At 61.7% G+C, this 113,392-nt stretch carries 105 protein-coding genes and 1 pseudogene (2 of these 106 cut by a window edge); 62 read left to right on the top strand and 44 right to left on the bottom strand.

Going from position 1 to position 113,392, the window contains the following annotated elements; genetic code table 11:
• The 7 genes from nth to metG all read right to left on the bottom strand — a co-directional run.
• Positions 1 to 457, bottom strand: partial view of an endonuclease III gene (gene nth, locus M1E16_RS05795; protein WP_434569599.1) — the 5' portion only. The gene continues 182 nt to the left of window position 1, outside the view; 457 of the gene's 639 nt are visible here — the first part of the coding sequence; the start codon lies at positions 455 to 457; its stop codon lies beyond the left edge, outside the window.
• A complete protein-coding gene (locus tag M1E16_RS05800; protein ID WP_458129401.1) occupies positions 454 to 981 on the bottom strand; it encodes an Rnf-Nqr domain containing protein in 528 nt (175 codons plus the stop codon). Before M1E16_RS05800 ends, nth begins: the two co-directional genes overlap by 4 nt.
• Positions 974 to 1,585 (bottom strand): RnfABCDGE type electron transport complex subunit G, encoded by a 612-nt coding sequence (locus M1E16_RS05805; RefSeq protein ID WP_458129402.1) that lies wholly within the window; start codon positions 1,583 to 1,585, stop codon positions 974 to 976. The genes M1E16_RS05800 and M1E16_RS05805 overlap by 8 nt, the downstream gene beginning before the upstream one ends.
• A complete protein-coding gene (locus M1E16_RS05810) occupies positions 1,582 to 2,568 on the bottom strand; it encodes an RnfABCDGE type electron transport complex subunit D (RefSeq protein WP_458129403.1) in 987 nt (328 codons plus the stop codon). The genes M1E16_RS05805 and M1E16_RS05810 overlap by 4 nt, the downstream gene beginning before the upstream one ends.
• Positions 2,555 to 3,559, bottom strand: coding sequence for an electron transport complex subunit RsxB (rsxB, locus tag M1E16_RS05815; RefSeq protein ID WP_458129404.1), 1,005 nt, complete (start codon positions 3,557 to 3,559; stop codon positions 2,555 to 2,557). Before rsxB ends, M1E16_RS05810 begins: the two co-directional genes overlap by 14 nt.
• The gene (locus M1E16_RS05820) at positions 3,556 to 4,128 is read right to left on the bottom strand and encodes an Rnf-Nqr domain containing protein (RefSeq protein WP_434699649.1); all 573 of its coding nucleotides are present in this window, start codon (positions 4,126 to 4,128) and stop codon (positions 3,556 to 3,558) included. Before M1E16_RS05820 ends, rsxB begins: the two co-directional genes overlap by 4 nt.
• A 129-nt stretch (positions 4,129 to 4,257) precedes the next feature.
• The gene (metG, locus tag M1E16_RS05825; RefSeq protein ID WP_458129405.1) at positions 4,258 to 6,303 is read right to left on the bottom strand and encodes a methionine--tRNA ligase; all 2,046 of its coding nucleotides are present in this window, start codon (positions 6,301 to 6,303) and stop codon (positions 4,258 to 4,260) included.
• 311 nt (positions 6,304 to 6,614) lie between these two features.
• On the opposite strand from metG, the gene apbC reads away from it, so the two are divergent.
• Complete coding sequence (gene apbC / locus M1E16_RS05830; protein WP_434695666.1) at positions 6,615 to 7,709, top strand: iron-sulfur cluster carrier protein ApbC; 1,095 nt, start codon at positions 6,615 to 6,617, stop codon at positions 7,707 to 7,709.
• 143 nt (positions 7,710 to 7,852) lie between these two features.
• Here the strand turns inward: apbC and M1E16_RS05835 are convergent, their stop codons facing one another.
• Positions 7,853 to 8,611 carry an SDR family oxidoreductase gene (locus M1E16_RS05835; protein WP_434695665.1) on the bottom strand — a complete coding sequence of 253 codons (759 nt, stop codon included), beginning with the start codon at positions 8,609 to 8,611 and terminating at the stop codon, positions 7,853 to 7,855.
• A gap of 158 nt (positions 8,612 to 8,769) precedes the next feature.
• Between M1E16_RS05835 and M1E16_RS05840 the strand changes: the two genes are divergently transcribed.
• The 4 genes from M1E16_RS05840 to groL all read left to right on the top strand — a co-directional run bounded on the left by M1E16_RS05840 (position 8,770) and on the right by groL (position 12,296).
• On the top strand, positions 8,770 to 9,501 hold the full coding sequence (locus M1E16_RS05840) for a HugZ family pyridoxamine 5'-phosphate oxidase (protein ID WP_458129406.1): 732 nt from the start codon (positions 8,770 to 8,772) through the stop codon (positions 9,499 to 9,501).
• Between the two features lie 66 nt (positions 9,502 to 9,567).
• Complete coding sequence (locus tag M1E16_RS05845; RefSeq protein WP_434602980.1) at positions 9,568 to 10,044, top strand: FxsA family protein; 477 nt, start codon at positions 9,568 to 9,570, stop codon at positions 10,042 to 10,044.
• A 261-nt stretch (positions 10,045 to 10,305) separates the two neighbouring features.
• On the top strand, positions 10,306 to 10,599 hold the full coding sequence (locus tag M1E16_RS05850; RefSeq protein WP_003204913.1) for a co-chaperone GroES: 294 nt from the start codon (positions 10,306 to 10,308) through the stop codon (positions 10,597 to 10,599).
• Positions 10,600 to 10,652: 53 nt separating this feature from the next.
• Positions 10,653 to 12,296 (top strand): chaperonin GroEL, encoded by a 1,644-nt coding sequence (groL, locus tag M1E16_RS05855; RefSeq protein WP_181288598.1) that lies wholly within the window; start codon positions 10,653 to 10,655, stop codon positions 12,294 to 12,296.
• Between the two features lie 194 nt (positions 12,297 to 12,490).
• Here the strand turns inward: groL and M1E16_RS05860 are convergent, their stop codons facing one another.
• On the bottom strand, positions 12,491 to 13,234 hold the full coding sequence (locus M1E16_RS05860; protein ID WP_458129407.1) for a phosphatase PAP2 family protein: 744 nt from the start codon (positions 13,232 to 13,234) through the stop codon (positions 12,491 to 12,493).
• 320 nt (positions 13,235 to 13,554) lie between these two features.
• Between M1E16_RS05860 and colR the strand changes: the two genes are divergently transcribed.
• The 5 genes from colR (at position 13,555) to M1E16_RS05885 (ending at position 17,240) form a co-directional block, all read left to right on the top strand.
• Positions 13,555 to 14,238 (top strand): two-component system response regulator ColR, encoded by a 684-nt coding sequence (gene colR / locus M1E16_RS05865; protein ID WP_030142512.1) that lies wholly within the window; start codon positions 13,555 to 13,557, stop codon positions 14,236 to 14,238.
• A complete protein-coding gene (locus tag M1E16_RS05870; RefSeq protein ID WP_305496342.1) occupies positions 14,228 to 15,505 on the top strand; it encodes a sensor histidine kinase in 1,278 nt (425 codons plus the stop codon). Before colR ends, M1E16_RS05870 begins: the two co-directional genes overlap by 11 nt.
• A 123-nt stretch (positions 15,506 to 15,628) precedes the next feature.
• On the top strand, positions 15,629 to 16,297 hold the full coding sequence (locus M1E16_RS05875; RefSeq protein ID WP_434695662.1) for a class I SAM-dependent methyltransferase: 669 nt from the start codon (positions 15,629 to 15,631) through the stop codon (positions 16,295 to 16,297).
• 5 nt (positions 16,298 to 16,302) lie between these two features.
• Positions 16,303 to 17,016, top strand: a complete 714-nt coding sequence (locus M1E16_RS05880; RefSeq protein ID WP_305496340.1) for a lipopolysaccharide kinase InaA family protein — start codon at positions 16,303 to 16,305, stop codon at positions 17,014 to 17,016.
• Positions 17,013 to 17,240, top strand: coding sequence for a hypothetical protein (locus M1E16_RS05885; RefSeq protein WP_305496339.1), 228 nt, complete (start codon positions 17,013 to 17,015; stop codon positions 17,238 to 17,240). The genes M1E16_RS05880 and M1E16_RS05885 overlap by 4 nt, the downstream gene beginning before the upstream one ends.
• A gap of 169 nt (positions 17,241 to 17,409) precedes the next feature.
• Here the strand turns inward: M1E16_RS05885 and M1E16_RS05890 are convergent, their stop codons facing one another.
• The 6 genes from M1E16_RS05890 to gap form a co-directional block, all read right to left on the bottom strand.
• Complete coding sequence (locus M1E16_RS05890; protein ID WP_434695661.1) at positions 17,410 to 20,436, bottom strand: multidrug efflux RND transporter permease subunit; 3,027 nt, start codon at positions 20,434 to 20,436, stop codon at positions 17,410 to 17,412.
• Between the two features lie 13 nt (positions 20,437 to 20,449).
• The gene (locus M1E16_RS05895) at positions 20,450 to 21,598 is read right to left on the bottom strand and encodes an efflux RND transporter periplasmic adaptor subunit (RefSeq protein WP_458129408.1); all 1,149 of its coding nucleotides are present in this window, start codon (positions 21,596 to 21,598) and stop codon (positions 20,450 to 20,452) included.
• 132 nt (positions 21,599 to 21,730) lie between these two features.
• The gene (locus M1E16_RS05900; protein WP_458129409.1) at positions 21,731 to 22,828 is read right to left on the bottom strand and encodes a DUF1513 domain-containing protein; all 1,098 of its coding nucleotides are present in this window, start codon (positions 22,826 to 22,828) and stop codon (positions 21,731 to 21,733) included.
• A gap of 2 nt (positions 22,829 to 22,830) precedes the next feature.
• Positions 22,831 to 23,895: an imelysin family protein gene (locus M1E16_RS05905; protein ID WP_305496335.1), complete on the bottom strand. Its 1,065-nt coding sequence runs from the start codon at positions 23,893 to 23,895 to the stop codon at positions 22,831 to 22,833.
• Positions 23,896 to 23,923: 28 nt separating this feature from the next.
• Positions 23,924 to 25,351, bottom strand: coding sequence for a di-heme oxidoreductase family protein (locus M1E16_RS05910; protein ID WP_458129410.1), 1,428 nt, complete (start codon positions 25,349 to 25,351; stop codon positions 23,924 to 23,926).
• Between the two features lie 178 nt (positions 25,352 to 25,529).
• Positions 25,530 to 26,531 (bottom strand): type I glyceraldehyde-3-phosphate dehydrogenase, encoded by a 1,002-nt coding sequence (gene gap, locus M1E16_RS05915; protein ID WP_305496333.1) that lies wholly within the window; start codon positions 26,529 to 26,531, stop codon positions 25,530 to 25,532.
• A gap of 230 nt (positions 26,532 to 26,761) precedes the next feature.
• Here gap and edd point away from each other — a divergent pair, with 230 nt between their 5' ends.
• From edd to M1E16_RS05970, 11 genes are all read left to right on the top strand, one after another.
• Complete coding sequence (gene edd / locus M1E16_RS05920; protein ID WP_434569583.1) at positions 26,762 to 28,588, top strand: phosphogluconate dehydratase; 1,827 nt, start codon at positions 26,762 to 26,764, stop codon at positions 28,586 to 28,588.
• On the top strand, positions 28,585 to 29,544 hold the full coding sequence (locus M1E16_RS05925; protein ID WP_458129411.1) for a glucokinase: 960 nt from the start codon (positions 28,585 to 28,587) through the stop codon (positions 29,542 to 29,544). The genes edd and M1E16_RS05925 overlap by 4 nt, the downstream gene beginning before the upstream one ends.
• 175 nt (positions 29,545 to 29,719) lie before the next feature.
• Complete coding sequence (locus M1E16_RS05930; protein WP_042730801.1) at positions 29,720 to 30,451, top strand: response regulator; 732 nt, start codon at positions 29,720 to 29,722, stop codon at positions 30,449 to 30,451.
• On the top strand, positions 30,441 to 31,910 hold the full coding sequence (locus tag M1E16_RS05935) for an ATP-binding protein (RefSeq protein ID WP_434625656.1): 1,470 nt from the start codon (positions 30,441 to 30,443) through the stop codon (positions 31,908 to 31,910). Before M1E16_RS05930 ends, M1E16_RS05935 begins: the two co-directional genes overlap by 11 nt.
• Before the next feature lie 219 nt (positions 31,911 to 32,129).
• Complete coding sequence (locus M1E16_RS05940; RefSeq protein ID WP_434695655.1) at positions 32,130 to 33,389, top strand: D-mannose isomerase; 1,260 nt, start codon at positions 32,130 to 32,132, stop codon at positions 33,387 to 33,389.
• Between the two features lie 116 nt (positions 33,390 to 33,505).
• Positions 33,506 to 34,807: an ABC transporter substrate-binding protein gene (locus M1E16_RS05945; RefSeq protein ID WP_458129412.1), complete on the top strand. Its 1,302-nt coding sequence runs from the start codon at positions 33,506 to 33,508 to the stop codon at positions 34,805 to 34,807.
• 140 nt (positions 34,808 to 34,947) lie between these two features.
• Positions 34,948 to 35,856 carry a carbohydrate ABC transporter permease gene (locus M1E16_RS05950; protein ID WP_030139360.1) on the top strand — a complete coding sequence of 303 codons (909 nt, stop codon included), beginning with the start codon at positions 34,948 to 34,950 and terminating at the stop codon, positions 35,854 to 35,856.
• Complete coding sequence (locus M1E16_RS05955; RefSeq protein ID WP_458129413.1) at positions 35,849 to 36,694, top strand: carbohydrate ABC transporter permease; 846 nt, start codon at positions 35,849 to 35,851, stop codon at positions 36,692 to 36,694. Before M1E16_RS05950 ends, M1E16_RS05955 begins: the two co-directional genes overlap by 8 nt.
• Positions 36,695 to 36,696: 2 nt before the next feature.
• Entirely contained in the window at positions 36,697 to 37,857 is a 1,161-nt protein-coding gene (locus M1E16_RS05960) for an ABC transporter ATP-binding protein (protein ID WP_458129414.1), read from the top strand.
• 131 nt (positions 37,858 to 37,988) lie between these two features.
• A complete protein-coding gene (locus M1E16_RS05965; RefSeq protein ID WP_434695654.1) occupies positions 37,989 to 39,335 on the top strand; it encodes a carbohydrate porin in 1,347 nt (448 codons plus the stop codon).
• A 286-nt stretch (positions 39,336 to 39,621) separates the two neighbouring features.
• Entirely contained in the window at positions 39,622 to 40,476 is an 855-nt protein-coding gene (locus tag M1E16_RS05970; RefSeq protein WP_458129415.1) for a D-hexose-6-phosphate mutarotase, read from the top strand.
• Positions 40,477 to 40,604: 128 nt separating this feature from the next.
• Here the strand turns inward: M1E16_RS05970 and M1E16_RS05975 are convergent, their stop codons facing one another.
• A complete protein-coding gene (locus M1E16_RS05975; RefSeq protein WP_458130285.1) occupies positions 40,605 to 41,465 on the bottom strand; it encodes a MurR/RpiR family transcriptional regulator in 861 nt (286 codons plus the stop codon).
• Between the two features lie 196 nt (positions 41,466 to 41,661).
• Here M1E16_RS05975 and zwf point away from each other — a divergent pair, with 196 nt between their 5' ends.
• The 3 genes from zwf to M1E16_RS05990 are packed head-to-tail and all read left to right on the top strand — an operon-like array spanning position 41,662 to position 44,517.
• Positions 41,662 to 43,134, top strand: coding sequence for a glucose-6-phosphate dehydrogenase (gene zwf, locus M1E16_RS05980; RefSeq protein WP_458129416.1), 1,473 nt, complete (start codon positions 41,662 to 41,664; stop codon positions 43,132 to 43,134).
• Positions 43,121 to 43,834, top strand: coding sequence for a 6-phosphogluconolactonase (gene pgl, locus M1E16_RS05985; protein ID WP_458129417.1), 714 nt, complete (start codon positions 43,121 to 43,123; stop codon positions 43,832 to 43,834). Before zwf ends, pgl begins: the two co-directional genes overlap by 14 nt.
• Positions 43,835 to 43,851: 17 nt before the next feature.
• Complete coding sequence (locus M1E16_RS05990; protein ID WP_283556083.1) at positions 43,852 to 44,517, top strand: bifunctional 4-hydroxy-2-oxoglutarate aldolase/2-dehydro-3-deoxy-phosphogluconate aldolase; 666 nt, start codon at positions 43,852 to 43,854, stop codon at positions 44,515 to 44,517.
• Positions 44,518 to 44,643: 126 nt separating this feature from the next.
• On the opposite strand, the gene M1E16_RS05995 is transcribed toward M1E16_RS05990, so the two are convergent.
• Genes M1E16_RS05995 through M1E16_RS06005 form a run of 3 tightly spaced genes read right to left on the bottom strand, consistent with a single transcriptional unit; the run spans position 44,644 to position 46,242 of the window.
• The gene (locus M1E16_RS05995; protein ID WP_458129418.1) at positions 44,644 to 45,831 is read right to left on the bottom strand and encodes an aminotransferase class V-fold PLP-dependent enzyme; all 1,188 of its coding nucleotides are present in this window, start codon (positions 45,829 to 45,831) and stop codon (positions 44,644 to 44,646) included.
• 16 nt (positions 45,832 to 45,847) lie between these two features.
• Positions 45,848 to 46,084 carry a DUF3820 family protein gene (locus M1E16_RS06000; RefSeq protein WP_305496320.1) on the bottom strand — a complete coding sequence of 79 codons (237 nt, stop codon included), beginning with the start codon at positions 46,082 to 46,084 and terminating at the stop codon, positions 45,848 to 45,850.
• Positions 46,081 to 46,242: a hypothetical protein gene (locus M1E16_RS06005; protein WP_458129419.1), complete on the bottom strand. Its 162-nt coding sequence runs from the start codon at positions 46,240 to 46,242 to the stop codon at positions 46,081 to 46,083. Before M1E16_RS06005 ends, M1E16_RS06000 begins: the two co-directional genes overlap by 4 nt.
• Positions 46,243 to 46,290: 48 nt before the next feature.
• Here M1E16_RS06005 and M1E16_RS06010 point away from each other — a divergent pair, with 48 nt between their 5' ends.
• The 4 genes from M1E16_RS06010 to M1E16_RS06025 all read left to right on the top strand — a co-directional run bounded on the left by M1E16_RS06010 (position 46,291) and on the right by M1E16_RS06025 (position 50,025).
• Positions 46,291 to 46,755, top strand: a complete 465-nt coding sequence (locus tag M1E16_RS06010) for a PA2169 family four-helix-bundle protein (protein ID WP_434558329.1) — start codon at positions 46,291 to 46,293, stop codon at positions 46,753 to 46,755.
• A 202-nt stretch (positions 46,756 to 46,957) separates the two neighbouring features.
• The gene (locus tag M1E16_RS06015; protein WP_458129420.1) at positions 46,958 to 48,958 is read left to right on the top strand and encodes an FUSC family protein; all 2,001 of its coding nucleotides are present in this window, start codon (positions 46,958 to 46,960) and stop codon (positions 48,956 to 48,958) included.
• The gene (locus tag M1E16_RS06020; RefSeq protein WP_249873604.1) at positions 48,945 to 49,151 is read left to right on the top strand and encodes a DUF1656 domain-containing protein; all 207 of its coding nucleotides are present in this window, start codon (positions 48,945 to 48,947) and stop codon (positions 49,149 to 49,151) included. The genes M1E16_RS06015 and M1E16_RS06020 overlap by 14 nt, the downstream gene beginning before the upstream one ends.
• A 10-nt stretch (positions 49,152 to 49,161) precedes the next feature.
• Positions 49,162 to 50,025, top strand: coding sequence for an efflux RND transporter periplasmic adaptor subunit (locus M1E16_RS06025; protein WP_434602993.1), 864 nt, complete (start codon positions 49,162 to 49,164; stop codon positions 50,023 to 50,025).
• Between the two features lie 165 nt (positions 50,026 to 50,190).
• On the opposite strand, the gene M1E16_RS06030 is transcribed toward M1E16_RS06025, so the two are convergent.
• The gene (locus M1E16_RS06030; protein ID WP_003227420.1) at positions 50,191 to 50,661 is read right to left on the bottom strand and encodes a MaoC family dehydratase; all 471 of its coding nucleotides are present in this window, start codon (positions 50,659 to 50,661) and stop codon (positions 50,191 to 50,193) included.
• A gap of 40 nt (positions 50,662 to 50,701) precedes the next feature.
• The gene (locus tag M1E16_RS06035) at positions 50,702 to 51,646 is read right to left on the bottom strand and encodes an alpha/beta hydrolase (RefSeq protein WP_458129421.1); all 945 of its coding nucleotides are present in this window, start codon (positions 51,644 to 51,646) and stop codon (positions 50,702 to 50,704) included.
• Positions 51,647 to 51,871: 225 nt separating this feature from the next.
• On the opposite strand from M1E16_RS06035, the gene fadD2 reads away from it, so the two are divergent.
• Together fadD2 and fadD1 are read left to right on the top strand one after the other, a co-directional pair.
• Complete coding sequence (fadD2, locus tag M1E16_RS06040) at positions 51,872 to 53,560, top strand: long-chain-fatty-acid--CoA ligase FadD2 (RefSeq protein WP_458129422.1); 1,689 nt, start codon at positions 51,872 to 51,874, stop codon at positions 53,558 to 53,560.
• 367 nt (positions 53,561 to 53,927) lie between these two features.
• Positions 53,928 to 55,619: a long-chain-fatty-acid--CoA ligase FadD1 gene (gene fadD1, locus M1E16_RS06045; RefSeq protein ID WP_458129423.1), complete on the top strand. Its 1,692-nt coding sequence runs from the start codon at positions 53,928 to 53,930 to the stop codon at positions 55,617 to 55,619.
• Between the two features lie 211 nt (positions 55,620 to 55,830).
• Here fadD1 and M1E16_RS06050 read toward each other — a convergent pair whose 3' ends face one another.
• Positions 55,831 to 56,208 carry a hypothetical protein gene (locus M1E16_RS06050; protein ID WP_305496313.1) on the bottom strand — a complete coding sequence of 126 codons (378 nt, stop codon included), beginning with the start codon at positions 56,206 to 56,208 and terminating at the stop codon, positions 55,831 to 55,833.
• 195 nt (positions 56,209 to 56,403) lie between these two features.
• Here M1E16_RS06050 and M1E16_RS06055 point away from each other — a divergent pair, with 195 nt between their 5' ends.
• From M1E16_RS06055 to def, 3 genes are all read left to right on the top strand, one after another.
• The gene (locus M1E16_RS06055; protein WP_305496312.1) at positions 56,404 to 56,595 is read left to right on the top strand and encodes a CsbD family protein; all 192 of its coding nucleotides are present in this window, start codon (positions 56,404 to 56,406) and stop codon (positions 56,593 to 56,595) included.
• A 171-nt stretch (positions 56,596 to 56,766) separates the two neighbouring features.
• Positions 56,767 to 57,717 (top strand): YihY/virulence factor BrkB family protein, encoded by a 951-nt coding sequence (locus tag M1E16_RS06060; protein ID WP_434569568.1) that lies wholly within the window; start codon positions 56,767 to 56,769, stop codon positions 57,715 to 57,717.
• On the top strand, positions 57,714 to 58,253 hold the full coding sequence (gene def / locus M1E16_RS06065) for a peptide deformylase (protein WP_458129424.1): 540 nt from the start codon (positions 57,714 to 57,716) through the stop codon (positions 58,251 to 58,253). Before M1E16_RS06060 ends, def begins: the two co-directional genes overlap by 4 nt.
• Positions 58,254 to 58,371: 118 nt before the next feature.
• Here def and M1E16_RS06070 read toward each other — a convergent pair whose 3' ends face one another.
• The 3 genes from M1E16_RS06070 to gntR all read right to left on the bottom strand — a co-directional run bounded on the left by M1E16_RS06070 (position 58,372) and on the right by gntR (position 60,840).
• Positions 58,372 to 58,794, bottom strand: a complete 423-nt coding sequence (locus tag M1E16_RS06070) for a GNAT family N-acetyltransferase (RefSeq protein WP_458129425.1) — start codon at positions 58,792 to 58,794, stop codon at positions 58,372 to 58,374.
• 302 nt (positions 58,795 to 59,096) lie between these two features.
• Entirely contained in the window at positions 59,097 to 59,636 is a 540-nt protein-coding gene (locus tag M1E16_RS06075) for a hypothetical protein (RefSeq protein ID WP_458129426.1), read from the bottom strand.
• 172 nt (positions 59,637 to 59,808) lie between these two features.
• Positions 59,809 to 60,840 (bottom strand): HTH-type transcriptional regulator GntR, encoded by a 1,032-nt coding sequence (gene gntR / locus M1E16_RS06080; protein ID WP_458129427.1) that lies wholly within the window; start codon positions 60,838 to 60,840, stop codon positions 59,809 to 59,811.
• 216 nt (positions 60,841 to 61,056) lie between these two features.
• Here gntR and M1E16_RS06085 point away from each other — a divergent pair, with 216 nt between their 5' ends.
• Both M1E16_RS06085 and M1E16_RS06090 read left to right on the top strand, forming a co-directional pair.
• Positions 61,057 to 61,590, top strand: coding sequence for a gluconokinase (locus M1E16_RS06085; protein ID WP_434625629.1), 534 nt, complete (start codon positions 61,057 to 61,059; stop codon positions 61,588 to 61,590).
• A gap of 92 nt (positions 61,591 to 61,682) precedes the next feature.
• Positions 61,683 to 63,035 (top strand): GntP family permease, encoded by a 1,353-nt coding sequence (locus M1E16_RS06090; protein WP_305496305.1) that lies wholly within the window; start codon positions 61,683 to 61,685, stop codon positions 63,033 to 63,035.
• Between the two features lie 118 nt (positions 63,036 to 63,153).
• Here M1E16_RS06090 and alaC read toward each other — a convergent pair whose 3' ends face one another.
• Positions 63,154 to 64,371, bottom strand: a complete 1,218-nt coding sequence (gene alaC / locus M1E16_RS06095; RefSeq protein WP_434569563.1) for an alanine transaminase — start codon at positions 64,369 to 64,371, stop codon at positions 63,154 to 63,156.
• A gap of 208 nt (positions 64,372 to 64,579) precedes the next feature.
• Between alaC and M1E16_RS06100 the strand changes: the two are divergent.
• Together M1E16_RS06100 and M1E16_RS06105 are read left to right on the top strand one after the other, a co-directional pair.
• Positions 64,580 to 65,243 (top strand): annotated as a pseudogene (locus M1E16_RS06100) (LysE family translocator).
• 79 nt (positions 65,244 to 65,322) lie between these two features.
• On the top strand, positions 65,323 to 65,811 hold the full coding sequence (locus M1E16_RS06105; RefSeq protein ID WP_458129428.1) for a GyrI-like domain-containing protein: 489 nt from the start codon (positions 65,323 to 65,325) through the stop codon (positions 65,809 to 65,811).
• A gap of 135 nt (positions 65,812 to 65,946) precedes the next feature.
• Here M1E16_RS06105 and M1E16_RS06110 read toward each other — a convergent pair whose 3' ends face one another.
• A complete protein-coding gene (locus M1E16_RS06110; protein WP_434695634.1) occupies positions 65,947 to 66,432 on the bottom strand; it encodes a GNAT family N-acetyltransferase in 486 nt (161 codons plus the stop codon).
• Positions 66,433 to 66,572: 140 nt separating this feature from the next.
• Here M1E16_RS06110 and M1E16_RS06115 point away from each other — a divergent pair, with 140 nt between their 5' ends.
• From M1E16_RS06115 to M1E16_RS06125, 3 genes are all read left to right on the top strand, one after another.
• The gene (locus M1E16_RS06115; protein WP_434569559.1) at positions 66,573 to 66,998 is read left to right on the top strand and encodes a YybH family protein; all 426 of its coding nucleotides are present in this window, start codon (positions 66,573 to 66,575) and stop codon (positions 66,996 to 66,998) included.
• A gap of 56 nt (positions 66,999 to 67,054) precedes the next feature.
• Complete coding sequence (locus M1E16_RS06120; RefSeq protein ID WP_434695633.1) at positions 67,055 to 67,399, top strand: YciI family protein; 345 nt, start codon at positions 67,055 to 67,057, stop codon at positions 67,397 to 67,399.
• Positions 67,400 to 67,484: 85 nt separating this feature from the next.
• Positions 67,485 to 68,720: an RNA polymerase sigma factor gene (locus M1E16_RS06125; RefSeq protein WP_458129429.1), complete on the top strand. Its 1,236-nt coding sequence runs from the start codon at positions 67,485 to 67,487 to the stop codon at positions 68,718 to 68,720.
• Between the two features lie 210 nt (positions 68,721 to 68,930).
• Here the strand turns inward: M1E16_RS06125 and M1E16_RS06130 are convergent, their stop codons facing one another.
• The 4 genes from M1E16_RS06130 to M1E16_RS06145 all read right to left on the bottom strand — a co-directional run bounded on the left by M1E16_RS06130 (position 68,931) and on the right by M1E16_RS06145 (position 74,253).
• The gene (locus tag M1E16_RS06130; protein WP_458129430.1) at positions 68,931 to 70,274 is read right to left on the bottom strand and encodes an imelysin family protein; all 1,344 of its coding nucleotides are present in this window, start codon (positions 70,272 to 70,274) and stop codon (positions 68,931 to 68,933) included.
• Positions 70,275 to 70,419: 145 nt separating this feature from the next.
• Positions 70,420 to 72,471, bottom strand: a complete 2,052-nt coding sequence (locus M1E16_RS06135) for a putative bifunctional diguanylate cyclase/phosphodiesterase (RefSeq protein WP_305496290.1) — start codon at positions 72,469 to 72,471, stop codon at positions 70,420 to 70,422.
• 408 nt (positions 72,472 to 72,879) lie between these two features.
• Positions 72,880 to 73,476 carry a superoxide dismutase gene (locus M1E16_RS06140; protein WP_127929573.1) on the bottom strand — a complete coding sequence of 199 codons (597 nt, stop codon included), beginning with the start codon at positions 73,474 to 73,476 and terminating at the stop codon, positions 72,880 to 72,882.
• A 174-nt stretch (positions 73,477 to 73,650) separates the two neighbouring features.
• The gene (locus M1E16_RS06145) at positions 73,651 to 74,253 is read right to left on the bottom strand and encodes a LysE/ArgO family amino acid transporter (RefSeq protein WP_458129431.1); all 603 of its coding nucleotides are present in this window, start codon (positions 74,251 to 74,253) and stop codon (positions 73,651 to 73,653) included.
• Between the two features lie 92 nt (positions 74,254 to 74,345).
• Here M1E16_RS06145 and M1E16_RS06150 point away from each other — a divergent pair, with 92 nt between their 5' ends.
• The 4 genes from M1E16_RS06150 (at position 74,346) to M1E16_RS06165 (ending at position 78,257) form a co-directional block, all read left to right on the top strand.
• Positions 74,346 to 75,245, top strand: coding sequence for a LysR family transcriptional regulator ArgP (locus M1E16_RS06150; RefSeq protein WP_458130286.1), 900 nt, complete (start codon positions 74,346 to 74,348; stop codon positions 75,243 to 75,245).
• 55 nt (positions 75,246 to 75,300) lie between these two features.
• Complete coding sequence (locus M1E16_RS06155) at positions 75,301 to 76,293, top strand: NAD-dependent epimerase/dehydratase family protein (protein WP_434695630.1); 993 nt, start codon at positions 75,301 to 75,303, stop codon at positions 76,291 to 76,293.
• 107 nt (positions 76,294 to 76,400) lie between these two features.
• Positions 76,401 to 77,282 carry an ATPase gene (locus M1E16_RS06160; protein ID WP_434603004.1) on the top strand — a complete coding sequence of 294 codons (882 nt, stop codon included), beginning with the start codon at positions 76,401 to 76,403 and terminating at the stop codon, positions 77,280 to 77,282.
• A gap of 132 nt (positions 77,283 to 77,414) precedes the next feature.
• Positions 77,415 to 78,257 carry a cache domain-containing protein gene (locus tag M1E16_RS06165; protein WP_458129432.1) on the top strand — a complete coding sequence of 281 codons (843 nt, stop codon included), beginning with the start codon at positions 77,415 to 77,417 and terminating at the stop codon, positions 78,255 to 78,257.
• A gap of 1,063 nt (positions 78,258 to 79,320) precedes the next feature.
• On the opposite strand, the gene rapA is transcribed toward M1E16_RS06165, so the two are convergent.
• Entirely contained in the window at positions 79,321 to 82,167 is a 2,847-nt protein-coding gene (gene rapA / locus M1E16_RS06170) for an RNA polymerase-associated protein RapA (protein WP_434569550.1), read from the bottom strand.
• 248 nt (positions 82,168 to 82,415) lie between these two features.
• Here rapA and M1E16_RS06175 point away from each other — a divergent pair, with 248 nt between their 5' ends.
• From M1E16_RS06175 to ccoM, 3 genes are all read left to right on the top strand, one after another.
• Positions 82,416 to 82,757, top strand: a complete 342-nt coding sequence (locus M1E16_RS06175; RefSeq protein WP_434569549.1) for an aspartate-semialdehyde dehydrogenase — start codon at positions 82,416 to 82,418, stop codon at positions 82,755 to 82,757.
• Between the two features lie 88 nt (positions 82,758 to 82,845).
• A complete protein-coding gene (locus M1E16_RS06180; protein ID WP_434569548.1) occupies positions 82,846 to 83,007 on the top strand; it encodes a hypothetical protein in 162 nt (53 codons plus the stop codon).
• A 144-nt stretch (positions 83,008 to 83,151) separates the two neighbouring features.
• On the top strand, positions 83,152 to 83,268 hold the full coding sequence (ccoM, locus tag M1E16_RS06185) for a cytochrome c oxidase subunit CcoM (protein ID WP_030139315.1): 117 nt from the start codon (positions 83,152 to 83,154) through the stop codon (positions 83,266 to 83,268).
• 248 nt (positions 83,269 to 83,516) lie between these two features.
• On the opposite strand, the gene M1E16_RS06190 is transcribed toward ccoM, so the two are convergent.
• Together M1E16_RS06190 and M1E16_RS06195 are read right to left on the bottom strand one after the other, a co-directional pair.
• On the bottom strand, positions 83,517 to 84,992 hold the full coding sequence (locus tag M1E16_RS06190) for an inorganic phosphate transporter (RefSeq protein ID WP_305496282.1): 1,476 nt from the start codon (positions 84,990 to 84,992) through the stop codon (positions 83,517 to 83,519).
• A gap of 360 nt (positions 84,993 to 85,352) precedes the next feature.
• Entirely contained in the window at positions 85,353 to 85,553 is a 201-nt protein-coding gene (locus M1E16_RS06195) for a hypothetical protein (protein WP_305496281.1), read from the bottom strand.
• Positions 85,554 to 86,096: 543 nt separating this feature from the next.
• On the opposite strand from M1E16_RS06195, the gene pcaR reads away from it, so the two are divergent.
• The 11 genes from pcaR (at position 86,097) to pcaC (ending at position 97,127) form a co-directional block, all read left to right on the top strand.
• Positions 86,097 to 86,939, top strand: coding sequence for a pca regulon transcriptional regulator PcaR (gene pcaR / locus M1E16_RS06200; RefSeq protein WP_458129433.1), 843 nt, complete (start codon positions 86,097 to 86,099; stop codon positions 86,937 to 86,939).
• Positions 86,940 to 87,048: 109 nt separating this feature from the next.
• Positions 87,049 to 88,395, top strand: a complete 1,347-nt coding sequence (locus tag M1E16_RS06205) for an aromatic acid/H+ symport family MFS transporter (RefSeq protein WP_458129434.1) — start codon at positions 87,049 to 87,051, stop codon at positions 88,393 to 88,395.
• A gap of 304 nt (positions 88,396 to 88,699) precedes the next feature.
• Entirely contained in the window at positions 88,700 to 89,560 is an 861-nt protein-coding gene (locus M1E16_RS06210; RefSeq protein WP_434569545.1) for a CoA transferase subunit A, read from the top strand.
• On the top strand, positions 89,557 to 90,336 hold the full coding sequence (locus M1E16_RS06215) for a CoA-transferase subunit beta (protein ID WP_420764441.1): 780 nt from the start codon (positions 89,557 to 89,559) through the stop codon (positions 90,334 to 90,336). The genes M1E16_RS06210 and M1E16_RS06215 overlap by 4 nt, the downstream gene beginning before the upstream one ends.
• Positions 90,337 to 91,539 (top strand): 3-oxoadipyl-CoA thiolase, encoded by a 1,203-nt coding sequence (pcaF, locus tag M1E16_RS06220; protein WP_458129435.1) that lies wholly within the window; start codon positions 90,337 to 90,339, stop codon positions 91,537 to 91,539.
• 37 nt (positions 91,540 to 91,576) lie between these two features.
• On the top strand, positions 91,577 to 92,281 hold the full coding sequence (pcaH, locus tag M1E16_RS06225; protein WP_458129436.1) for a protocatechuate 3,4-dioxygenase subunit beta: 705 nt from the start codon (positions 91,577 to 91,579) through the stop codon (positions 92,279 to 92,281).
• Between the two features lies 1 nt (position 92,282).
• Entirely contained in the window at positions 92,283 to 92,849 is a 567-nt protein-coding gene (pcaG, locus tag M1E16_RS06230; RefSeq protein WP_458129437.1) for a protocatechuate 3,4-dioxygenase subunit alpha, read from the top strand.
• 217 nt (positions 92,850 to 93,066) lie between these two features.
• Complete coding sequence (locus M1E16_RS06235; protein ID WP_434625601.1) at positions 93,067 to 94,362, top strand: MFS family transporter; 1,296 nt, start codon at positions 93,067 to 93,069, stop codon at positions 94,360 to 94,362.
• Positions 94,363 to 94,531: 169 nt separating this feature from the next.
• Positions 94,532 to 95,896 (top strand): 3-carboxy-cis,cis-muconate cycloisomerase, encoded by a 1,365-nt coding sequence (locus tag M1E16_RS06240; RefSeq protein ID WP_458129438.1) that lies wholly within the window; start codon positions 94,532 to 94,534, stop codon positions 95,894 to 95,896.
• Between the two features lie 12 nt (positions 95,897 to 95,908).
• On the top strand, positions 95,909 to 96,724 hold the full coding sequence (gene pcaD / locus M1E16_RS06245) for a 3-oxoadipate enol-lactonase (protein WP_458129439.1): 816 nt from the start codon (positions 95,909 to 95,911) through the stop codon (positions 96,722 to 96,724).
• A 10-nt stretch (positions 96,725 to 96,734) separates the two neighbouring features.
• Positions 96,735 to 97,127, top strand: coding sequence for a 4-carboxymuconolactone decarboxylase (gene pcaC / locus M1E16_RS06250; protein WP_305496270.1), 393 nt, complete (start codon positions 96,735 to 96,737; stop codon positions 97,125 to 97,127).
• Positions 97,128 to 97,350: 223 nt separating this feature from the next.
• On the opposite strand, the gene M1E16_RS06255 is transcribed toward pcaC, so the two are convergent.
• The 4 genes from M1E16_RS06255 to M1E16_RS06270 form a co-directional block, all read right to left on the bottom strand.
• Positions 97,351 to 98,604 carry an OprD family porin gene (locus M1E16_RS06255; RefSeq protein WP_458129440.1) on the bottom strand — a complete coding sequence of 418 codons (1,254 nt, stop codon included), beginning with the start codon at positions 98,602 to 98,604 and terminating at the stop codon, positions 97,351 to 97,353.
• A gap of 458 nt (positions 98,605 to 99,062) precedes the next feature.
• On the bottom strand, positions 99,063 to 100,520 hold the full coding sequence (adeC, locus tag M1E16_RS06260) for an AdeC/AdeK/OprM family multidrug efflux complex outer membrane factor (protein WP_434625594.1): 1,458 nt from the start codon (positions 100,518 to 100,520) through the stop codon (positions 99,063 to 99,065).
• Positions 100,517 to 103,681, bottom strand: coding sequence for an efflux RND transporter permease subunit EmhB (gene emhB / locus M1E16_RS06265; protein ID WP_434653431.1), 3,165 nt, complete (start codon positions 103,679 to 103,681; stop codon positions 100,517 to 100,519). The genes adeC and emhB overlap by 4 nt, the downstream gene beginning before the upstream one ends.
• Before the next feature lie 3 nt (positions 103,682 to 103,684).
• Positions 103,685 to 104,842, bottom strand: a complete 1,158-nt coding sequence (locus M1E16_RS06270) for an efflux RND transporter periplasmic adaptor subunit (RefSeq protein ID WP_434569534.1) — start codon at positions 104,840 to 104,842, stop codon at positions 103,685 to 103,687.
• 265 nt (positions 104,843 to 105,107) lie between these two features.
• On the opposite strand from M1E16_RS06270, the gene M1E16_RS06275 reads away from it, so the two are divergent.
• Positions 105,108 to 105,740 carry a TetR family transcriptional regulator gene (locus M1E16_RS06275; protein WP_434653428.1) on the top strand — a complete coding sequence of 211 codons (633 nt, stop codon included), beginning with the start codon at positions 105,108 to 105,110 and terminating at the stop codon, positions 105,738 to 105,740.
• 222 nt (positions 105,741 to 105,962) lie between these two features.
• Here the strand turns inward: M1E16_RS06275 and M1E16_RS06280 are convergent, their stop codons facing one another.
• The 4 genes from M1E16_RS06280 to M1E16_RS06295 form a co-directional block, all read right to left on the bottom strand.
• Positions 105,963 to 106,487 (bottom strand): hypothetical protein, encoded by a 525-nt coding sequence (locus M1E16_RS06280; protein ID WP_458129441.1) that lies wholly within the window; start codon positions 106,485 to 106,487, stop codon positions 105,963 to 105,965.
• Positions 106,488 to 106,659: 172 nt separating this feature from the next.
• Positions 106,660 to 107,709, bottom strand: a complete 1,050-nt coding sequence (locus M1E16_RS06285) for an alkene reductase (RefSeq protein WP_458129442.1) — start codon at positions 107,707 to 107,709, stop codon at positions 106,660 to 106,662.
• Between the two features lie 32 nt (positions 107,710 to 107,741).
• Positions 107,742 to 108,908, bottom strand: a complete 1,167-nt coding sequence (locus M1E16_RS06290) for an MFS transporter (protein WP_305496263.1) — start codon at positions 108,906 to 108,908, stop codon at positions 107,742 to 107,744.
• 17 nt (positions 108,909 to 108,925) lie between these two features.
• Entirely contained in the window at positions 108,926 to 109,228 is a 303-nt protein-coding gene (locus M1E16_RS06295; protein ID WP_014336977.1) for an ArsR/SmtB family transcription factor, read from the bottom strand.
• 152 nt (positions 109,229 to 109,380) lie between these two features.
• Here M1E16_RS06295 and M1E16_RS06300 point away from each other — a divergent pair, with 152 nt between their 5' ends.
• The gene (locus M1E16_RS06300) at positions 109,381 to 109,965 is read left to right on the top strand and encodes an acyl carrier protein phosphodiesterase (protein ID WP_458129443.1); all 585 of its coding nucleotides are present in this window, start codon (positions 109,381 to 109,383) and stop codon (positions 109,963 to 109,965) included.
• Positions 109,966 to 110,079: 114 nt separating this feature from the next.
• Here M1E16_RS06300 and M1E16_RS06305 read toward each other — a convergent pair whose 3' ends face one another.
• Both M1E16_RS06305 and olsB read right to left on the bottom strand, forming a co-directional pair.
• Positions 110,080 to 110,874, bottom strand: a complete 795-nt coding sequence (locus tag M1E16_RS06305; RefSeq protein ID WP_458129444.1) for a lysophospholipid acyltransferase family protein — start codon at positions 110,872 to 110,874, stop codon at positions 110,080 to 110,082.
• Positions 110,874 to 111,629 carry an L-ornithine N(alpha)-acyltransferase gene (gene olsB, locus M1E16_RS06310; RefSeq protein ID WP_434653417.1) on the bottom strand — a complete coding sequence of 252 codons (756 nt, stop codon included), beginning with the start codon at positions 111,627 to 111,629 and terminating at the stop codon, positions 110,874 to 110,876. The genes M1E16_RS06305 and olsB overlap by 1 nt, the downstream gene beginning before the upstream one ends.
• Before the next feature lie 152 nt (positions 111,630 to 111,781).
• Here olsB and M1E16_RS06315 point away from each other — a divergent pair, with 152 nt between their 5' ends.
• Both M1E16_RS06315 and M1E16_RS06320 read left to right on the top strand, forming a co-directional pair.
• Complete coding sequence (locus M1E16_RS06315; RefSeq protein WP_458129445.1) at positions 111,782 to 112,654, top strand: acyl-CoA dehydrogenase; 873 nt, start codon at positions 111,782 to 111,784, stop codon at positions 112,652 to 112,654.
• 183 nt (positions 112,655 to 112,837) lie between these two features.
• Positions 112,838 to 113,392 carry the 5' portion of a serine hydrolase domain-containing protein gene (locus M1E16_RS06320; protein WP_458129446.1) on the top strand. Its footprint extends 540 nt past the window's final position, so the window shows 555 of its 1,095 coding nt (coding positions 1-555); the start codon lies at positions 112,838 to 112,840; the stop codon falls past the right edge of the window.

Here is a 113,392-nt window from a genome sequence, read left to right on the forward strand (position 1 = left end):
CCGGAGCAATGCCGGTACGGTTGCTGACGCGGAAAATGTGCGTGTCGACTGCCATCGTCAGCTGACGAAACGCGGTGTTGAGCACCACGTTGGCGGTCTTGCGGCCGACGCCTGGAAGCGCTTCCAGCTCTTCGCGGGTCTGCGGGATCTCGCCGCCATGGCGCTCTATCAGCAGGCGGCAGGTCTCGATGACGTTCTTGGCCTTGCTGTTGAACAGCCCGATGGTCTTGATGTATTCCGACAGCCCTTCGACCCCCAAGGCGTGGATCGCTTGCGGCGTGTTGGCCACGGGAAACAGCTTGGCCGTGGCCTTGTTGACGCCGACGTCGGTGGATTGGGCCGACAGAATTACCGCGATCAGCAGCTCGAAGGGCGAGGAGTAGGCCAGTTCGGTTTTTGGCTCCGGGTTGTCTTCATGAAAGCGACGGAATATTTCCAGGCGTTTTGCGGCGTTCATGGGCGCGGCGTTTCCTCTAGGGGTGGATGGGGTTTGCAGGCCGTCCAGGCCTGGTGGGCCGCCAGCAGCAGGCCGAGCAGGATGAACCCGCCGGGAGCCAGCAGGGCCAGTGGGACGCCATTGCCGATCAATTCGCGCAGGGCGCTCAGAATGGCCATCAGGAGGCCAGACTGGGCCGCCAGCCTGAGGCGGTCAGCTACCCGGGATTCGTCCACTGGCGCTTGATCCAGCGCTACGCAGCTCAAGGCGATCCAGCCGAGGTAAAGGCCTGACAATGCATACCACTCCTGCAACCAGGCCTGCGCGACCAGGCTTGCGCAAGCACTCAAGGCTGCGGCCAGCAGGATAGCGGCAACCAGCCGCTGAAAAGTCGTGCAGCGTGCCCCGGCCAGCGTCATGGCCCAGCCATGGCCGAAGCTGATCAAAACCCAGGCCAGCCACACCCCCAGTGCATTCGTCAGCGAGCTGCTTGCACCCACCAAGGGCACGAGTAGCAGGCCACGGGTCAATACCAGCTTATTCATTGACACTCGCTCCGGTCAGGTGGTCCTGGTGCTCATCGAAATAACGCAGCGCATCGTGGATCGCCTGGAGCACCGCGCGCGAGGTCACCGTCGCGCCGGCCAATTGATCGAACTGGCCCTGGTCCTTTTTCAAGGCCCAGCCGTCATCGGTCGGCGCCTGGCGCGACTTTCCGGTGAATGTCTGCAGCCAGGCATTCGGCCAGTCGGCGATTACCGCGCCCAGGCCGGGTGTTTCCGACTGGCGCAGGGTTTTAACGCCAAGCAGGCGGCCGCTGGGATCAATGGCGATCATCAATTCGATGCTGCCCTCATAGCCCAACGCCTGGCTGCGCAACAGCACCGCGCTGGGCTGGCCGTTGCGGGTCGCCAGGTAACCGACCAGCAACCGGCTGTGGCTCAACTCAACCGGAGTCGTTATGACCGGTTGTGCCAGCGGCTGGTTGTCATAACGCTCGGAGGGCAATACCTCAAGCAAGGTCCTGCCGGCCAAGGCCTGCCGTTGGGCTTCGATGCGTCCGGCCAGATTGATCTGCATGAGGTACGTGGCGCCGATGCCGAGGCCGGCCAGGACGATCAGGACCAGCACGCCGCCGGGTCTTTTCATGTCAGCGCTCGCCTTTGTCGTGCCTCGGCGAGACGATCCAGCGCAGGCACACCGAGGTTCATCATCAGCACGGCAAACGCGACGCCGTCCGGGTAGCCACCCCAGGTACGAATCAGGTAGACCAGCGCGCCCACGCCGGCCCCGAACAACAGTCGGGCGAGCGGGGCCTTGGCGCCTGACACCGGTTCGGTGACGATGAAAAATGCGCCCAGCATGGTTGCCCCGGTCAACAGATGAAACAGCGGCGAGCCATGGGAGTCCGAGCCCGAGCCGTTCCAGCACAGCAGGCTCAAGGTGAACAGGCTGGCAAGCATGCCCACCGGCGCGTGCCAACTGAACACGCGTTGTTGCAGCAGGAACAGGCCACCGGCGAGGAAGGCCAGGTTGACCCACTCGACACCGCGCCCACCCCAACGACCGAACGCAGGATTGCTGGCGAACAGTTCGTCGACGGTCAGGCTTGTGTTGATTCGCAGACTGTCCAGCGCCGTGGCGCCGGCCCATCCGTCGGGCGCCTGGGCAGTGCCGGCGACTTGTCGCAGACCTTCGAGAAAGTCCATGTCATGGGGCACGGGCCATTGGCTCAGGTGCTGGGGAAACGCCACCAGCACCAGGGCATACCCGAGCATCGCGGGGTTGAAGGGATTGCTGCCGAGCCCGCCCCATAAGTGCTTGCCGAACAGCAAGGCGCAGGCAGCGGCCGTGACGGTCAGCCACCATGGGCAATACGCAGGCAAGGCCATGGCCAGCAGCGCGGCGCTGACCAGTGCGCTGCCGTCGCTCAGGCCGAGCTTGAGAGGGCGTCGTCGCAGACGCAACGCCAGCGCCTCGACAGCCAGCGCGGCGAGGGCCGACAGCAGCAGGTTCAGCGCCACGCCCCAGCCATAAAACCAGACCATCGCCAGCACGCCGGGCAGCATCGCCAGCAACACCCGTCGCATCGCTTGCCGCAGCCGCTCGTCCACCGGATCAGGGCGTAGCATGGGCGTCCACCTGCCGTTGGGCGTCTTCCACCGCTTGTTCCAGTACCTGCAGCTGTTCGGCGGAAGCCGCGGCAGCGCGGGCCTTGCCGAGTTCGGCGCGACGCATCGCCAGCTGGATCTTGGCCCGCTTCAATTCAGCACTCTGCGACGGTGCAGGGGCGGCGGGCGCCGCGCTGCCTTCCAGTCTGGCCAGGGCCTGCTCTGCCGCTTCGAATTGGCGTTGCAGCACGATCAATTGTGATTGTTGTTCGAAGGTCGGTGGATGGCCAAACGCTTTCAAGGATTTATTCAGCTGTGCCCGGCTCATGGCCAGGTCGACCTTGGCTTTTTTCAGGGCGGCGTCGGCGCTGGCGGCTTTTTGCGCGCGCACTCGTTCCAGCGCAGCCTGCACCGGATCAAGTGGCTGGGCCTGGGCTGGTTGAGCGTTGCGCTGGGTTCGGGCCAGGCGCTCGGCCTGGCGCTGCTCTTCTTCGCGGCGCAGGCGCGCATTGCGCAGCTCGAAGCGGCGGCGGGCGTGATTGCGTTTGGCGGTCCGCGCCTGCTGCTCTTCGATGCTGGAGGCCAGGCCACCGACAACCGGCGTTACGGTTGCCATCGGCAGTGGGCGCATCTCGATGCAATCCACCGGACAAGGCGCCACGCAGAGGTCGCAGCCGGTGCACTCATCGATGATGACGGTGTGCATCAGCTTGGCCGCGCCAACAATCGCGTCCACCGGGCACGCCTGGATGCACTTGGTGCAACCGATGCATTCGGCTTCGCGAATGTATGCGATCTGCGCCGGGGCCGAGCCACGGCTGGCGTCCAGTTCGAGTACCGGCACGGTCATCAGCTCGGCCAGGGCCGCGATGGTTTCGCGTCCGCCGGGTGGGCATTTGTTGATCGGTTCACCCTGGGCGATGCCTTCGGCGTAAGGCTTGCAGCCGGGATGGCCGCACTTGCCGCATTGGGTTTGCGGCAGCAGGGCGTCGATACGTTGAATCAGGTTCATGTCTTGACCAACCCGCGCAATCCGAGAAATGCCACCGCCATCAATCCGACGCTGATCAACTGGATTGGCAGGCCCCGAAAAGGCAAGGGGATATCGTTATCCTGGACTCGCTGGCGCAAGTCCTCGAACAGGCTTAAGACCAGCCAGAAACCCAGCCCGGCGCCCAGGCTGAAGGCCATGGCCTGGCCCAGGCCCTGGTCGTTCCGGCTGTTGAGCAGCGTGACGCCCAGTACGCCGGCATTGCCGAGCAGCAGCGGCCACAAGCCATCGAACGGCTGCGACGGCAGCCAATGCGTCAGCAGGCGCAGCAACGGGCTGATCAGCAGCACGCTCAGGGGCAGCCATACAAATAACCGTAGCGATGTCAGCTGCGCCGGAACCAGGAGCCAGCGGTCGGCCAGATAACCGAGGGTCCCGACAACCAGCATCAGGCAGGCTGTCGCCAGGCCAAGGGCGTGTACCCGGCTCCGCTCCCTGACTGCCAGCAGCGGATCGACGCCCAGCGGCCAATGCAACACGAGGTTGTTGATCAGGGCAGCGCTGAACAGCGAGAGAAGAATGTCAGTCATGGGCATGGGGCAACAGGGGAGCCGGTTGAAAGATCAGGCATTATCCGGCACGCGGCGAGGGCGGGCCAGATATGAAAATCCCACAGCCGCTCGACAGCGACTGTGGGATCGGTGCAGCGCGCAGTCGCGTTATTTGATCCGCTGACCCGGCTTGGCGCCGCTGTCGGGGCTCAGCAGGTAGATTTCTTCGCCGCCAGGACCGGCCGCCATGACCATGCCTTCGGATATGCCGAAGCGCATTTTGCGTGGCTTGAGGTTGGCGATCATCATCGTCAGCCGGCCCTCGAGCTTGGCCGGATCCGGGTAGGCGCTCTTGATCCCGGAGAACACGTTGCGCTGTTCATCGCCGATGTCCAGGGTCAGGCGCAACAGTTTGTCGGCGCCTTCCACGGCTTCAGCCTTGACGATCAGCGCCACGCGCAGGTCGATGGCGGCGAAGGCATCGAAATCGATTTCCGGCGACAGCGGGTCCTTGGTCAGCTCGCCGTTGCCAGCAGGGGCACCGGTGTCGGTCTGGCTGGCGGCGAGGTCTTCCTTGGACGCGTCGATCATGGCCTGGACCTTGGCCGGGTCGATGCGGGTCATCAACGGTTTGAACGCGTTCAGTTGATGGTCGCTCAGCAGCGTCTGGTGATCGTTCCAGGTCAGCGGCGCAACGTTCAGGAACGCTTCGGCATCGGCGGCCAGCAATGGCAGCACGGGCTTGAGGAAGACCACCAACTGGCGGAACAGGTTGATGCCCAAGGCGCAGATCGCCTGGACTTCGTCCTGCTTGCCTTCCTGCTTGGCCAGCGACCATGGGGCCTTGTCGGCGATCCAGGCGTTGGCGCGGTCGGCCAGGGCCATGATCTCACGCATGGCGCGGGCAAAGTCGCGGCTCTCGTAGGCCTCGGCGATGCTTGGCGCGGCAGCCAGGAAAGCGTCGGTGAGTTCCGGCGCGGCGTTACCCGCCACCAGCACGCCGGCGTTGCCCTTGTGGATGAACCCGGCGCAACGGCTGGCGATGTTGACGACCTTGCCCACCAGGTCGGAGTTGACCTTCTGCACGAAGTCCTCGAGGTTCAGGTCGAGGTCGTCGACGCCACGGCCGAGCTTGGCCGCGTAGTAGTAGCGAAGGTATTCCGGCGAAAGGTGATCCAGGTACGTCCGCGCCTTGATGAAGGTGCCGCGGGACTTGGACATCTTCTGGCCGTTGACGGTCAGGTAGCCGTGGACGTTGATCCCGGTCGGCTTGCGAAAACCGGCGCCTTCGAGCATGGCGGGCCAGAACAGCGCGTGGAAATTGACGATGTCCTTGCCAATGAAGTGATACACCTCGGCCGTGGAGTCCTTGGCCCAGAACGCGTCGAAGTCCAGCTCCGGGGTGCGATCGCAAAGGTTCTTGAAGCTCGCCATGTAGCCGATGGGCGCGTCCAGCCATACATAGAAGTACTTGCCGGGCTCGCCGGGAATTTCGAAGCCGAAATACGGCGCATCGCGGGAGATGTCCCATTCCTGCAAACCGGAGTCGAGCCATTCGGCGAGCTTGTTGGCCACCGCGTCGTGCAGCGTGCCGCTGCGGGTCCAGGTCTGCAGCATTTCCTGGAAGTCCGGCAGCTTGAAGAAGAAGTGCTGGGAATCCCTGAGTACCGGCGTCGCGCCGGAAATCGCCGATTTCGGGTCTTTCAGGTCGGTCGGTGCGTAGGTGGCGCCGCATTTTTCGCAGTTGTCGCCGTACTGGTCTTCGGTGCCGCATTTCGGGCAGGTGCCCTTGATGAAGCGGTCGGCCAGGAACATTTTCTTTTCCGGGTCGAAATATTGGGTGACCGAACGGGTGGCGATATGCCCGGCGTCACGCAGCTTCAGGTAGATCTGGCTCGACAGCTCACGGTTTTCTTCGGCGTGAGTGGAGTGGAAGTTGTCGAAGTCCACCAGGAACTCGGCAAAGTCGGCGCTGTGTTCAGCCTGGACATTGGCGATCAGTTGTTCCGGGGTGATGCCTTCCTTTTCCGCGCGCAACATGATGGCCGAACCGTGGGCGTCGTCGGCGCAGACGTAGATGCACTGGTTGCCGCGATGTTTCTGAAAGCGCGTCCACATATCGGTCTGGATGTATTCCAGCATATGGCCAAGGTGAATCGAACCATTGGCATAGGGCAGGGCGCTGGTGACGAGAATCTTGCGTGGCTCGGACATGGGGCTCGGCTACTTGATGAAACGGAGGTCGGCCACTATAAAGCGCCGGGAAATATATTTCACCCCGCGGGCCTGTTTCCCGCCGAATCCGTGGCGAGGGAGCTTGCTCCCGCTGGGGGGCGAAGCCGCCCCAAAAAAGGTTCTACGCCCTGGCTGGTCGACAGCGTCGGCTTCATTGCGACTGCTGCGCAGCCGAGCGGGAGCAAGCTCCCTCGCCACAAGAGCGTTCGTCACCCTTAATCGGGTCGCCACGCGAGAGCGTGCGGCGTAGGATAGCGGCCTGTTTTCAAGTCTTGTTATCGGAGTTGCCCATGAGCGCCGTCAATCGCGCAGCGGTGGAAGCCGTCCTTCGCCAGTACACCGACCCCTACCTGAGCCAGGATCCGGTCAGCGCCGGATGCGTGCGAGCCATCGATATCCAGGGCGATCGCGTCAGCGTCGAACTGGAGATCGGTTATGCCGCCGATCTGTTCAAGAACGGTTGGGCGCAGATGCTGCAGATGGCGATCGAAGGCCTGGACGGCGTGGCGAGCGCCAAAGTCCAGGTTACCAGCGTGATTTCCGCCCACAAGGCCCAAGCCCAGGTGCCGGGGTTGGCGAACGTCAAGAACGTCATCGCCGTGGCCTCGGGCAAGGGCGGCGTAGGCAAGTCCACCACCGCCGCCAACCTGGCGCTGGCCCTGGCTCGCGAAGGGGCGAAGGTCGGCATCCTCGACGCGGATATCTACGGTCCGAGCCAAGGCATCATGTTCGGCATCGCCGAAGGCACCCGGCCGCAGGTCAAGGACCAGAAGTGGTTCGTACCGCTGCAATCCCATGGCGTGGAGGTCATGTCCATGGCCTTCCTCACCGATGACAACACACCGATGGTCTGGCGCGGGCCGATGGTCTCCGGTGCCTTGCTGCAACTGGTCACGCAAACCGCGTGGGGCGACCTGGATTACCTGGTGATCGACATGCCGCCGGGAACTGGCGACATCCAGCTGACCCTCGCGCAGAAAGTCCCGGTGGCCGGCGCGGTGATCGTTACCACGCCCCAGGACTTGGCCCTGCTGGATGCGCGCAAGGGTGTGGAGATGTTCCGCAAGGTGAACATCCCGGTACTGGGCGTGGTGGAAAACATGGCCGTGCACATCTGCTCGAACTGTGGACACGCCGAGCATCTGTTCGGTGAAGGCGGCGGTGAAAAACTGGCGACCCAGTACGGTGTCGAGCTGCTGGCTTCGTTGCCGCTGTCGATGGTGATCCGCGAGCAGGCCGACGGCGGCAAGCCGACCGTTATCGCCGAGCCGGACAGCCAGATCGCCATGGTCTACCAGGAGCTGGCCCGCCACGTGGGCGCGCGGATCGTGTTGCAGGAGGCTGCGTCGCCGGCGATGCCGAACATTACCGTCAGTGACGATTGATAGATTGATGAAACCCTATCCACTGTGGGAGCGAGCAGGCTCGCGATGGCGGAGTATCAGTCACATCCAAGCTGACTGACCCGACGCCATCGTCGGATCGCCGCCCGGAGCAAGCTCGCTCCCACAGGGGTTATGGGGTGGGTTTAGATCCGCAGCCCGCCATCCATTTCCAGGATCCGCCCGGTGTAGTAGTCGTTCTCGAAGATATACGCCGCCGAGTGCGCAATCTCTTCGGGCTTGCCCATGCGCTTGAGCGGAATCCCCGAGGTCATTTTTTCGAGGGCTTCGGGTTTCATGCCGAGGGTCATTTCGGTTTCGATGAAGCCCGGAGCAATCCCCGCCACGCGGATGCCGTAGCGCGCCAGTTCCTTGGCCCAGGTCACGGTAGCGGCTGCGACGCCGGCCTTGGCCGCCGAATAGTTGGTCTGGCCGACATTGCCGGCCCGGGAGATCGAGGAAATATTGATGATCGCGCCGTTGTTCTTCAGCTCGACCATTTTCGCCGCCACTTCGCGGGTGCAGAGGAATACGCCGGTGAGGTTGACGTCGATCACCGCCTGCCACTGGGCCAGGCTCATCCTGGTCATTTCACCGTCCTTGACCTTGAGCAGCAGGCCGTCGCGCAGGATCCCGGCGTTGTTGATCAACCCGTGGATCGCGCCGAAGTCAGCGGCCACCCGGGCAACCATGTCGATCACCTGATCTTCGTTGGCCACGTTGCACAGGTACGCACGCGCCTCGACGCCCTTGGCGGCGCAGGCGGCGACCGCCTGGTCGAGCTTTTCCTGATTGAGGTCCACCAGCGCGAGCTTTGCACCCTTGCCGGCGAAATACTCGGCCATGGAGCGACCCAGGCCCTGGCAACCGCCGGTGATAATGATTACTTTGTCAGTGAGTTGCATTCTCATGTCCAGGTGGCGCAGCGGTGGAGGGGTTGGGCGCGTCTCGATTTGCAGCGGCGTAGCGCGGCTGCACGAGCAAACCGGCCCGAAGGTGCGTCAGAACATTACTCCACTCAACCGACCGTTTTCTAGACGAATTTTATTAAAGGAGTCATAAATTGAGCGTTGAAGCTGCCAAGCATGCCCGCGAATTGCTGCTCAAGGAATATCGGGGCATGCTCTCCACCCATTCCAAATCGATGCCCGGTTTTCCGTTCGGCTCCGTCGTGCCGTATTGCCTGGACGCGCAAGGCCTGCCGCTGATACTCATCAGCCGCATCGCCCAGCACACCCACAATCTGCAAAAAGACCCTAAATGCTCAATGCTGGTGGGAGAGCGGGGCGCCGAGGATGTTCAGGCCGTCGGGCGCCTGACCTATCTGGCCGAGGCGCAGAAGCTGGAGGACAGCGCCGCCATCGAGGCCGCCGCCGAGCGTTACTACTGCTATTTCCCCGAGTCGCAGAACTACCATAAGGCCCACGATTTCGATTTCTGGGTTCTCCACCCGGTGCGCCATCGTTATATCGGCGGCTTCGGCGCGATTCACTGGATCGACCAGATCACCCTGGCCAATCCCTTTGCCGGCAAAGCCGAGGCGGGCATGATCGAACACATGAATGCCGATCATGCCAAAGCCATCGCCCACTACGTCGAATTGAGTGGCCTGCCAAAAAAACAACCCGCGCAATTGGTCGGTATCGACAGCGAAGGCATGCACCTGCGCATTGGGCAAGGCCTGCACTGGTTGCCGTTTGCGGCGCCTTGCAACACGCCGACACAAGTGCGCGAAGCCTTGGTTTACCTGGCTCACGCCGAGCAATGGCCAAAAAATGCCGAGGTTGATGCTTGAATTCACGAAAGGGCGACGTCATTTAGGTTTTCATAGCAAGGCATTCTTGCGTTGAGGAACCATTTGATGCGCCCTTTTTTATTGCTCTTTCTGCTGTTCCCGGTGTTGGAGCTGTTCGTATTCGTCAAGGTCAGCGGTGCGATCGGGTTCTTCCCGGCGTTGCTGCTGGTCATTCTCGGCTCGATGCTCGGCGTGTTCGTGCTGCGCATCGCCGGCCTGGCCACGGCACTGCGTGCCCGTGAAAGCCTGACCCGTGGCGAACTGCCCGCCCAGACCATGCTCGAAGGCCTGATGCTCGCGCTGGGTGGTGGTCTGTTGATCCTGCCTGGCTTCATCAGCGACGTGCTGGGCCTGGTCTTGCTGCTGCCCTTCACGCGCCGGTTGCTGGCCAACAAGATGCGCCAGCGCGCCGAAGAACAGGCGATGCGCCAGCGGGCTTTCGCCGATGACCTCCAGCCCCGTGGCGGTCCGACCCCGCGCGAACCGGTAGGCCGCGAGCCCAACGTGATCGAAGGCGAATTCGAACACCGCGACCCCAAGTAGCTTTCAGTGACACGGCAGCCAGCGACACGGCACCTTCGGGTGCCGTGTTCGTTTTAGCGCTCGTTCAGTAAAAAATTTCACCCCCGACCCTTGTAATCGACTTGCACGCCCTTATGTATGGGTCACCGCAAGGTTTCCGGTGGCGACACCGGACAGACTTCCGCGGTTCGCTTGACGAACCGCACCCCGGCTCCGCCGGCTTTTGTTAAACCCGCCGGGACTACACCGGCCGATGAAAACCAAAATTAGGAGAGATCGACAATGAAGCTTCGTCCTCTGCATGACCGCGTCGTCATCCGTCGCAGCGAAGAAGAGAAGAAAACCGCTGGCGGTATCGTCCTGCCAGGTTCGGCTGCTGAAAAAGCCAACCACGGTGAAGTTCTCGCTGTAGGTCCGGGCAAGGCTCTGGAAAACGGTGAAGTACGTGCGCTGGCCGTGAAAGTGGGTGACAAGGTTGTGTTCGGCCCTTACTCCGGCAGCAACACTGTGAAAGTCGACGGCGAAGACCTGTTGGTGATGAGCGAGAACGAAATCCTCGCCGTTCTCGAAGGCTGATTTCCCCGCTCATTTTCCCGCTACTACTACAAAGTATTTAAGGAATATCGATCATGGCTGCTAAAGAAGTTAAATTCGGCGATTCCGCCCGCAAGAAAATGCTCGCCGGTGTCAACGTCCTGGCTGACGCAGTAAAAGCGACCCTCGGCCCGAAAGGCCGTAACGTGATCATCGAGAAGAGCTTCGGCGCTCCGACCATCACCAAGGACGGCGTTTCCGTAGCCAAGGAAATCGAGCTGAAAGATCGCTTCGAAAACATGGGTGCGCAGCTGGTCAAGGACGTTGCGTCCCGTGCCAACGATGACGCCGGCGACGGTACCACCACCGCGACCGTACTGGCTCAATCGATCGTCAACGAAGGCCTGAAAGCCGTCGCTGCCGGCATGAACCCGATGGACCTCAAGCGCGGCATCGACAAGGCGACCATCGCCATCGTCAAGGAACTGAAGGGTCTGGCCAAGCCTTGCGCTGACTCCAAGGCAATCGCCCAGGTAGGTACCATCTCCGCCAACTCCGACAACTCCATCGGCGACATCATTGCCGAAGCCATGGAAAAAGTCGGCAAGGAAGGCGTGATCACCGTTGAAGAAGGCTCGGGCCTGGAAAACGAACTGTCGGTTGTAGAAGGCATGCAGTTCGACCGTGGCTACCTGTCGCCATACTTCGTCAACAAGCCGGACACCATGGTTGCCGAGCTGGACAGCCCGCTGATCCTGCTGGTCGACAAGAAGATCTCCAACATCCGCGAAATGCTGCCAGTGCTGGAAGCCGTTGCCAAAGCCGGCCGCCCTCTGCTGATCGTGGCTGAAGACGTCGAAGGCGAAGCCCTGGCGACCCTGGTCGTGAACAACATGCGTGGCATCGTCAAGGTTGCAGCCGTCAAGGCTCCAGGCTTCGGCGACCGTCGCAAGGCCATGCTGCAGGACATCGCCGTACTGACCGGCGGTACCGTTATCTCCGAAGAGATCGGCCTGAGCCTGGAAAGCACCACCCTGGAGCACCTGGGTAACGCCAAGCGCGTGATCCTGTCCAAGGAAAACACCACCGTGATCGACGGTGCTGGCAACGATGCCGATATCCAGGCTCGTGTCACCCAGATCCGCGCACAAGTGGCCGAGACTTCGTCCGACTACGACCGCGAAAAACTGCAAGAGCGTCTGGCCAAGCTGTCCGGCGGTGTTGCAGTGATCAAGGTTGGCGCCGGTTCCGAAGTTGAAATGAAAGAGAAAAAAGCCCGCGTTGAAGACGCCCTGCACGCAACCCGCGCAGCCGTCGAAGAAGGCGTGGTGCCTGGCGGCGGCGTGGCACTGGTTCGTGCCCTGCAGGCCATCAGCGAGCTGAAAGGCGACAACGATGACCAGAACGTTGGCATCCAGTTGCTGCGTCGCGCTGTTGAAGCACCTCTGCGCCAGATCGTTGCCAACTCCGGCGACGAGCCAAGCGTAGTGGTCGACAAGGTCAAGCAGGGTTCGGGTAACTACGGTTACAACGCTGCCACCGGCGAATACGGCGACATGATCGAAATGGGTATCCTGGACCCGGCCAAAGTGACTCGTTCGGCTCTGCAAGCGGCTTCGTCGATTGCCAGCCTGATGATCACCACCGAGGCGATGATCGCTGAAATCAAGGACGACGCTCCAGCTGGCGGCGGCATGCCAGACATGGGCGGCATGGGTGGCATGGGCGGCATGATGTAAGCCAGCCTTACCCCTGTAGCGAAAAACCCCGCCTGCGAAAGCAGGCGGGGTTTTTTATTGCCGTGGATTCATGACGACACCAATCCCAATGTGGGAGCGAGCTTGCTCGCGATTACGGTGTGTCAGCTCATATATCCGGCACTGACCCACCGCTATCGCGAGCAAGCTCGCTCCCACATGGGACGTGGTTCAATTCATGCATTGGCGGGACTGGCGACCGCGACACGCCCAGCCATGGCGGCAGGTCGGTACAGAACGCAGTAATAACACCCGAGGCAAATCAGCCAGCAGAACACCGCTGTCCAGACGTTGTGGGAGAAAAAGTGCGCCCCTTGCATCATGCGTCCCACGGAAAACACCGTGCCCAGGGCAAAGGCGAACACCAGCGCCTGGCGTGCGAGGCGTGGGCGACGGTCACGCAGTGCGAAAAACAACGCGAACAGCGTGAAGCCGGTGGCGGCATGCCCGCCGGGCCAGCATCGGCCGGGTTTGTCGGTAGCCGGACGTGGGCTCAGTAGCTCACTGTAGGTTTCCTTGCCGCCGAACTCCTTGAGACTCCATGGGCATTGCACTGCCGTCACTGCCTTCAAAGGTGTGACAAACGCAGTCGCCAGTGCCAGCGACAGGACCAGGCAGCCCAGCTCACGTTTGTACGGCTTGAGCCGAGCGATAAAAAACGAGGCGACAAACCCCACGACCGCCAGCACGGAAAACCCGATGACCAGCTGTTTGGCCCGGTCGTGCAGGATGTCTTCTAGGAAAAAGCTGTGTCGACCGATAAACCCACCCGCCGTCGGATCGTAGAACAGCTTGGCCACGTTCATGTCCAGGCTGGTCAGTTCCAGCAACACCAGCATGGCTGCGACCACGGCGGGCAGGCCCAGGGCGACCCATAGATTCAGGGGCCTGGAAGCGGGGCGGATGGCAGTGGAAACCATGGCAGTACCTTTGATGGGAGTTTTCGTGATCAGCGCGTTGCACAGTCTGGTCTGCGTTGCGTTCGGGTGGTGTGAAGGTTGGGTGAAAAACTCGTCAACACCCGCGCAGCCCCGCTGCTGAGGGCTCTTGACCTTGGTGGGGGCGAGCCTGCTCGCGAAGGGGCGGCACATTCAACCGGGATGGCGGCTGTTCCACCGCCTTCGCGAGCAGGCTCGCTCCCACAGTGGCTCGCACTGCGTATACAACCCTAGCCGTAAGCCACGCTTGGCCTTAAGCTGCGCGGGCCACGACGATTGCCCCGTGCGCAGAGGAGATGCCCATGCGAATTCTGTTGGTTGAAGACAACCGTGACATCCTGGCCAACCTGGCCGACTACCTGGGCCTCAAGGGCTACACGGTCGATTGCGCACAGGACGGTTTGTCAGGGCTGCACCTGGCCGCGACCGAACACTACGACTTGATTGTGCTGGATATCATGCTGCCGGGCATCGACGGCTATACGCTGTGCAAGCGCCTGCGCGAAGACGCCCGGCGCGATACACCGGTGATCATGCTCACCGCGCGGGACCAGTTGGATGATCGTTTGCAGGGTTTCAAATCCGGGGCGGATGATTACCTGGTCAAGCCTTTTGCCTTGTCGGAGCTGGCGGCGCGGATCGAAGCGGTCATGCGGCGTGCCCAGGGCGGTGGCCGACGCGCGTTGCAAGTCGGCGACCTGAGCTACGACCTCGATACGTTGGAAGTGACCCGGGAAGGCAAACTGCTCAAGCTCAACCCCGTGGGCCTCAAGTTGCTGGCGGTACTGATGCAGAAAAGCCCCCACGTGCTGCGGCGCGAGATCCTTGAGGAAGCCCTGTGGGGCGATGATTGCCCGGATAGCGACAGCCTGCGCAGCCATGTCCACCAATTGCGCCAGGTGATCGACAAACCGTTTGAAAAACCGCTGCTGCACACTGTGCACGGCGTCGGCTATCGGTTGGCCGAGGGCCGAGATGGAGTTTAAGCAAAGCCTTGCGCAACGGATCATCATCGCTTTTGCGCTAATGAGCGCATTGGTGGCGGGAGCGTTTGCACTGGGCATCGTGGCAACGGTCCATCTGGTGGAGGAAAAGCTGATTTCCGCCGGGCTCGGAGGCGACCTGCAACGCCTGCTGTTGATGGACAGCGTCTCCGACTGGAGTCATCGCCCGGAACCCGACCAGCTGTTCTATTTCAGCGGCGGCCCGGGAGACTTCGAGTTGCCCAGGGACCTGCGTCACCTGCAACGTGGCTTTCACGAAGTCTTTCGCGAACAGCTGTCCTATCACGCGATGGTAGAGATCGTTGACGGTCGGCATTACGTGCTGTTGCAGGACCAGAGCGATTTCGAGGAGCGCGAGCGGGTGCTGTTTGCCGTGGTGCTGGTGGGCTTCGTCCTCAGTCTGGCGCTCGCGGTGTTCCTGGGCTGGGTCCTGGCACGCCGGGTGATGGCGCCGGTGGTACGTCTGGCCCGGCAGGTACGGCATCGCGACCAGTTGCTCGGGCTCGCTCCGCCATTGGCGCCGGATTATGCCGCTGATGAGGTGGGCGAGCTGGCCGTGGCGTTCGATGCCACGCTGGGCCGGTTGCGCCAGGCCCTGACCCGGGAACGGTTGTTCACCAGCGACGTAAGTCACGAACTGCGCACGCCGTTGATGATCCTCGCCACCTCCTGCGAATTGCTGCTGGAGAATCCGGCGTTGGACCAGCGTGGTCGCACCCAGGTCGAGCGCATCAACCGCGCCAGCGAAGAAATGCGCGAACTGGTGCAGACCTTCCTGATGCTTGCCCGGGCCCAGCGCGAGGACAACGGCATGTCGCCTCGCTCGACGCTGGGGCAGGTCGCGGAAAACCTCCTTGGGGTCTGGCGTGCGCCGATCGAATCCAAGGGCCTGACCTTGATCTTCGAACCAGGGCAAACCACCGATACGCAGTACAACGCCACGTTCCTGACTGCCGTCATGGGAAATCTGCTGCGTAACGCCTTGCATTACACCGACCAGGGTTTTATCCGCGTCTCGCTGACCGCCACGGGATTTGTCGTCGAGGACAGCGGCGTAGGCATTCCCGAGGAGAAGCGCGAGGCGATGTTCGAGCCGTTCGTGCGCGGTAACGAAAAGCGTGGCGAGGGACTGGGGCTGGGGCTGTCACTGGTGCAGCGGATCTGCGAGGACCAGGGCTGGACCGTGAGCCTCAGCACGATGGAACCCAACGGATGCCGTTTCGAGGTGGAGTTGAACCCCAAGTCCTGAGATCGGCGGCGAAAAATCTTGAAAACATTCAGCCGTTTACATGACGAAGTTTTCACAAAGGGATGACCTGTCAGCTACAAGCCGATCCCTAAGGTGGCGCCACCAACTCTGGAGGCGCCATCGATGTCCAATCCCATCAAGCTAGCTTTTTCCGCCAAGTACGACGAGCGACATGCCCAGCAGTACCTGCGCAAACACAAGACGGGGCTGAGCCGCCGTCTTTCCCACCGTCGGGACGAACAACTGGCCCGGCGCGCCTTGATGCTCGCGGGCGACCCGGGCCTGGTCCTGGACCTGCCGTGCGGAGCCGGGCGTTTCTGGCCGCTGCTGGCCGAGAAACCCGGCCGGGTGATCGTCGGCGCGGACAATTCCACCGCCATGCTCCAGACGGCATTGAAGGCACAACCGGCCGATGTCGTAAAACGGGTACAACCTTTGCACACATCTGCGTTCGACATCGCCTTGCCTGATAACGCCGTCGACAGCATTTTTTGCATGCGCCTCTTGCACCACATCGGCGAACCCGCGCACCGACTGGCGATATTGAGGGAATTCGAGCGTGTCACCCGTGACAGCGTGATCGTTTCATTGTGGGTCGACGGCAATTTCAAGGCCTGGAAACGCAAGCGCCTGGAGCGCACCCGTGGGCAGAAAGACTACCAGAACCGATTTGTGTTACCGGTCGCTACAGTTGAAGAAGAGTTTCGGCAGGCCGGGTTTCGCATTGAGGAACAGTTGGATTTCCTGCCGCTCTATGCCATGTGGCGAGTTTATGTATTACGCAAGGGGTAGCAGGCATGGTTGTACAGGTAGCAGGAGCCCAGGCGGCTTCTCGTAGTTGCTTTGACCAGATCTGGAATCAGCGTGGCGAGTGGGTGGAAGCCCCCAATACCCGGCGTGGCGGCGAAAGCGGTGTGCAGCGGATCAGCCATGATGGCGAGCTGTTTTATTCCAAGCGCCAGACCGGACACATCTACCGCAGTCTGTTGCACCCGTTCGGCCGTCCGACCGTGTTGCGTGAAGAGCGAGCGCTGCTGGCCCTGGCGGAACTCGGCGTCACGGTACCCCAAGTGGTCTTTTGCGGCGCGCAGAGAGACCCGGTGCATAAGTGGCGGGCGCTGCTGGTCACCCGCGCTCTGGACGGCTTCGAGGAAATCGGGCGTTGGTATGCCGCAGGCGGCCGCGAGCGTCATGGCGAGGCGGTCCATGATCGTCTCCTTCAGGCCCTGGCCGAGAATCTCGCCCGCATGCACAAGGGGCGCTGGCAGCACAGTTGCCTCTACATCAAGCATGTATTCGTGCGAGTAACCGGAGAGGGCGAGTCGGCCAAGGCCGAAGTGGCGTTGCTCGATCTTGAGAAATGTCGCCAACGGCTGACCGCCCGCGGCGCGGCGTTCCATGACATGAGCCAGCTGCGGCGCCATTCGTCGTTCCAGGATTGCGACTGGGGGAAACTCGTCTATTTTTACGAGGCGGCGTTTGGCAGCGCTATCAAAGGTTTATCCCGATGAAACTAGAAATTGCTAGAGGTTTGTTTTTAGTCGGAGCCCTGGCAGTTGCATCCCTGGCGCTGGTGGTGTGGGAGCAGCCACGCTCGCAGATCCTCAGTGCCTCCACTGTCGGCGCACATTGCCCGGTGCCGCGGGTGGCCAAGGCCAGCGAGGCGATCCAGCCGGACGACGACCTGTTGCTGTTCATGTTCAGTCTGTCCCAGGGCATGCGACCGCAGAGTTGAGTGTCAGGAAGCCCAAACACGGGGGCTGTGGCGAGGGAGCTTGCTCCCGCTCGGCTGCGAAGCAGTCGTCATCCATACGACGAATAGCCTGATCCGGAATCCAGTCGGGACCGCTTCGCGGTCCAGCGGGAGCAAGCTCCCTCGCCACGGGACCCCGACCCTCATGCCCTCAGGCTTTGTCCGGCTTGGCCAGCAAGGTGTAGACACACGGCAGCACGAACAACGTGAACAAGGTGCCGATCGACATGCCGGTGGCGATGACCGTGCCGATGTCGAAACGGCTCACTGCGCCGGCGCCGGTGGCGAGGATCAACGGCACCATGCCAAACACCATGGCGGCAGTGGTCATCAGCACCGGACGCAGGCGAATCGATGCGGCCTGTTCCACTGCGTCACGCGGACTCAAGCCTTGCTCCTTGCGCAGCTGGTTGGCGAATTCGACGATCAGGATGCCGTGCTTGCTGATCAGGCCGATCAGGGTCACCAGCCCCACCTGGGTATAGATGTTCATGCTCGACCAGCCGAGGAACAGCGGAATCAGTGCGCCGCAAATGGACAACGGCACCGTCACCAGGATCACCAGCGGGTCGCGGAAGCTTTCGAACTGCGCCGCCAGCACCAGGAAAATGATTGCCAGGGCCAGGCCAAAGGTGACCCATAACGCGCTGCCTTCCTGGACGAACTGACGCGAAGCGCCGGCGTAATCGAAGGCGAACCCTGTCGGCGCTTCCTCAAGGGCTATCTGGCGAACGGTCTCGATGGCCTCGCCCATGCTTACCGTAGGAAAGCCCGAGATCGTGACGGCATTGAGCTGCTGGAACTGGTTCAGTTGCCGCGGTCGTGCCTGGTCGCTGACCTTGATCAGCGTCGACAACGGAAGCGACTCGCCCTGGGCGTTCTTTACGTAATAATTGTTCAGCCAGTGCGGATTGTCCCGGAATGGCCGCTCGACCTGGGCGATGACCTTGTAGCTACGCCCCTCCAGCGTGAAGCGGTTGATCTCCGCCTCGCCCAGCAGGGTCGCGAGCGTGCCGCCGAGGTCTTGCATCGAGACGCCCATCTGGGCGGCTTTGGCGCGATCGATGTCCACCACGACTTCAGGCTTGTCGAACGCAAGGTCGATGTCCATGAAGGCGAACTTGCCGGACTCCAGCGCACGCTTCTTGACCCGTTCGGCAATCTGCAGGAGCGTCGTGTAGTCCTTCGGCGAGTTGATGACGAATTCGAAGGGCAAGCCTTCGCCGGTGCCGGGCAGCGAGGGTAGGTTGAAGCCGAAGATCTGCAGGCCGGGCACGCTTTCCAGCCTGGCCTGGACTTCCGGGAGGATTTCCATCTGGGTGCGGCTGCGTTCGTTCCAGGGCTTGAGCAGGAAACCGCCGATGCCCGACTGTACGCCGTTGTAGCCGTTGATCTGGAACGAAGAGTAGTACTCGGGGAATTCCTTGAAGATCGTGATGAAGTGATCGGTATAGGCGTTCAGGTAGTCCAGGTTGGTGGTCTTCGGGGCGTTGGCCATCATGAAGATGATGCCCTGGTCCTCGTCGGGCGCCAGTTCGGACTTGGTGAACATGATCAGCACCGGAATCAGCAACAGCACGAGCACGGCAAACACCAGCACCACCGGCCGGGTATTGAGCGTGCCGTGAAGCATGCGCTGGTAACGGGCCTTCAGGCGCTCGAAGATCACGTCCAGCCGATGGGCCAGCCCCGAGGGGTTCTGGTCATGACGCAGCAACATCGCGCACATCATTGGCGAGAGGGTCAGGGCGACGACTCCAGAGATCACCACCGCGCCGGCCAGGGTCAGGGCGAACTCCTTGAACAGCGCCCCCGTCAGGCCTTCGAGCAGGCCGATCGGTGCATAGACCGCCGCTAGCGTGATGGTCATCGAGACCACCGGCATGGCGATTTCCCGCGCGCCTTCAATCGCGGCGTCGAACGGTGTCTTGCCCTCCTCGATGTGCCGGTGGATGTTTTCCACCACCACGATGGCGTCGTCCACCACCAGGCCGATGGCTAACACCATGGCCAGCAGTGTCAGCAGGTTCATGGAGTAGCCCATCAACTGCATGAAGAACATCACGCCGATCATCGACAGCGGAATGGTCACTACCGGAATGAGCACCGAGCGCAGGGCGCCGAGGAACAGGAACACCACGACGATGACGATCAGCACCGCCTCGAACAGGGTCTTCACCACTTCGTCGATGGAGGCCTGGATGAACAGCGTGGCATCGTAGGCGATCTCGGCCTTGAGGTTGGACGGCAGCTGGGCCTCCATCTCCGGCATGATCTTGCGCACTTCCTTGATGACATCGAGGGGGTTGGCCCCAGGGGTTGCCTTGATCCCGATGTACACCGAAGGAGTGCCACCGAAAGAGCTGATGGTGTCGTAGTTTTCGGCGCCCATCTCCACCCGCGCCACGTCCCGCAGCAACACGCGGCTGTCACCGTCAGTCTTGAGCGGGATGCCGGCGAATGCCTCGGCGGATTTGAGTTCGGTGTTGGCGTTGATGCTGGTGACCACGTACTCGCCTTTCACTTCACCAGCAGCGGAGAGAAAGTTGTGCTGGCGCACGGCGTTGGTCACGTCGGCGGCGGTCAGGCCGAAGCCTGCGAGCTTGACCGGGTCCAGCCACAGGCGCATGGCAAACACCTGGTTGCCGAGGATCTCGGCCTCGGCCATGCCCGGCAGCGTTGCCAGTTTGGGCTGGATGACGCGCGACAGATAATCGGTGATCTGTGGGTTGTTCAGCTCCTTGCTGAAGAAACTGATGTACATCAGCGCCGAGGCATCGGCTGCTTCGCGGCTCAGAACCGGGTCCTCGGCGTCCTGGGGCAGTTGGTTCTTCACCTCGTTGGCCTTGGCCAGCAGTTCGGTAAAGAGCCGGTCGCTGTTGGAACCGATGCGCGCGTATACCGATATGACCGAGAAATTCTGGCGGCTGACCGAAGTCATGTAGTCGATGCCCTCGGCACTGGCCAGGCTTTGCTGCATCGGTTGGGTGATGTAACCCTGGATGGTCTCGGCGTTGGCCCCGGGGTAGGCGGTGGTCACCGTGATCAGGGCATTTTCCATCTGTGGATACTGGCGCAGGGGCAGCTTGCTCCAGGCCTGGAAGCCCAGCAGCACGATCAACAGGCTGACCACGGTGGCGAGCACCGGGCGGCGGATGAACGGATCGGTAAAGGCCATGGGGGTTCCTTGATCAGTCCGCGCGCGGTAGGCTGTTCTGTTCGGTCAGGGTCTTGTCGTCGCTGATGGCGATGGGCGTACCGTTATCGAGCTTGATCTGGCCGGCAATCACTACTTCTTCACCGCGCTGCACGCCCTTGGTCACCAGGACCTGCCCGTCACGGCGCTCGCCGGTTTCGACAAAGCGCCGTTCGGCAATCAGGATCGGCTGGCCCTTGTCATCCTTCTCGACACTGCCATCGGCGGTTTTCTTCGGAGTGACCACGTACATGGAGTTGCCATAGAGGGTGTAGGTCACGGCGCTCTCCGGCACGACGATCCCGACGGCGAGGTCCGGCAGGATGACGTTCAGGTTGGCGAACATGCCGGGCAACAGCTTGCCGTCGGGGTTGGCGAGCGTGGCGCGCACGAGCACGTTACGGGTGCTGTCCTCGACCTTGGGGTTGATTGCGCTGATGGCGCCAACGAAGGTCTGGCCGGGATAGGCCGAGACGCTGACGTTGACTGGCTGGGCAACCGCCAGCCGAGGCACCGTCTGTTCAGGAACGTAGAAGTCGACGTACAGGCTGCTGAGGTCCTGCAGGGTCGCGATCACCGTGCCGCTGGCGAGGTAGTCGCCGACATCCACCTGGCGGATGCCGATGGTGCCGCTGAACGGCGCGACGATGTGTTTTTTCGCCAGCGAAGCCTTGAGCTGGTTCACCGTGGCCTGGTTCTTCTTCAACTGGGCCGAAAGCCGGTCGAACTCGCCCTTGGAAATCGCCTGGCTGCCCACCAGCTGTCGGCCACGGCCGAAATCCAGTTGCGACAGGCCAAGGTCGGCCTGGGCAGTTTCCAGCAGGGCGCTTTCGACTTCGCTGTCCAGTTGCAGGATCGGTTGCCCGGCCTTGACCTTCTGGCCGGATTCGAACTGGACCTTTTGCACGGTGCCGGCGATTTCCAGGCTCAGGTCGACGCCTTGCAATGCCTTGAGGCTGCCGACAGTGGGCAGGCGGGCTTGCCATGGCTGTTCGACGGCCTTGGCCACGGCGACGCTGACCGCAGGTTTGGGCGCAGAGAACATCTGGATCTGCTGATAGATGGAAAAGGCCTTGTAGCCCGCCAGCGCCAGTACCACCAGCAGGACAACACCCAACATGATCAGCATGCGGCGTCGCAGCATGTTCCACTTCCTTGGAAAATAGCCGAGAGAAATACAGACAGGCGGGCACCTTACCTTGAGTGCCCGGAGGATTCCAATCGGTGTTTGTCGGCAATGTGTAAGGTTTTTCCCTGCGCCCTCTGCGCTTGCAGCTCAGACCAGATGCAGATGGTTGTCCCAGAGCCCCGCCGGCAGGTCCAGCGGTTTTGCAACCAGTTGTGGCTGCCGACAATCGTAGTAGCGGCAACGCCCCTGGCCCGACGTCACGACAAACCCGTCGGCTACCGCGCCGACCCCGGCGCAGTCCGGCAGGGGCGCGTCGAGGCGAACCTCGCCGGTGTCCAGGTCCCAGATGAAAAAGCGGTTGCCCCGTGGCGCCGTCAGGGCCACCAGGCGCAGGTCGCTGTGCACGGCGACGCTGGCGGTGTAATGCCCCATGGCTTGCAGCTGGTATTCAGGTATCGGGAACGCCTTGAACGGTTGGCCCGGACGCTTGATCGCGAGCAATTCGGACGATTCGTGGGCCGCTCCCATGAACTGCTGACCGGTGACGATGGTGCCATCGCTGGCGATGCCCATATGGCGCACGCTGTTCATCTGCTGGGCGAGGGTTTCCTTGCTCAACAGCGTGCCATCGCGGTGCATCAGCACCAGGCTCGGCTCCATGGCGTCGAGGTTCATTTCGACCCGGCTCTCGGCCTCGGTGCGGATGCCGCCGTTGGCCACCACCAGCGTCTCACCGTCGGGCAGCCACGACACCTGGTGAGGGCCGATGCCGTGGGTGGACAGTTCGTCACTGTGCACCAGCCGTTCGCCTTCGAAACGGTACACGCCGAGCAGGCCGCGTCCCGGATCGCTGGTATCGTTTTCTGTGGCGTACAGCCATTCGCCGCTCTTGTGGATCACCGCATGACCGTAGAAATGCCGGTTCGGCAGCGAGGTGATGGTCTGCAGCAGCGTGCCGTCGCGCAGGTCGACCAGATAGCTTTCGGTGCCCGGGCGGCGGGCGACGAACAGGGCGATCGGCAGCGCAGGGTGATTGATGATGTCATGGCAGCGCTGGCCAACCTGGGTGGCGAACAACCGTGTGCCGTCCAGTCGATAGCCGACCGCGTAGTGCTTGCCGTCGGCATCGTCCCGTGCCGACAGCAGTAATGGACTCTTGTCCTTTTGCTTGAACAGCGTCCAGCCGCCCAGGGTGATGGCACCGAGCAGCAAGCTGCCCAGCGTCAGAGCCTGACGTCGAAACATGATCAGTCACCGTCGTTGGCGTTGAAGCCCAGTTGAATGCCCAGCGCCTTGGCCAGTTCGCCTTCATGCAGGCGATGGACGACGTTGAGGCTGTCGTACAAATCGTTGAGTTGCTGGCGCCCGGCGTCGTCACCGAGCATTTCGGTCAGTGAGCGCTGGCTGCTGGCGAACAGTTTCAACGAGGCGTCGTAGGCAGCGTCGATCTTGTCGGCCAGCGGCTTCTGCTCGCTTGGCAACAAACCTCGCAAGCCTTTGTTGTCGACGCCAACCCAAACGGTCCGGGCGGCGCTCAGGCTGGCCTCAAGCCCTTGCAGCGACGACTGGCTGCGCCACGCATCGGCCTGGAACGGTTGCGGCACGCCCTTGCTCTGGCGGCCCATCGGCGTGCCGAGTTTTTTCTTCAAGGTGTCCAGGGCGGTCACCTGGACCCGCAGCAGGTCGGCGATCGCTTCATGGGAATCGGCATAGCGCTGGTTCGGGAACTTGCTCATCTGGGCGAGCATGCCGTCGTTGGTGTTCCACCGCGACAGGATCTCTTCGGCCAGTTGCTTCTGGCGTTCGCCGATGGCGATCAGCAGCGGGCAGTACTTGGCTTTCTGGGCGCTGTCGGCCATGTCGATCTTGGCGTCGAACAGCAGGTATTCGTAGGCCGAGAGCCCCTGCACGACGACGCTGGACTTGGCCAGGCCGGCGGCGTCGATCTGCGGCTGGCTGTTGACCAGTTGCTCGACCTGGCGGCCGACGAGGTTTTTCTTGTCCGGCCAGAACTGTACCTGCCAGGCGCGGTTGCCCTCCGCCAGCGGCCCGATCAGCAGCGGCTGGAGTTCAGCCCAGGCTTTTTGTGCCTTGAGGAAATCGGCGCGGGCGGTTTCCAGGTTTTCCTTGCCCTGGCAGAACGCCAGGGCGCTGGTCGCCAGTTGGCGGTCGGCCTCGACCCAGCGACTGTAGGTCGGCAGGATCACCTGCTTGGCGATGGCGGCGGAGGTGACCGCTTGCGGGTCCTGGGGCGAGCAGGCACCCAGGGCGATGGCAGCGAGGCTGGTGAACAACAGCTTGGGACGGAACATGTCGGGCTCCCGTTTTCGGAAAGTGCGTTTAAAGAGAATTCAGGAAAGCCAGCAGCGCAGCGCGCTGCTCGGCATTGAATGCTAAAACCTGTCGCTGCGCCGCCCGGGCTTCGCCGCCATGCCAGAGCACGGCTTCGAGCAGGTTGCGGGCGCGACCGTCGTGGAGAAACTGGGTGTGGCCGTTGACGGTTTCGGTCAGGCCGATGCCCCACAGCGGCGGGGTCCGCCAGTCGCGGCCGCTGGCCTTGAATTCGCTGCGGTTGTCCGCCAGGCCTTCGCCCATGTCGTGCAACAGCAAGTCGGTATAGGGACGGATAACCTGGTTCGCCAGCTCGGGTTCGGCGGCATTGGCAGACGTCGTGTACTTGGGGGTGTGGCAGGACTGGCAACCGGCCTGGAAAAACAGATTCTTGCCCGCCAGCACCTGCGCCGAACCCACGTCGCGGCGGGCCGGCACGGCGAGGTTGCGGCTGTAGAACAGCACCAGTCGCAAAATGTTGTCGCTGACTTCCGGTTCGCCCTCCGGGCCGTTGCCGTTGGGCGCGCGCTGGCAATCGAGTTGGGCCTGGGTGCAGTCGTCGAAGGGCCGCAGGCTGGTCGTCAGGCCCATGTCGCCGGAGAACGCATGGACGTTCTGTTGATTGAGGTTCGGTTGTCCGGCCTTCCAGCCGAAGCGCCCCGGCACGGTTTTTTGCTGGACGTCGTCCCAGACCATGTTCGGGCGACCGGCGATGCCGTTGTTCTCCCGCGCCTGGGCCTCGGCATTGGCCAGGATGGCTGCATCGGGGATGGCCTCGAGCAGACCCAGGCCGATCATCGGCGGTGCGACACGGGCCGAAAATCGTGTGTCGGGGTGCATCGGGCCATAGCCCAACTGGCTGATCTGCAGGCTCGGCTTGCGCAATTCGACAACGGTGCCGTCCTCGAAGCGCACCGGGACGGGAGAGTAATCGACCCTGACCTTGCCTTCCGGCGCGACGCCCGGCACGGACATGTCCTGCAATTGTCCGCCGTAGACCGGCTCCGGTACGACGCCGAGTTGTTCGATGAGCTTGGCGTAGGGCGGCGCATCGGGGATCGACAGGCGTACCAGCATCGACACCGCGCTGCTGGCATCCGGCGCCGGCGGATGGCCGCGACCGTCCTTGATGTGGCAGTTCTGGCAGGCGTTGGTGTTGAACAGGGGGCCAAGGCCGTCCCGGGCGGTAGTGGTCGAGGGCGCGATTACCCAGGGGCTGCGGAAAAAACTGTTGCCGACGCTGAAGTCCACGCGCCGTGAGGGCGGCAGATTGGCCGAGGGCAGCGAGAAGGCGTTCTGGTCGGCCTTGCGTACTGTCGCGCTGCCGCCGGATCTGGCTTCGCCGGGCTCGGCCTGGGTAAAACGCGGGGCGTCATCGCAGGCCGTCAGGCCCAGGGCCATGAACAGAGCGCACAAGCGAAGAGGCAACGACAGCATTGGAAATCCTGCGGGACGAGTGAAACGCGGGCGCAAAGTCTAACAGGGTGGGGGAGTTTGAATAAGAGGAATTATCGTTTGGTTCGAGGCAGATGTTTCAACCGCGTGGCGGTGGACGGCCTTTTTCGACTATCGCCCCCAAGGGAGCAATAGTCGAGGCACACGCAGCTATCGGGGATTATTCGGCGTTGCACAGCGCCAGGCAGTTATCCAGCATGCGGTTGGAGAAACCCCATTCGTTGTCATACCAGGCCAGTACCTTGAGCAGCTTGCCGCTGGCCTTGGTGTGGTTGGCATCGAAGATCGACGACAGCGGGTTGTGGTTGAAGTCGCTGGAGACCAGCGGCAGGGTGTTGTAGCCAAGGATCTTCGAATGCTGGCTGGCCTGCTTGAGCAGCGCGTTGACCTCATCGGCCGAAGCTTCGCGCTTGAGCTGCACGGTCAGGTCCACCAGCGATACGTTGATCACCGGCACGCGCACGGCCATGCCGGTCAGCTTGCCCGCCAGCTCCGGCAGCACCAGGCCTACCGCTTCGGCGGCGCCGGTCTTGCTCGGGATCATGTTCTGGGTGGCCGAACGGGCGCGGTACGGGTCGCTGTGATAGACGTCGGTCAGGTTCTGGTCGTTGGTGTAGGCATGGATGGTGGTCATCAGGCCGCTTTCGATACCCAGCTCGCGGTGCAGCACCTGGGCCACCGGGGCCAGGCAGTTGGTGGTGCACGAAGCGTTGGAAATGATCTGGTGGGACTGGCGCAGGATGTCATGGTTCACGCCATACACCACGGTCGCGTCGGCGCCCTTGGCCGGGGCCGAAATGATCACCTTGCGGGCGCCGGCGCTGATGTGCGCGGCGGCCTTGGCACGGTCGGTGAACAGGCCGGTGCATTCGAACACGACGTCGATCTTTTCGGCGGCCCAGGGCAGTTCGGCCGGGTTGCGGATGGCACTGACCGCGATGCGGTCGCCATTGACCGTCAGGCTCTCATGATCGTGCTGCACGTCGGCATCAAAGGTGCCGTGGACGGTGTCGAACTTGAGCAGGTGAGCATTGATCGCGCTGTCACCCAGGTCGTTGATGGCGACGATCTGCAAGTCGCGACGATAGCCTTGGGTATACAGTGCACGGAGGACGTTGCGGCCGATGCGGCCAAAACCATTGATTGCGATTCGAAGAGTCATTAACTGCGCCGCCGTCGATTTGTTGTTGGAATTACAAGATTATTCGCATAAAAATAGAAAACAAGCCTTTTTAGTGGCAATATTTTGTTTTATCTACAACGAGTGACCTGAATCAACTGGTCCGATTGGTCAGAAACCGTCTGTCGCCCTGTCTTTGCCGCGGTGTGCAACGGGCTTCTGACCAGCATAGACAATCAGGTCGCCACATCCGTTAGCCTGGAGTTCTACATATGCATCCCCGCGTACTTGAGGTCACCGAACGGCTTATCGCCCGCAGTCGCGCTACACGCGAGGCTTACCTTGCATTGATCCGCGGTGCAGCCAGCGACGGTCCGATGCGCGGCAAGCTGCAATGCGCCAACTTCGCCCATGGCGTCGCCGGTTGCGGCACTGAAGACAAGCATCACCTGCGGATGATGAACGCCGCCAACATCGCCATCGTGTCGTCCTATAACGACATGCTCTCGGCCCACCAGCCGTACGAAACCTTCCCGGAACAAATCAAGAAAGCCCTGCGCGAGATCGGCTCGGTCGGCCAGTTCGCCGGCGGTACGCCAGCGATGTGCGACGGCGTGACCCAGGGCGAGGCGGGGATGGAGCTGAGCCTGCCGAGCCGCGAAGTGATCGCGTTGTCCACGGCGGTGGCGTTGTCCCACAACATGTTCGACGGTGCCTTGATGCTGGGCATCTGCGACAAGATCGTCCCGGGCCTGATGATGGGCGCGCTGCGCTTCGGTCATCTGCCGACGATCTTCGTGCCTGGCGGGCCGATGGTCTCGGGCATTTCCAACAAGGAAAAGGCCGATGTGCGCCAGCGCTATGCCGAAGGCAAGGCGACCCGCGAAGAGCTGCTGGAATCGGAGATGAAGTCCTACCACAGCCCAGGTACCTGCACGTTCTACGGTACCGCCAACACCAACCAGTTGCTGATGGAAGTAATGGGCTTGCACTTGCCGGGCGCCTCGTTCGTCAACCCGAACACGCCGCTGCGCGATGCCCTGACCCGCGAAGCGGCGTTCCAGGTGACGCGCCTGACCATGCAGAGCGGCAACTTCATGCCCATCGGCGAAATCGTCGATGAGCGTTCGCTGGTCAACTCCATCGTTGCGCTGCACGCCACCGGTGGCTCCACCAACCACACCCTGCACATGCCGGCCATCGCCATGGCGGCGGGCATCCAGCTGACCTGGCAGGACATGGCCGACCTCTCCGAAGTGGTGCCGACCCTGAGCCACGTCTACCCGAACGGCAAGGCCGATATCAACCACTTCCAGGCGGCGGGCGGCATGTCGTTCCTGATTCGCGAACTGCTGGAAGCCGGCCTGCTCCACGAAAACGTCAACACCGTGATGGGCCATGGCCTGAGCCGTTACACCCAGGAACCGTTCCTGGAGGACGGCGAACTGGTCTGGCGCGATGGCCCGACCGAAAGTCTCGACGAAAGCATCCTGCGTCCGGTAGCCCGGGCTTTCTCGCCGGAAGGCGGGTTGCGGGTGATGGAAGGCAACCTGGGCCGGGGCGTGATGAAGGTCTCGGCCGTGGCCCTGGAAAACCAGGTCGTCGAAGCCCCGGCGATGGTGTTCCAGGACCAGCAGGACCTGGCCGATGCGTTCAAGGCCGGTCTGCTGGAGAAGGATTTTGTCGCGGTGATGCGCTTCCAGGGCCCGCGCTCCAACGGCATGCCGGAGCTGCACAAGATGACGCCCTTTCTCGGCGTGCTGCAGGATCGCGGGTTCAAGGTAGCGTTGGTCACCGACGGGCGCATGTCCGGCGCATCGGGGAAAATCCCGGCGGCCATCCATGTCAGTCCCGAAGCCTATGTCGGCGGCGCGTTGGCTCGGGTGCGCGAGGGCGATATCATCCGCGTCGACGGCGTCAAAGGCACCTTGGAATTGAAAGTGGACGCCGAGGAATTCGCCGCGCGCGAACCGGCCAAGGGCCTGTTGGGCAACAACATCGGCACCGGTCGCGAGCTGTTCGGTTTCATGCGCATGGCCTTCAGCTCGGCAGAGCAGGGCGCCAGCGCCTTCACTTCTGCCCTGGAGACGCTTAATTGAAACTGGCTTTGGTCGGTGATATCGGTGGGACCAACGCACGTTTCGCGTTGTGGAAGAACCACAACCTGGAAAACATCCAGGTGCTGGCGACGGCGGATTACGCCTGCCCGGAAGATGCCATCAAGGTTTACCTGAGCGGCATGGGCATGGCGCCGGGTTCCATCGGCTCGGTGTGCCTGTCGGTGGCCGGCCCCGTGAGTGGCGATGAGTTTCGCTTCACCAACAATCACTGGCGCTTGAGCAACCTGGCGTTCTGCAAGACTTTGCAGGTGGAGAAGCTGCTGCTGGTCAACGATTTCTCCGCCATGGCGCTGGGCATGACCTGCTTGCGTCCCGATGAATACCGGGTCGTCTGCGAGGGCACGCCGGAGCCGATGCGCCCGGCGGTGGTGATCGGCCCGGGCACGGGGCTGGGCGTCGGTACGCTGCTGGACCTGGGCGAGGGCCGTTTCGCGGCGTTGCCGGGGGAGGGCGGGCATGTCGACCTGCCGATGAGCAGTCCGCGCGAGACCCAGCTCTGGCAGCACATCTACAACGAGATCGGCCATGTCAGCGCCGAAACGGCGCTGAGCGGCAGCGGTCTGCCTCGTGTGTACCGGGCGATCTGCGCGGTGGACGGCCATGAGCCGGTGCTTGATACCCCCGAGTCGATCACCGCCGCCGGCCTGGCCGGCGACCCGGTCGCCCTGGAGGTGCTCGAACAATTCTGCCGTTGGCTGGGGCGCGTGGCGGGCAACAACGTGCTCACCGTGGGCGGGCGTGGCGGCGTGTACATCGTCGGTGGCGTGGTCCCGCGCTTTGCCGATTTTTTTGTCGAGAGCGGCTTCGCCCGATGCTTCGCCGACAAGGGCTGCATGAGCGATTATTTCAAAGGCATTCCGGTCTGGCTGGTGACGGCGCCGTATTCCGGCCTGATGGGTGCGGGCGTGGCGTTGGAGCAGTCCTCCGCGATTTGAGATGTAGCCCTTGTGGGAGCGAGCCTGCTCGCGAAAGCGTTGTATCAGCCAGCATTTATGGCGACTGACACACCGCTTCGCGAGCAGGCTCGCTCCCACAGGGGTTGTGATGTGTTTGTAAAACCCGTCCATCAGGCATAATCGCCCCCAATTCAAACAACAAGGACGAGGCCCCGTGAGTTCAGTGAACAAATCGATTTTGCTGGTCGACGACGACCAGGAGATTCGCGAACTGCTGGACACTTACCTCAGTCGCGCGGGTTTCCAGGTGCGTACCACCCCCGATGGCGCCGGGTTTCGCCAGGCCCTCAACGAGGCGCCGAGCGACCTGGTGATCCTCGACGTGATGCTGCCCGACGAGGACGGCTTCAGCCTTTGCCGCTGGGTTCGCCAGCATCCGCGCCAGGCCCATGTGCCGATCATCATGCTCACCGCCAGTTCCGACGAGGCCGATCGGGTCATCGGCCTGGAGCTGGGGGCGGATGATTACCTGGGCAAGCCGTTCAGTCCTCGCGAATTGCAGGCGCGCATCAAGGCCTTGCTGCGACGGGCGCAGTTCGGCCAGGAGCGATCCGGCGGCGAAGTGCTGGCCTTCGATGAGTGGCGGCTGGACATGGTCAGCCACCGCCTGTTCCATGCCGATGGCGAAGAGGTGATCCTGTCGGGTGCCGATTTTGCCTTGCTCAAGCTGTTCCTCGATCATCCACAGGAAATCCTCGACCGCGACACCATCGGCAACGCCACCCGGGGGCGTGAATTGATGCCGCTGGACCGGATCGTCGACATGGCGGTGAGTCGCTTGCGCCAGCGCCTGCGCGATACCGACAAGCCGCCCCGATTGATCCGCACGGTGCGCGGCAGCGGTTATCAACTGGCGGCCAGTGTGGTTGCCAGCAATGGTCATTGAGGGAATCCGCAAGATTGCCCGACGGGTGCCCGTGCCGCGCTCGTTGCTCGGACGGATGCTGCTGCTGACGCTGCTGGTGGTGCTGTTCGCCCAGACGCTGTCCAGCCTGATCTGGGTTTCGCAACTGCGCGCCACGCAGCTCGAAGGCCTGGTCACCAGCGCCCGCAGCCTGGCTCACTCGATGACCGCCACCGTGACCTACCTGCGTTCGCTGCCGGTGGCCTATCGGCCGTTGGTGCTGGACCAGTTGCGCAGCATGGGCGGCACGCGGTTTGTCGTTACGCTCAATGACAAGCCGCTGGGCATGGATGTGCTGCCGGTCACGCCGCGCAAACTGGCGGTGCTCAAGGCCGTGGACGATGTGCTGCGCCGCTCCCTGGGCAATAACGCCGACATCTCCGTCAAGTTTGTCAGCCCCGAGGACCTGCGGATCTTCAACGGTGGGCTCAAGCTTGATGAATTGCCCCGTTCGTGGGCTCACTACGCCCTGACGCTCGAGCCAGTGAACCCGCCGGTACTGGTCACGCAGATCCAGATGGCGCCGGGCGAATGGCTGTACATCGCCTCGCTGCTGCCCGAACCCTATACCAGTCTTGAAGAGCAGGACCTGCCCAAGCAGCAGGTGGGCTTCATCGTGCTCACCAGTAGCCTGTTGCTGTTGTTTATCGGCTTGCTGGTGCATTGGCAGAGTCGTCCGCTCAAGCGCTTGGCCCGTGCCGCGCGGGACATGTCCCTGGGCGCGGAAGTGCAGCCCGTGGCCGAGGGCGGCGGCAGCGAAGTGGTGGAGGTGGGGCGTGCGTTCAATGCCATGCGCGAGCGTATCAGCCGCTACCTGACCGAGCGCAGCCAGTTGTTCAGCGCGATTTCCCACGACCTGCGCACACCGATCACCCGCCTGCGGCTGCGGGTCGAGTTGCTGGAGGATGAAAATCTGCAGGCCAAGTTCGGCCGCGACCTCGACGAGCTGGAGCTGCTGGTCAAGGGCGCGCTGCAATGCGTCAAGGACACGGATATTCACGAGAACATCGAGCCGGTGGACCTCAATCATGTGCTCGATTGCCTGGTGGAGCCTTACCTGGCGCCCCACGGCAACGGCCGGGTGACCCAGGATGGCCGGGCGTTGGCACCGTACCCGGGCAAACCGCTGGCCCTCAAGCGCTGCATCGGCAACCTGATCGACAACGCCTTGAAATACGGGCAGAGGGCCCACTTGCACATCGACGATGATGAAAACGCCTTCATCCTGCACGTTGACGATGAAGGCCCGGGCGTACCGGAACAACGCCTCGAACAGGTCTTCGAACCGCACTTTCGCCTGGCCGGGCAGCAGCAGGGATATGGCCTGGGGCTGGGCATCGCGCGCAACATCGCCCACAGCCATGGCGGCGAGGTGAGCCTGCAGAACCTGCGCGAGGGCGGGTTGCGGGTGACGTTGCAGTTGCCTCGCAGTGTGGATTAGCGGCACCGCGTCATCGTTCTTCGCGAGCAGGCTCGCTCCCACATTTGACCTCATTGAGCGCCCCTGTGGGAGCGAGCCTGCTCGCGAAGACGCCAGTCAATCCAACCCTTCTCTCAGTAAATGTCACAAGCCGGTGACATAACTCGCCCCTTTCGTTACCTGCCACCCATCCCGCCTTGTTTAGACTCCCTGCGTCAAAACAACAAAAAAGGTATCTCGATGGACACCTTCCAACCGGCGTTCAGCAGTTGGCTGAATGCGCCTGCCCATCAGCAGTGGCTCGCCGCCGAAGGTTTGCGGCTGCTGGCGTTCGCCAAGGCTTCGAAGCTGCCGGACGGTTTCGGCAACCTGGACGAGCTGGGTCGCCTGCCGGCCGGTGCGCGGGCCGAGACCATGAACACCGCACGCATGACCCACAGCTTCGCCATGGCCCACATCCAGGGCCTGCCGGGGTTCGCCGAGCTGGTGGATCATGGCGTCCAGGCCCTCGGCGGCGCGCTGCGCGATGCCGAACATGGCGGCTGGTTCGCCATGGCCGATCCCGATGCCAGCGACACCGGCAAGGCCGCTTACCTGCATGCTTTCGTGGCCTTGGCCGCCAGCTCCGCGGTAGTCGCGCAACGCCCCGGCGCCGAGGCATTGCTCAAGGAAGCGGTGCGGGTTATCGACGAGCATTTCTGGTGTGAAGAAGAGGGTGCCCTGCGCGAATCCTTCAACCGCGACTGGAGCGAGGAGGAAGCCTATCGCGGCGCCAACAGCAACATGCACGCCACCGAAGCCTTCCTGGCCCTGGCCGACGCCACGGACGACCCGCGCTGGTTGGCCCGCGCGCTGCGTATCGTCGAGCGGGTCATCCATGGTCATGCGGCCGCCAACGATTACATGGTGGTGGAGCATTTCGACCGCGACTGGCAACCGCTGCGCGAGTACAACCAGGACAATCCCGCCGATGGCTTTCGTCCCTACGGCACCACGCCCGGTCATGGTTTCGAATGGGCGCGGCTGCTGCTGCATCTGGAAGCCGCGCGCGTGCAGATCGGCATGCTGACACCGGGCTGGCTGGCCCAGGATGCGCAGAAACTTTTCGATCAGAATTGCCGCCATGGCTGGGACATCGATGGCGCGCCGGGAATCGTCTACACGCTGGACTGGGGCAATCGCGCCGTGGTTCGCCATCGCCTGCACTGGGTGCACGCCGAAGCGGCAGCGGCGGCCAGTGCCTTGCTCAAACGTACCGACGAGGCCCAATACGAAGTCTGGTACCGGCGTTTCTGGGAATTTTGTGACAAACATTTCATCGACCGCTGCAACGGCAGCTGGCATCACGAGCTGGACCCGCAGAACCGCCCCAGCGCCGACATCTGGCCGGGCAAACCGGATCTTTATCACGCCTGGCAAGCGGTGCTGATACCACGCTTGCCATTGGCGCCGAGCATGGCGTCGGCCTTGGCGCGATTATCCGATCCTGCACCTGTGTAACCATGTCGTGACATACACGCGTCCCTTCGTTACCTGCGAAGGGATTGCCCCTGATTAGAATCCATGCAGCGCAAGCACCAGACTTGCATGCATAACAACAAGAAAGGTACTTCTAGATGAATGCGATTTCTCGCCTCGCTACTGTCATTTCTCTTGCTTCCTTGCTTCCCGTCGCAGCATTCCCCGTCAGCGCCCTGGCCGCCGAATCGAAAGGTTCCGTGGAAGTCGTCCACTGGTGGACGTCGGGTGGTGAAAAAGCCGCGGTCGATGTGCTCAAGGCCCAGGTAGAAAAAGACGGCTTTACCTGGAAGGACGGCGCTGTCGCCGGCGGCGGCGGTTCCACCGCCATGACCGTGCTCAAGAGCCGCGCCGTGGCCGGAAACCCACCGGGCGTAGCCCAGATCAAAGGCCCGGACATCCAGGAATGGGCGACCACCGGCCTGCTCGACACCGACGTCCTGAAAGATGTCTCCAAGCAAGAAAAGTGGGACAGCCTGCTCGACAAGAAAGTCTCCGACACCGTGAAGTACGAAGGTGACTACGTCGCCGTGCCGGTGAACATTCACCGCGTCAACTGGCTGTGGATCAACCCGGAAGTCTTCAAGAAAGCCGGCATCACCAAGAACCCGACCACCCTCGAAGAATTCTACGCCGCCGGTGACAAGCTCAAGGCCGCAGGCTTCATTCCCCTGGCCCACGGCGGCCAGCCATGGCAGGACAGCACCGTGTTCGAAGCGGTGGTGCTTTCGGTCATGGGCGCTGATGGCTACAAGAAAGCCCTGGTCGACCTGGACAACAAGGCGCTGACCGGTCCGGAAATGGTCAAGGCACTGACCGAGCTGAAGAAAGTCGCGACCTACATGGACGCCGACGGCAAGGGCCAGGACTGGAACCTGGAAGCGGCCAAGGTCATCAACGGCAAGGCCGGCATGCAGATCATGGGTGACTGGGCCAAGAGCGAGTGGACCGCGGCGAAGAAAGTCGCCGGCAAGGACTACGAGTGCGTAGCCTTCCCAGGCACCGACAAGGCTTTCACCTACAACATCGACTCTTTGGCGGTGTTCAAGCAGAAGGACGCAGGCACAGCGGCAGGCCAGCAGGATATCGCCAAGGTCGTGCTGGGTGAGAACTTCCAGAAAGTCTTCAGCATCAACAAAGGCTCGATCCCGGTGCGTAACGACATGCTGGGCGACATGGCCAAGTACGGTTTCGACTCGTGCGCCCAGACCGCCGCCAAGGACTTCCTGGCAGACGCCAAGAGCGGCGGCCTGCAGCCGAGCATGGCGCACAACATGGCGACCACGCTGGCGGTGCAGGGCGCGTTCTTCGATGTCGTGACCAACTACATCAACGACCCGAAAGCCGACCCGGCCGATGCTGCCAAGAAGCTTGGCGCAGCGGTTCAGTCGGCCAAGTAACCGCTAACCCCTGTGGGAGCGAGCCTGCTCGCGAAAGCATAGTGTCAGGCAGCGATGCATGAGCTGATACGACGCCATCGCGAGCAGGCTCGCTCCCACAAGGAACAACCTTGTAGTTTTTCCTGGTACTGGATTTCCCCATGAGTTCTGTTGCTGTGTTCAGCAAGGCCTCGCCGTTCGATGCATTGCAGCGCTGGCTACCAAAACTGGTGCTGGCGCCGAGCATGTTCATCGTCCTGGTGGGCTTCTATGGCTACATCTTGTGGACGTTCGTCCTGTCGTTCACCACATCGACCTTCCTGCCTACCTATAAATGGGCCGGCCTGGCGCAATACGCACGGCTTTGGGACAACGACCGCTGGTGGGTGGCGAGCAAGAACCTGGCAGTCTTTGGTGGCATGTTCATTGGTATCACCCTGGTGATCGGCGTGCTGCTGGCGGTGTTTCTGGACCAGCGTATTCGTCGCGAAGGATTCATCCGCACCATTTACCTGTACCCGATGGCACTCTCGATGATCGTCACCGGTACCGCCTGGAAATGGCTGCTCAACCCGGGCATGGGCCTGGATAAATTGTTGCGCGACTGGGGTTGGGAAGGCTTCCGCCTGGACTGGCTGATCGACCCCGATCGCGTGGTGTACTGCCTGGTGATCGCTGCGGTCTGGCAGGCCTCGGGTTTCATCATGGCGATGTTCCTGGCCGGCCTGCGGGGCGTTGATCAATCGATCATCCGTGCCGCGCAGATCGATGGCGCGAGCATGCCGCGCATCTACTGGAAAGTGGTGCTGCCAAGCCTGCGTCCAGTGTTCTTCAGTGCTGTGATGATCCTGGCGCATATCGCGATCAAGAGTTTCGACCTGGTGGCGGCGATGACAGCTGGCGGTCCGGGGTATTCCTCCGACCTGCCTGCCATGTTCATGTACTCCTTCACGTTCAGTCGCGGCCAGATGGGCATGGGCTCGGCCAGTGCAATCCTGATGCTCGGTGCGATCCTCGCGATCATCGTGCCTTACCTGTATTCCGAGCTGAGGGCCAAGCGTCATGACTAGTCTCGCTGCGAAACCTGCCACCAGCCTGAGCCGTATCGCGATCTATGCGGTGCTGATCCTTGCCGTGCTGCTTTACCTGGTGCCGTTGGTGGTCATGCTGTTGACCAGCTTCAAGACGCCGGAAGACATCAGCACCGGCAACCTGTTGAGCTGGCCGACCGTGGTCAGCGGCATCGGCTGGGTCAAGGCCTGGGGTACGGTCAACGGGTACTTCTGGAACTCGATCAAGATCACCGTGCCGGCCGTACTGATTTCCACCGCCATCGGCGCGTTGAACGGCTATGTGCTGTCGATGTGGCGCTTCCGTGGGTCGCAGTTGTTCTTCGGCCTGTTGCTGTTCGGTTGCTTCCTGCCGTTCCAGACCGTGCTGCTGCCGGCCTCGTTCACCCTCGGCAAGATGGGCCTGGCCAGCACCACCACCGGCCTGGTGTTTGTCCATGTCGTCTACGGCCTGGCGTTCACCACGCTGTTCTTCCGCAACTACTACGTGAGCATCCCCGACGCGCTGGTGAAGGCCGCGCGCCTCGACGGTGCCGGGTTCTTCACGATCTTCCGGCGGATCATCCTGCCGATGTCGACGCCGATCATCATGGTCTGCCTGATCTGGCAGTTCACCCAGATCTGGAACGACTTCCTCTTTGGCGTGGTGTTCTCCAGCGGCGACTCCCAGCCCATCACGGTGGCGCTGAACAACCTGGTCAACACCAGCACCGGGGCCAAGGAATATAACGTGGACATGGCGGCGGCGATGATCGCCGGGCTGCCGACCCTGCTGGTCTATGTGATCGCAGGCAAGTATTTCGTGCGCGGCCTCACGGCTGGCGCGGTCAAGGGGTAATCATGGCTACGCTTGAACTTCGCAATGTAAACAAGACCTACGGCGCGGGCCTGCCCGACACCTTGAAGGACATCCAGCTGTCGATCAAGGAAGGTGAATTCCTGATCCTGGTCGGTCCTTCGGGCTGCGGCAAATCGACCCTGATGAACTGCATCGCCGGCCTCGAGACCATCACCGGTGGCGCGATCATGATCGGCGACCAGGACGTCAGCGGCATGAGTCCCAAGGATCGCGACATCGCCATGGTGTTCCAGTCCTATGCGCTGTACCCGACCATGAGCGTGCGCGAGAACATTGAGTTCGGCCTGAAGATCCGCAAGATGAAACAGGCGGACATCAACGAAGAAGTCGCGCGGGTGGCCAAGCTGTTGCAGATCGAGCACTTGCTCAACCGCAAGCCCGGACAGCTCTCCGGCGGGCAGCAACAGCGCGTCGCGATGGGCCGGGCCCTGGCGCGGCGGCCGAAGATCTACCTGTTCGACGAGCCGCTGTCCAACCTCGACGCCAAGCTGCGCGTCGAGATGCGCACCGAAATGAAACTGATGCACCAGCGCCTGAAGACCACCACGGTCTACGTGACCCACGACCAGATCGAGGCCATGACCCTGGGCGATAAAGTCGCCGTGATGAAGGATGGGATCATCCAGCAGTTCGGTACGCCGAAGGACATCTATAACAACCCGGCCAACCTGTTCGTGGCGAGCTTCATCGGTTCGCCGCCGATGAACTTCATCCCGCTGCGCCTGCAACGCAAGGATGGTCGCCTGCTGGCCCTGCTCGACAGCGGCCAGGCCCGTTGCGAGCTGCCATTGGGCATGCAGGACGCCGGCCTGGAGGATCGCGAAGTGATCCTTGGCCTGCGTCCGGAACAGATCGTGTTGGCGGGCAACGAGCCGAACGGCCTGCCGACCATCCGCGCCGAAGTCCAGGTCACCGAGCCCACCGGTCCGGACACCCTGGTGTTCGTCAATCTCAACGACACCAAGGTCTGCTGCCGACTGGCACCGGACGTGGCGCCGTCGCCGGGAGAAACCCTGACGTTGCAATTCGATCCATCGAAAGTGCTGCTGTTCGATGCCAAGTCCGGCGAGCGCCTGGGCGTGGCCGCGCAACCGTCGAAGGAGGCCCGAGCCGACAACGTGGCGCAGTTCAAAGGCCGCTGATGAACAAATGTGGGGGCAGCAAGCCTGCTTCCACATAAAAGGAGTATGCGATGGGTGGGGACATTCATCGCAATCGTTGTAAACCGCGTTAGATAAAAACAGTTAATAACAATAAAGACGAGGATGTAGGGATGAAGAAGAAGAACAATGCCCAGCTTATCTGCCAGTTGTCAGCCGTTGCGGCGATGATGCTGGCCGGTAGCGCACACGCAGCCGACGCGTTCAGCGCCGACTCGAAGTGGATGACGGGCGACTGGGGCGGTGAACGGACCAAGCTGATCGAGCAAGGTATCGATATCAAGGCGGATTTCGTCGGTGAAATGGGTGCCAACCTCGACGGCGGCTACAACGATGACAAGACCGCGCGCTGGTCCCAGCAGTTTGGCCTGGGCGTAGCTCTTGACCTGGAGAAACTGGCAGGCTGGAACGATACCGAAGCCAAGATTCAATTTACTCGCCGGGACGGTCGCAACATCTCCAACGACCGTATCGGTGATCCACGTGCCGGCACCCTCAGTTCCTCCCAGGAAGTCTGGGGCCGTGGCCAGACTACCCGTCTGACCCAGTTGTGGATCAAGCAGAAGTACTTCGACAGCAAGCTGGATGTCAAAGCCGGTTACTTCGGTGAAGGCGAAGACTTCAACACCTTCCCGTGCGAGTTCCAGAACCTGGCGTTCTGCGGTTCGCAAGCGGGTAACTGGGCGACCGGCATCTGGTACAACTGGCCGATCATGCAGGCGGCGATCCGGGTTAAATACAACCTCACGCCTGAGCTCTATGCGCAAATCGGTGCCTACAACCAGAACCCTTCGCAACTGGAAAACAACAACCGCTACAAGCTCAGCGGCAGCGGCACCAAGGGCACTCTGATTCCGGTCGAGTTGGTCTGGTCGCCGAAGCTCAATAACCTGCCGGGCGAATACCGCGTCGGTTACTACAAGAGCACGGCCAAGGCTGACGATGTTCGTGAAGACATCAACGGCGATGACGCCGCGACTACCCGCAACGCCTATCGTAGCCACAGCAGCAAACATGGCTACTGGCTCGTCGTGCAGCAGCAGCTCACCACTCACAATGGCGATGCTTCCCGCGGCCTGAACATCGCGGCCAACGCTACCGTCCACGACAAGGACACCAACGTCGTCGACAACTACCAGTCGCTGATGTTCGTGTACAAGGGGCCGTTCGATGCGCGTCCGAAGGACGACGTTGGTATCGGTTTCGCCCGTATCCATGTCAACGAGGACGTCAAGAAAAACGCCGAGTTGACCAACGCCGCCAATGGCGTCAGCGACTACGACGATCCACTGTTCGCGCCGTTGCGTAGCACTGAGTACAACTACGAAATCAACTACGGCTTCCATGTCACCAACTGGCTGACCGTGCGTCCGAACCTGCAATACGTGACTCACCCGGGTGGTGTCGATGAAGTCGACAACGCGCTGGTGGCCGGCCTGAAAATTCAGTCGGTGTTCTAACGCTGTTGCGATAAGCTCCTCTCTATGTGCGCATATTTGCGGACGGCCAAGGCTGTCCGCTTTTTTTTGCGGGGGGCGGTTGGTTGCGCGCGGAACCCGTGGCGAGGGAGCTTGCTCCCGCTGGGTTGCGCAGCGACCCTTAAGCCATTCAGCTCGGTGCTTCAGCCGGACCGTATCTGCCTCGTTTACGGCTGCTTCGCAGCCGAGCGGGAGCAAGCTCCCTCGCCACAAGAAAACGCGTCGTACGCAGTTGAATATCGAATGATTTCCAGGACCGCGACCCATCATGCATGAGCATCCACTACAACGCTTTTTCAGATCCTTGCGCGAGCGTCCGGTGTTTGCGTGGGAGCGCTATCAGCAGCGCGATGTGTTGGTGATCGACCACCCGTTGTGCCAGGCGGTGTTCAGTCGCCAGGGCGCGCAGTTGCTGCACTTCCAGCCGCGCGGGCAGAAGCCGTGGTTGTGGTGCGCAGCCAGGTGGCCGCAAGTCGGGGCGATTCGCGGCGGGGTGCCGGTGTGTTGGCCATGGTATGGCCGTCATCCAAGTGAAAACGCCTGGCCCTCCCATGGTTGGGCGCGATTGATCGACTGGAAATTGCTCGACAGCAGCAGCGACGAAGAGGGCGTTCACCTGCATTGGCAATTGCAATTGTGTGACTGGCAGGTAGACCTGCATGCCGACCTGGGTGAGCGCATGGAACTGCGCTTGAGCACCGAACACCAGGACAGCCTGCCCTGCCAGTTGAGCCAGGCCTTGCACGCCTATTGGCGCATTGGTGACGTTGGCGAGGTAGCGCTGTCTGGCCTCGACGGCGCCCAGGGTTACGACCAGTTGAACCGGGCGGTTTGCCAGCAGGAAGGCGAGTTGCGGGTGGAGGGTGGCTGCCAGCGAGTGTTCCAGCATGAGGGCGAATTGCAGCTCAAGGATCACGCCTGGCAACGCGAGCTGCGCATCGACACCGGCGACAGCGCCGATACGGTGGTGTGGCATCCCGGCGCACGGCCACTGTTGGGTGTGAGCTGGGATGAAGTGAATGAATTCGTCTGCGTCGAAGCGGCCAGCGGCGGTACCGGGAGCCTGTGCCTGGCGCCGGGTGAGCGGGCGCATTTGAGTTTGCAGGCGCGGGTGGGGGCTTGATTCAGAAGTGCCGGCCTCTTCGCGAGCAGGCTCGCTCCCACAGAGGTCTATGTGAACGTCAAAGATCTATTGTGGGAGCGAGCCTGCTCGCGAAGACGGAATGTCAGGTGCCTAGATTTTGAATCGAATCAGCTGAACTCATCCCCAACCGGATACCGGCTGGCATTCAGGCTTTCCTTGATCTTGCGCAAATGCGGTTGGAAATCCACGCCGCGGCGCAGGGTCATGCCGGTGGCGAGCACATCGAGCACGGTGAGCTGGATAATCCGCGACGTCATCGGCATGTAGATGTCGGTGTCTTCCGGCAAAGGGATGTTCAGGCTCAAGGTGCTCGCCTTGGCCAGCGGCGAGCCCTCGGCGGTCAGGCCGAGCACCGATGCGCCGTTTTCCCGGGCGATGCGCGCCACTTCCACCAGTTCGCGGGTACGCCCGGTGTAGGAGATGATCACGAACAGCTCGCCGGTATGGGCCACCGAGGCGATCATGCGCTGCATCAGCACGTCGGCATGGGCGGTCACAGCCAGGTTGAAGCGGAAAAACTTGTGCTGGGCATCCAGCGCCACGGGGGCCGAGGCGCCGAGGCCGAAGAAGTGGATCTGGCGGGCCTGGATCAGCAGATCCACGGCCCGACTGATCAAATTTGGATCAAGGGCCTGGCAGGCGCTGTCCAATGAAGCGATGGCACTGCCAAAGATTTTGCGGGTATAGGCTTCCGGATTGTCATCGGCCTCGACCGCACGGCTGACATAGGCCGCGCCGCTGGCCAGGCTCTGGGCCAGTTGCAGCTTGAGTTCCGGATAGCCGCTGACGCCGAACGAGCGGCAGAAGCGGTTGACGGTCGGTTCGCTGACCGAAGCGGCCTGGGCGAGGGCGGCGATGCTGAAGCGGGTCGCCTGCTGCGGGTTGAGCAGGATCACCTCGGCCACCTTGCGCTCGGCCTTGTTCAGGTCTTCCAGGCGACTCTGGATCTGCTCCAGTAGATTTCGCACGCGGTCCATACAAGATTCCTAGAGAAACGGGTCTTTGATACGACCCTTGGCGGTGGCCTATCCTACTGATGGCTCCGACGGACCACCACTCGGAATCGGTATTTTCGAAAAATGTTGTAGTTATTACTACATTTTTCCTTGAGTGATACCTTGAAAAAAGGTATTTGTAGTTTAACTTGATAAAAGAACAAACATCATGCATTCGATTACGGTTGAACCGTGCACCTTTGCCTTGTTCGGCGCGTTGGGCGACCTGGCGTTGCGCAAGCTGTTTCCTGCCCTTTATCAGCTCGACGGTGCCGGCCTGTTGCATGAGGACACGCGAATCTTCGCGCTGGCCCGCGAACCTGGTAGCGAACAGCAGCACCTGACGTTCATCGCGACCGAGCTGCGTCGCTATGTGGGCGAAAAAGAACTCGACGAAACCGTGATCGAGCGCTTCCTGGCGCGGCTGACGTATCTGCATGTGGATTTTCTCAAGGCTGACGATTACGTCGCGCTTGCCGAGCAGGTCGGCCAGGCCCAGCAGCAAGTCATCGCCTATTTCGCCACGCCGGCGGCGGTCTACGGCGCGATCTGCGAGAACCTGGCGAAAGTCGGCTTGAGCGAGAACACCCGCGTCGTACTGGAAAAACCCATCGGCTCGGACCTGGAATCGTCACGCAAGGTCAACGACGCCGTGGCGCAGTTCTTCCCGGAGAACCGCACCTACCGTATCGACCATTACCTGGGCAAGGAAACGGTCCAGAACCTGATCGCGTTGCGTTTCGCCAACAGCCTGTTCGAAACCCAGTGGAACCAGAATTACATCTCCCACGTGGAAATCACCGTGGCCGAGAAGGTCGGCATCGAAGGCCGCTGGGGCTATTTCGACAAGGCCGGCCAACTGCGCGACATGATCCAGAACCACTTGCTCCAGTTGCTGTGCCTGATCGCCATGGACCCGCCGGCCGACCTGTCGGCCGACAGCATCCGTGACGAGAAGGTCAAGGTGCTCAAGGCCCTCGCACCGATCAGCCCGGAAGGCTTGACCACACAAGTGGTGCGGGGCCAGTACATCGCCGGCCACAGTGAAGGCAAGGCCGTCCCCGGATACCTGGAAGAACCCAATTCCAATACCCAGAGCGACACCGAGACGTTCGTCGCCCTGCGTGCCGACATTCGCAACTGGCGCTGGGCCGGTGTTCCGTTCTACCTGCGTACCGGCAAGCGCATGCCGCAGAAGCTGTCGCAGATCGTGATTCACTTCAAGGAACCGTCCCACTACATCTTCGCCCCCGAGCAGCGTCTGCAGATCAGCAACAAACTGATCATCCGCCTGCAACCGGACGAAGGCATTTCCTTGCGGGTGATGACCAAGGAGCAAGGCCTGGACAAGGGCATGCAATTGCGCAGCGGTCCGCTGCAACTGAACTTCTCCGACACCTATCGCAGCGCGCGGATTCCCGATGCCTACGAGCGGTTGTTGCTGGAAGTCATGAATGGCAATCAGAACCTGTTTGTCCGTAAAGATGAAATCGAAGCCGCGTGGACATGGTGCGACCAGCTGATTGCCGGCTGGAAGAAGTCCGGCGATGCGCCCAAGCCGTATGCCGCCGGGTCATGGGGGCCGATGAGCTCCATCGCACTGATCACGCGGGACGGGAGGTCATGGTATGGCGATATCTGAATTGAAACTGCCCGAGGGCGTCACGGCCCTTGAGTTCAAGAGCCCGGTGCTGCTGGCGGAAAACCTCGCGCTGAACGTGGCGCAGCAGTTGCGCGCGGCAATCGACTCTCGCGGTGCGGCGACTTTGGTGGTGTCTGGCGGTCGCAGCCCGGTGGCATTTTTCCAGAACCTGTCCAAGCAGACGCTGGACTGGTCGAAGGTGGTGGTGAGTCTGGCCGATGAGCGCTGGGTGCCGGTTGAACATGCCGACAGCAATGCCGGTCTGCTCAAGCGTTACCTGCTTCAGGGCGCGGCGGCCAAGGCGCAGTTCCTGAGCCTGTACAGCGCCAGCGTCAACCTGGAGGCCGCGGCTGAACAGGCGGATCGTCTGTTGGCCGAGCTGCCGCCGATTGATGTGCTGGTACTGGGCATGGGGGACGATGGGCATACCGCCTCGCTGTTTCCCGACAGCCCGAACCTGGCCGAGGCCCTGGATGAAAAGGGCGCTCGCCGTTGCTGGCCAATGCTCGCGCCAACCGTACCGCACCAGCGCCTGACCATGAGCCGCGCGTTGCTGGCTTCGGCCAGGCACAAGGTGCTGTCGATTTCCGGTCAATCGAAGTTGACCACCCTGAACGCCGCGACGGCCGGTGACAACGTCGCCGAAATGCCGATCCGCGCGTTTTTGCAACCTACGTTAGAGATTTACTGGTGCCCATGAACCAAGGATCAGCCGCTATGACAAACCCATCCCCGACCGTTTCCATGGCGGACAAAGTAACGCTGATTGACAGCCTCTGCGCCAAGGCGCGGATCTTGCCGGTGATCACTATTGCCCGTGAGCAGGACATCCTGCCGCTGGCCGATGCCCTGGCCGCCGGTGGCCTGACGGCGCTGGAAGTGACCTTGCGCTCGCAATACGGCCTCAAGGCCATCCAGGTGCTGCGCGAACAGCGTCCGGAACTGGTGACCGGCGCCGGCACGGTGCTCGATCGCCATATGCTGGCCGCCGCCGAGGCCGCCGGTTCGCAATTCATCGTGACGCCGGGTATTACCCGCGACTTGCTGGAAGCCAGCGTCCAGAGCCCGATTCCGTTGTTGCCGGGAATCAGCAATGCCTCGGGCATCATGGAAGGCTACGGGCTGGGTTATCGCCGCTTCAAGTTGTTCCCGGCGGAAGTCAGCGGTGGCGTGGCTGCCATCAAGGCCTTGGGCGGCCCCTTCGGCGAAGTGAAATTCTGCCCGACTGGCGGCGTCAGTCCGGCCAATATCAAGAGCTACATGGCGTTGAAAAACGTGATGTGCGTGGGCGGCAGCTGGATGCTGGATCCGGAGTGGATCAAGAACGGCGACTGGGCCCGCATCCAGGAATGCACCGCCGAGGCCCTGGCGCTGCTGGACTGATTGTCTTACCGAACTTCGTTGGGTGTTCTACGGCTTTACGGTGCGCTTGGTCGGCGCACCGTTTTTTTTTGCCCGTTGTTTCACTGCGCATCCTCGTGGCGAGGGAGCAAGCTCCCTCGCCACGGGTTATGTGTTGCTCAGGTGGATAAGCGCCTCGGTCAACCGCTCGATATCCCGTGCCAAGGTAATCAACCCCGGCGTGATGCGGATGCACGGGCCGACGCTGGTCTTGCGCACCACGGTAAAAATCCCATGTTCTTTCAGCAGCCGATCGGCCATGACTTGCTGATCGGAGTGGGCGGTGAAGCGCATCGAGGTGATGCCGCAATAGAGCCGCCGGTCGTCCGGAGTCATGACTTCAATGCCGGGCACATCCCGCACCGCGTTCACCCACAGGTCCCGCAAGTGGCAGAGTCGGGCACCTTTGGCCGAGGCGCCGCCCAGGGTGCGGTGTTCTTCAAAGACCAATGGCAGCGTCAGCAGGGCAGGGATGTTGGGCGTGCTGTGGGGTGTGCGTGAGCGCACATCGGTGGCGGGGTAATTGGCTTCGTCCATGTCCGGATCGATGTCGACCAGCCGCTCTGGAGCGATATAGAGAAAGCCCAGGGCCAGCGGGCCGCCAATCCACTTCTGCAAGTTGAAACCGGCAAACTGGATACCCAGTTTCTTCAGATTGAACTCGATCTGACCCAGGGCGTGCGCGCCGTCGAGAATGATGTCGACATCGAACTCCCGCGCCGCCTCGGCAATCGCCTTGACCGGCATGACGAGGCCGGTCAGGTGGTTGACGTAAGTCAGCGCCATCAGCTTGAGGCGCGGGTAACGAATGAAGGTTTCCCGATAGGTGCCCACCAGGCTTTCGAAACTGGCGGGATGCGGGTGGACCAGCTCGATGACCTGCGCCCCTCGCTGGCGAGCCAGCCAGCGCATCGCGCTTTTGACTGACTCGTACTCGACGTCGCTTATCAGCACCTGGTCGCCAGGCTTGAGGCCGTTGTAATTGCGAATCAGCGTCTGCAAGGCGTCCACCGCGCTGGTGGCCAGCGCCACGGTAGCGGAGGGCACGTGAATCAGTTGCGCTACCTGCCGACGGATGGCCTCGCTGTGCTCCCGGTCGAAATGCTGACGTACGTACACCGAGTTGCTGCGATTGACGAATTCGATGTTGCGCTGGTACTCCTCGACCACGGTACGGGACATTCGCCCGAAGTAACCGTTTTCCAGGTTGAGCGGGCCCTCGGGCTCGACGTCGTAGCGGTCGACGAAGGTCTGCCAGAAAGCTTCATCATGGGCGCGCAGGGTGTTTTCGGGCATGGGCGGGTTCAGTCGGTCAATGGCGTGGTTTGGGCAGGCCGTGTTTGGCGCGCAGTGGATCCAGCAGGTCCGACAGACCGTTGTGGTCGATCTCCTGCATCAGTGCCAACAAAGCGCCCAGTTCTCCGTGGGGAAAACCCTCACGGGCAAACCAGTTCAGGTACTGGCCAGGCAGGTCGGCGAGGATTCGGCCCTTGTATTTGCCGAAGGGCATCTGGCGCGTCACCAGCAGTTCAAGCTTTTGCGGATTCATGGCGATTTGTCTTGATAGTAACCATCGGCAAAATACAGGCATTCTGCATGCAGGCCAAATGACAGATCATGCAAATAACGCGGATACAGATTTTCGCTTGTTTTATAACCTATTGAATTTGAAGTATTTTTATTGTTGTTTTTGGCTGGCACGGCCAATGCAATATTCCTTGCAGGTTTTTATTCACCAAGCAAAGGAACTGAAAAATGACTGACATCAATAAAGAATCCATCTCTGTCTTGAACGACCTGATCGAGACCAGCAAGGATGGCCAGGAAGGATTCAAGACCTGCGCTGAAGACATCAAGCACCCAGAACTCAAGGCCCTGTTCGTTAAACGCGCGGCCGATTGCGCAACTGCCGCGGCCGAGCTGCAAGCCGCCGTGCGTTCGTTGGGTGGCGATCCGGAAACTTCCACCAGCGTTGCTGGCGACCTGCACCGTCGTTGGGTAGACGTGAAAGCGATGTTCACCGGCAAGGATGAAGAAGCGGTCCTCAACGAAGCCGAACGCGGCGAAGACCATGCACTCAAGGCTTACAAGGAAGCCATCGAGAAGATCAACAAGCACAACCTGGTAGGTATTCGCGACCTGGTTGAGCGTCAGTACCACGGCGTGCAACGCAACCACGACCAGGTCAAGGCGCTGCGTAACCAGGCGCGTGCCAGCTGACACTTGCCTGTAACGCAAAAAACGCCAGCTTGCTGGCGTTTTTTTATGGGTCACGAAAGCGCAAGAGTGTTTGTCAAATCCATCAATAATCACCTCTGGACTCGAATAGGTAGCTAGCTAATAATTGCGCTGCCCATCGCGCGATCTATCGTTACTACGTTCGTTACTACGTTCATTACCTCGGTCCCCAGAAGAGTTTTCCGTGCCAATTACCTTCCAGGCCTTGTTTGCCCCCGACCGCCTCGCAGTGCAGTTCGCCATCAAAACCGTACTCGGTGGTGGCCTGGCGTTGTGGCTGGCGTTGCGCTGGGGCCTGGAGCAGCCGTCGTGGGCATTGATGACGGCGTTCATCGTCGCCCAGCCGCTGTCCGGCATGGTGGTACAGAAGGGCCTGGCGCGTTTGGTCGGTACTTTGGTGGGGACGATCATGTCGGTGGTGTTCATGGGATTGTTCGCCCAGGCACCGTGGTTGTTCTTGCTGGCGCTGGCGCTGTGGCTGGGTGTGTGCACGGGCTGTTCGACGCTGTTGCGCAGCGCCTGGTCGTATTCTTTCGTGCTGGCTGGCTACACGGTGGCGATCATTGCCTTGCCGGCCCTTTCCCATCCACTGGGGGTCTTCGATCAGGCCGTGGCGCGGTGCACCGAGATCAGCCTGGGCATTACCTGCGCCACGGCGGCCAGCGCCTTGCTCTGGCCGTTGCGGGTCGAACGGCAACTGGCGGATCAGGCCCGTGCCGCCTGGCAAAGCGGCATGCAGGCGGCGCGTGCAACGTTGGCCGGCGATGCCCAGGCGCGCAAAGGCTTGCTCGAAATCCTCGGCAAGATCGTTGCGGTGGATGCCCAGCGCGAACACGCCTGGTTCGAAGGCAGCCTGGGTCGCCAGCGCGCCCGAGCCATCAGCGGCTTGAGCCAGAAACTGCTGATGCTGTTGCGTATTTCCCGTTCGGTGCGCCGGCAGTGGAAACAACTCGAGCCTCAGGAGGCCGCAGCGCTCCAGCCGTGGATGGACGAGGTGCAGCAGGCGCTTGCTGCAGACAGCGCGACGCTGCAGGCCCTGCGGCCTCGGGTTCTGGATGCTTCTCATGACCCCCGGATCAGCTCGGCGCAAAGTTACTGCCTGGCTCGTTTCGCCTTGTTGCTCGATACCGCCCTGGCCGCCTGTGCCGCGCTCTCGGCCGTGCAGGAGGGCAGGGCGGCCGCCGATCCGCCGCGCACGCTGGCGCCGCACCGTGATCTGTCCCTGGCCATGGTATTCGGCGCCCGCAGCGCCCTGGCATTCCTGGCGGTAGCCTGCTTCTGGTTGGCGACCGCCTGGCCCGCCGCATCCGGTGCGCTGTTGCTCACCTGCGTGGTGTGCAGCCTGTTTGCCAGCCGCGAAAACGGTGCGCAGATCGGCATGAGTTTCCTGCGGGGTATTTTCCTCGCAGTGCCGACGGCGTTTGTCATTGGCGAGATTTTCCTGCCGCAATGGAGCAGTTTCGCCATGCTGTGCATGGCCATGGGCGTGCCGTTGTTCCTGGGGGCGCTGTGCATGGCCAAGCCGCCGCTCTACGCCACGGCCACCTCGTTCTGCCTGCACTTTGTGGTGCTGGTCTCGCCGCTCAATGCGATGAAGTACGACGTTTCGGCATTTTTCAACAACGCCCAGGCAATGATGATCGGCGTCGGCGCGGCGGTGCTGGCGTTCAAGCTGCTGATCCTGCGCAACCCGGCCTGGCATAGCCGTCGGCTGCTGGCCGCGACGCTGGAGGATCTGGTCAGGCTGACCCATCGCAATCTGCGTGGTGCTGAAAGCTGGTTCGGTGGCCGCATGGCTGACCGGCTGTTGCAACTGGCGCGGCATTATCCCGAGCTGCCGGTGCCGGCGCGCAGCCGTTGGGACGACGGCTTGCTGGGCCTGGACGTCGGTGATGAGTTGCTGCATCTGCGCCTGAGCCTGGCCGTCGCCCAGATACCCGACAGCCCAGCCCAGCGCGAATATTTCGAAACGCTGGAACAGGCGCTGGAACGCGGCCCCGGCGGGGATCAGGCCGAGGCTTTGGCCCAGGCAAGCGACGCATATCTGCGGGTGCTGTCGCAGCAACCGTCCAGCGATGCGCTGAAGCTCGCCCAAGGCGCGGTGGTGCAATTGCAAAACAGCTGGCGCGCCTGGTGCCGCCAGCACGAATCCGAAGAAGGGAAACATAGCCATGGGCTTGCGTGAATGGTCGATTGGCGGGGTGCTGCTCAGCCCGTTCCTGATTTATGTGGTCCTGGCCTTGCTGGCAACCGGGGCGCTGCGCCTGTTGCTCGGCCTGTTGCCGGTCGGGCGCTGGATCTGGCATGAAGCCTTGTTCGACTGTGCCCTGTACGTCTGTGTCCTGACTGTCATTACCCTGGTCCTCGGACCGCTATAAGGAGTTGAACATGCGTACACCCGTACGTGTCGCCGTCACGCTGGGCGTGGTGGCCGTGGCGATCTTCGCCGGGTTTCATCTGTGGCAGTACTACATGCTCACGCCCTGGACCCGGGATGCGCGAATCCGTGCCGACGTGGTGGTGGTCGCCCCTGACGTATCCGGTTGGGTGCGCGAGCTCAAGGCCGTGGACAACCAGCAGGTCAAGGCCGGCGATTTGTTGTTGAGCATCGATCGCGAACGCTTCGAGGCCGCGCTGGAAAAGGCTCGCGCGGTGGTCCAGACCCGTCAGCAGCAGCTGAGCCTGCGTGAACACGAAGCCAGCCGCCGCGCCGCCCTGGGGCCTCAGGCGATCAGCGCCGAGCTGCGGGAAAATGCCCAGATCAACGCCGGCATTGCCCGTGGCGAACTGCGCGAGGCCCAGGCCCAGGCCAAGGTCGCCGAGCTGAACCTGGCCCGCAGCCAGGTCCTGGCCCCACGCAGTGGTCATATCACCAATCTGCGCCTGGCCGAAGGCAACTACGTCAACGCCGGGCAACCGGTGATGGCGCTGATCGATGATTCGACGTTCTACGTGCAGGCCTATTTCGAGGAAACCAAACTGCCGAGGATCCGCGTGGGCGATCCGGTCAAGGTCTGGTTGATGAGCGCCGACCATGCGCTGGACGGCCATGTGGAAAGCATCAGCCGCGGTATCACCGACCGCAACACCAACCCCGATGCGCAATTGCTGGCAGAGGTCGAACCGACCTTCAACTGGGTGCGCCTGGCCCAGCGGATCCCGGTGCGGATCAAGCTCGACAAGGTGCCGGAAGGGGTGAGCCTGAGCGCGGGTATGACGGCGAGTGTGCAGGTGCAAGAGCGGCTGCAATAGCCGTCGCACTGCGGACTCCGTGGCGAGGGAGCTTGCTCCCGCTCGGCTGCGAAGCAGTCGTAAAAAGAACATCACGGTTAATCAGATTAAACGCGGTGGGCTTTTCTCAGGGGCGCTTCGCACCCCAGCGGGAGCAAGCTCCCTCTCCACGGGGAATCATGATCATCAGCCGATGCTGATCGCCGGCAACGTCGGCAACGTAACAGTCTGCTGCTTGCGCGGAGCCAGGATCTCGGCCTCGCCGTCCACCACCAGTTCATCGCGCTGATTGAACACGCGCGTGGCGATGCGCACGCGGAACTTCGGCAGTTTCTCGAGGATTTCCAGGCGCACGGTCAGGGTGTCGCCAATCTTCACCGGTTTCTGAAAGCTCATCTGCTGGCCGATATAGATGGTGCCCGGCCCAGGCAGCTCGCACGCCACCGCCGCGCTGATCAGCGCACCGCTGAACATGCCATGGGCGATGCGTTCCTTGAACATGCTGGCGGCGGCGAATTCGGCGTCCAGGTGCACCGGGTTGTGGTCGCCGGACATGGCGGCGAACAGCTGGATATCGCGCTCTTCGACGGTCTTGCTGTAGCTGGCGGTCTGGCCGACTTCGAGGGCTTCGTAAGGGATGTTGGTAACCTGGGTCATGTCTGGATCCTGTAACAGGTAAAGGAAAAACGCTGCGAACCTACTCGCTGCGTGGCGGCCGCTGGTGGCTCAGCGCCTGGGCAATCCAGGTCAGCACGTCGGCCGTCACTTCATCGCGGTTGGTTTCATTGAACAGTTCGTGCCGGGCCTGCGGGTAGATCGTCAATTGCAGATGTTGATTGCCGGCGTCGCGCAGGGCATCGGCCAGATCTTTCAGACGCTTGCCTTCGCTCACCGGATCACATTCGCCGCCAATCACCAGCAACGGCAGGCCCGGATCGATCTGCGCGAGATTGGACGCTTTGCTGATCTGCTGCAAGCCGCCGAGGAGGTCGATCCACAGCTGATTGGTACAACGAAAGCCGCATAGCGGGTCCTGGACGTATTCGTCCACTTCGGTCGGGTCGCGACTGAGCCAGTCGAAGGGCGTGCGCACCGGTTTGAATTTCTTGTTGAAACTGCCGAATGACAGCCACTCGATGAGCGCGCTACGCCCCGTGGCTCCCTGGCGTCGACGTTCGAGGCGGGCGATCAGGCGCGCCGCGCGGTACAGCGCCACGGGCTGGAAATTCGAGCCGCTGAGAATCGCCCCGTGCAGGCTGGCGCTGTGGTGCAGCAGGTAACCCTGGGCGATATAGCTGCCCATGCTATGGCCCAGCAGGAGAATTGGTATTTCTGGATGTTGCTGGCCGATGTGCTGATTGAGGCTCGCGAGATCGCCGACCACCTTGGCCCAGCCGTCCTCGTCGGCAAAATGCCCCAGGACTGTTTCCTCGCCGGTCTGGCCATGGCCGCGCAGGTCCGGTGCGTAGACACCATAACCTTCATCGCACAACGCCTGGGCCAGGCGCCCATAACGAGCGCTGTGTTCGGCCATGCCGTGGGCCAGCATAAGCACGGCCTGCGGGGCGGTTTCGGGCAACCATTGGTTGACGAAGATGCGCCTGTGATCGGTCGCGGTCAGCCAGAACGTTTGGTGGATCATGGCGGTTCCTTTGCACAAAGTCAGACGCAGCGTCGCTGCATTGTATAGCGCATCCGTCGCGTCTCGCCTGATCAGGTCACGGCAAGGGAGGAAGATTCACACGATCTATGACGCAAGTTGCCATATTTGCCTGATTGGCCATAGCTGCTAGTGTCCGAGGAGCTCCGCCTGTGCAAGCGATACGCAAGCGGTCCCGGATACGTTCAGGTAAAGAGGACAAAAACAATGCAGCCTGATTTCTGGAATGACAAACGCCCGACCGGCGTGCCCTCGGACATCGACCTGGGTGCCTACAAGTCGGTTGTCGAGGTGTTCGAGCGTTCCTGCAAGAAATTTGCCGACCGTCCGGCCTACAGCAACATGGGGGTGACCCTCACCTACGCCGAGCTGGAGCGCTACAGCGCGGCCTTTGCCGGTTATCTGCAAGCCAATACCGACCTGGCGCCAGGCGATCGCATCGCCGTGCAGATGCCCAACGTCCTGCAATACCCGATCGCCGTCTTCGGTGCCCTGCGCGCCGGCCTGGTCGTGGTCAATACCAACCCGCTGTACACCCCGCGGGAAATGCGTCATCAGTTCAAGGACTCCGGTGCCCGGGCGCTGGTGTACATGAACCTGTTCGGGCTGAAGGTCCAGGAAGTGCTGCCCGACACCGACCTGCAATACCTGATCGAAGCGAAGATGGGCGACCTGATGCCTACCGCCAAAGGCTGGCTGGTGAATACGCTGGTCAGCAAGGTCAAGAAAATGGTGCCGGCCTATTCGCTGCCCCAGGCCATTTCCTTCAAGAGCGCCTTGCGCCTCGGGCGAGGCCAGGGCATCAAGCCCCTCAACGTCAGCCTCGATGACATCGCCGTGCTGCAATACACCGGCGGCACCACGGGGCTGGCAAAAGGCGCGATGCTGACCCACGGCAACCTGGTCGCCAACATGCAGCAGGCCCGGGCGTGCCTGGGGCAGATCGGCGATGACGGCCAGCCGCTGTTGCGCGAGGGCCAGGAAGTCATGATCGCGCCGTTGCCGCTGTACCATATCTATGCGTTCACGGCGAACTGCATGTGCATGATGGTCACGGGCAACCACAACGTGCTGATCACCAATCCCCGGGACATCGGTGGCTTCATCAAGGAACTGAAGAACTGGCGGTTCTCGCTGTTGCTGGGGCTCAACACGCTGTTCGTGGCGCTGATGGACCATCCTGATTTCAAGACGCTGGATTTTTCCAACCTCAAGGTCACCAACTCAGGCGGCACCGCGCTGGTCAAGGCCACGGCCGAACGCTGGAAGCAGCTCACCGGCTGTGGCATCACCGAGGGCTACGGCCTGACGGAAACTTCGCCGGTGGCCAGTGCCAACCCTTACGGCGGCAAGTCGCGCCTGGGTACGGTGGGGCTGCCGGTGCCGGGTACGCTGATGAAGGTCATCAACGACGACGGCGTCGAGCTGCCCCTGGGCGAGCGCGGCGAGCTGTGCATCAAGGGCCCGCAGATCATGAAGGGCTACTGGAACAAGCCCGAGGCGACCGCCGAAGTGCTGGACGGCGAAGGCTGGTTCAAGTCCGGCGATATCGCGGTGATCGATCCCGACGGGTTTGTGCGCATCGTCGACCGCAAGAAGGACATGATCATCGTCTCGGGTTTCAACGTGTATCCCAACGAGATCGAGGACGTGGTCATGGCTCACCCGAAAGTCGCCAGTTGCGCGGTCATCGGCGTGCCGGACGAGCGTTCGGGGGAGGCGGTGAAACTGTTCGTGGTAGCCCGTGAGGCGGGCGTCAGCCTTGAAGAACTCAAGGCCTACTGCAAGGAGAACTTCACCGGCTACAAGATCCCCAAGCACATCGTATTGCGTGACTCGCTGCCGATGACGCCGGTGGGCAAGATCCTGCGGCGGGAACTGCGCGATATCGCCTGAGGCGCTTGCCTCAATGGAAAACCTGTGGGAGCGAGCCTGCTCGCGATAGCAGTCGATCAGTGACAGAGATGTCGGCTGATACGCCGCTATCGCGAGCAGGCTCGCTCCCACAGTTCTTTATGCATGGGGTGACATTACACGGTCTTAGAATCTTTACTCTAAAAGTGACCATTGGATTTTCTTGAGTCAGATTTGTGACTGTAGGGCCCATTTTTGGCTCTAGTCGACCCTTGGCAAAGCTGCTACTCTCGGCGCGCTTTTGTGACTTCTCGGCCTTGATTCAAGCCAGATTCACCAACAAAACACACACCAATAATAATCGCATCAAATGCGGTGAAGAATTCGCGTTGCTGAGGAGTGGGCTTCCATGATTGAAGACTTTTGGAAGGATAAGTACCCAGCTGGGATTGCTGCCGACATCAATCCAGACGAGTATCCGAATATTCAGGCGGTGTTGAAGCAGTCCTGCCAACGCTTCGCCGACAAGCCGGCATTCAGCAACCTCGGCAAGACGATCACCTACGGTGAACTCTACGAATTGTCCGGTGCCTTTGCCGCGTACCTGCAACAGCATACCGATTTGCAGCCGGGCGATCGAATCGCCGTGCAGCTGCCCAACGTTCTCCAGTATCCGGTGGCCGTTTTCGGCGCGATCCGCGCCGGGCTCATCGTGGTCAACACCAATCCGCTGTACACCGCGCGGGAGATGGAACACCAGTTCAACGACTCCGGCGCCAAGGCGCTGGTGTGCCTGGCCAACATGGCGCACCTGGCCGAGAACGTGGTGCCCAGGACCAGCGTCAAGCACGTCATTGTCACCGAAGTCGCCGACCTGCTGCCGCCGCTCAAGCGCCTGCTGATCAACAGCGTGATCAAGTACGTCAAGAAGATGGTCCCGGCTTACCATTTGCCCAAGGCCATCAAGTTCAACGACGTGTTGAGCAAGGGCCACGGCCAGCCGGTGAACGAAGCCAACCCCACCAGCGATGACGTGGCCGTTCTGCAATACACCGGTGGCACCACTGGCGTGGCCAAGGGCGCGATGCTGACCCATCGCAACCTGGTGGCGAACATGTTGCAGTGCAAGGCATTGATGGGCTCCAACCTCAATGAAGGCTGCGAAGTGTTGATCACGCCGCTGCCGCTGTACCACATCTATGCGTTCACCTTTCATTGCATGGCGATGATGCTGATCGGCAACCACAACATCCTGATCAGCAACCCGCGCGACTTGTCGGCGATGGTCAAGGAACTGTCGAAGTGGAAGTTCAGCGGTTTTGTCGGCCTCAACACGTTATTCGTGGCCCTGTGCAATAACGAAGCCTTCCGCAAGCTGGACTTCTCCGCACTGAAGGTGACCTTGTCCGGTGGCATGGCGCTGCAACTGGCAGCGGCCGAGCGCTGGAAGGCGGTCACCGGCTGCCCGATCTGCGAAGGCTACGGCATGACCGAGACCAGCCCGGTGGCTACCGTCAACCCGATCCAGCACATCCAGGTTGGCACCATCGGCATTCCGGTGCCATCGACGCTGTGCAAGGTCATCAATGACGCGGGCGTCGAATTGCCACTCGGTGAAATCGGCGAATTGTGTGTGAAAGGTCCGCAAGTAATGAAGGGCTACTGGCAGCGCCAGGAGGCCACCGACGAGATCCTCGACAGTGAAGGCTGGCTCAAGACCGGTGATATCGCGCTGATCCAGCCGGACGGCTACATGCGCATCGTCGATCGCAAGAAGGACATGATCCTGATCTCCGGCTTCAACGTTTACCCCAACGAACTGGAAGACGTACTGGCCACCCTGCCGGGTGTGCTGCAGTGCGCGGCGATCGGTGTACCGGATGAAAAGTCCGGCGAGGCGATCAAGATTTTCATCGTCGTACGTCCAGGGGCCACGCTCACCAAGGAACAGGTGATGGAGCACATGCGCGCCAACGTCACTGGCTACAAAGTGCCGAAGGCCGTGGAGTTCCGCGATGCATTGCCGACCACCAACGTGGGCAAGATCCTGCGGCGCGAGTTGCGCGATGAAGAACTGAAGAAGCTGGGGCTTAAGAAGTAAACCCGCCGCCAATGAAAAGCCCCGCTGATGCGGGGCTTTTTGTTACAAGGCTATGGCCTCGCGCGGGGCGGCCGTTGTGGCGGGGGAGCTTGCTCCCGCTGGGCTGCGCAGCAGCCCCATCCGGTCCGACTGATACACCGCAGGGGCCGCTTCGCGTCCAGCGGGAGCAAGCTCCCTCGCCACAGGGGAACCGGTGATCCTGGCGATCGGGCTACAATCGAAACTGCGCAAAATCCAGGTTGGTGCCACCCGGCCGCATGTCTTGCAGGTAGGAATCCTTGTCGGCACTCAATTCCAGGCTCAGGGCGGCCTTGCGTTTGCCCTGGTTGCGTACTTCCAGGCCTTCCAGTTTTTCCCGCAGGAACACCGTCGGCACTTTCAGGTGCAGCAGTTCATCGGTGGCGGGGGTGTGCAGCAGCAGGTGAATCCATTCGTATTGACCAATGGCCAGCCGGGCCACCGGAATGTCGAACCAGAAGATGTTGCGATTGCGGTTCAGTTCGCTGAAATGGCAATTGTTGACGCCCAGGACGGCGCCGCCCAGTTGCTGGTTCCTGCGGGCGATGGCCTGCTTTTTATCGAGTTTCATAACGTTCCTACGGGATTGGAGCTTCAGGTCGCAGCCTGAATACGTGGGGCATTCTCGGGGGTTGATCAGCAAACATAAAGCGCAACCTGCAGTCGCCGACGAAATCAGCCTCAGAAAAAATGAAACTCCCCGCAAACGGCCCCAGTCAACCCTTGTGTAATGACTTTTCTTACGGTTATTCACAGGAGAGACACCATGGGTAGCACGAGCGATAAAGTGAAGGGCGTTGCCAACGAAGCCGTCGGCAACATCAAGCAAGGCGTCGGCAAGGCCACCGATAACGACCGCATGCGCGCCGAGGGCGTGGTCCAGGAGAAAAAGGGTGAAGCCCAGCAAAACGTGGGCAAGGCCAAGGATGCCGTCAAGAAAGGCGTCGACGAGGCGTAACCGATCAGTTGAAACGTGATCGGAACGGTCATCTGCGGGTGGCCGTTTTCATGTCGACTCGAACTTGCACCGGGGGAAATTGTTCCAAAGTCGCCAACAGGTTACTTTGTCTTGGCATAACCCGATGAGTCGCCAGGCGACCTTCCTTTTTTGCGGCGAAAGGAGACGCACATGATGTTCCCGGCCTTGAAAGGCTTGCCCCTGCACCGCGTGATGATGCGCACGGTGACCGAATTTCTCGACGACGAGATGTCGACGTACGCCTCCGCACTGGCTTACCAGATGTTGTTTTCGCTGTTCCCCTTCATTCTTTTCCTGATAGCCCTGATCGGTTTTCTGCACCTGCCGGATTTTTTCTCCTGGCTGCGCCTGCAATCGGAACTGGTGCTGCCGCCGCAGGCGCTGGAGCAGGTCAACCCGGTGATCGACCAGCTCCAGCAGTCCAAGGGGGGGCTGCTGTCGGTCGGTATCGTGATTGCGTTGTGGACCGCGTCGGCCGGCGTGCGGCTGATGATGAGCGCCATGAATGCCGCTTATGACGTGGTCGAAGGGCGTCCGGCCTGGAAGCGTTTTCCGCTGTCGATCCTGTACACCGTCGGCATTGCCGGCATGCTCCTGGCCGCCGCGGCGCTGATGGTGCTGGGGCCGCAGGTGATGGGCTGGATTGCCGCCCAGATCGGGCTGGAGGAATTCATTGTCACCGTCTGGACGCTCGCGCGCTGGCCGGTCATCGTGTTTTTGCTGATGGTCGCGGTGGCGCTGATCTATTACGTGATGCCCGACGTCAAACAGGAGTTTCGCTTCATCACGCCGGGCTCGGTATTGGCGGTGGTGGTCTGGATCATCGCGTCCCTGGGCTTCGCGTTCTACGTCAAGACCTTCGCCGACTACAACGCCATGTATGGCAGTATCGGCGCGATCATCGTGCTGTTGCTGTACTTCTATATCTCGGCGGCGGTACTGTTGCTCGGCGCTGAGATGAACGCGGTGATCGAGCACATGTCCGCCGAAGGCAAGGACCATGGCGAAAAGAGCCCCGGCGAGCATGAAAAACAGCATGTATCGGGCCTTGGGCGCGACCATTCCATTCCTCACAATCACACTGACGAAGCCCGACCATGATCCGCGAAATCCTGAAGATGGGCGACGAACGCCTGCTGCGCATCGCACCGCCGGTGCCGCCAGAAATGTTCGACAGTCCCGAGTTGTGGCAATTGATCGATGACATGTTCCAGACCATGGAAAGTGTCGGCGGTGTCGGCCTGGCGGCGCCGCAGATCGGCGTCGACCTGCAACTGGTGATCTTCGGCTTCGAGCACAGCGAGCGTTACCCGGATGCCGAGGCGGTGCCGCAGACCATCCTGATCAACCCGCTGATAACGCCGCTGAGCCCGCTGATGGAAGAGGGCTTCGAGGGCTGCCTGTCAGTACCGGGCCTGCGCGGTGCGGTGGATCGCTACCAGCACATCCGCTATGAAGGTTTCGACCCGAAGGGCGAGCCGATCATGCGCACCGCCTCAGGCTTCCACGCGCGGGTAGTCCAGCATGAATGTGATCACCTGATCGGCCGCTTGTACCCATCGCGCATCACCGACTTCAGCAAGTTCGGGTTCACCGAAGTGATGTTTCCGGAGCTGGATCCCTCGGCCGACGATTAGCACCGCACCCGCCGAAACTGTGGGAGCGAGCCTGCTCGCGAATGCCCTGTATCAGCCAGATCACCTACTGAAATCAATCGCCTTCGCGAGCAGGCTCGCTCCCACATGGGATGTGTAGTTATTCAGATTGCGCAGGCACCCACCCCATCGCAATCATCGGCTTGCTCCGCGCATACCGGCTCAGCCGTTCAGCCATTGCATAAGGCAGTTCGGGATCGAAGGCGAACCCGCGTCGCTCATAGAAGCTGCGCAGGTCAGGGTGGCAGAACAGCCACACCGGCGCCTCCACGCCTTTCACTGCCTCTTCTATCAACCGCGCCGCGATGCCTTGCGCGCGGAATGCCGGGTCGACGAACAACCCCGTCAACCAATGCCCACCGGACACCGGTCGCAGGCATAGGGCCGCGACGATTTCATCGCGCCGCGCCACCCAGAGTTGCGCGTCGCGCACGGCTTTCATCGAGGATTGGTGGGCACGATAAAATTTGTTCATCAACGGCCAAAGCGATTCTTCGAGCGCTGCATAACGGATTTCGGACATGGCTGGGTAATGGCGAAGAGGGGAGGCAATTATAAAAGAACGCGGCTGCAGGGATAGGTGTATACCTGAGGGTACATCCCGTATGAATGGAGTGCGTATCATGGCCAAAGGCATGGATTCAAAAAAAGCGGCAAAGAAAAAACCAGCGAAGAGCGCCGATGAAAAACGCGCTGACAAAAAAGCCAAGAAGGTCAATCTGTTCGGTCATTGAAGCGCTGTCGGCCCGGCTGGTCGCAGGTTTGAGGCGGAGGTTGCAACGCTCCGCCCAAACCCGCTGAGGTGATACCGAGGCGCTGCCAGACTCAGAGGGTGGCGAGGACAGCGCTCTGGGCAAGGTTTTTCTCGCTCTGCTGATCTTTCTCCATTTGCGCCATGGCCGACTTGTCCTGCATGCGCTGGGCAATCTCCTCTCCGACCGCCAATTGTTTCTCCGGCGGCATTGCGGCGTACTCTTCTTCGGTGATGCCCATTTCCTTGAGGATGCTGTCACGCAAGCGTTGTTCAGGCGTCTTGCTCATGTAGTCCTTGAACTGGGCCATGGCAGAGCCGGCTTCTGCGGCGGCTGACGAGCCAACCGTCTGCAATTGCACACGGGTCTTGGCGAAGGCTTCGTCGACCTTGTCGCTGATGGCCGTGGCGGCGCTCACCTGTTGCGTGGCGTGTCGAGTGGCGGAGTCCTGGACTTGGGCGCTGGCCTGGCCGGCCTGGGTCTGGGTCTGGATGTTATCTCGCAACGCCTGCAGCGCGGCGCTTTGCAGGCCGCTGGCGGCTTCGGCTGTCGGGTCTTCGCCGGGGCGCTTGAGCGGCAGGATCATTGCTTGCTGTTTTGCACTGACCAACATGATACGTACCTGTAGAAAGTGGCTGAGCGAGGGAGGGAGCAATTCCCATGCCGTCGTGCCAGATCCCTGGAATCAAAGGGCTGCAGGCGAGAGATATGGGGTAGGGCGGCCAATCCTTGCCGTTCGTCGGCATGGTTCGTCGGCATGGCTCGGCCGCATCCTGCCGGGCTACTCAGGTGCTTTCGCGGACCTTGAGTTCGAACCCCAGGTCCACCACCGGCTGGGCGATGCGGTTGCCAGCCATCAAGGTGAGCATCTGTTCAGCGGCACGGCGGCCGATGGCTTCCCGTGGGGTGCTGATGCTGCTCAAGCGCGGCACCATGTGGGCCGAGGCGGGCAGGTCGTTGAAACCGAGGATCGAAACCTGCTCGGGGATCCTGATACCGCTGCGCAACGCTTCGAGCAGGGCGCCGTGGGCCAGGTCGTCGTTGCCGAAGAAGATCGCATCGACGTCCGGATGGCTGGCGAGCAACTGCAGGAACAACTCGCCGCCCAGGCCCACCGATGACGGACGCGGCGTGAGTATTTCCAGGTCCGGGTCGTAGAGCCCGGCTTCCTGCAATGCGCGCCGGAAACCTTCGCCGCGCAACAGCGTGCGCTGGTCCAGTTGCGCGCCGATGTAGGCCAGGCGCTTGCGGCCTCGGGAAACCAGGTGTTCGGCAGCGGTTTCGCCGGCCTTGAGCTGGGAGAAGCCCACACAGTTGAGGCCGGCGCCCGGGTCCAGTTCCATCATGTACACGCAGGGAATGTTGTTGGCCTCGATCATCCGTCGAGCGCTTTCGGTGCGGTCGAACCCGGTGAGCAACAGTCCTCGCGGCTGATAGGCCATGTAGTTGCGCAGCAGGTCCTCTTCTTCATCCCGGGAATAATGGTAATTGCCGATCACCACTTCGAAGCCCTTGGGCCGCAGCACGCGATGAATGGCTTCGAGAGTGTCGATGAACAACAGGTTCGACAACGATGGCACCAGCACCACCACCGAGTGGCTCTGGGCCGAAGCCAGGGCGCGGGCGGCGGGGTTGACGACGTAGTTGAGTTCCAGGGCGGCCTGGCGGACCTTGTCCACCAGTTCGACGGCCACGGTGCTGACGCCGCGTAGCGCACGGGAAGCGGTGATCGGGCTGACCCCGGCCAGGCGTGCGACTTCGTTGAGCGTGGGGCGACCGGTGGTGCGAGTATTCTTATCGTTTTTAGGGGCGGTCATCAGGGCGGCTTGCCAAACAAAAATCAAGGCACTAAGGTAGCGCTGTCTCGGCGCGGCTGCAAATGCGTGAGCAGGGTTTGCCTGATACCCTGTCCGCTGGCGTCGTGGACGTACATGCTGCAACCACAAAAATGACAAGAAGGCGTCGGCAACTTCTGCTTTTGCTGCGGTGTCATAACTGGCAAAGGTAGCGCTGTCTGCGCGCTGAGGTGTTACATGAATAATCCAATCACCGCCCTGGTCATCATGGGCGTTGCCGGTTGCGGCAAAACCTGCGTCAGCCAGGCCCTGTGCCAACTGAGCGGCGCCACCGCCATTGAAGGCGACACTTTCCACCCTGCGGCCAACATCCAGAAGATGAGCGCCGGTATCCCCCTGAACGACGACGACCGTGCCGGCTGGCTCGACAGCCTGTGCGACGAGTTGCGCCGTGTCGACGCCGTGGGTGCGCGCCCGGTGCTGACTTGCTCGGCCCTCAAGCACAGTTATCGCGAGCGCCTGCGCAGCGCCTTGCCGGGCCTGGGCTTCGTATTTCTTGAACTGACCCCGGAAGTGGCCGCTGATCGCGTGTCCCATCGCCCGGGCCATTTCATGCCGTCGACCCTGATCGACAGCCAGTTTGCCACCCTTGAATCTCCTGTCGGCGAGCCCCTGACCCTGGCTCTGGATGCGTCCAGCCACAGCGTTGATGAACTGGCCCGCCAGGCTTACGTCTGGTGGCTGGCCCACGGCCTGAAGCTCGCGAGCTGAAGCGTGAACAATTTGCGTCAGAAAGATAGCGCTGTCCCGACGGCTTGAAAATAACTGCTTCAATAACAACAACAAATCAGGAGACACCTCCCATGTTCGGCATGTCCCACGAGACGTTCCTGCTGCTAGATGCAGTGGTTACGGTGATCGGACTCATCGTCCTCATCACCAAGTTCAAATTCCACCCGTTCATTGCACTGACCATCGCCGCCGCGTTTCTCGGCCTGACGTCGGGCATGCCGACCGGCACCATCATCAAGGCGTTCCAGGACGGCTTTGGTGGCGTGCTCGGTTTTGTCGGCATCATCCTGGCGCTGGGCACGATGCTCGGCAAAATGATGGCCGAGTCGGGCGGCGCCGATCAGATCGCCCAGACCCTGATCCGTGCCTTCGGCAAGGAGAAGGTGCAGTGGGCCATGATGTTCGCCGCGTTCCTGGTGGGCATCCCGCTGTTCTTCGAAATCGGCTTCGTGCTGCTGATCCCGCTGGTGTTCATCGTCGCGCGCCGCACCGGCGTGTCGATCATCAAGATCGGTATCCCGCTGCTCGCCGGTCTTTCCGCCGTCCACGGCCTGGTGCCACCGCACCCGGGTCCGCTGCTGGCGATCGGCATCTTTGGCGCTGACATCGGCAAGACCATTCTCTACGGCCTGATCGTCGCGCTGCCGACCGCCATCATTGCCGGACCGATCTTCGGTACGTTCATCGCCAAGCACATTCCCGGTCATCCGAATCAGGAGCTGGTGGACCAACTGGCCCGCGAGACGAACGCCGCCGAACTGCCAAGCTTCAGCATCACCCTGATCACCGTGCTGTCGCCGGTATTCCTGATGCTGCTCAAGACCTTCGCGGATGTGGCGCTGCCGGACGGCAACCTGTTCCGTGTCTGGATGGACATGATCGGTCACCCGATCTCGGCCTTGCTGCTGGCGTTGCTGCTGTCGCTGTACACCTTCGGCTACAAGCAGGGCATCGGTTCCAGCCAGATGCTGAAGTGGCTGGACGCGAGCCTGGCGCCGACGGCGGCGATCATCCTGATCATCGGTGCCGGCGGTGGCTTCAAGCAGATGCTGGTGACCAGCGGCGTGGGTGACGTGATTGGCCACATGGCTGTGAGCGCACAGATTTCGCCGATCCTGCTGGCCTGGCTGGTGGCGGCGGTGATCCGGATTGCGACCGGTTCGGCGACCGTGGCGACCATTACTGGTGCCGGGATCGTGGTACCAGTGGTGGGGATGATGCCAGGGGTGAACCGTGAGCTGCTGGTACTGGCGACCGGCGCCGGCTCGCTGATCCTGTCTCACGTCAACGATGCGGGCTTCTGGCTGGTCAAGCAGTACTTCAACATGACCGTGGCCGAAACCTTCAAGACCTGGACCGCGATGGAAACCATCCTGTCGGTGGTGGGGCTGATCTTTATCCTGCTGTTGTCGCTGGTGATCTGAATCTGAGGCAATACCTACTGTGGGAGCGAGCCTGCTCGCGAAGCGATATGACATTCAACATCTGTGTTGACTGTTACGTCGTCTTCGCGAGCAGGCTCGCTCCCACATTGGTTTTGGGTCAGGCCTCAGGTTTTTTGATCAACCCATCCGCCCGGAACATCCCGCGGATCCCGCGTACCGCCTGGCGAATCCGGTCCTGGTTCTCGATCAGCGCAAAGCGCACATGATCGTCCCCATATTCCCCGAACCCCACCCCCGGCGAGACGCAGACCTTGGCTTCGGCCAGGAGCTTCTTGGCAAACTCCAGTGAGCCCAGGTGCGCATAGGCCTCGGGAATCTTCGCCCAGACATACATCGATGCCTTGGGATTCTCCACCATCCAGCCCAGTTCATGCAGGCCCTTGACCAGTACGTTGCGGCGCTGGCGGTACTGCTCGGCGATGTCGCGCACGCATTGCTGGTCGCCTTCGAGTGCGGCGATGGCGGCCACTTGCAGCGGGGTAAAGGTGCCGTAGTCGTGGTAACTCTTGATCCGCGCCAGCGCGCTGACCAGTTCCGGGTTACCCACCATGAAACCGATGCGCCAGCCGGCCATGTTGTAGCTCTTGGACAGGGTGAAGAACTCCACCGCGATGTCTTTCGCGCCTGGCACCTGCATGATCGACGGGGCTTTCCAGCCGTCATAGACGATGTCGGCGTAGGCCAGGTCGTGGATGACCAGTACGTCGTATTGCTTGGCGAGGGCGATGACCCGCTCGAAGAAGTCGAGCTCCACGCATTGCGCGGTCGGGTTGGACGGGAAACCGAGGATCATCATCTTCGGCTTGGGGATCGAACCGCGAATGGCCCGCTCCAGTTCATCGAAGAAATCCACGCCGGGCACCAGCGGCACCGAACGCACCTGGGCGCCGGCGATCACCGCGCCGTAGATGTGGATCGGATAGCTGGGGTTGGGCACCAGCACCGTGTCGCCCTGGTCCAGGGTGGCCAGCATCAGGTGTGCGAGGCCTTCCTTGGAACCAATGGTGACGATGGCTTCGCTTTCCGGGTCGATGTCCACTTCGTAGCGGTCCTTGTACCAGCGCGAAATGGCTCGGCGCAGGCGCGGGATGCCTTTGGATGTGGAGTAGCCGTGGGTATCTTCGCGCTGGGCGACGGTGACCAGTTTCTCGACAATATGCGGGGGCGTGGCGCCGTCGGGGTTACCCATGCTCAAGTCGATGATGTCTTCGCCGCGCCGACGCGCAGCCATCTTCAGCTCGGCAGTGATATTAAATACGTACGGGGGGAGTCGATCGATGCGCGCAAAGCGGCGCGGCGAACCTTGTTCGGCCATTGTTGCCTCGAGATACGTGAGCGCCCGGAACCGTCCGAGCGACGTCGGCCAATGCGTTGGCCTGCGGCGCAAGATAATCGGGCCAATGGCGGATTGTCCAGTAGCCGCGCCGAACTATTTTCGACGACACTGTCGCCCTGGCTGCGCCACCGGCGGTGGCCGTAGCGGCTTGTCGGACCTGTCTTACCCAATTGTGATGGAATGAATAATGGAATTTTCCAGCGGCTTCCTGCTGAGCCTTTCCTTGTGCCTGGACATCGGCGTGGCCAATATCGCGATGATCACCCTGGCGATGCAGCGCGGCTATTTCCAGGGCTTAGCCCTGGGCCTGGGCACCTGCGTAGGCGACCTGGTCTATGCGGTCCTGGCGCTGGCCGGGATGACTGTCCTGCTGCAATACGAAACGGTGCGGTGGGTGCTGTGGATCGGCGGTTCGGTGCTGTTGCTGTATTTCGCCGCGAAGATGGTTCATTCGGCGATCTTTCACAGTGCGGTGCTGGCCGAGGCCGGCGAGGTCCGGGGCAACTCGTCTCGGCAGGAGTTTTTTTCGCGGGATTTTCCTGGCGATGTCATCCCCCAGCGCCATCCTCTGGTTCGCGGCGGTGGGGGGTACGCTCATTGCCCGCTCAGGGGGTGGCACGGTAGTCAGTTCGGCGCTGTTTCTGAGCGGATTCCTCTGCGCCGGGCTGCTCTGGAGCGCCGGCCTGTGCCTGGCGGCAACCCAGGGCGGAAAATTGTTGGGGGATAAATTGCTGCGTTATTCCTATTGGGCATCGGCGGCGATTTTCTGCTATTTCGCCGTCTACGTGATCGTTTCTGGCTACAACGAGTTTGTCGGAACAACCGCCTCGGCTGTCCCGCCTGGACTCTGACAAGCGAAACGGCCTGGCAATCACCGTTTGGGTTCTATACTGCCAAACCCGACTTCAAGTTTTCCGGAGTGTCGAAGCAATGGAATCGCAAAAACGCGTTAATGCATCCGAGCCGCGCTTCGAGCAAGGACGCTTTCAGCTCATCGCCGGTTTCGGCGCGCGTTTTAGCCAGGATACCGCCCAGGACATCCCGCTGCTCTGGGAAAAGTTTCTGCCCTGGCTTGGCAAAGTGCCGGGGCAGAAAGACGAAGTGACTTACGGCGTGTGTTGCAACCCGGACGGCACAGGCGGCTTTGAATACATTGCCGGCGTGGAAATCAGCCGGCTTGACGACCTTCCGGAACAATACCGCTGGATCGAAATCCAGCCTGGGCCCTACGCCGTATTCGAGCACAAAGGGCCATTGAAGAACCTGCCGGACACCTTCCACTACATCTGGAAGGAATGGTTGCCGCAGTCCGGCCACCAGGCAGCGGATGAGCCTGAGTTCGAGCGCTACAGCGAAGACTTCAACCCGCGGACGGGGGAAGGCAGCCTGGAGATCTGGATACCCCTCAAGCCGAACTGATCATCACCCTTTTGCGCAATGCGAAACCTGTGGGAGCGAGCCTGCTCGCGATGGGGGCTGGCCAGCTTGCATCGAGGCTGTATGCGCCACCGCTATCGCGAGCAGGCTCGCTCCCACAGAAGGGTCACGCCTTGGTCAAAAGACCAACCCCATCCGCCGTTCATAACCGATTCGGCCCTTGTAGGCCTCGCCGCTGTCGACCCAGCCCAGGCGGGTGTACAGGCTGATGGCCGCGTCGTTGTCTGCATCCACCGAAAGCTCAAGCCCCTTTATCTCCGGCCATGCCGCTCGGGCGACGGTGGGTAGCGCTTGCAGGCAGGCCTTGCCGTAGCCTTTGCCTTGAGCCCGGCGGTCTACCTGCAAGGCGTGCAGGGTGGCGCTGTGTTCGTTGGCCCAGGCGGGCAGTACGGGTGGCCGCTTGAGCAGCAGGAACGCGACGGGCACTTCGTCGGCCAGCAGCGCAAAACCCTTCACCCCAGGGGCGGGCCTGGACAGTAGCGTATGCAGCGCACCATGGATATCGCCGGAAAATCTGATCTGTTCGGGGTGGATTTCGATGGCTTCGACCTGTTGCCGTTGCAGCGCGGTCAGGTCTTCATAGGGTACGAGCTGAGCAGTCACGAAAACGTCCATTGTTGCCGACAGAATGAGGCCTGGATTCTAGCGAAATTTTTTCTTTGGATTATTTTTGTTTGGCTGTCGATTCACTGTTTCTCCAGACGACTAAGGCTGTCTCTAACAAAAAACTGCGGAGAACCACCATGAATACCGAAACCGAAATCCAAGCGTTGATCGACACCTATCGCCAGGCCGTCATGGCCAAGGATGTGGAAAAAGTCATGGCGCTCTATGACGACGATATCGTCTCGTTCGATGCCATCCAGGCCCTGCAATTCAAGGGCAAGACCGCCTACCGCGCGCACTGGGAAGCCTGCATGGAAATGTGCCCTGGCCCGCACAAGTTCGATTTCCATCAGGTCCAGATCACGCCGGCCGAGAACATCGCCTTCGCCCATTGGCTGGCCTATTGCGGCGGCACCAACGACAAAGGCGAAGAGCAGGCATGCTGGATGCGTGTGACAGCTTGCTACAAGCGTACGGCCGGCGCGTGGAAGATCGTCCATGAACATTGGTCGGCGCCATTCGACCCGATGGCGGGTACGGCGATATTCGACTTGCAGCCCTGATCGGCTACGGTTTCCTCCTGCCACCTTTGTCGATCGGTTCGATCACGGAGCTTTCCATGAAGTATTTATGCCTGGTGTATAGCAACGAACAGGCCCTGCACAACTCTCCCGACAGCCCTGAGGACGCAGAGTGCATGGCTTATGCCGAGTCGATCCAGGGCAGCGGCCGCATGCTCGCCGCTGAAGCCCTGGAGTCGGTGCAGACCGCCACCACGGTGCGTATGCGCGGCGGCAAACTGTCGATTACCGACGGCCCGTTCGCCGAAACCAAGGAGCAACTGGCGGGCTTCTACCTGATCGACGCCAAGGACTTGAACGAAGCCATCCAGGTCGCCGGGCACATTCCGGCGGCCCGGGTCGGCTGCGTCGAAGTCCGGCCGGTACGCCAGCTGAATCCCTGAACGACAATCACAACGGGATGATTTCCATGAGCCGTGAACCTGCTTTGTTGTCCATCAGTCCGATCACCCAAGGCCTTCCCGGCTGATGTCGGCCGAAGCGGTCAAGGCACGGGTCGAGCAGGTTTATCGCCAGGATTCGCGGCGAATCCTGGCGACGCTGATTCGCCTGCTGGGAGATTTCGATCTCGCCGAGGAAGCCTTGCACGAGGCGTTCTTCGTCGCGGTCGAGCGCTGGCAGCGCGACGGCGTGCCGGACAATCCCCGGGCCTGGCTGGTGTCGGCCGGGCGTTTCAAGGCGATTGACAGCCTGCGTCGGCGGGCGCGCTTCGCGGCGTCCCAGCCGATGCTGATCGCGCAACTCGAAGAGCTTGAACAGGCCGAGTGGAGTGATGAGGACGTGGAAGACGACCGCCTGCGGCTGATTTTCACCTGTTGCCACCCGGCTCTGGCCGCTGATGCCCAAGTACCGTTGACGCTGCGGGAAGTCTGCGACCTGACCACCGAGGAAATCGCTCGTGCGTTTCTTGCCGCGCCGGCAGCCATCGCCCAGCGCATCGTGCGGGCCAAGGCGAAGATTCGTGATGCGAAGATCCCCTATCAGGTGCCGTCCCGCACGGAGCTGCCTGAACGACTCGACAGTGTGCTGCGGGTGATCTACCTGGTGTTCAACGAGGGATATTCAGCCTCGATGGGGGCCGAGTTGACCCGCGATGACCTGACCCGGGAAGCCATACGCCTCGCACGCCTGCTGTTGGAGTTGCTGCCCGAAGCTGAAGTGATGGGCTTGCTGGCGCTGATGCTGCTGCACGAGTCGCGGCGGCCTGCGCGAATGTCGATGGCCGGCGATCTGGTCTTGCTCGATGAGCAGGACCGGTCGCTATGGGACCCGGCAATGATTGCCGAAGGTTGCGCGATGGTCGAGGCCGCGCTCAACACCCGGCGGTTCGGACCGTATTGCCTGCAAGCCGCGATTGCTGCGGTGCACGCGGAAGCGCCGAGCGCCCGGAAGACCGATTGGCCGCAGATCGTCGGCCTCTACGATGTGCTGTTGCGGGCCGTGCCGTCGCCAGTGATCGAACTCAACCGCGCGGCCGCCCTGGCCAAGCGCGATGGGCCGCAGGAGGGGCTACGCCTGGTTGACGGGATACTCGGCAGGGGCGAGCTGCTTGACTATCACCTGGCCCATTCGGCGCGGGCTGAGTTCTGCCGGCAGTTGGAGCGAGTGGAGGAGGCGAGGGCCTCCTACCGACGGGCGCTTGAATTGACGCAGCAACTGCCGGAGCGGCGGTTCATTGAAGCACGGCTTGCCGGTTTGCAATGAGGGGAGTCGAGCCCATGCCCGTGGCGAGGGAGCTTGCTCCCGCTGAGCTGCGCAGCAGCTCCTTTTATTCAACTGACACGCCGCAGGGGGCCGCTTCGCGACCCAGCGGGAGCAAGCTCCCTCGCCACGGGGGTCTCCTTCATCTTGAACTGGCGGGCAACAGACAAAAAAGGCGACCCGAAGGTCGCCTTTTCAGTCAGCCGGCGTTGATCAGAACTCGTGATCAGCGTTGTCCGGGTTCAGGTCGCTGATACCCAGCTTGCCCGCAGCCTGTTCGATCGAGCCGGTCTGCTTGACCAGGGCGGCGATGGCGTCACGCACGATCTGGTTGCCCGCGGTGTTACCAGCGGCGATCAGCTGGTCATAGTGCTCACCCTTGCTGGCGTGATCGACCATGACCTGGATCTTGGCTTCGGTGTCGGCCAGCTCGGCCTTGAGCGTGGTGTCGGCGGCCGGGTCGGCCTTGGCCACCAGGGAGGACAGGCTCGCGCCGGTCATCTTGGTGCCGTCGACGCGGGTGTATTCGCCCAGGTAGACGTTACGCACACCCTTGGCATCGTAGAAATGCGAGTAGTGGGTGTTGTCGCTGAAGCAATCCTGTTCGTCTTCTGGCGAGTTGGCTTCCAGGGAGACCTTCATGCGCTCGCCCGCCAGTTCACCCAGGGACAGGCTGCCCATGCCGAACAGCATCTTGCGCAGACCGGTTTCAGCCGGTTCGGCTTCCAGCGTGGCGCGGTAGTTGTCGGCGACGTTCGGTTTCCAGTTGCCGACCATTTCCTGCAAGTCGTTCACCAGCAGCTGGGTCACGGACTTGAGGTAGGCACGCCGACGGTCGTTGTGGCCGCCAGTGGCGCCGGCGCCTTCCAGGTAGTCCGAAGCCGGACGATTGCCGGCACCCGGGCCGGTGCCGTTGAGGTCCTGGCCCCACAGCAGGAATTCGATGGCGTGGTAGCCGGTGGCAACGTTGGCCTCGGAACCACCCAGCTCGTTCAGGCTGGCGAGTTTTTCCGGGGTGATGTCTTTGACGTCGACCTTGTCTTCGCCGACCTGCACTTCGGTGTTGGCGATGATGTTGGCGGTAGCGCCCGGGTTACCCAGGGCGTGCTCGTAGGATTTGTCGACGTAGTCGATCAGGCCTTCGTCCAGGGGCCATGCGTTCACCTGGCCTTCCCAGTCGTCGATGATGGTGTTGCCGAAGCGGAACACTTCGCTCTGCAGGTAAGGCACGCGCGCGGCAACCCAGGCAGCCTTGGCGGCTTTCAGGGTATCTGCGTTCGGCTTGGCGAGGAAGGCGTCGACGGCGGTCTGCAGGGTTTTCGCGGTGGATTCGGCATCGCTGTAGACGGCGTAGACGATGTCGGCGTAGTGCGCGACAACGGCCTTGCCAGCGGCTTCGTCGATCTTGCCAGCGGCAGCGGGGGCAGCCGGAGCCGCAGCGCTGGCGGCCGGCGTTGGCGCTTGCGGCGCGGCCGCCTTGTCTTTGCCTTCGCCGCAACCGGCAAGGGAAATAGCGATGGCCAACAGACTGGCGGTAGCCAGAGGCATACGAATCATGGCGAACATCCTGCTTCGGTGATGAATGGGACAGGCGCGAGGGCGCGCAAAACTGCGACATAATGCGAAAGATTTGCATTATATGTAAAGAGCTGCGGCGGTAATATTTCTAGCGCAGGCAGCCCGCGGAGAAGGGGGGAAACAGTCAGATGATCGAGGCGTTGATGCGCTCGGCTTGCTTCAGATAGTTACCCAGCTCCCGTGCCGGCAACGGTTTGCTGTAGTAGTAGCCCTGACCTTCATGGCAGCCCTCGGCAATGATGTAGGCTTCCTGCTCGATCGTTTCGACGCCTTCGGCGATCACCTGCATGCCCAGGCTCTTGCCGAGCTGGATGATGGCGCGAACGATGGTCGCATCGTCTTCGTCATCGAGCAGGTCCTGGACGAAACTCTTGTCGATCTTGATCTTGTCCAGCGGCAGGCTCTTGAGATAACTCAAGGACGAATAGCCTGTGCCGAAGTCGTCGATGGCGATCAGCGCGCCGGAACGGCGCAGGCTCAACAGATGCTGGGCGGCCGTGGTGATGTCTTCCATCAGGCCGGTTTCAGTGACCTCCAGCTCCAGGCTGCGCGGGGGCAAGCGGTACATCTGCAGGAAATTGCTCACCACCCGGGGCAGTTCGGCGTGGTGCAGTTGCACCGTCGACAGGTTGACGGCCATGCGCAGGTCGACAAAACCCTGGTCGTGCCATTCGCGCAACTGTTTGCAGGCCTGGTCCAGCACCCATTCGCCGATGGCGATGATGGTGCCGTTCTGTTCCGCCAAGGGAATGAACAGGTCGGGCGGTACGAGGCCGTGCTCGGGGTGATGCCAGCGGATCAGCGCTTCGGTGCCGACCACCCGCAGGTCGCGGTAGCTGACCTGCGGCTGGTAGACCAGGGTGAACTGGTCGCGAGCCAACGCCTCGCGCAGGTCTTTTTCCAGTTCACGCCGACGGCGCATTTCGCTGTCGACGCTGGCGATATAGAACTGGTAACGATTGCGCGAGCGCGTCTTGGCCAGGGTCATGGTCTGCTCGGCTTTTTGCAGAAGCTTCTCGGTACTGTCGCCGTCTTCAGGGAACAGCGTGATACCGATGGTGGCCCGCAGGCGGATCCCCTGCTCGTCGAGGATGAATGGCGCTTCCAGATCGTCGAGGATGCTCTGGGCCAGCTCGGCGGCCTCGTAAGGCTGCTCGATATCGGCTTGCACCAGGGCGAACTGGTCGCCGCCCAGCCGCGCCAGGGCGCCGAGGCGCCCACTGTGGGCGCGCAGCCGATCGGCCAAGGCCAGCAGCAACTGGTCGCCGGTCTGATAGCTGAACTGCTCGTTGATGCCCTTGAAGTCGTCCAGTCCCACACACAACACGGCCACGCGACGTTGCAGGCGCCCGGCGTCCACCAGGATCTTGTCCAGTTGTTGTTGCAGCTGCTGGCGATTGGGCAGGCCGGTAAGAAAGTCGTACTGGGCCATGCGCAGCAGGCTGTTTTCCGCTTCGTGGCGCAAGTGCGTGTTGCGCTCGATGGATTCGAGCAACTGGTTCGCGGTGTTGATCCACAGGCCGAGTTCGTTTTGCTCGTGGCCTCTTAGCTGCGGAATTTTGTGCGCGCTGGGGCGATCGGGGTTGATTTCGGTCAGGTGCTGGATGATCCGCGACAACGGTTTGGTCAGCAGCCAGTGATAGACCAGGTACAGCACCAGGCCCATGGCCAGGGCCCGGAGCATTCCGGAAATGAAAATGATCACCGAGCTGACAATGAAGCCCTGGCCGTAGGTGGCGGTGTCGAGGGTGATGCTCAGGTCGCCGTAGTATTCACTGTAGGGCCCGCGTCCCACCAGTTGCGTGGTGAAGGTGCGTTCCTGGCCCAGGATCAGGTCGGTCAGCCAGCGGCTTTCGGAATGCTGGAGGGGCCGGGTTTTTTCGGCGAGCATCGTTTCGTGGGGGTGGCCGATGGAGGCCATGCGCACGGCCTCATCCTGGAACAGGCCTTCGATGACCTGCATGCCCATTTCCCGGTCGAGGCTGTAGACCGCCTGGGTGGAAGGGTCGCGGAACATATCGAGGATGCGCTGGGCGTCGTCGGCGACGGCCCGATTGGTTTTGTAGGCATCGAAAACGATCTGGGCGCAGCTCAAGACCACGCCAACGATCAATGCCGAAAGGAGCACGACCCGGAGCAACTTCACAGACAAGCTGTTCTTGAGTTCCAGCTTCAAAGAGGGATTCCTTGTTCCGTGCGGGTAGCGTCAAGTTGCCATGAGTATTGGCAATCCTGTGATGTCAGTCAAAGGGACAATCCAACACAAGGCTTTTCGCCTGAAACCTGGCCGTTATACGGTGTTTGCAGAGTCTTTGCTCTACGACCATTGTTTCGGTTGAGGAGGGCCGCAACTTGAGGCCTGGCGGGATTATTTATCGGATTTCAGACGCGAGGTCATTTGCACCCCGCAAAGCTATGGGGGAGCGAGCTTGTGGGAGCGGGCTTGCTCGCGAAAGCGATGTATCAGTCCACTAATGCTTGTCTGTCAGACCGTTTTCGCGAGCAAGCCCGCTCCCACAGTCCAGACCAAAAAAAAAGGCGCCTTCCCTCGCGGAAAAAGCGCCGTTTTCATTGGCATCACAACTTACGCAGTAAAGGTCTTGCCTTCGAACTGCTCAGCCACGAACTTCCAGTTGACCAGGTTCCAGAACGCTTCGACGTACTTCGGACGAACGTTGCGGTAGTCGATGTAGTAGGCGTGTTCCCAGACGTCGCAGGTCAGCAGCGGAGTGTCGCCGCTGGTCAGCGGGTTGCCGGCGCCGATGGTGCTGGCCAGGGCCAGGGAGCCGTCGGCCTTTTTAACCAGCCAGCCCCAGCCGGAACCGAAGGTGCCGATGGAAGTCTTGCTGAATTCTTCCTTGAACTTGTCGAACGAACCGAAGGCTGCGTTGATGGCTTCAGCCAGGGCGCCGGTTGGTTGACCGCCGGCATTTGGCGCCAGGCAGTTCCAGTAGAAAGTGTGGTTCCAGACCTGAGCGGCGTTGTTGAAGATACCGCCCGAGGAAGTCTTGACGATTTCTTCCAGGGTCTTGCCTTCGAACTCGGTGCCAGGCACCAGGTTGTTCAGGTTCACGACATAGGTGTTGTGGTGCTTGTCGTGGTGGTACTCCAGAGTTTCTTTGGAGATGTGCGGCTGCAGTGCATCGTGAGGATAGGGCAGCGGCGGCAATTCGAAAGCCATGGTGATTCTCCTAATCAGGTCAGTTGCGGTGAGCGCAAGGCCGATCACGGGCGGCCAGACTAGCGCCGGGGAGTTTGTACTCTTTGCGGCGCAGGAGTCGGATCATAGCACCGGGGGTGCGGCATAACCACGCAACAACTGTGTGGAATAGAGGTTCCAGAGCGGTTTGGAATATCAGCCCGAGACGATCAGTTGCAGCGCCACGGTGAACATCATCAGCGCCACCAGCAGGTCCAGGATCCGCCAGGTACTGGGTCGGGCCAGCCAGGGAGCCAGCCATGCGGCGCCGATGGCCAGGGTCGAAAACCACAGCAGCGAGGCACTGGCCGCCCCCATGACGTAGGCGCCGGGCATGCTCTGCTGGGCGCCGAGGGAGCCGATCAGCAACACGGTGTCGAGATAGACGTGGGGGTTGAGCAGCGTGACCGCGAGTGCGCTCAGCAGGACTGTTCCCAGTGAGCGCGCGGCCTGTTTTTCATCGCGCTGCAGGCTCTGTTTCGAGCAGGCGCGGCGCAGCGCCTGGGTACCGTACCAGAGCAGAAACGCGGCGCCGCCCCAGCGTGCGATTGAAAGCAGCAACGGGCTTTTCGCCAATAGCGTCGCCAGGCCGAAAACTCCGGCGGTGACCAGCAACGCATCGCAGATGATGCACAAGGCAGCCACCGGCAAATGGTGCTCGCGGCGCAAGCTCTGGGCGAGCACGAAGGCGTTCTGCGTGCCAATGGCCATGATCAATCCGAGGGCGACCAGCAGCCCGTTCACATAACTTTGCCACATGACATCAATTCTCCAGCTGGATTTGCAATGCTGGCCATTCTCCGGTCCGGCGCGGTATAAGAAAAACCAATCTTGCTGATTGCTCATTAGGAATTCTGATGTTCGATTACAAACTGCTGTCTGCCCTGGCGGCCATTGTCGAGCAGGCCGGATTCGAGCGTGCCGCCCAGGTGTTGGGACTGTCGCAGTCGGCCATCTCCCAGCGGATCAAGCTTCTGGAAGCGCGTGTCGGCCAGCCCGTGCTGGTGCGTGTCACACCGCCGGTGCCCACCGAAATCGGCCGACGCCTGCTCAACCATGTGCAACAGGTTCGTTTGCTTGAACGCGACCTGCAAAGCCTGGTACCGGCGCTGGATGAGGCCGGGTTGCCGGAGCGCCTGCGAATTGCCCTGAACGCCGACAGCCTGGCTACGTGGTGGGCCGGTGCGGTGGGGGCGTTCTGTGCCGAGCGGCAGCTCTTGTTGGACCTGGTGGTGGAAGACCAGAACGTCGGCCTCAAGCGCATGCGCGCCGGGGAAGTGGCGGCCTGCGTCTGCGCCAGCGAACGGCCGGTGGCCGGTGCCCGCAGCGTATTGCTGGGGGCGATGCGCTACCGGGCGCTTGCCAGCCCTGCGTTCGTCGCCCGGCACTTCCCCGGCGGGGTGCGCGCCGATCAGTTGGCTCGCACACCGGCCCTGGTATTCGGCCCGGATGATTTCCTGCAACACCGTTACCTGGCTTCCCTCGGTATCGAGGGCGGTTTCGAGCACCATTTGTGCCCGTCGTCCGAAGGTTTCATCCGTCTCGCTGAAGCGGGGCTTGGTTGGGGACTGGTGCCGGAACTGCAGGTGCGCGAGCAACTGGCGCGGGGCGTGCTGGTGGAGTTGTTGCCTGACAAGCCGATTGATGTGCCGCTGTACTGGCATCATTGGCGCAATGGCGGACACTTGCTCGGTCTGTTGACCGAGCAACTGATTCAGGCGTCCCGGCAGTGGCTGGTGCCGTTGGCCTGACTCACAGCGTCAGGATTAGACGAAGTATGCAAAACCCTAGCAATCGGAGCACTACATGAAGATTCTGGTCACCGGCGCAAGCGGCTTCATCGGCGGACGCTTCGCGCGTTTCGCCCTTGAGCAGGGCCTGGATGTACGGGTCAATGGCCGCCGGGCCGAAAGCGTCGAGCATCTGGTGCGGCGTGGCGCCGAGTTCATCCAGGGCGACCTCAGCGAGCCGATGCTGGCCCTCGATCTGTGTCGCGATATCGATGCCGTGGTGCATTGCGCCGGCTCGGTGGGGCTGTGGGGGCGCTATCAGGACTTTCACCAGGGCAACGTCCAGCTCACCGAAAACATCGTCGAGGCGTGCCTCAAGCAAAAGGTCCGGCGATTGGTGCACCTCTCCTCACCGTCGATCTATTTTGATGGCCGTGACCACTTGGGACTGACCGAAGAGCAGGTGCCCAAACGTTTCAAGCATCCCTACGCCGCCACCAAGTACCTGGCCGAACAGAAGGTCTTCGGCGCCCAGGAGTTCGGCCTGGAAGTGTTGGCGCTGCGGCCGCGCTTCGTCACTGGTGCCGGTGACATGAGCATTTTTCCGCGCTTGCTCAAGATGCAGCGCAAGGGACGACTGGCGATTGTCGGCAACGGCTTGAACAAGGTCGATTTCACCAGCATGCAGAACCTCAACGAAGCACTGCTCAGCAGCCTGCTGGCCACCGGTTCGGCCCTGGGCAAGGCTTACAACATCAGTAACGGGGCGCCCGTTCCGTTGTGGGACGTAGTCAATTATGTGATGCGGCAGATGGAAGTCCCACAAGTCAGGCGTTACCGCTCCTACGGGCTGGCCTACAGCGTTGCGGCCATGAACGAAGGGTTCTGCGCATTATGGCCGGGGCGCCCGGAGCCGACGTTGTCGCGCCTTGGCATGCAGGTGATGAACAGGAATTTCACCCTGGACATCGGTCGGGCCCGGCATTATCTCGATTACGATCCGCAAGTCAGCCTGTGGGCTGCGCTCGATGAATTTTGCGCCTGGTGGCGCGTCCAATATGCCCGCTGATCGCCCCGTCATGAACCGAGTGCCAGGTTCGGGGTCAATGGCTGCGGTGGGCGAGGGGGTTATACTCGCCGCATCGAGTCACTACCGATTTCCCAAAGGTTGAACCCATGCCCACGCGTAACGATGCCAACGACGACTTCGACGATGTACCGAGCCTGCGGATGCGGGCGGACATTCCCGATGACGATGACTTCCTGACCAACCGCCAGCCCCACGTGCAAGCGCGTCCGGCACCTGTTGCGGCGGCCAGGGTCAAGGCACCAAGCACCGGGCCTTTGTGGGCATTGGTCGGTGCATTGTTGTGCGCCTTGGCGTTTCTCGCGTGGTGGAGTTTCCAGCAGATTTCCCTGATGGAGCAGCAGCTGGTGGCCACCCAGGAGAGCTTCGCCCGGATCAGTGAGGATGCCGCGGGCCGCCTGCAGGACATCTCCGGCAAAGTGGTTGCCGGGCAGTCCAACGTGATGAGCGACAGTGAAGCCTTGAAATTGCAGATCAAGCAGTTGGACAGCAAGCTGCAGGAGCAGGGCCGGCAATTCGACGGCAAGTTGATGGAGCAGTACAAGCAGCTGCAAGGCGCGTTCGGCCCGTCCGCCGACCTGGACAAGCAACTGGCCCAGATGATCGCCCAGGATTCCGAGCAGCAGAACGCCTACACCCAGTTGCAAGCGGCCAACACCCAGCTCCAGGCCCAGGTCAAGGCGTTGGCGGCCGAGGTTGCAACCTTGAAGAACCAAGGCGAGGGCGGCGCGCTGGATGCCCAGCTCAAGAGCATCGGTGCCGACATCACGGCCTTGAAAAGAGCCAACTCGAACTCGGCCATCGAGCGCCTGGAGCAGGACATGATCGTGCTCAAGAGTCAGCAGGAGAACCGCTCGGGCGGCAATAACGCCGAGTTCGATGCCTTCCGCGGCCAGGTCACGCGCAACATCAATACCCTGCAATCGCAGATCCAGTACCTGCAACAGCAACTGAGCAATCGGGCCCAGTAACGGGCCCTGTGGGAGCGAGCCTGCTCGCTCCCACAGGTATTGCAGTTCGCCTGCAACCATCTCCTGAATACTCCAACATCACCCCACCCCGTCTACGCTCTTGGAACACCAACAAGAACGAGGGGCGTGCCCATGGGGTTTATTCGAAGGCTGGCCTGGCTGGCCGCAATGCTGGCGCTGGGGCTGAACCACGCACAGGCCGCTACGCCGGATGACGGCCAGGCGGCTCGGGCGCTGTTGGAAAGGGCCCTGGCCTACTATCACGATTACGGCGACTATGCGTTCGCCGCCTTCAGCCGCCAAGGCGAATTCGTCGACAAGGACCGCTACGTGTTTGTGGTCGACACCCAAGGGGTAATGCTCGCCAGCGGCGGCCCATCGTCGGCGCTGATCGGGCGAGACGTGTCCGAGGTGTTGGGGCCGGATCTGCGCAAGGCGTTCAAGGATGCGTTGAAGACCCCGGAAGCCAGCGGCATCCAGCAGGCCGAGTATCGCTGGCAGAACTGGGCGGACGGCAAGGTCGAGCGCAAGCGTGTGTATTTCCAGCGGGTCGGCGAGCATATCCTCGCGGTTGGCTATTACTTGCCAAGGGCCTCTGCCGAACAGGCCAGGGCGCTACTGAACAAGGCTTCGGCGGACCTGCTGAAGAGTGAGAAAGCCACGCTGACGGCGATCAATTCCCTCAAGGGCGGTTACCTTCAGGATGACCTGTACGTCTTTGTCGTTGATCTCGATACCCGCCGTTATGTCGGTCATGGCACCAATCTGCGTTTGATCAATACCGATTTTGCGAAGGTCAAGGATCCGGCTGGCAAACCGGTGGGTGAGCCGATCCTGGCAATGATGGGCAAGCAGGATGCGGGGGAATATGAGTATCGCTGGAAGAATCCGGTCACGGGGAAGGTCGAGAACAAACATGCCTATTTGAAGAAGGCTGGGCATTTGTTGGTGGCTGTGGGGTATTACAGTCCTTGATTTCTGGGGTTCTGGGCTACTGGGTTTTGGGTGTATATCCGTTGCTGTGGTAATGGCGGCTTAGGGTTCCGCTTTTACAGCGGCTCACTTTTAAGAGGCGCAAAAGTAAGCAAAACGCCTTTGCCCCACCACTCGGCTCCTCGCCAAGGCTCGGTGTGCCCTCACTCCGGCATTGCTCCGAGGGCCCGCCGCGAAGGGCCATCCTTGGCCCAGCGCGGCTATCCCGGCATCCATGCCGGGATGCCCACTCCACAATGCCTGCGTTCGGCCAGCGTGGTTAACGGGGCGCCGAAATCAACGTCCGCCACGAGGCGGCCTTAGAGCCGACCTGACTCTGATGGAACCGCATTTCCCCTGTGGGAGCGAGCCTGCTCGCGAAGAGCCATCACACCCAACATCTTGAGTGACTGACACTCCGCCTTCGCGTCCGCCGCGAGGCGGCCTGAAAGCCGACCTGACTCTGATGGAGCTGCATTCCCCTGTGGGAGCGAGCCTGCTCGCGAAGAGGCCGTCACACCCAACATCTTGATTGACTGACACTCCGCCTTCGCGAGCAGGCTCGCTCCCACATTGGATTTTCAAAAAAACCACAGAATTTATGTATGCCGAGCCCCCTGTGGGAGTGGGCTTGCCCGCGAAGAGGCCGTCACACCCAACATCCAATTGACTGACACTCCGCTTTCGCGAGCAGGCTCGCTCCCACAGAAGGAACGCGGACCCCAGCAAGAACCAGGTCGGCTCGAAGGCCGCCTCGCGGTGGGCGTTGATTTCGGCGCCCCGTTAACCACGCTGGCCGAACGCAGGCATTGCGCAGTGGGCACCTCGGCATGGATGCCGAGTAGCCGCGCTGGGCCAGGGACGGCCCTTCGCGGCGGCCCACGGAGCAATGCCGGAGTGAGGGCACACCGAGCCCAGGCGAGGTGCCGAGTGGTGGGGCAAAGGCGTTTTGCTTACTTTTGACTGGGCCGGCTTCCGGGCCTCTTAAAAGTGAGCCGCCGTAAAAGCGGAACCCTAAGCCGCCGTTACCGCGGCAACGGATATACACACGATCAAGCAGTAGGAATCACCCCGCCACCAACACCCGAATCGCCTCCAGCCGCAACGCAGCCTTCTCCAGCATCGCCAACCCTTGCTCACGCTGCTGGCGCAAAGCCTCCAGTTCGCTGTCGCGCACGGTGGGGTTCACTGCTTGCAAAGCGGTCAAACGGGCCAGTTCCTCTTCGGTGTCGGCCGCCAGACGGCGTTGCGCCTCGGCCACGCGTTCGGCGTGACGCGGGGCGATCTTCTCTTCGCCGGCGTTGATCCGTGGCGAGAGCTGGTCGCGCTGGGCCTGGATGAACTTGTTGGCGCTGGCGCGGGGGACGCTTTCGAGCTGGTCGTTAAGGGTTTCGAACGACACCCGGCCCGCCAGGTCGTTGCCGTTGGCATCCAGCAGGCAGCGCAGGGCGGCCGGTGGCAGGTAGCGGCCCAATTGCAGCGAGCGCGGGGCGACCACTTCGCTGACATAGAGCAGTTCCAGCAACACGGTGCCAGGCTTGAGCGCCTTGTTCTTGATCAGCGCCACGGCGGTGTTGCCCATGGAGCCGGACAGCACCAGGTCCATGCCGCCTTGCACCATCGGGTGCTCCCAGGTGATGAATTGCATGTCTTCACGAGACAGCGCCTGGTTGCGGTCATAGGTGATGGTCACGCCTTCGTCGTCGCCCAGGGGGAAACTGGCGTCGAGCATTTTTTCGCTCGGCTTGAGGATCAGTGCGTTATCGGAATGGTCCTCGCTGTCGATACCGAAGGCGTCGAACAGGGTTTCCATATAGATCGGCAGGGCGAACTGGTCGTCCTGTTCAAGGATGGCCTCCACCAAAGCGTCGCCTTCGCCCGCACCGCCGGAATTGAGCTCCAGCAGACGGTCGCGACCGGTGTGCAGCTCGGCCTCCAGGCGTTCGCGTTCGGCGCGCGCCTCGTCGATCAATGCCTGCCACTCGCCGTCGTCGGCTTCTTCAAGCAACGGCAGCAGGCGCGGGCCGAACTGATGTTGCAAGGCGTTGCCGGTCGGGCAGGTATTGAGGAAAGCATTCAGCGCCTCGTGATACCACTGGAACAGCCGCGCCTGCGGGCTGGTTTCCAGGTACGGCACATGCAGCTCGATAGTGTGTTTCTGGCCGATCCGGTCCAGACGGCCGATCCGCTGTTCCAAAAGGTCCGGGTGCGCCGGCAGGTCGAACAGCACCAGGTGATGGGCGAATTGGAAGTTGCGACCCTCACTGCCGATTTCCGAGCAGATCAGCACCTGGGCACCGAACTCTTCGTCGGCGAAGTAGGCCGCCGCGCGGTCGCGCTCAAGGATGTTCATGCCTTCATGGAACACCGTGGCCGGAATGCCGGAGCGCACGCGCAGGGCGTCTTCCAGGTCCATCGCGGTTTCGGCGTGGGCGCAGATCACCAGGACCTTGGTGCGCTTGAGCATCTTCAACTGATCGATCAGCCACTCGACGCGCGGGTCGAATTTCCACCAGCGTTCTTCTTCGCTGGCTTCAGGCTGAGCCTGGAAGCTGACTTCAGGATACAGCTCGGCGTGTTCGCCCAGCGGCAGTTCCAGGTATTCGTCAGGGCACGGCAGAGGATAGGCGTGCAGCTTGCGCTCGGGGAAACCCTGGACGGCAGCGCGGGTGTTACGGAACAGCACGCGGCCGGTGCCGTGGCGGTCCAGCAGTTCGCGAACCAGGCGGGCGCTGGCTTCGATATCGCCATCGTTGACGGCGGTCAGCAGCGCTTCGCCTTCATTGCCCAGGAAACCATGGATGGTCTGGTGGGCCTCGGGCGACAAGCGTCCCTTGTCCAGCAGCTCCTGGACGGCTTCGGCCACCGGGCGATAGTTCTCGCTTTCGGCACGGAAAGCCTGCAGATCGTGGAAGCGGTTCGGGTCCAGCAGGCGCAGGCGAGCGAAGTGGCTGTCCTGGCCCAGTTGTTCCGGGGTGGCGGTCAGCAGCAGCACGCCAGGGATGGTCTCGGCCAATTGTTCGACGAGCGCGTATTGCGGGCTGACCTGGTCTTCGTGCCACACCAGGTGGTGCGCTTCGTCGACCACCATCAGGTCCCAGCCGGCGGCGAACAGCGCGTCCTGGGCCTTTTCGTCCTCTACCAGCCATTCCAGCGCGACCAGCGCCAGTTGGGTGTCCTCGAACGGGTTGCTGGCATCACTTTCGATAAAGCGTTCTTCGTCGAACAGCGCGACCTGCAGGTTGAAGCGCCGGCGCATCTCCACCAGCCACTGGTGCTGCAAGTTTTCCGGGACCAGGATCAGGATGCGACTGGCGCGGCCGGAAAGCAGTTGCCGATGGATGATCAAGCCGGCTTCGATGGTCTTGCCCAGGCCCACTTCGTCCGCCAGCAATACCCGTGGCGCAATGCGGTCGGCGACTTCACGGGCAATATGCAACTGGTGAGCGATCGGTTGGGCACGCACGCCACCCAGGCCCCAGAGCGGCGACTGCAATTGGCGGCTGGTGTGTTCCAGCGTGTGGTAGCGCAGGGAGAACCAGGCCAGCGGATCGATCTGCCCGGCGAACAGGCGATCGCTGGCCAGGCGGAACTGGATGAAGTTCGACAGTTGGGTTTCTGGCAGCGTGACGACTTCGTTCTGCCCGTTGAGGCCGTGGTAGACCAGCAGCCCGTCGACGTCATCGACTTCGCGCACGGTCATTTTCCAGCCTTCGAAGTGAGTGATCACGTCGCCCGGCGAAAACCGCACGCGGGTGAGGGGCGCATTCCGTAGCGCGTACTGGCGAGTGTCGCCAGTGGCCGGGTAGAGCACGGTCAACAAGCGGCCGTCCTGTGCCAGAACGGTGCCCAAACCCAGCTCGGCTTCGCTGTCACTGATCCAGCGTTGCCCCGGTTGATACTGCTGCGCCATGCTGCCTGACTCCCGCCGTGAAAAAGCCGGCTATCTTAACGGAATGACGCGTCAGACCAAAGGATTTACGCACGTAACCAGCGCTCGTGACGGCTTGCCCATCAACCGGCCCAACGGAACTTAAGCGTGTTCTGCGATCAAACAAGCTTGTGTCCTCGCCCCGCGTAATGCCAACCAGCTCACAAGTTTCAGACCAGCGGTTCAAGCTGTCCTCGCCGCCGCCGACAACCTGAAGACAGGAGACCTTTATGTTGCCACCCATGCTCCCCTTGAGCGCCGTACCCATCACCGCTCAGCAGGATCCGATCCGCCCGCGACCGGATATTCCTCCCGTGGTCCCGGTACAACAAAGCTCCAACGAAAGCACCATCGACCTGCAAAAGGGTGACCCGGAGGAGGCCGCTCTGTTGCTGCGCGAAGAGCAGCGTCGCCAGCAGGAGCGCAACCGGCGCCGCCGCGAAGCCGACGAGGATCCCGAAGAACATCTGGCTGTTCCGGGCACGGAACTGAACGCCGACAACACCGTGCCGGTCGTTCCGCTCGTCGAGGGCGAAGAGCGCCAGGGCCTATGGGTGGATATCCAGATCTGAGGTCTCGTCGACGTCGCTGGCTGGTCAACGCAACCGGTAACCCGCATCATGGGCGCATCTGCCACTCACCGTACGATGTCGACACAGCATGAGCCAAGAAGACAAACTGATTGATCTCGGTGCAGAGCGCGCAAAGCGCGTTCACGACCTCAACGAAAAACGCCTCAATGAAGTCCGCCAGGCCTTCGAGCAGGCCATGCCCTTGGGCAAGCCGAAGAAAAAATCGAAAAACAAACCGAAAAAGCGCTGAACCCCCTCGATCCATTGACATGGATCAGTTATCGCCCTTCCTTTGCGCTCCGTCGCGAGCGTTATTGACCCCGGTCAATTTTCCTCCAGGCCTGATTGGTTAACTTGATCCCATCGCAACAGGGGCAAGACCAGGAGGCCAGTCATGTTTATCGATAATGTGGTGTTTGCCGGTGTGTTGACGGTCGGCCTCATGTTCGTGTTTTTCGCAGGGTTTGGATTATTCATCTGGAAAGACGCACACAAGCGCAAAAAACCGTAGGTCTTTCCGGCGACAACGAGCACGCAAGGCATTTGGGCGACTTCGGTCGCCCTTTTTTTTGCGCGAACTTTCAGGTCCATACAAAACCTTGTGGGAGCGAGCTTGCTCGCGATGGCGGTGCGTCAGGCACTGTAGCGGTGGCTGATCCGCCGCTATCGCGAGCAAGCTCGCTCCCACAGGGGAAAGGTATCGGGCATAAAAAAGGTGCGAACCGCAAGGAACGCACCTTTTTCACGAGCCGCTGAAACTCAGCTGCCGATGGCCTTCGACGCCAGCCAGAACAGTGCCGCCGACAGGCCCACCGTCGCTGGCAGGGTCAGCACCCAGGCCAGCAGGATGGTCTGGACCGTGCCGCCCTGCAGGCCGCTCTTGTTGGCCACCATCGTGCCCGCCACGCCGGAAGACAGCACATGGGTGGTGGAAACCGGCAGGCTGAAGATATTCGCTGCGCCGATCATGCAGGCCGTGGTGATCTGCGCCGACATGCCTTGGGCGTAGGTCATGCCTTGCTTGCCGATCTTCTCGCCGATGGTCAGTACCACGCGCTTCCAGCCGACCATGGTGCCCAGGCCGAGTGCCAGGGCGACCGCCAGGATTACCCAGAACGGGGCGTATTCGGTGGTCGCGGTCAGGTCCTTGCGCAGCTTGTTCAGGTCGTCTTTTTCACGGGCTGCCAGGCCAGGCAACTTGCCGACCTTTTTCGCCGTGTCGTCCAGGCAAAGCAGGTAGCGGCGCACTTCGATGCGGCTTTCCGACGGCAGCGAGTGGTAATCCGCCACGCCTTTGAGGGTGTCGAGCAGCGCATTGATGGTCGGTTCGGTCTGCTGCGGGTTGCAGCGGAACTTCTCCGGCAGGTCGCCTTCGACGCTCTTGCCCAAGGCCAGGAATTCACCCAGCGACTCGTTGTTGCGCTTGTAGAACTGGCTCAGGTGCAGCGTCGCGTCGCGGGTGCGCTCGATCTGGTAGGTAGTGCTGTTCAGGTCGAGTACGAACTGTGCGGGCACGATACCGATCAGCACCAGCATGATCAGGCCGATGCCTTTCTGGCCATCGTTGGAACCGTGGACGAAGCTGACGGCCATGGCGGAAATCACCAGTACCAGGCGATTCCAGAACGGCGGATGTTTCTTGTCGTCGATCTTGCGGCGCTGTTCCGGCGTCTTGTGCATCTTCGACAGCGGGCGCCACCATTTCAGGCTGAGCAACACCAGGGCCGCGATCAGGAAGCCGGCCATCGGCGAGAACACCAGGGAGGCGCCGATATCGATCGCTTTCTGCCAGTTCACCCCGTCGGCCAACGGGATATCGTTGATCAGCGCATTGGCCAGGCCCACGCCGAGGATCGAGCCGATCAGCGTATGGGAGCTGGACGCCGGGATACCGAAGTACCACGTGCCGAGGTTCCAGGTGATGGCCGCCGCGAGCAGCGAGAACACCATGGCCAAGCCGTGTCCGGTGTTCACATTGATCAGCAGCTCCACGGGCAACAGGTGAACGATGGCGTACGCCACCCCCACGCCACCCAGCAGTACGCCGAGGAAATTGAACACACCGGAAAAGAACACCGCCAAGTGAGGCGGCATGGCTTTGGTGTAGATAACAGTGGCAACCGCGTTAGCGGTGTCATGAAAGCCGTTGATGAACTCGAAGGCGAGGACAAAAGCCAGGGCGAGCAAGAGGCTCACGAGCACCCAAGCATCCAGTCCGCTGAATAAATCGATCATGAAGGTTTTCTGACCCGGTCATAAGGGGGCGCGATTATGCCAGAAAACCTCGCTAATCGATGCATCGCCTGCTCATCGGTAACATTCTTCAACGAAATAACCGGCAGGAAGCCGTGCAGGCCGGGGTTTTGAATGGGCTGCGCAACCCTTTGATTTCGGGATGAAAATGCCGGCTGGCAAGGTTCTGCGCAAGGCGCGAGGGGGCTGGGGCGGGCGCCTGAAAATCTGAAAAAAGAAAATCAGCGGTGAATGTCCGCCGACCGATGGTGCAGAGAATGATGGCCCGCTTTTGGCGGGCCCTCGCTTTCGGCGTCCGACCAAGGTGTGGCCGGACACGCTACGGAACTCAAGCCCGGAGAATCATTCTTCCTCGGCCTTGAGTTCTTTTTCCATCTTTTGCAGTTCCTGGCTGAACGCCTGGTCCTGAACAGTGGCGCGTTTGCGCCAGGGTTTGCGTTCCGGTTCAGGTTGCGCGGCGTAGGTGGTGATTTCTCCGCCGTAAACTTCCTTGTAACGTTGTTCCTGGCGCTCAAGTTCCGCGCGCAGTTCGTCTTTCGTCACATGATTACCTAATGAATTGAAATTGATCTGGTGATACGCACTGCATGTACGCGATGCAGACGGCCACGGCACCAGAGCTGATAGCTGACGTAGCATCAGGGTTTCGCATATTGCCGATACGGGAGACGCGGCCAGGCTGCTGACACAACAAAACCATTGTGCCCGCGGAAGGAGTCGATCCATTGGCCGATCCGCCACTGACGCGCATTATAGCGGTCCGCCGCAATAACACTAGCAAAGTTAAAGTACCGGGTTACCGGTGTGAATCAATATTGCATAAGTGTTGCTAGTTGTGCGGCACGTATCACAAGTGTCGATATCCTGACGTCATTTTCATATGACAAGTTCATTATTCTTTGTCGCTGTTCAAGTTCGTCGTCCAAGGTGCTTGCTGGAAAAACGCAAAAAACGGCAAGACTAGCAGGTGCGTGCTGATTGCGATTATCGACCGCCGGTTCGATAATCGCACGGTGTTGATGGGTCGACACTTGTCTGTCCGACGGGCAGCCGCTTGTAATAGCCGTCATTCCGGGAGAACCAGAGATGAACGACCAATTGCGCAACGCCTTCACTTCAGTAGCGCCGCCGATCGTCGCTTCGCCGGCCAAGCGGATCCAGGCCCTGACCGGTGACCCGGACTTCATGACCTCGCTGGCCCGTGGACTGGCGGTGGTCCAGGCATTCCAGGAGCGCAAGCGGCACCTGACCATCGCCCAGATCAGCCACCGCACCGAAATTCCCCGCGCGGCGGTGAGGCGCTGCCTGCACACGTTGATCAAGCTCGGCTACGCCACCACCGACGGACGGACTTATTCGCTGTTGCCCAAAGTGCTGACCCTGGGCCATGCCTATCTGTCATCGACACCGCTGGCGGTTTCTGCCCAACCGTACCTGGACCGCATGAGCGAACAGCTGCACGAGGCCTGCAACATGGCGACGCTGGAAGGCGATGACATCCTTTACATTGCCCGGTCGGCCACGACTCAAAGGCTGATTTCGGTGGACCTGTCCGTCGGTGGCCGCCTGCCAGCCTATTGCACGTCGATGGGCCGGATCCTGCTGGCGGCACTGGATGACGCGTCGCTGCGCGATTATCTCGAGCATGCCGACCTGCAGGCCAAGACCAGCCGCACCCTGCACACGCCCGAGGCGCTGCTCGAATGCCTGCAACAGGTCCGGCAGCAGGGTTGGTGCATTGTCGATCAGGAACTGGAACAGGGCCTGCGCTCGATTGCCGTGCCGGTATACGATGCTTCGGGCCAGGTGGTGGCGGCCCTGAACCTCAGCACCCATGCCGGACGGGTTAGCCGCAACGAGCTGGAGCAGCGCTTTTTGCCTGGCCTGCTCGGGGCCAGCCGGGACCTGAGCGCGCAACTGTTCACTTAAGCTGTTCGATAAACGCACACACTCCGCTTCGGTGAATTGACGGTATTTGCCCGGGCTCATTAATGTCGCGCAGCGTCATCTGGCGTTTCTTGCGTGGAATAAAAATAAAATGAACCAGCCCCAGACCTCCGTAGGCACCTGCCTCGATGTGCAGTCCTTCATCAATGCCCAGCCCATTTCTCGTTACCAATGGCGAGTGGTCATTCTCTGTTTCCTGATCGTTTTCCTCGATGGCCTCGACACCGCGGCCATGGGATTCATCGCCCCGGCGCTTTCCCAGGATTGGGGCATCAACCGGGCCAGCCTTGGCCCGGTGATGAGCGCAGCGCTGATCGGCATGGTATTCGGCGCACTGGGTTCCGGCCCATTGGCTGACCGTTTCGGACGAAAAATCGTATTGGTGGGGGCGGTCGTGTTGTTCGGCGCTTTCAGCCTGGCCTCGGCCTTCTGTACCAACGTCGACCAACTGCTGGTGCTGCGTTTCCTGACCGGCCTGGGATTGGGGGCCGGGATGCCGAATGCCACGACCCTGCTCTCGGAATACACGCCGGAACGCAAGAAGTCCCTGCTGGTCACCAGCATGTTCTGCGGCTTCAACCTGGGTATGGCCGGCGGCGGTTTCATCTCCGCCAAGCTGATACCGGCGTTCGGCTGGCACAGCTTGCTGCTGATCGGCGGCGTGCTGCCGTTGATCCTGGCGGTGGTGCTGGTGTTCTGGCTGCCGGAGTCGGCGCGTTACCTGGTGGTGCGTAACCGTGGTACCGACAAGGTGCGCAAGACCCTGGCGCCGATCGACCCGCCGACCATCGCCCAGGCCGCCAGCTTCAGTGTGCCCGAACAAAAGACCGTAAAAGCGCGCAACGTGCTGGCGGTGATCTTTTCCGGTACCTACAGCGCCGGCACCTTGTTGTTGTGGCTGACGTATTTCATGGGGCTGGTGATCGTCTATCTGCTGACCAGTTGGCTGCCGACGCTGATGCGCGACAGCGGCGCGAGCATGGAGCAGGCGGCGTTCATCGGCGCGCTGTTTCAGTTTGGCGGCGTATTGAGTGCCGTCGGGGTGGGTTGGGCGATGGACCGCTTCAATCCGCACAAGGTCATCGGCATCTTCTACCTGATGGCCGGGATATTTGCCTACGCAGTGGGGCAGAGCCTGGGCAACATTACCTTGCTCGCCACCCTGGTGCTGGTGGCCGGCATGTGCGTCAACGGCGCGCAATCGGCGATGCCGTCCCTGGCGGCGCGGTTCTACCCAACCCAGGGCCGGGCCACGGGGGTGTCGTGGATGCTGGGCATCGGCCGGTTCGGCGGAATTCTTGGCGCGTGGATGGGCGCGACCTTGTTGGGGTTGGGCTGGAACTTCGAACAGGTCCTGACCGCGCTGGTGATTCCAGCGGCATTGGCGACCGCGGCGGTCGTTATCAAAGGCATGGTCAGCCATGCGGATGCGACCTAACTTTTTCTCTGAAGCTGAATCTGCACCTGTGGCGAGGGAGCTTGCTCCCGCCGGGGCGCGAAGCGGCCCTGTTTTTTGGGGGCTGCTTTGCAGCCCAGCGGGAGCAAGCTCCCTCGCCACAGGCCCTGCGTCGTTTCAGGACAGAGTAAATCGATAGCTACGCAACAATCTGTTCGATAAACGAACACTCTGTCGATTATCGGATTGTTTGGCGTTTTTCCCCGGCTTAATCTTCAGTCACCCAGGCGCTGGACCTCGCGCCTCTTTCTTCATGTCGGTCTACTGGAAAACGGGAGCCTGCCCCATGGCTGAAATCCTTTCGCTGCACGACGCGGTGAAGCAGTTCGTCAACGACGGCGATACCGTCGCGCTCGAAGGCTTCACGCACCTGATCCCGACGGCGGCGGGTCATGAAATCATTCGTCAGGGCAAGAAGGACCTGACCCTGGTGCGCATGACGCCTGACCTGATCTACGACCAGTTGATCGGCGCCGGTTGTGCTCGCAAGCTGATTTTTTCCTGGGGCGGCAATCCTGGCGTGGGTTCCTTGCACCGGCTGCGCGATGCGGTCGAAAAGCAATGGCCGCATCCGCTGGAAATCGAGGAGCACAGCCACGCCGACCTGGCCAATGCCTACGTTGCCGGCGCCTCCGGCCTGCCGTTCGCGGTGCTTCGGGCCTACGCCGGCTCCGACCTGCCGAAGGTCAATCCGCTGATCAAGAGCGTCACCTGTCCCTTCACCGGGGAAGTGCTTGCCGCCGTGCCGTCGGTGCGACCGGACATTACCGTGATCCACGCACAGAAGGCCGACCGCAAGGGCAACGTGTTGCTGTGGGGCATCCTCGGTGTGCAGAAAGAAGCGGCCCTGGCGGCCAAGCGTTGCATTGTCACCGTGGAGGAAATCGTCGACGACCTGAACGCGCCGATGAATGCCTGCGTGCTGCCAACCTGGGCCTTGAGCGCGGTATGTCATGTACCGGGTGGCGCGCATCCGTCCTACGCTCACGGCTACACCGAGCGTGACAATCGTTTCTACCAGGCGTGGGATCCTATCGCCCGGGACCGTGAGACATTTACCGCATGGATTGACGAGTACATCCATGGCACCAGGGACTTCAGTGAATTCCAGGCCCGGCTGGCGGCCGCTTCGCAGGTGAAACCATGACCTATTCCACCAATGAGATGATGACTGTCGCCGCGGCCCGTCGGCTGAAGAACAACGCCGTGTGTTTCGTTGGCATCGGCCTGCCGTCGAAAGCGGCCAACCTGGCGCGGCTGACTTCGTCGCCTGATGTCGTCCTGATCTACGAATCCGGTCCGATCGGCGCCAAGCCCAGCGTATTGCCGCTGTCCATCGGCGACGGTGAACTGGCGGAAACCGCAGACACCGTCGTACCCACCGGTGAGATTTTTCGCTACTGGCTTCAGGGCGGGCGCATCGACGTCGGCTTCCTCGGCGCAGCCCAGGTGGACCGTTTCGGCAACATCAACACCACCGTGGTCGGCGATTATCATCAGCCGAAAGTCCGTTTGCCGGGGGCCGGTGGCGCGCCGGAAATTGCCGGCTCGGCGAAAAGTGTGTTGATCATCCTCAAGCAATCGGCGCGTTCGTTTGTCGACAAGCTGGATTTCATCACCTCGGTCGGTCACGGCGAAGGCGGTGATTCGCGCAAGCGCCTGGGCCTGCCGGGCGCTGGCCCCGTAGGGATCATCACTGACCTGTGCATCATGGAACCGGAAGCCGGCAGCCATGAGTTCGTGGTCACTTCGCTGCACCCCGGGGTGACCCGTGAGCAAGTGATTGCCGCCACCGGCTGGGCGATCCGTTTCGCCGACCAGGTGCAGACCACCGCCGAACCGACCGAGGTCGAGTTGCGCGCATTGCGCGACCTTGAGGCCCGTACCGCTGCGGCCCACGGCCAGACTCCAGGAGAAGCCTGAATGCGCGACGTTTTTATCTGTGATGCGATTCGAACCCCCATCGGCCGGTTCGGCGGCAGCCTGTCCGCGGTGCGTGCCGATGACCTGGCGGCCGTGCCGATCAAGGCGCTGATGGAACGCAACCCATCGGTGGACTGGCGCGCGGTGGACGAAGTGTTCCTCGGTTGCGCCAACCAGGCCGGTGAAGACAACCGCAACGTCGCGCGCATGGCCTTGTTGCTGGCCGGTCTGCCGGAGAGCATCCCCGGCGTGACGGTCAACCGCCTCTGCGCCTCGGGCATGGACGCCATCGGCACGGCGTTCCGCGCCATTGCCAGCGGCGAAATGGAGCTGGCCATCGCCGGCGGCGTCGAATCGATGTCCCGCGCACCGTTCGTGATGGGCAAGGCCGACGCGGCGTTTTCACGCAACATGAAGCTGGAGGACACGACCATTGGTTGGCGCTTCATCAACCCGCTGATGAAAGCCCAGTACGGCGTCGATGCAATGCCGCAGACCGCTGATAACGTGGCGGATGACTACGCGGTGTCCCGCGCAGATCAAGACGCCTTTGCCGTGCGCAGCCAGCAGCGTGCGGCGGCGGCCCAGGCGGCGGGATTTTTTGCCGAAGAAATCGTGCCGGTTCGCATCGCCCACAAAAAGGGCGAAACCGTGGTCGAGCAGGACGAGCATCCACGCGCCGACACCACGTTGGAAACCTTGGGCCGACTCAAACCGGTCAACGGCCCCGACAAGACCGTGACCGCCGGCAACGCGTCGGGCGTGAATGACGGGGCGGCGGCGCTGATCCTCGCGTCCGCCGAAGCGGTGAAGAAACACGGCCTGACCCCCAAGGCCAGAGTGCTGGGCATGGCCAGCGCCGGCGTCGCGCCACGGGTGATGGGCATCGGCCCGGTGCCGGCGGTGCGCAAACTGACTGAGCGCCTGGGCCTGGCGGTTGCCGATTTTGACGTGATCGAGCTTAACGAAGCCTTTGCCAGCCAGGGCCTGGCGGTGTTGCGCGATCTTGGGCTGGCGGACGATGCTCCGCACGTCAATCCGAACGGTGGCGCCATCGCCTTGGGCCACCCACTGGGCATGAGCGGGGCGCGGCTGGTGATGACAGCGCTGCATCATCTGGAAAAGACCGGCGGCAAGAAAGGCCTGGCGACCATGTGCGTTGGCGTCGGCCAAGGTCTGGCACTGGCTATCGAACGCGTCTGATGGGTCGTCCTACCAATAAGAAACCGAGGAATGCTGCATGACTGACAAGCCTGGTTACCGTCGCCCTCAAGTGGGCACTCAGCCGGAGTATCTGCACCCGCCATACCAGTCCACCAACCTGCGCTCGCCGTCCAAGCCGTTGGTGTACCTGCCCCATTCATTGTCGGAAATCACCGGGCCGACCGTAGGTGCCGATCGTCTTCAGGAGAAGGACCATGACCTGACCGCCCAGCATGCCGGTGAGCCGCTCGGTGAACGGATCATCATTCACGGGCGCGTGCTCGATGAGCACGGCGAGCCGGTACCGGGCATCCTGATCGAGATCTGGCAGGCCAACGCCGCCGGTCGCTACAACCACGACCGTGACAACCACGATGCGCCGCTGGACCCGAACTTCACCGGCACCGGTCGCACCGTGACCGATGCCGATGGCGGGTATCAGTTCCAGACCATCAAGCCCGGCGCCTATCCGTGGGGCAACCACCACAACGCCTGGCGCCCGGCGCATATCCATTTTTCATTGTTCGGGCCGAGCATCCTGACGCGCCTGGTCACGCAGATGTATTTCCCCGGTGATCCGTTGCTGGAATACGACCCGATCTACAACTGCGTGCCGGACGCCCGTGCCAAGGAACGCTTGATCGCCAGTTTCGACCTGGAAAAAACCATTCCTCACTACGCCCTCGGTTATCGCTGGGACATCGTCTTGCGCGGCCTCGAAGCCACGCCGATGGAGAAATAAGATGACGCTCAACGCCACTACGTCCCACACCGTCGGCCCTTACTACCACATCGGCCTGACGTGGCTGAACCGCGAAGACCTGACCGACGCCCAGACGCTCGGCCAGCGCGTGGCGATCACCGGGCAAGTGATCGACGGCAACGGCCAGTTCGTCAACGACGCCATGCTGGAAGTCTGGCAGGCCAACGCCGCCGGTAAATACGCTCACCCGGAAGACGATCAGGACAAACCGCTGGACCCGCATTTCGACGGTTTCGGCCGGGTGCCGGTGGATGCCGAAGGGCGGTTCCGCTTCACCACCATCAAGCCGGGCACCGTGCCGGGGTTGGGCGGTACGACCCAGGCGCCGCATCTTGTCGTGCTGGTATTCGCTCGCGGGTTGGTCAAGCATCTGTTGACGCGCATCTATTTCGCCGACGAATCCGCCAACGAAGCTGACCCGTTGCTGGCCTGCGTACCCGAGGAGCGTCGCGACACCATCGTGGCCAGGCCCGATGCGTCGGGTGTTTACCAGTGGAACGTGATTCTCCAGGGCACGGATGCCGAGACAGTGTTCTTCGATTACTGAGTGAAAACCCCCGTGGCGAGGGAGCTTGCTCCCGCTGGCTTGCGCAGCAAGCCCATGGCAGGCGACGCGGTGCATCCAAAACAGCGCCGGGCCTGGTTTTGCGACTGCTGCGCAGCCGAGCGGGAGCAAGCTCCCTCGCCACAGGTGGCAAGACTGTGGAACGGGAGTGTTACGAAGTATGTCTAGACTTCGTCAGTCCCCAACGAGTGATTAACCCATGACCACCCCAATCAGCCACTACACCGGCGAAGAACGCAGCAAGCGCATCTTCGCCATCGTCGGTGCCTCATCCGGCAACCTGGTCGAATGGTTCGACTTCTACGTCTATGCGTTCTGCGCGATTTATTTCGCCCCGGCGTTTTTCCCATCGGACAATCCGACGGTGCAACTGGTCAACACGGCGGGGGTATTCGCCGCCGGGTTCCTGATGCGGCCCATTGGCGGCTGGATTTTCGGCCGGGTAGCGGACCGTCACGGGCGCAAGAATTCGATGATGATCTCGGTGATGATGATGTGCTTCGGCTCGTTGCTCATCGCCTGCCTGCCCACCTACAAGGACATCGGCGTCTGGGCGCCGGTGCTGCTGCTGTTCGCTCGCCTGCTGCAAGGCCTGTCGGTGGGCGGCGAGTACGGCACGACCGCGACCTACATGAGCGAAGTCGCCCTCAAGGGGCAACGCGGCTTTTTTGCTTCGTTCCAGTACGTGACGCTGATTGGCGGACAACTTTTGGCAGTGTCGCTGGTGGTGATCCTGCAGCAGTTTCTCAGCGAAGACGAACTGCGCGCTTACGGTTGGCGAATCCCGTTCGTGGTGGGCGCCGCCGCGGCGTTGATTTCCCTGTTCCTGCGCCGGTCCTTGAAGGAAACCACCAGCAAGGAAATGCGCGAAAACAAGGACGCTGGCAGCATCGCCGCGTTGTTTCGCGACCACAAGGCTGCGTTCATCACCGTGCTGGGCTACACCGCCGGCGGTTCGCTGATTTTCTACACCTTCACCACTTACATGCAGAAGTACCTGGTGAACACCGCCGGCCTGCATGCCAAGACCGCCAGTTACATCATGACCGGCGCGCTGTTTCTCTACATGTGCATGCAACCGCTGTTCGGCATGCTCGCAGACAAGATCGGCCGGCGTAACTCCATGCTCTGGTTCGGCGGCCTGGGAGCGTTGTGCACCGTGCCGATCCTGCTGACCCTCAAAGGCACCAGCAACCCGTTCCTGGCGTTTGTCCTGATCACTTTCGCCTTGGCGATCGTCAGCTTCTACACCTCCATCAGCGGTCTGGTGAAAGCCGAAATGTTTCCACCAGAAGTGCGGGCGCTGGGAGTAGGGTTGGCCTATGCGGTGGCGAACGCGATTTTTGGCGGTTCGGCCGAGTACGTTGCCTTGAGCCTGAAAGCCCAGGGCATGGAAAACGCTTTTTATTGGTATGTCACGGTGATGATGGTCGTTGCGTTCCTGTTCAGCTTGCGCCTGCCCAAACAGCCAGCGTATTTGCACCACGACTTGTGAGTGGTACATCTGAGGCTTGTTTGATTCATCGTGGCGAGGGAGCTTGCTCCCGCTTGACCGGGCTGGCGCTCCAGTGCGAAGCGCTCATCTAAGAGGGCTGCTCCGCAGCCCAGCGGGAGCAAGCTCCCTCGCCACAAAAAAAGCTTCCATATATCCCGAAGGACTGTTTATGAGCGAACGACCGGGCAATCAGCTGTTCGATGCCTACTTCACCGCCCGCGACATGCGCGAAGTGTTCTGTGATGCGGGGCGTGTGCAGGCGATGCTCGACTTTGAGGCGGCGCTGGCCCGGGCCGAGGCGCGGGTTGGGCTGATCCCCCAGGAGGCGGTGGCGCCGATCGGGAATGCCTGTCGCGCCCAGCTGTACGATTTTTCGGCGTTGAGCGAAGCGATTGCCAGTGCCGGCAATTCTGCGATCCCGCTGGTCAAGGCGTTGGGCAAGCGCATCGCTGCCGAGAGCGCCGAGGCCGAACGCTACGTGCATCTGGGCGCCACCAGCCAGGACGTGATGGACAGTGGCCTGGTGCTGCAACTGCGCCAGGCGCTCGGACTGATCGAAGGTGAGCTGGCGCAACTGGCTGTCACCCTGGCTCGACAAGCCGAACGTTACGCTGCCACGCCGCTGGCCGGGCGCACCTGGCTGCAACACGCCACGCCGGTCACCCTGGGGATGAAAATCGCCGGCTGGCTGGGGGCGATCACGCGCAGTCGCCAGCGCTTGCGGGAACTCAAGCCGCGCCTGTTGGTACTGCAATTTGGCGGCGCCTCCGGGACCCTCGCCGCCCTGGGGAAGCAGGCGCTGCCGGTGGCCGAAGCCTTGGCCGCCGAGCTGCAACTGAACCTGCCGGAGCAGCCTTGGCACACCCAGCGCGATCGTTTGGTGGAGTTCGGCGCGGTGCTGGGCTTGATCGCCGGCAGCCTGGGCAAACTGGGGCGCGACGTCAGCCTGTTGATGCAGACCGAGGCAGGCGAGGCGTTCGAACCTTCGGCACCGGGCAAGGGCGGTTCGTCGACCATGCCCCACAAGCGCAACCCGGTGGGCGCGGCGGTGTTGATCGGCGCTGCGACGCGGGTGCCCGGCTTGTTGTCGACGCTGTTCAGCGCCATGCCTCAGGAACATGAGCGCAGCCTCGGCCTGTGGCACGCCGAATGGGAAACCCTGCCGGACATCTGCTGCCTGGTGTCCGGCGCGCTGCAACAGGCGCGACTGCTGGCCGAAGGGCTGGAAGTGGATGCGGCGCGCATGGCCCGCAACCTGGAACTGACCCAAGGGCTGGTGCTGGCCGAAGCCGTCAGCATCGTCCTGGCCCAGCGGGTTGGTCGCGACACCGCGCATCATCTGCTGGAGCAATGCTGCAAGCGCGCGGTGGCCGAACAACGGCATTTGCGCGAGGTGCTGGGGGAAGAATCCCAGGTCACCGCGCAGTTATCCGCGAGCGAGCTTGATCATCTGCTCGACCCGGCCCACTACCTCGGACAAGCCCAGGCCTGGGTTGCCCGAGCGGTGGCCGAACACCTTGCCTTGAATGCCTGAAAGGAGATTGTTGTGGGATTGGTCAAACTCGCCGAGGGCGATCTGAGCTATTGTTTTGATGAGCGGCGATTGGACAGGCCGCAGGACGCCCCGGTGCTGGTGCTCTCCAACTCTTTGGGTACCGATTTGCATATGTGGGACGAGCAGGTCGCGGCGTTCAGTGAACACTTTCGGGTCTTGCGTTTCGACACCCGTGGTCACGGCCGGTCGCTGGTCACTGAAGGCCCCTACAGCATCGAACAGCTGGGCCGCGACGTGCTGGCGATGCTTGATGCGCTGGACATCGACAAGGTGCATTTCTGCGGCCTTTCGATGGGTGGCCTGATCGGCCAATGGCTGGGAATCAACGCCGGCGAGCGCCTGCACAAACTGGTGGTGTGCAATACCGCCGCGAAGATTGGCGACCCTTCGATGTGGAACCCGCGCATCGAAACCGTGCTGCGTGATGGCAAGGCGGCGATGGTGGCGTTGCGTGATGCGTCGATTGCCCGCTGGTTCACGCCGGATTTCGCCAAGGCCCATCCGGCGACGGCGGAAAAAATTACCGACATGCTGGCGGCGACCTCGCCCCAAGGCTATGCGGCCAACTGCGCCGCAGTACGCGACGCCGATTTTCGTGAGCAGCTATCACTGATCCGTGTGCCACTGCTGGTGATCGCTGGCACCGAAGATGCCGTGACGCCGCCAGCGGGCGGACGTTTTATCCAAGAGCGGGTCGAGGGTGCCGAATACGCCGAGTTTCATGCCGCGCACTTGTCCAACGTCCAGGCCGGCGCCGCGTTCAGCGCGCGGGTACTGGATTTCCTGCTTGATACTGGCCGCGCCTGAGGAGTTTTTTGTGGACGAGAAACAACGTTACGACGAAGGCATGCAAGTACGCCGCGCAGTGCTGGGCGATGCCCACGTCGACCGCAGCCTCAATGCACTGACCGAATTCAACAGCGAATTCCAGGAGATGATCACCCGCCACGCCTGGGGCGACATCTGGACCCGCCCGGGCCTGCCGCGCCATACCCGCAGCCTGATCACCATCGCCATGCTGATCGGCATGAACCGCAACGAAGAACTCAAGCTGCACCTGCGCGCCGCCGCCAACAACGGCGTGAGCCGCAGCGAGATCAAGGAAGTGATCATGCAGAGCGCCATCTACTGCGGCATCCCGGCGGCCAACGCCACCTTCCACCTGGCCGAATCCGTCTGGGATGAACTGGGCACCGAATCACGAACCTGAGACCACCCCCAATCCCCTGTGGGAGCGAGCCTGCTCGCGAAGGCATAGGTCAGCTCGCATCGATGTTGGATGTGATGACGCCTTCGCGAGCAGGCTCGCTCCCACAATGAATTTATATCGTATGAAGATTCGATGACCACCGAAAATCCGGTGTGGGAGCGAGCCTGCTCGCGAAAGCGGTGGATCAGCTGACATCCATCCCAACTGACCCTCCGCTTCGGCTTCACAACAAGCTGATCGGATAGCTGACAATCAACCGGTTCTCATCGAACTCATTGGTATTGAAGTCCCGGCGCATCGTCGAGTTGCGCCACTTCACGTTGAGACTCTTCAGCGCACCGCTCTGCACGGTATAAGCCAGCTCAGTCTCGCGGCCCCACTCCTTGCCGTCATCGACGGTGGCGGTGTGCACGTTGTCGCCGCTGATGTAGCGGTTCATCAGGGTCAGGCCCGGCACGCCGACGGCGGCGAAGTTGAAGTCATGGCGCAACTGCCAGGATTTTTCCTTGGCGTTGTCGTAGCTGGAGTTGTAGCTGTCGTTCGCCAGGGTCCCGCCGCTGGTGCCGTTGACGCGCATCCAGGCATCATCGCCGCCGACTTTCTGCAGGCCGACGTAGAAGGTGTTGCCACCGTACTTGGCCGAGAGCATGGCGAACGCGGTTTTGTTATCGAGATCGCCGGCCAGGGCGCTGCCATCTTCCTTGCCGGTGAAGTAGCCCAGGTTGGCGCCCAGGGTCCAGTCGCCCATGGGTTGGCTGTGGGTCAGGTTGAAATATTGCTGCTGGTAGATGTCGGACAGTTCCGCGTACCAGACACCGACCTGGGTGCGTTTTTCGTTGAAGGCGTATTCGCCGCCGCCGAAGTTGAAACGGTCGGAAGTGAAGGCACCGCGGCCGTTCATCGACATGTCTTCCATGCTCGCGTCGTTGCGCGGGCTGTTGCCACGGAACTGACCGCCATAGAGGCTCAGGCCGTTGATCTCGGTGGAAGTGACCTGGCCGCCCTGGAAGGTTTGCGGCAGGGAGCGGCCGTCGTCGGAACGCAGGATCGGCAGCACCGGCATCCACTCGCCGACTTTCAATTCAGTCTTCGAGACCTTGGCCTTGAGGGCCACGCCCAAACGACCGAAGTCATCGGCCGGACGACCGTCGTCGTGCACCGGCAGCAACTGCGTGCCGGCGGTGCCACGACCGCCGTCAAGCTTGACCGAGTACAGGCCGAGCACGTCCACGCCGAAACCGACCGTGCCTTGGGTGAAACCGGACTTGGCGTCGAGGATGAAGCTTTGAGTCCATTCCTCGGCTTTGCCTTGGGCGGCGGCGTCGTTGGTGAAGTTGCGGTTGAAGTAGAAGTTACGCAGGTTCAGCGTGGCCTTGGCGTCCTCGACGAATCCCGATTCCGCTGACGACACCGGCAATGCTACGCCGGACAGCGCGACGGCAATGAGGCTGGGGAAAACTTGCTGTGTGGGTTTCATGGGCGTGTCTCTTGTTTTTCTATGGACGAAGCGAGTCGTTGCCGCAACCCTTGGGTTGCAGGCAGTACGGTGGGGCTGGACGGTTAAAGTGGCTGAGGATCAGCCGGACGGTGCAGGGCGTAGGAGCATGGCGTCGAACCTGTTGTTATTGGTTTTGTGCGAGCGATGGTGAAGGGCCGCCCGGGATCGGTTCAATTGAGATTTGCGGCTTTCGGGCGATTATCGAACGGCAAAACAAACACAATTCCCTGTGGGAGCAGTGTACGCAGATTTGACGAGCGCAGACGACTCGGGTGGGAGCGAGCCTGCTCGCGAAGACGTTGGCACAATATCAGTGCAAGCCGATCCAATACTTTCGCGAGCAGGCTCGCTCCCACATTGGAATTTGTGTTGGGCAGGGAATCAGGCGCAAACAAAAAGCCCACCTTTCGGTGGGCTTCATGTTTCAGCGCATCAAATCAAAACAACTTTGTCTCCGGCGCTTTCTCCGCGATCGGTTCGCGCTTGCCCGTCTCGGCATTCCAGCCGCCGCCCAGGGCCTTGTACAAATTGACCTCGCTGGTCAGTTGCGCAAGGCGATCGGTGATCAGCGATTGCTGCGCGCTGAACAACTGGCGCTGGGCGTCGAGGAAAGTCAGGTTGCTGTCGACGCCGATACGGTAGCGACGCTCGGCCAGGCGGTAGTAGTCCTGGTTGGCGGCGACGAAGTCGGTCTGTGCCTGCAACTGTTCGTTGTAGGTCTGACGCGCGGCCAGGCCGTCGGAGACTTCCTGGAACGCGGTCTGGATCGACTGCTCATACTGCGCGACGTTGATGTCTTTCTGGATCTTCGCGTAATCCAGGCTTGCCCGCAGGCTGCCGGCGTTGAAGATCGGCAAGTTGATCTGCGGAGCGAAGGTCCAGGTGCCCGAGCCGCCCTTGAACAGGCCGGACAGGTCCGGGCTGAGGGTGCCGGCATTGGCCGTCAGGCTGATGCTTGGGAAGAACGCGGCCCGCGCGGCGCCGATATTGGCGTTGGCGGCGAGCAGGTTGCGTTCGGCCTGGAGGATGTCCGGGCGCCGTTGCAGCAGGTCCGAGGGCAAGCCGGGTGGCACTTCGCTGAGCAGGTCGGCGCTCAGCGGTTGTGTCTGCAGGTTGGCCGGCAGGCCGGTGCCCAGCAGCAGGGTCAGGCTATTTTCGTCCTGGGCCACCTGGCGGGTGTAGCGGGCCAGTTGCACGCGGGCGTTTTCCACCGCCGTACGGGCTTGGCTCAAGTCCAGGGCCGAGGCCACGCCGACTTCGGCGCTGCGCGAGGTCAGCTTCAGGCTTTGCTCATAGGTGCCGAGGGTATCCTGGGTCAACTTGAGCAGTTCCTTGTCGGCCTGCCAGGTCAGGTAAGCGTTGGCGACGTTGGCCACCAGGCTGATCTGGGTGCTGCGGCGGGCTTCTTCGGTGGCGAAGTAGCTTTGCAACGCTTGCTCGCTCAGGCTGCGGACGCGACCGAACAGGTCCAGTTCGTAGGCGCTGATCCCCAGTGTCGCCGAGTAGGAGCTGCTGATTGCCGCTTCACCGGTTTGCGAGGCCCGTGCCGGCACCCGCTGGCGGTTGCCGGAGCCGGTGGCCGAGACCGCCGGGAACAGGTCGGCGCGCTGGATGCGGTACTGCGCGGCGTAGGCGTCGATGTTCAGCGCCGCGACGCGCAGGTCGCGGTTGTTTTCCAGGGCGACCTGGATCAGCTGTTGCAGTGCCGGATCGTGGAAGAACTGTTTCCAGCCCTGCTCGGCGGCGGCCTGGCCGGGTGCTTTGGCCGGCTCATAGGCCGGCCCTTGCGGGTACTGCGCCGCGACCGGTGCTTCGGGCCGCTGATAGTCGGGAATCAGCGAGCATCCGCTGAGCACGACGGCGGCGATGGTCAGGGAAAGTAGCGACTTGCTCATTGGCCAGCCTCTTTAGAAGTTTCAGGAGTGTGGTCCTGGTCGATATTTTTACGCCGACCGATTGACGACACCGTCACGAAGAACAATGGCACCCAGAAGATTGCCAGGATGGTCGCGGTGAGCATACCGCCAATCACGCCGGTACCGATGGCGTGCTGGCTGCCCGAGCCGGCGCCGGTGGAAATGGCCAGCGGGACGACGCCGAGGACGAACGCCAGGGACGTCATGATGATCGGCCGCAGACGCATCCTGCAGGCTTCGATCGCGGCCTCCACCAGGGTCCGTCCCTGTTCGTGTAGTTCCTTGGCGAACTCGACGATCAGGATGGCGTTTTTCGCCGCCAGGCCGATGGTCGTCAACAGACCCACCTGGAAGTACACGTCGTTGGACAGGCCGCGCAGGCTGGTGGCCAGCAGGGCACCGATGATCCCCAGCGGCACCACGAGCATGACCGCGATCGGAATCGACCAGCTTTCATACAGCGCCGCCAGGCAGAGGAATACCATCAGCAGCGAGAGCGCGTACAGAGCCGGCGCCTGGGAACCCGACAGGCGTTCCTCGTACGACAGGCCGGTCCAGGAGATGCCGACACCCGCCGGCAACTTCTGCGCAATGGCCTCGACTTCGGCCATCGCTTCACCCGTGGAGTAACCTGGCGCCGGAGCACCGAGGACTTCCATCGCTTCCACGCCGTTGTAACGGGCCAGTTTCGGCGAACCGTAGGTCCACTCGCCCTTGGCGAAGGCGCTGAACGGCACCATGGTCCCGGCGCTGTTGCGCACGTACCATTTGTTCAGGTCCTCCGGGCTCATGCGTGCGTCCGGTCGGCCTTGAACGTAGACGCGTTTCACCCGACCACGGTCGATGAAGTCATTGACATAGTTACTGCCGAGGGCAATCGACAGCGTATTGTTGATGTCCGAAAGGGTGATGCCCAGGGCACTGGCCTTCTCGTCATCGATGTCCAACTGGTACTGGGGCTCGTCGTTGAGACCGTTCGGACGCACCTGGGTCAGGACCTTGCTCTGCGAAGCCATGCCCAGAAACTGGTTGCGAGCCTCCATCAGCTTTTCGTGACCGATGCCGGCGCGGTCCTGCAGGAACACGTCGAAACCGGTGGCGTTACCCAATTCCATCACCGCTGGCGGAGCGAAGGCAAACACCATCGCGTCGCGGAACGTGAAGAAGTGCTGCTGGGCGCGGCCAGCGATCTTGAATACGGTGTTGTCGGCGTTTCGCTCTTCCCACGGCTTGAGCATGATGAACGCCATGCCGGAGCTCTGGCCACGACCGGCGAAGTTGAAGCCGGTCACGGTAAACACCGAGGCCACGCCATCCCCTTCACCGCCGTCCTTGCTCGGACGCAGCAGGAACTCACGCATCTTGTCCACGACCACCTGGGTGCGCTCGGCACTGGAGCCGGCCGGTGTCTGCACCTGGGCGAACAACACGCCCTGGTCTTCTTCCGGCAGGAACGCGGTGGGGATGCGGGTGAACAGCCAGACCATGCCGACCAGAATGATCACGTAGGCCAGCAGGTACGGGGCCTTGTGCTTGAGCATGTTGCCCACGCCACGCTCGTAGCTGCGGACGCCACGGTCGAAGTTGCGGTTGAACCAGCCGAAGAAGCCGCGTTTCGGCGTGCCGTGCTCTCCCTTGGGGATTGGCTTGAGCATGGTGGCGCACAGGGCCGGGGTGAAGATCAGGGCAACCAGCACCGACAGCGCCATGGCCGAGACGATGGTGATGGAGAACTGTTTGTAGATCACGCCGGTGGAGCCGCCGAAGAACGCCATCGGCAGGAGTACCGCCGACAGCACCAGGGCGATACCCACCAGGGCGCCCTGGATCTGGCCCATGGATTTCTTGGTCGCTTCCTTGGGCGACAGGCCTTCTTCGCTCATCACCCGTTCGACGTTTTCCACCACCACGATGGCATCGTCCACCAGCAAGCCGATGGCCAACACCATGCCGAACATGGTCAGGGTGTTGATGCTGAAACCGAACGCGGCGAGGATCCCGAAAGTACCCAGCAGTACCACCGGCACCGTCATCGTGGTGATGATGGTGGCGCGGAAGTTCTGCAGGAACAGGAACATCACCAGGAACACCAGCGCGACCGCTTCGATCAGGGTTTCAATCACGCCCTTGATCGATTCGCTCACCACTGGCGTGGTGTCGTACGGGAACACCACCTCCAGGCCTTGCGGGAAGAATGGCTTGAGATCATCGACGGTCTGGCGCAGGGCCTTGGCCGTGTCGAGGGCGTTGGCACCGGTCGCCAGTCGCACCGCCAGGCCGGAGGCCGGCAAGCCGTTGAACTGAGCGTTGATACTGTAGTTTTCGCCGCCCAGGGCCACATCGGCGACATCGCCGACGCGCACTTGCGAGCCGTCCGGGTTGACCTTGAGCAGGATCGCCTTGAACTGCTCGGCGGTCTGCAGGCGGGTCTTGCCGATGATGGTGGCGTTCAATTGCTGGCCGGGCAGGGCAGGCAGGCCGCCGAGCTGGCCGGACGCGACCTGGACGTTCTGCGCGGAAACCGCGTTGCTCACATCCACCGGGGTCAGGTTGAATTTGTTCAACTTGGCCGGGTCGAGCCAGATCCGCATGGCGTACTGGGCACCGAAGACCTGGAAGTCGCCGACGCCCTTGGTGCGCGAGATCGGGTCCTGCATGTTCGACACGATGTAGTTGGACAGGTCCTCACGAGTCATGCTGCCATCGCGCGAGACCACGCCGATCACCATCAGGAAGTTTCTCACCGACTTGGTCACGCGGATGCCTTGTTGCTGCACTTCCTGCGGCAACAGCGGAGTGGCCAGGTTCAGCTTGTTCTGCACCTGGACCTGCGCGGTATCGGAGTTGGTGCCTTGCTCGAAGGTTGCGGTGATGGTCATGCTGCCGTCGGAGTTACTTTCCGACGACACATAACGCAGGTTGTCGATGCCGTTGAGCTGTTGCTCGATGACCTGCACCACGGTGTCCTGCACGGTTTGTGCGGATGCACCCGGGTAGGTCACCTGGATCGCAATGGCCGGCGGCGCGATGCTCGGGTACTGGTTGATCGGCAACTTGAGGATCGATAGGGCTCCGACCAGCATGATCACCAGGGCAATCACCCAGGCGAAGATCGGACGGTCGATAAAGAATTTCGACATGGTTTACTCCCCTTTGCCGCCGGCGGCTTTGTCAGCTGCCTGAGCGGGGGCCGGGTTCTTTGCGTCGACGTTGGTGGCTTCGGTGGCTTTGACTTCAACCCCTGGCCGTACGTACTGCAACCCTTCGGTGATCAGGCGATCACCGGCCTTGAGGCCGTCTTCGATCAGCCACTGGCTGCCGACGGTACGGCTGGCCTTGAGCTGACGCAGTTCGACCTTGTTGTCCGCGCCCACGACCATCGCAGTCGGCGTACCCTTGAGGTCGCGGGTCACGCCTTGCTGCGGCGCCAGGATTGCGGCGCTGTTCACGCCGGCCTGCAGCTGCGCGTGGACAAACATGCCCGGCAGCAACGTGTGCTCAGGGTTGGGGAACACGGCGCGCAAGGTCACGGAACCGGTGGTCTGATCGACCGAGACTTCAGAGAACTCCAGCTTGCCTTCATGGGGATACTGGCTGCCGTCTTCCAGCGTCAGCTTGACCATGGCGGCATTATCGCCAGCCTTCTGCAAGCGACCACTTTCCAGCTCACGGCGCAGGTTCAGCAGCTCGACGGAACTCTGTGTCACGTCGACGTAGATCGGATCGAGTTGCTGGATGGTCGCCAGGGCGTCGGTCTGGCCATTGCTCACCAGCGCACCCTCGGTGACCGAGGAGCGCCCGATGCGACCGGAAATCGGCGCGTAGACCTTGGTGTAGCGCACGTTGATCTGGGCCGTCTGCAGGTTCGCTTCCGACTCAAGGCGGTTGGCCACGGCGGTGTCGTACTCCTGGCGGCTGACCGCCTGCTCGTCGACCAGTTGCTTGTAGCGATCGGCAATCGACTTGGTGGATCGCAGGTTGGCCTCGGCGCTCTTGAGGTTCGCTTCATAGACGGCCGGGTCGATCTGGTACAGCTGCTGGCCGGCCTTGACGTCGGCGCCTTCCTTGAACAGGCGCTTGAGGATGATGCCGTTGACCTGCGGACGCACTTCGGCGACGCGGAACGCACTGGTGCGGCCCGGCAATTCGGAGGTCAGGGTAAAAGGCTGAGTCTTGAGGGTTACGACGCCGACCTGAGGAGGGGGAGGGGCAGGGGCAGCCTCTTCCTTGTTGCATCCGCTGAGCAGCGATGCCAGGGCGATGGCAGTGACCAGAGCGGTAACAGCTGGCTTGAATTGCATGGAAATCCTCGGGTCCAGGCGCGCAACAGGCGCACTCGAAAAGTGGAAGGTTAAAAAATGAGCATTATTCAATTAATAGGTTGCTAAGAAATATACTTACGTACATGGTTGTTTGTAAACAGCCAAATTGCGTACCATCCGTATTTACAAAAGCCTGACAAAGGCCGATGCAGTCCGGGGACGCGTTCCGACAGGCGCTGCCTCATAGGTTATCCAACCGATCCTTACGCATTGCTTACGCATCCTGATTGAGGTGTTTACTGCCATGGTACGTCGTACCAAAGAAGAAGCCCTGGAGACTCGCAGCCAGATCCTTGAAGCGGCCGAAAAGGCCTTCTTCGAGCGCGGCGTGGCGCGAACGACGCTGGCCGACATCGCGACGCTGGCCGGTGTGACGCGTGGTGCGATCTACTGGCATTTCAGCAACAAGGCGGATTTGCTCCAGGCCATGCTCGATACCTTGCATGAGCCGCTCGATGAGCTGGCCCGCGCCAGCGAAAGCGAGGAGGAACTCGACCCGCTGGGGTGCGTGCGCAAGCTGCTGGTGAGGTTGTTCCAGCAGGTGGCCCTGGACCCGAAAACCCGCCGCATTAATGAGATTCTGTTCCATAAGTGCGAATTCACCGATGAAATGTGCGACCTGCGCCAGCAGCGGCGCGAGGTCAGCCTCGACTGTAACGTGCGTATCGCGCTGTCCTTGCGCAATGCTATGAAACGCGGGCAGATGCCAAATGACCTGGATCCCGAGAGAGCTGCGGTGGCTATCCATGCCTATATCGACGGGATCCTGTATCAGTGGCTGCTGGCGCCGGACAGCTTCGCCCTGGCCGGTGAGGCCGAGCGCTGGGTGGATATCGGGTTGGACATGCTGCGCCTGAGCCCTAACCTGCGCAAATGAAACAAAATGCGTAATTGAGTCGGTTTATGTCAATAGCTCATTCGGACGGCCCTGACGGAATGGTTCCGGGTTCGGGGCACTTTATATACGTAGTGCTGATTCGTTGACAGTCAGCACACGCGTTACTTTGTAGGAAAATTGTGTTTGGTCCGGCAAGCGAGCCCCGTCAGGGCGTAATGCCGGCGCAACAGGCAGATTTCCAGGCGCTCGGGTAACAAGTGTTCAGCCCAGCGTCACCTCCATGGTAAAGCTATAAGGGTCTGTGTTCAGCGCACGAGTAATATGGGCAGTGCAGTTGATTGGGGTGGTGCCGATAGACATAATTTTACATATCCGCACTGGCGTCACGGTCGGCGCGAAAAGCCCGAACGAAGTGTCAACGCGCAAACCAAACTCAACGAAAGCTCCCACCGTCATTCCGCCGAATTGAATACAGTGGTGGTATATGTCCTTGCTGCGAGAGCCTGGGTTTCGAACGTAGCGGAAGTCTTGACCATAGACGCTGATACCTCCCGAGGGAAGTTGCAAGGTGGCGAGGTTGTCGGCGCTCAGGCCAAGCGTGTTTTTATTGGCATCAAGGTCGTGCTCGGTATTGTTGACGACTTTCATGATGAATCGTGTTGAGTGAGCGGGCGCCTTGGCAGATTCCAACGCCTGGATCTGCCTGTCGTAGTGTTCGTGGTACGCTTGTTCTTCAGCGGAATCGTTTGGTTTTGTATCTGCTGGGTTTTCTGGAAAGTTATTCATATTGCTCTCTTTGCTTGAGATAGTTGATGTTTGATCGTCGCTAATTTACTCGTGACGACCAGAGGCAATATGAATGATTGAAGTTTTATTTAGAACTTTTAGATGTCGACGAAATGTTTAAACAAAAAGCCCCGCTGTGCAAAGGCGGGGCTTTTTGTTTGCGGCGGGTTAATTACATGACTGGATAGTCGATATACCCCACCGGTCCTTTGCCATAGAAGGTTTCCGGGTGAGGTTCGTTCAGCGGTGCATCGGCTTTCAAGCGTGCCGGCAGGTCCGGGTTGGCAATGAACGGCACGCCGAACGCCACGGCGTCAGCCTTGCCTTCCGCCAGCCAGGCATTGGCACTCTCTTTGGTGAAGCGCTCATTGGCAATGTACGGGCCGCCGAACGCTTGCTTCAGTTGCGGGCCGATGCTGTCCGCGCCTTCTTTCTCGCGCGAGCAGATGAAGGCGATGCCACGCTTGCCCAGTTCGCGGGCCACATAGCTGAAGGTTTCCAGGCGGTTTTCGTCGCCCATGTCATGGGAATCGGCGCGCGGCGCCAGGTGCACGCCCACTCGGCCGGGGCCCCAGACTTCGATTGCCGCGTCAGTCACTTTCAGCAGCAGGCGAGCACGGTTTTCCAGGGAGCCGCCGTAGTTGTCGGTGCGCTGGTTGGTGCTGCTTTGCAGGAATTGGTCGAGCAGGTAGCCGTTGGCACCATGGATTTCCACGCCATCAAACCCGGCGGCCTTGGCGTTTTCGGCACCCACGCGGTAGGCATCGACGATGTCGGCGATTTCCGCGGTTTCCAATGCGCGCGGCGTCGGGTAGTCGGCCAGCGGACGTACCAGGCTCACATGCCCCTTGGGCTGGATGGCGCTCGGAGCGACCGGAAGCTCACCGTCCAGGTAGGACGGGTGGGAAATCCGGCCGACGTGCCAGAGCTGCAGGAAAATCTTGCCGCCGGCGCCGTGGATGGCTTTGGTCACGTTGGCCCAGCCGCGTACCTGGTCGTTGGACCAGATGCCTGGGGTATCGGGGTAGCCCACGCCCATCGGCGTCACCGAAGTGGCTTCGCTGAGGATCAGCCCGGCGGAGGCGCGTTGCACGTAATACTCGGCCATCAGCGCGTTGGGTACTCGGCCTGCGTCAGCGCGGCAGCGGGTGAGAGGGGCCATGATGATGCGGTTTTTCAGCTCGATGTCACCGAGTTTGATGGGGTCGAAAATTGTCGCCATGAAATGCAACCTCGCAAGTGAAGGGTTAAAAATCAGTGAGTGGCAGGGGCCAGGTCGGCATTGCCGCCCTGGCGAAAAGTGATCAGGGTTACCAGCAGCGCCAGCACGGCCAGCGCGCCGGCGGCCAGGGGCACGGCTGTCAGGCCCAGGCCATGGTCGATGACACTGCCGCCGACCCAGGCACCCAAGGCATTGCCAATGTTGAAGGCACCGATGTTCAGGGTGGACACCAGGTTTGGCGCGGCTTTGCCGAAGGTCACCACGTTGACTTGCAAGGCCGGCACGGCGGCGAAGCAGGCGGTGGCCCAGAGGAACAGGGTGATTTCAGTCGGGATCAGCGCCACGCTGGTCCAGCTCAATACCGTGGACACCAGCGCCATGGTCAAAAAGACGCCCATCAGCGTGTTCGCCAGGCTCTTGTCCGCCAGCTTGCCGCCGATGATGTTGCCAAGCGTCAGGCCGAGGCCGATCAGGACCAGGGTCCAGGTCACGCCACGGGGCGAAACGCCGGTGACTTCGCCGAGCAGGGGGGCGACGTAGGTAAACAGCGTGAACACCGAGGCGGAGAACAACGCAGTCATGCTCAGCGACAGCCACAGGCCTGCGCCCTTGAGCGCCACCAGCTCGGCACGCATGTCGAGTTTTTCCTCGTCGCGCTTGGCCGGCAGGAAGCGGATCAGGCCGATCAGGGCGATCACACCGATGACCGTCACGGCCCAGAAGGTCGAGCGCCAGCCGGCCTGTTGGCCCAGTGCGGTGCCCAGCGGTACGCCGAGCACGTTGGCCAGGGTCAGGCCAGTGAACATCAGGGCCACGGCCGAAGCGCGCTTGTTCGGCGCCACCAGGCCGGCCGCCACCACCGAGCCGATGCCGAAGAACGCACCGTGACACAGGGCAGTAACGACCCGGGCGAACATCAGTACGTTGTAGTCGCTGGCGACGGCGCAGAGCAGGTTGCCGACTATGAAAATCCCCATCAGCGCCACCAGCGCAGCCTTGCGCGGCAGCCGCGCGGTGGCCATTGCCATGAACGGCGCACCGATGGCCACGCCCAGCGCATAGCCGGTCACCAGCCAGCCGGCGCCGGGAATCGATACGCCGAGGTCCGCCGCCACATCGGGCAACAGGCCCATGATGACGAATTCCGTCGTGCCGATGGCGAAGGCGCTGAGCGCTAGGATCAAGAGTGAAAGGGGCATTTCGAATCCTTGTCAGGTCAGAGCTCTTGGCTCATTTGCTTGAGGAATTGCTGGATCACATCCTCGTTGCGTTTGAAGAAGTGCCATTGACCGACCTTCTGGCTGGTGATCAACCCCGCCCGCTGCAACACCGCCAGATGCGCCGAAACCGTGGACTGCGAAAGGCCGCAGCGCTGATCGATCTGGCCGGCGCAAATGCCGAATTCATGGTTGTGCAACTGTTCGGGAAACTGGACCTTGGGGTCCTTGAGCCAGTTGAGGATGTCTCGCCGTACTGGGTGCGCCAGGGCTTTTATTATTTCGTCGAGGTCGAGGGTCATTGGGGCAGCTCTTATGTATAACGCTATATCGCGATGAGGCGAACCTTAAATCGTTGCTTCGCGATATACCAATATGTATTTGATCTGAGGGACGAACAAATCGCTATATCGGGTTATAACGATATAGGCGTGGCGATGGTAAGCTGCCCGCCATGAACTATCTCGCACACCTGCACCTCGGCGGCCCTGGCCGGGAACAACTGCTCGGCAGCCTCTACGGCGATTTCGTCAAAGGGCCGCTGCAGGGGCAATTCACTCCGCAGATCGAAGCGGCGATCGCCCTGCATCGACGCATCGACATGTACACCGATCGCCATCCGTTGGTGGATATCGCCTTGTCGCGCTTCTCCACGGTCCGCCGGCGTTATGCCGGGATCGTGCTGGATGTGTTTTTCGACCATTGCCTGGCCCGCGACTGGGCGCAGTACGGCGAAGGGCCGCTGCTGGATTTCACTTCCCGGGTCTACCAGGTGCTCGCCGCCGAAGCGCAACTGCCCGGGCGCTTGGCGCAGATCGCGCCGTTCATGGCCGCAGATGACTGGCTGGGTTCCTATAAGGAATTCGACGTGCTCGGGCAGGTGCTGCGCGGTATTTCCCGGCGCCTTTCGCGGCCCGAGGAACTGGCCGGGGCGATGGAGGAGTTGGTCAGGCTGTATGAGCCGTTGAGCGAGGATTTTCGGTTGTTCTATCCACAGTTGCAGGATTTTGCGCAGAACCAGATCGCACCGCAAAATTGATATTGTGGGAGCGAGCCTGCTCGCGAAGACAGTGCATCAGTCGATAAATATTGGCTGACACACCGTCTTCGCGAGCAGGCTCGCTCCCACAGGGGGGAGTTCAGAGGATTCGGATCAAGCCGCAATCGCCGCGGGCCGTACCGGCGTTTGCTGTTTCTCTGGAATCGTTCCGAACAGCGCCTTGTGCACCGCCTGTTGCGCCTGGAACGCCAGGGCCGCGCGTTCCTGGCCGTGGCAGGCGATGGGCTTCAGCAAGTGGATTTCCACGTCGCCCAGGTCATTGGCAAACAGGCGCATCAGGTGCGACAGCAGGTCATCATCGCCAATGAAGGGAGCCAGCAAGTCGGGTTTGCCGTTACGCAGGTAACGGATCGCCACCGGTTGCAAGGCCACGTCGGCATCGATGGCCGCCGACAGCAGGCGACCATGGAACGTGCGCAGCGAACGTCCGTCGGTGGTCGTGCCCTCAGGGAACATGAGCAGCGGATGCGCTTGCTCCAGATGGCGGCTCATCTGTTTACGAATCAATTGGCTGTCGCCCGAGCCGCGCCGGATGAACAGGCTGCCGGCCTTGGCCGCCAGCCATCCAGCCACCGGCCAGGTGCGCACTTCGGCCTTGGACAGGAATGACAGCGGCGTGAGCATGCCCAGCAGCGGAATGTCAGTCCAGGACACATGGTTGCTGACCCACAGCATCGGCTGTTTTGGCAGGTGTCCATGAACGGTGACGCGAAAGGGCAGGGCATTGCTCAGTCGCGCCATGAAAAACCTCGACCAGCGCTGGCGGCGCACCATCGAATGGGCCAGCCCCAGGCGTTCCAGCAGCCCGAACACACTGGCCATGGCCAGGCCCAGCGCGACGACCAGCAACACGCGCGCGATTCGCGCGTACACCCGCAGCCGGCTCATCACACCGCCGCCTTGAAGTGACGGGCATAACGCGGGCAGAGTTCGTCGCGCTTGAGCAGGATGAACACGTCGGCGACCTGGAAATCCTCGTCCCAGCACGGCTCGCCGCAAATCTTCGCGCCCAGGCGCATATACGCCTTGAGCAGCGGTGGCATCTCGGCGATGACGTTGGACGGAACGTCCAGTGCCGGCAAGGGTTTTTTCGGCACGGCTTGCAGGTGTTCGGTGCACAGGTAGCGTTCGCGCAGGCGTTGCATTATCGCCTGGGCCTGGATGCCGCCGTCTTGCATCGGAATGCTCGCGCAACCCATCAGGTAGCTGTAGCCGCCTTCATTGAGGACTTCGGCCAGTTCGCCCCAGAGCACCGCGATGGTGCCGCCGTTGCGGTAGGCCGGGTCGACGCAGGTGCGGCCGATTTCCAGGATCGGACCCTGGAGATGGACCAGCCCGTGCAGGCTGAATTCTTCTTCGCTGTAGAACCTGCCCAGGCTGCTGGCGGCCTGGTGGTCGAGCAGGCGGGTGGTCGCCACGAGGCGGCCGGTGTTCAGGTCGCGTACGCCGATGTGGGCGCAGTGAACATCATAGTCATCCATGTCCAGACCCAGTTCCGCGCCCTTGAGCTTGGCGTTGAATTCGCCGCTGAAGACGTTGAAGCGCAGGGCCTGTGCTTCGTGCAAGGCCTTGGCGCCAATCAGGCGTTCGGCTTGCAGGCGGCGTTCATTGCCGGTGTCGCTGATGCGGGCGATCTGAGTCATAGCGAATCTCCGTGCGGGCTTTACACCCGTCTTGGGGTGAGCCAATCGACTTTCTTTATGCAGCCATGTTGTGCAAAGTCAGGCTATGTAGCCCCGGTGTCATCGCCATGAAGCTTTGGTGATGCTTATATGACAGCCCACGAGGAACCCCCATGCCTTGGCAAACCCTGATCGAACGCGGCGAGCGGTTGCCTGCCTTTGTGGATCTGGCGGAAGGTCACGCGGGCTTGTTGCAACGGCTGGGGCCGGTCACGCCATTCGAGCTGGCCGTGGCCGGCGCAAGGTTGATGGCCACGCCGGGGCTGGCGTTCCTGGTGGGCTACCAGGCGGCCCTGCGGGCGCTCTGGCCAAGCGCGCCGCAGAGCCTCGGCGCCTTGTGCGCCACCGAGCAGCGCAGCCTGCGCCCGGCGGATATGCAGACCCGTCTCAGCGACTTGCGGGTGAATGGACGCAAGGATTTCGTCACCGCGGGCGATGCCGCCGAATGGCTGCTGATCGCGGCCCGAAGCGAAGCTGCCGGCGAAGCACCGCGGCTGAAGCTGGCGGTGGTCTATGGCGGAGAACCCGGTGTGAACCTGGAAAAACTCCCCGCCATCCCCTTGATGCCGGACATCGGCCATGCTCGGGTATTGCTCGATGGCGCGTTGTGCGAAGTGCTGCCAGGTGACGGCTGGGATGCGTACGTCAAACCGTTCCGTACCCTGGAAGACCTTTATGTGCTCAGTGCAATGGCTGCCTGGCTCTATGGTGTGGGCCAGGAGTGCGATTGGCCGCAGGCCTTGCAACTGCGTCTGTTGGCGTTGCTGGCGGGGTGCGCGGAGGTGAGTCGGCAAAATCCGTCCAGTGCGGCCGGGCATGTGCTGCTGGGTGGACTGTTCGTGCAGTTCAAGGGGCTTGATGCCGAATTGAATGAGGCACTGGCTGCTGGGCCGGCGTCGTGGCGAGAAATGTGGGGGCGCGACAAAGGGGTCATGGATATCGCGGCGGGCGCGCGGGCCACGCGGTTGGCCAAGGCGTTGGGCTAGCCTTTGGAGCGACGGGATCTATGTGGGAGCGAGCCTGCTCGCGAATAGCGGAGTGTCAGCCTGCATCCACGCCACAGATCCGGCGCTTTCGCGAGCAGGCTCGCTCCCACCGGGCGCCCTCCACACTCAAACTGTCATCAAGCCCGGCTAGTCTCTGCAGGTTCAACCCTGCGAGCCCCACGCATGTCCAGACGCTGGCTGTTGCTTCCGCTGTTGCTGTTGACCCTCACAGCCCGCGCTGAAGACTGGCCGTCAGAACAATGGCCCACCGGCCCGACGCCCACTGGGCCGGCCCTCGAAGCGCTGGAGCAATACGCCTTTACCCAAAGGGATGACAGCACCCGCGAGGGCATCCGCACCGACGCGCTCCTGATCATCCAGGACGGCCGACTGGTCTATGAACGCTACGCCGGACCCACGACCGCCCAGACTCCGCACTTGACCTGGTCCATCAGTAAAAGCCTGCTGGCGACAATCTTCGGCGTGGCCTACGGCGAAAGGCTGTTTGCCCTGGATGCTCCCGCTGCCAAGTACTACCCGCCGCTGCAGCGACACCCGGACATGACCCTGGCCGATCTGTTTCATTGGACTTCCGGCCTGGACTGGCAGGAAGACTACGAATACGCGCCACTCAATTCCTCGGTCGTGGCGATGCTCTACACGCGGGGGCGCCACGACATGGCGGCGTTCACTGCCGCGCACGAGAGCTTCGGCCCGCCCGGGCAAGTGTTCCGTTAC

The sequence above is a fragment of the Pseudomonas sp. Z2-11 genome (genome assembly GCF_054161305.1).

Bases quoted from the DNA above. Each gene is read 5' to 3' on its own strand.
- M1E16_RS06305 (WP_458129444.1), bottom strand. From the start codon at position 110,874: ATGAGCCGGCTGCGGGTGTACGCGCGAATCGCGCGCGTGTTGCTGGTC.
- pcaH (WP_458129436.1), top strand. From the start codon at position 91,577: ATGACTGACAAGCCTGGTTACCGTCGCCCTCAAGTGGGCACTCAGCCG.
- M1E16_RS05910 (WP_458129410.1), bottom strand. From the start codon at position 25,351: ATGCTGTCGTTGCCTCTTCGCTTGTGCGCTCTGTTCATGGCCCTGGGC.
- pcaG (WP_458129437.1), top strand. From the start codon at position 92,283: ATGACGCTCAACGCCACTACGTCCCACACCGTCGGCCCTTACTACCAC.
- M1E16_RS05845 (WP_434602980.1), top strand. From the start codon at position 9,568: ATGCGCCCTTTTTTATTGCTCTTTCTGCTGTTCCCGGTGTTGGAGCTG.
- M1E16_RS05880 (WP_305496340.1), top strand. From the start codon at position 16,303: ATGGTTGTACAGGTAGCAGGAGCCCAGGCGGCTTCTCGTAGTTGCTTT.
- fadD1 (WP_458129423.1), top strand. From the start codon at position 53,928: ATGATTGAAGACTTTTGGAAGGATAAGTACCCAGCTGGGATTGCTGCC.
- M1E16_RS06035 (WP_458129421.1), bottom strand. From the start codon at position 51,646: ATGATCCACCAAACGTTCTGGCTGACCGCGACCGATCACAGGCGCATC.
- M1E16_RS06000 (WP_305496320.1), bottom strand. From the start codon at position 46,084: ATGAATCCGCAAAAGCTTGAACTGCTGGTGACGCGCCAGATGCCCTTC.
- M1E16_RS05950 (WP_030139360.1), top strand. From the start codon at position 34,948: ATGAGTTCTGTTGCTGTGTTCAGCAAGGCCTCGCCGTTCGATGCATTG.
- alaC (WP_434569563.1), bottom strand. From the start codon at position 64,371: ATGGCCGAACAAGGTTCGCCGCGCCGCTTTGCGCGCATCGATCGACTC.
- M1E16_RS06085 (WP_434625629.1), top strand. From the start codon at position 61,057: ATGAATAATCCAATCACCGCCCTGGTCATCATGGGCGTTGCCGGTTGC.
- M1E16_RS06210 (WP_434569545.1), top strand. From the start codon at position 88,700: ATGGCTGAAATCCTTTCGCTGCACGACGCGGTGAAGCAGTTCGTCAAC.
- gntR (WP_458129427.1), bottom strand. From the start codon at position 60,840: ATGACCGCCCCTAAAAACGATAAGAATACTCGCACCACCGGTCGCCCC.
- M1E16_RS05810 (WP_458129403.1), bottom strand. From the start codon at position 2,568: ATGCTACGCCCTGATCCGGTGGACGAGCGGCTGCGGCAAGCGATGCGA.
- colR (WP_030142512.1), top strand. From the start codon at position 13,555: ATGCGAATTCTGTTGGTTGAAGACAACCGTGACATCCTGGCCAACCTG.
- M1E16_RS05995 (WP_458129418.1), bottom strand. From the start codon at position 45,831: ATGCCCGAAAACACCCTGCGCGCCCATGATGAAGCTTTCTGGCAGACC.
- M1E16_RS06285 (WP_458129442.1), bottom strand. From the start codon at position 107,709: ATGGCGACAATTTTCGACCCCATCAAACTCGGTGACATCGAGCTGAAA.
- M1E16_RS06175 (WP_434569549.1), top strand. From the start codon at position 82,416: ATGTTGCCACCCATGCTCCCCTTGAGCGCCGTACCCATCACCGCTCAG.
- M1E16_RS06060 (WP_434569568.1), top strand. From the start codon at position 56,767: ATGATGTTCCCGGCCTTGAAAGGCTTGCCCCTGCACCGCGTGATGATG.
- adeC (WP_434625594.1), bottom strand. From the start codon at position 100,520: ATGAGCAAGTCGCTACTTTCCCTGACCATCGCCGCCGTCGTGCTCAGC.
- M1E16_RS05800 (WP_458129401.1), bottom strand. From the start codon at position 981: ATGAATAAGCTGGTATTGACCCGTGGCCTGCTACTCGTGCCCTTGGTG.
- olsB (WP_434653417.1), bottom strand. From the start codon at position 111,629: ATGACTCAGATCGCCCGCATCAGCGACACCGGCAATGAACGCCGCCTG.
- M1E16_RS05960 (WP_458129414.1), top strand. From the start codon at position 36,697: ATGGCTACGCTTGAACTTCGCAATGTAAACAAGACCTACGGCGCGGGC.
- M1E16_RS06165 (WP_458129432.1), top strand. From the start codon at position 77,415: ATGGGGTTTATTCGAAGGCTGGCCTGGCTGGCCGCAATGCTGGCGCTG.
- M1E16_RS06055 (WP_305496312.1), top strand. From the start codon at position 56,404: ATGGGTAGCACGAGCGATAAAGTGAAGGGCGTTGCCAACGAAGCCGTC.
- M1E16_RS05900 (WP_458129409.1), bottom strand. From the start codon at position 22,828: ATGTTTCGACGTCAGGCTCTGACGCTGGGCAGCTTGCTGCTCGGTGCC.
- M1E16_RS06240 (WP_458129438.1), top strand. From the start codon at position 94,532: ATGAGCGAACGACCGGGCAATCAGCTGTTCGATGCCTACTTCACCGCC.
- M1E16_RS06075 (WP_458129426.1), bottom strand. From the start codon at position 59,636: ATGTTGGTCAGTGCAAAACAGCAAGCAATGATCCTGCCGCTCAAGCGC.
- M1E16_RS06070 (WP_458129425.1), bottom strand. From the start codon at position 58,794: ATGTCCGAAATCCGTTATGCAGCGCTCGAAGAATCGCTTTGGCCGTTG.
- ccoM (WP_030139315.1), top strand. From the start codon at position 83,152: ATGTTTATCGATAATGTGGTGTTTGCCGGTGTGTTGACGGTCGGCCTC.
- fadD2 (WP_458129422.1), top strand. From the start codon at position 51,872: ATGCAGCCTGATTTCTGGAATGACAAACGCCCGACCGGCGTGCCCTCG.
- pcaR (WP_458129433.1), top strand. From the start codon at position 86,097: ATGAACGACCAATTGCGCAACGCCTTCACTTCAGTAGCGCCGCCGATC.
- M1E16_RS06115 (WP_434569559.1), top strand. From the start codon at position 66,573: ATGAATACCGAAACCGAAATCCAAGCGTTGATCGACACCTATCGCCAG.
- M1E16_RS06280 (WP_458129441.1), bottom strand. From the start codon at position 106,487: ATGAATAACTTTCCAGAAAACCCAGCAGATACAAAACCAAACGATTCC.
- M1E16_RS05850 (WP_003204913.1), top strand. From the start codon at position 10,306: ATGAAGCTTCGTCCTCTGCATGACCGCGTCGTCATCCGTCGCAGCGAA.
- M1E16_RS06025 (WP_434602993.1), top strand. From the start codon at position 49,162: ATGCGTACACCCGTACGTGTCGCCGTCACGCTGGGCGTGGTGGCCGTG.
- M1E16_RS05860 (WP_458129407.1), bottom strand. From the start codon at position 13,234: ATGGTTTCCACTGCCATCCGCCCCGCTTCCAGGCCCCTGAATCTATGG.
- M1E16_RS06145 (WP_458129431.1), bottom strand. From the start codon at position 74,253: ATGTGGCAAAGTTATGTGAACGGGCTGCTGGTCGCCCTCGGATTGATC.
- M1E16_RS06140 (WP_127929573.1), bottom strand. From the start codon at position 73,476: ATGGCTTTCGAATTGCCGCCGCTGCCCTATCCTCACGATGCACTGCAG.
- M1E16_RS05885 (WP_305496339.1), top strand. From the start codon at position 17,013: ATGAAACTAGAAATTGCTAGAGGTTTGTTTTTAGTCGGAGCCCTGGCA.
- M1E16_RS06180 (WP_434569548.1), top strand. From the start codon at position 82,846: ATGAGCCAAGAAGACAAACTGATTGATCTCGGTGCAGAGCGCGCAAAG.
- def (WP_458129424.1), top strand. From the start codon at position 57,714: ATGATCCGCGAAATCCTGAAGATGGGCGACGAACGCCTGCTGCGCATC.
- M1E16_RS06090 (WP_305496305.1), top strand. From the start codon at position 61,683: ATGTTCGGCATGTCCCACGAGACGTTCCTGCTGCTAGATGCAGTGGTT.
- pgl (WP_458129417.1), top strand. From the start codon at position 43,121: ATGGCGATATCTGAATTGAAACTGCCCGAGGGCGTCACGGCCCTTGAG.
- M1E16_RS05805 (WP_458129402.1), bottom strand. From the start codon at position 1,585: ATGAAAAGACCCGGCGGCGTGCTGGTCCTGATCGTCCTGGCCGGCCTC.
- M1E16_RS06010 (WP_434558329.1), top strand. From the start codon at position 46,291: ATGACTGACATCAATAAAGAATCCATCTCTGTCTTGAACGACCTGATC.
- M1E16_RS06235 (WP_434625601.1), top strand. From the start codon at position 93,067: ATGACCACCCCAATCAGCCACTACACCGGCGAAGAACGCAGCAAGCGC.
- M1E16_RS06300 (WP_458129443.1), top strand. From the start codon at position 109,381: ATGAACTATCTCGCACACCTGCACCTCGGCGGCCCTGGCCGGGAACAA.
- M1E16_RS06215 (WP_420764441.1), top strand. From the start codon at position 89,557: ATGACCTATTCCACCAATGAGATGATGACTGTCGCCGCGGCCCGTCGG.
- M1E16_RS06155 (WP_434695630.1), top strand. From the start codon at position 75,301: ATGAAGATTCTGGTCACCGGCGCAAGCGGCTTCATCGGCGGACGCTTC.
- M1E16_RS05970 (WP_458129415.1), top strand. From the start codon at position 39,622: ATGCATGAGCATCCACTACAACGCTTTTTCAGATCCTTGCGCGAGCGT.
- M1E16_RS05990 (WP_283556083.1), top strand. From the start codon at position 43,852: ATGACAAACCCATCCCCGACCGTTTCCATGGCGGACAAAGTAACGCTG.
- M1E16_RS06275 (WP_434653428.1), top strand. From the start codon at position 105,108: ATGGTACGTCGTACCAAAGAAGAAGCCCTGGAGACTCGCAGCCAGATC.
- apbC (WP_434695666.1), top strand. From the start codon at position 6,615: ATGAGCGCCGTCAATCGCGCAGCGGTGGAAGCCGTCCTTCGCCAGTAC.
- M1E16_RS06295 (WP_014336977.1), bottom strand. From the start codon at position 109,228: ATGACCCTCGACCTCGACGAAATAATAAAAGCCCTGGCGCACCCAGTA.
- M1E16_RS06270 (WP_434569534.1), bottom strand. From the start codon at position 104,842: ATGCAATTCAAGCCAGCTGTTACCGCTCTGGTCACTGCCATCGCCCTG.
- M1E16_RS06130 (WP_458129430.1), bottom strand. From the start codon at position 70,274: ATGATTCGTATGCCTCTGGCTACCGCCAGTCTGTTGGCCATCGCTATT.
- M1E16_RS05905 (WP_305496335.1), bottom strand. From the start codon at position 23,895: ATGTTCCGTCCCAAGCTGTTGTTCACCAGCCTCGCTGCCATCGCCCTG.
- gap (WP_305496333.1), bottom strand. From the start codon at position 26,531: ATGACTCTTCGAATCGCAATCAATGGTTTTGGCCGCATCGGCCGCAAC.
- M1E16_RS06020 (WP_249873604.1), top strand. From the start codon at position 48,945: ATGGGCTTGCGTGAATGGTCGATTGGCGGGGTGCTGCTCAGCCCGTTC.
- M1E16_RS06160 (WP_434603004.1), top strand. From the start codon at position 76,401: ATGCCCACGCGTAACGATGCCAACGACGACTTCGACGATGTACCGAGC.
- M1E16_RS06205 (WP_458129434.1), top strand. From the start codon at position 87,049: ATGAACCAGCCCCAGACCTCCGTAGGCACCTGCCTCGATGTGCAGTCC.
- M1E16_RS06125 (WP_458129429.1), top strand. From the start codon at position 67,485: ATGTCGGCCGAAGCGGTCAAGGCACGGGTCGAGCAGGTTTATCGCCAG.
- M1E16_RS05940 (WP_434695655.1), top strand. From the start codon at position 32,130: ATGGACACCTTCCAACCGGCGTTCAGCAGTTGGCTGAATGCGCCTGCC.
- edd (WP_434569583.1), top strand. From the start codon at position 26,762: ATGCATCCCCGCGTACTTGAGGTCACCGAACGGCTTATCGCCCGCAGT.
- M1E16_RS06290 (WP_305496263.1), bottom strand. From the start codon at position 108,908: ATGCCCCTTTCACTCTTGATCCTAGCGCTCAGCGCCTTCGCCATCGGC.
- pcaF (WP_458129435.1), top strand. From the start codon at position 90,337: ATGCGCGACGTTTTTATCTGTGATGCGATTCGAACCCCCATCGGCCGG.
- M1E16_RS06190 (WP_305496282.1), bottom strand. From the start codon at position 84,992: ATGATCGATTTATTCAGCGGACTGGATGCTTGGGTGCTCGTGAGCCTC.
- M1E16_RS06120 (WP_434695633.1), top strand. From the start codon at position 67,055: ATGAAGTATTTATGCCTGGTGTATAGCAACGAACAGGCCCTGCACAAC.
- M1E16_RS05890 (WP_434695661.1), bottom strand. From the start codon at position 20,436: ATGGCCTTTACCGATCCGTTCATCCGCCGCCCGGTGCTCGCCACCGTG.
- rsxB (WP_458129404.1), bottom strand. From the start codon at position 3,559: ATGAACCTGATTCAACGTATCGACGCCCTGCTGCCGCAAACCCAATGC.
- metG (WP_458129405.1), bottom strand. From the start codon at position 6,303: ATGTCCGAGCCACGCAAGATTCTCGTCACCAGCGCCCTGCCCTATGCC.
- M1E16_RS05945 (WP_458129412.1), top strand. From the start codon at position 33,506: ATGAATGCGATTTCTCGCCTCGCTACTGTCATTTCTCTTGCTTCCTTG.
- M1E16_RS06255 (WP_458129440.1), bottom strand. From the start codon at position 98,604: ATGAAACCCACACAGCAAGTTTTCCCCAGCCTCATTGCCGTCGCGCTG.
- M1E16_RS05935 (WP_434625656.1), top strand. From the start codon at position 30,441: ATGGTCATTGAGGGAATCCGCAAGATTGCCCGACGGGTGCCCGTGCCG.
- M1E16_RS06315 (WP_458129445.1), top strand. From the start codon at position 111,782: ATGCCTTGGCAAACCCTGATCGAACGCGGCGAGCGGTTGCCTGCCTTT.
- M1E16_RS06050 (WP_305496313.1), bottom strand. From the start codon at position 56,208: ATGAAACTCGATAAAAAGCAGGCCATCGCCCGCAGGAACCAGCAACTG.
- M1E16_RS05895 (WP_458129408.1), bottom strand. From the start codon at position 21,598: ATGCTGCGACGCCGCATGCTGATCATGTTGGGTGTTGTCCTGCTGGTG.
- M1E16_RS05835 (WP_434695665.1), bottom strand. From the start codon at position 8,611: ATGCAACTCACTGACAAAGTAATCATTATCACCGGCGGTTGCCAGGGC.
- M1E16_RS06105 (WP_458129428.1), top strand. From the start codon at position 65,323: ATGGAATCGCAAAAACGCGTTAATGCATCCGAGCCGCGCTTCGAGCAA.
- rapA (WP_434569550.1), bottom strand. From the start codon at position 82,167: ATGGCGCAGCAGTATCAACCGGGGCAACGCTGGATCAGTGACAGCGAA.
- zwf (WP_458129416.1), top strand. From the start codon at position 41,662: ATGCATTCGATTACGGTTGAACCGTGCACCTTTGCCTTGTTCGGCGCG.
- M1E16_RS06030 (WP_003227420.1), bottom strand. From the start codon at position 50,661: ATGACCCAGGTTACCAACATCCCTTACGAAGCCCTCGAAGTCGGCCAG.
- M1E16_RS05870 (WP_305496342.1), top strand. From the start codon at position 14,228: ATGGAGTTTAAGCAAAGCCTTGCGCAACGGATCATCATCGCTTTTGCG.
- M1E16_RS05820 (WP_434699649.1), bottom strand. From the start codon at position 4,128: ATGACTGACATTCTTCTCTCGCTGTTCAGCGCTGCCCTGATCAACAAC.
- M1E16_RS05965 (WP_434695654.1), top strand. From the start codon at position 37,989: ATGAAGAAGAAGAACAATGCCCAGCTTATCTGCCAGTTGTCAGCCGTT.
- M1E16_RS05955 (WP_458129413.1), top strand. From the start codon at position 35,849: ATGACTAGTCTCGCTGCGAAACCTGCCACCAGCCTGAGCCGTATCGCG.
- emhB (WP_434653431.1), bottom strand. From the start codon at position 103,681: ATGTCGAAATTCTTTATCGACCGTCCGATCTTCGCCTGGGTGATTGCC.
- groL (WP_181288598.1), top strand. From the start codon at position 10,653: ATGGCTGCTAAAGAAGTTAAATTCGGCGATTCCGCCCGCAAGAAAATG.
- M1E16_RS05875 (WP_434695662.1), top strand. From the start codon at position 15,629: ATGTCCAATCCCATCAAGCTAGCTTTTTCCGCCAAGTACGACGAGCGA.